This is a genomic window from Streptomyces sp. NPDC007971 (genome assembly GCF_042958635.1).
Taxonomy (GTDB): domain Bacteria; phylum Actinomycetota; class Actinomycetes; order Streptomycetales; family Streptomycetaceae; genus Streptomyces.
In genome coordinates this window covers 156,686-272,028 of the sequence record NZ_JBIBJK010000008.1, presented here as the reverse complement: position 1 = coordinate 272,028, position 115,343 = coordinate 156,686, and the positions used below count along the sequence as shown (strand labels likewise).

The following is a 115,343-nucleotide window of genomic DNA, read 5'->3' as shown; positions in this document are numbered from 1 at the left end:
GGCCGCCTCGGCATCGTCATGGGGTACGAAGGGCCGTACGTGCAGCTGCGGCCCTACGGCGGCGGTCGGGAGTGGGACGCCAGGCCGGAGGCCGTCCGCCGGGCCACCCCGGCCGAGAAGCTGAGCGCGGCGACGGCCCACGCCAACGCGCGCAGCCGCGGCGAAGTGCCTTGAAGAAAGGCCCGCGGCCCCGGGGCGCGGCCCGGCCGGGCAGAATGGAGCCATGAATCTGTTCCGTGCCGACGGCATCGTGCGCCGCACCCCTGAGGGCCGGCCATGAGCCTCTTCCGGGACGACGGGATCGTCCTGCGGACCCAGAAGCTCGGCGAGGCGGACCGGATCATCACGCTGCTCACGCGGGGGCACGGGCGGGTGCGGGCCGTGGCCCGCGGGGTGCGGCGGACCAAGTCGAAGTTCGGGGCCCGGCTGGAGCCGTTCTCCCATGTCGACGTGCAGTTCTTCGCGCGGGGCAGTGAGCTGGTCGGGCGCGGGCTGCCGCTGTGCACGCAGAGCGAGACCATCGCTCCCTACGGTGGCGGGATCGTGAGCGACTACGCCCGGTACACCGCCGGCACCGCCATGCTGGAGACCGCCGAGCGGTTCACGGACCACGAGGGCGAACCGGCCGTACAGCAGTACCTGCTGCTGGTCGGCGCCCTGCGCACCCTCGCCCGCGGCGAGCACGCCCCGCACCTCGTCCTCGACGCCTTCCTGCTGCGCTCGCTCGCCGTCAACGGCTACGCGCCCAGTTTCGACGGCTGTGCCAGATGCGGCATGCCCGGGCCCAACCGCTTCTTCTCGGTCGCCTCCGGCGGCTCCGTGTGCGTCGACTGCCGGGTGCCGGGCAGCGTCGTACCCTCCCCGCAGACCCTGGTACTGCTCGGCGCGCTGCTTACGGGAGACTGGGAGACGGCGGACGCGTGCGAGGCGCGCTACGTCCGGGAGGGCAGCGGACTGGTGTCCGCCTACCTGCACTGGCATCTGGAGCGCGGGCTGCGCTCGCTCCGGTACGTGGAAAAGTGAGCAAGAGGGAGACGAGAAGCACATGGTCGTTCGCGGGTTCCTGGGGCGTCAGCGGCGCGAGTACGAGGCGCCGGAGCCCCACCCGTCCGGCGCCCGCCCGCCCAAGCTGCCCGGCGAGCTGGTCCCGAGCCACGTGGCGATCGTCATGGACGGCAACGGTCGCTGGGCCAAGGAGCGCGGGCTGCCGCGCACCGAGGGCCACAAGGTCGGCGCCGAGCGCGTCCTCGACGTGCTCCAGGGCTCCATCGAGATCGGCGTCCGCAACATCTCCCTGTACGCCTTCTCCACCGAGAACTGGAAGCGCTCGCCCGACGAGGTGCGCTTCCTGATGAACTTCAACCGCGACTTCATCCGCAAGACCCGCGACCAGCTCGACGCGCTCGGCATCCGGGTGCGCTGGGTGGGCCGCATGCCCAAGCTGTGGAAGTCGGTCGCCAAGGAACTCCAGGTCGCCCAGGAGCAGACCAAGGACAACGACCTGCTCACCCTGTACTTCTGCATGAACTACGGCGGCCGGGCCGAGATCGCCGACGCCGCCCAGGCGCTGGCCGAGGACGTGAAGGCGGGCCGCCTCGACCCGTCCAAGGTCAACGAGAAGACCCTCGCGAAGTACCTCTACTACCCGGACATGCCGGACGTCGACCTGTTCCTGCGCCCCAGCGGCGAGCAGCGCACCTCCAACTACCTGATCTGGCAGAGCGCGTACGCCGAGATGGTCTTCCAGGACGTGCTGTGGCCCGACTTCGACCGCCGTGACCTGTGGCGGGCCTGCATCGAGTTCGCCTCCCGCGACCGGCGCTTCGGCGGGGCGGTCCCGAACGAGGAACTCCTCGCCATGGAGGCCGACATGAAGGGCGATTCCACTTCGTAGCCACCGGCGATTCACGGGGGCCGCCGAGGATGCGGGACTCATGAGACGTCTCACGCCCGTCCTCGCCCTCGGCGCCCTGCTGCTCACCGCGCTGCCGGCGCACGCCGCCGACGCCCCCGCCCACCGGGACTCCTACGGCACCAAGGCGCCCTACGCGCCCGAGCAGGACCCGCGCACGTACCAGCGGCCCCCGGCCGGTTTCGTCCCCGTCCTCACCGAGAACGTCTCCCGGCACGGCTCCCGCTCCGCCACCGGCAGCGAGGACGGCGACCTCATCCTCGCCCTGTGGGACAAGGCCGAGGCCGAGGGCCAACTCACCCGCAGGGGCGAGGAGTTCGGACCGACGGTCCGGGCCCTGCAGGCGGCCATGGCCGAGGTCGGCCACGGCAACCTCAGCGGCCGCGGCAAGCAGGAGCTGAAGGACACGGCCACGCGTCTGCACCAGCGGCTGCCCTCCCTGTTCGGGAGGATCGCCGCGGACGGCGAGAAGATCGACGTGGTCAGCTCCGGCCAGGGCCGGGCCGTCGACAGCGGCACCGCGTTCACGGACGCCCTCACCGACGCCGACCCGGCGCTCAAGCCGCTGATCGGGCCCGCCCGCACCGACAAGGACCTGCTGTACTTCCACAAGGCGGCGGGCGGTGCGGCCTACCGCGACTACATCGCGCACGACCAGCGCCTCGCGGACACCCTGAAGTCGATCACCGACCAGCCGCGCACGCACCGGGCCGCCCGCACCGTCCTGAGCAGGCTCTTCAAGGACGCCTTCGTCGAGCGGATCGCCGACCGGGTCGGCGCCGCCCAGGCCGTCTACCACCTGTACGCCATCGCCCCCGCGATGAGCGGGGAGAGCCCCGGGGGCGAGGGCTGGGGCATGGAGCGGTACATCTCCCGCTCCGACGCCGCCTGGTTCGGTTACCTCGGCGACGTCGAGGACTTCTACGAGAAGGGTCCCGGCTTCGCCGACAGCGACATCACCTACAAGATGGCGGGCGTCCTCCTCGACGACTTCTTCGAGCAGGCCGAGGCCAAGCGGAACGGCACCAGCGACCTCGGCGCCGAACTGCGCTTCACCCACGCCGAGGAGATCATCCCGCTGGCGGCGCTGATGGGCCTGCCGGGCAGCACGCGGCCGGCGACGCCGGGAGAGCCGTACACGTACGCGGACAACCCCTGGCGGGGCGCCTCGGTGGCCCCCCTGGGCGCCAACATCCAGTGGGACGTCTTCCAGAAGGGCGACCGCTACCTGGTGCGGATGCTCTACAACGAGAAGGAGACGGCCTTCAGGTCCGGCTGCCACCCGGTCGGCAAGGGCAGCAAGTTCTACGACCTGGACGAACTGGAACGCTGCTTCGGGCGTGGCTGAAAGACGCCTGTACGATCCCGCCTCGTGGTCATGGACATGGGGCGGGACGCCGAACAGGACGTGGTCGAGCTGGTGTACCAGCCGCAGGCGATTACGTGGGGGCGCTGCTGCAACCTGACCCGGGCCTGAGCGTCAGTTCCCGGCGGAGGCGCACTCCGCGCACGTGCCGAAGATCTCCACGGTGTGTGCCACGTTGACGTACCCGTGCTCCGCCGCGATCGCCTCCGCCCACTTCTCCACCGCCGGGCCCTCGACCTCGACCGCCTTGCCGCAGGAGCGGCAGACGAGGTGGTGGTGGTGTTCGCCGGAGGAGCAGCGGCGGTAGACGGACTCGCCGTCGGAGGTGCGCAGGACATCGACCTCGCCGGCGTCGGCGAGGTTCTGGAGGGTGCGGTAGACCGTGGTCAGGCCGACCGAGTCGCCCTTGTGTTTGAGCATGTCGTGCAGTTCCTGCGCGCTGCGGAACTCGTCGACCTCGTCCAGGGCCGCCGCCACGGCGGCCCGCTGCCGGGTGGCGCGGCCCTTCACGGGCGGTCCAGCGGTCGTCACCGGTTGCCTCCTTTGGTGGCTCGCTCGCCTGTGGAGCGCCTGTCTCCCAAGCTCACGTCTCGCGTCTGCCCGGGCCATTCTGCCAGCCCGGGCCGTGCGCGGTCAGACGCCGACCTCGTCGGAGGCCCCCCGGGTGGCCGGAATCGAGCACTCCGCCGGGTCGCCCGCGGGCTGTGCCGCGGCGGCCGCGCGGGCGCGTCGGCGGGCCAGCGGGGTGGCCAGGGCGGTGAGGACGACGAACGCGCCGATGGTCAGCAGGACGACCGTCGCACCGGGCGGCACGTCCTGGTAGAAGGAGGTGACGGCGCCGCCGACCGACACGGTGACGCCGATGGCGACGGCGATCGCGAAGGTCGCGGCGAAGCTGCGGGTGAGCTGCTGCGCGGCGGCGACCGGTACGACCATGAGCGCGGAGACCAGGATCAGGCCGACCACCCGCATGGCGACGGTCACCGTGACGGCCGCGGTGATGGCGACGAGCAGGTTCAGGGCGCGCACCGGCAGCCCGGTGACCCGTGCGAACTCCTCGTCCTGGCTGACCGCGAACAGCTGGCGGCGCAGCCCGAGGGTCACGGCGACCACGAACGCGGCGAGGATCACGATCGCGGTCACGTCCGAGGGCGCGACCGTCGACAGCGAGCCGAACAGGTACGACATCAGGTTGGCGTTGGAGCCGCCCGGTGCGATGTTGACGAACATCACGCCGCCGGCCATGCCGCCGTAGAAGAGCATCGCCAGGGCGATGTCGCCGCGTGCCTTCCCGTACCAGCGGATCAGCTCCATCAGGACCGAGCCGAGCGCGGAGACGGCCGTGGCCATCCACACCGGCGAGGCGTGCAGCAGGAAGCCGAGGCCGACACCGGTCATCGCCACGTGCCCGATGCCGTCGCCCATCAGGGGCTGGCGGCGCTGGACCAGGTAGATGCCGATCGCGGGCGCGGTGATGCCGACCAGGACGGCCGCGAGGAGCGCCCGCTGCATGAAGGCGTAGTTCAGGAGGTCCATCAGCTCAGCAGTCCCGTGCGGATCGGTTCGGCACCCGTGGGCGCGTGCGGGTGTACGTGGTCGTGGCCGGGCAGGGCGTGCTGGCCGACCGCCTGCGGCGGCGGCCCGTCGTGCACCACGCAGCCGTCGCGCAGAACGACCGCGCGGTCGATCAGCGGCTCCAGGGGCCCCAGTTCGTGCAGGACGAGCAGGACCGTGGCACCGGCCGCCACCTGCTCGCGGAGCGTGCGGGCGAGCACCTCCTGGCTGGCCAGGTCGACGCCCGCCATCGGCTCGTCCATGATCAGCAGCTCCGGCTCGGCGGCCAGGGCGCGGGCGATCAGCACCCGCTGGTGCTGGCCGCCGGAGAGCGCGGTCACCGAGTCCTTGGCGCGGTCCGCCATGCCGACCAGCTCCAGGGCGCGGGCGACGGCCTCGCGGTCGGCCCTGCGGAAGAAGCCGAAGCGGGTGCGGGCCAGACGGCCCGAGGAGACGATCTCGGTCACCGTGGCGGGGACCCCGCCGGCGGCCGTGGTGCGCTGCGGTACGTAGCCCACGCGCGCCCAGTCGCAAAAGCTGCGGCGCGGGGTGCCGAACAGCTCGATCGTGCCGCCGCTCACCGGGACCTGGCCGATGACGCTGCGCACGGCCGTCGACTTGCCGGAGCCGTTCGCGCCGAGCAGCGCGACGACCTCGCCGGCGCGCACGGTCAGGTCGATGCCGCGCAGCACCGGGCGCGAGCCCAGTTCCGCCCGCACCCCGCGCAGGGCTATGACGGGCTCTCCCATGGTGTCGTCCTCCGTGCCGGTCACTGGGCGCCCAGGGCGTGCTGGAGCGCCTTGAGGTTGGCTTCCTGGACCGAGAAGTAGTCCTTGCCGCGGGACTTGGCGGTGATGCCCTCCAGCGGGTCGAGGACGTCCGTCTTCAGACCCGTGTCGCCCGCGATCGTCTTCGCGGTCCTGTCGCTGACGAGCGTCTCGTAGAAGACGGTGGTGACTCCGTCGGCCCTGGCCATGTTCTCCAGGTCCTTCACGCGCGCGGCGCTGGGCTCGGACTCGGGGTCGAGGCCGTTGATGGCCTCTTCGGTCAGGCCGTAGCGCTCGGCGAGGTAGCCGAAGGCGGCGTGCGTGGTGATGAAGACCTTGGTCCTCGTGTGCGCGAGGCCGTCCTTGAACTGTCCGTCCAGGTCGTTCAGCTTGGTGACCAGGGCCGTGGTGTTCTTCCTGTAGTCGGCCGCGTGCTTGGGGTCGGCCTTTTCGAAGGCCTTGCCGACGCCCTCGGCGACCTGGGCGTAACGCACCGGGTCGAGCCAGATGTGCGGGTCTTTGCCGCCGGACTCCTCGCCCTGGTGCGTGTCGTGCGCGGCCGCGTGGCCGCCGACCTCGTTGCCGTGCTGCTCCAGTGTGGTCAGCGAGGCGGCGTCGATCTTCGTCTTCACCGGGGACTGGGCCACCGCGGCGTCGACGGAGGGCTGGAGGTTCTTCAGGTACAGGACCGCGTCGGACTCCTGGAGCCCGGCGATCTGCTGCGGGCTGATCTCCAGGTCGTGCGGCTCCTGGCCGGGGGAGGTGAGCGTGGTGACGTGGACGTGGCTGCCGCCGATCCGCTCGGCCAGGAAGGCCATCGGATAGAACGACGCGACGACGTCGAACTTGCTGGTGTTGGCCGCTGCCGCGGTGTCACCGGAACAGGCGGTGAGCGAGCCCAGCCCGAGGGCGGTGACCGCGGTCGCAGCGGCCGCGGATATGAGGCGGCGTCGTACGTTCATGACAGTCATTTTCAACAAATATGGAAACCGTTGTCAACAAGCCTGGTGGGGAGCGTGGAGAGGGGGGCCGATTTGGCCGAGGGGGAGCCTGCGCCGGTAACCTGAATCATTCGCTGGAAGCATCTCGCTTCAACGCCCGTCGACGTAATGAAGAGAGCACCGTGGCCGCCGACAAGATCGACACCATCGTCAGCCTGAGCAAGCGCCGTGGCTTCGTTTTCCCGTGCAGTGAGATCTACGGCGGACAGCGTGCCGCCTGGGACTACGGACCGCTGGGTGTCGAGCTCAAGGAGAACATCAAGCGTCAGTGGTGGCGCTACATGGTGACGTCGCGCGAGGACGTCGTCGGTATCGACTCGTCCGTGATCCTGGCCTCCGAGGTCTGGGTCGCCTCCGGTCACGTCGCCACCTTCACGGACCCGCTGACCGAGTGCACCGCCTGTCACAAGCGGTTCCGCGCCGATCACCTGGAAGAGGCGTACGAGGAGAAGAAGGGCCGCGCCCCCGAGAACGGCCTGGCCGACATCAACTGCCCGAACTGCGGCAACAAGGGCCAGTTCACCGAGCCCAAGCAGTTCTCGGGTCTGCTCTCCACCCACCTCGGCCCCACCCAGGACTCCGGCTCCGTCGCCTACCTGCGCCCCGAGACCGCCCAGGGCATCTTCACCAACTTCGCCCAGGTGCAGACCACCTCGCGCCGCAAGCCGCCGTTCGGCATCGCGCAGATGGGCAAGTCCTTCCGCAACGAGATCACGCCCGGCAACTTCATCTTCCGCACCCGCGAGTTCGAGCAGATGGAGATGGAGTTCTTCGTCAAGCCGGGCGAGGACGAGACGTGGCAGGAGTACTGGATGGAGCAGCGCTGGAACTGGTACACGGGCCTGGGCCTGCGCACTGAGAACATGCGCTGGTACGAGCACCCGAAGGAGAAGCTCTCCCACTACTCCAAGCGCACCGCCGACATCGAGTACCGCTTCCAGTTCGGCGGCAGCGAGTGGGGCGAGCTGGAGGGTGTCGCCAACCGGACGGACTACGACCTGGGCGCGCACTCGAAGGCCTCGGGCCAGGACCTGTCGTACTTCGACCAGGAGGCCGGCGAGCGCTGGACGCCGTACGTCATCGAGCCCGCCGCCGGTGTCGGCCGCACCATGCTGGCCTTCCTGCTCGACGCCTACGTCGAGGACGAGGCGCCGAACGCCAAGGGCAAGATGGAGAAGCGGACGGTGCTGCGCCTCGACCACCGTCTGGCCCCGGTGAAGGTCGCGGTGCTCCCGCTGTCCCGCAACCCCGAGCTGTCCCCGAAGGCCAAGGGGCTCGCCCAGGCGCTGCGCCAGCACTGGAACATCGAGTTCGACGACGCCGGCGCCATCGGCCGCCGCTACCGCCGTCAGGACGAGATCGGTACGCCGTACTGTGTGACCGTCGACTTCGACACGCTCGAGGACAATGCGGTGACCGTTCGTGAGCGGGACTCGATGAAGCAGGAGCGGGTTTCGCTGGACCAGATCGAGGGGTACCTCGCCAGCCGTCTGCTGGGCTGCTGAGGTTCGCTGCGGCTGACGTCCGGGGGCTCTGCCCCCGGACCCCCGTATTCTTCGCCCACCCTCCAACCGACTCGCTCGGCTGGAGGGTGGGCGTTCTGGTTGCAGGGGCCGTTCGTCCGGTCGGCTCGGTCTGTCGGTGGGTGTTTCCGGTTACAGGTCCAGGTCCACGTAGAGCGACGCGTGGTCGGACGCCTCGTTGAGTTTCGAGGTCACCGTGTCGAAGGACTTGATGCCGTCCGCGAAGATTCCGCGGGTCTCCAGCCCCACGTGCTGCACCTGGTGCCACAGCGGCGGCGGAAGCAGCAGGTAGTCGAGCTTGTCCCGGGGTGAGGCGCACTTCCCGTGGGTGCCGGGGTCCCCGTGGTAGGAGCGGTGGCTCATCACATCGCGCAGACCGGTGTCCAGCAGCTCCGCGACCGCTTCGCTCTCCGGGTCGTCGTTGAGATCTCCGGCGACCATGACGTGCGGGGTGCGCTCCGCGGCCTCCCGGTAGATGTCCGCGACCCGCTTCGCCTGGGCCAGCCGCAGCTCCGGATCGTCCTGGAACTTGCTCTTGAGGTGGTTGCCGAGGATCACCAGCGGCGATCCGTCGAGCTGGATCTCGAACTCGGGGCAGTCACGGCTGAACAGCCTGTCGGCGGGACGTTCCGGGTCGGTGTCGAAGATGTGGGACCGGACGGACGTGATCGGGTGACGGCTGAGGATCCCGATGTCGATGCCCCGGGCGTCGTTGCCGTCGACCAGCAGGTTGTACGGGTACGGCCGCCTGCCCAGCGCCCCTGCCAGGACCTGGGTGTTGAAGCGTTCCAGGGTGAGCCGGTCCTCGACCTCCACCGTCAGCAGGATGTCGGCGTCGACCTCCGAGACCACCCGGGCGGTGTTCCGCACCACGCTCAGGTCGAGGTCCTCCTGCCCGAGTTCGGCCCAGCCTGCCCACGAGGCGCGGCCGCCGGCCGTGATCTCGACGGCGGGGTCGTTCGCCGGCCCGGACGTCTCGAACAGCCCGGAGCGCTTGCCCGGGCGGGACTGGTTGATGAGGATCGGCGGCGGGTTCTTCGGGTCGATGTCGTACGCCCTGTACGTCTTGATGAGCCGGGCGATCTCCTTCTTGTCGTCGTCCGTGTACGCCGGCAGGTCGAGGAGTGCGACCAACTTGTCGAAGTCCCTGAGGATTTCCTCCCGCTTCGCCGGCTCCGGGAGGCGGAAGGCCGTGGGACGGCGGAAGAGGTTCTCCATGTTGAAGGTGGCGATGCGGATGCTCATGGCAGGCCTCCTCGGCGGCGCGAGAGCACCGCACGGTCGACGGCAGGCGCCGCCTCGGTGACTGCTCGCCGACAACTTCCATTCTCCGAGCGTCCCCGAACCGTGTCCAACGGAGTCGGTCACCCCGCCCGTGCCCGCCCGCCCCTTCCGGTGCCCGTCCTGTCTTCCGTTGTCCGCCCGTGCCTTCCGGTGCCCGTCCGTGCCTGCCGTTCCCTCTGACTCCCAAAGGACATTGGTCCTCCATGGCGCACCGGGATTGGCCCTGTCCCGGCACCGCCCCCGTCGCGAGGGTGGCCCCATGAGTCCTGCCTTCCTGCTGACCACCCTGATCGTCGTCGTCACCCCGGGCACCGGCGTCGTCTACACCCTCGCCGCCGCGCTCTCCCACGGCCGCCGCGCGAGCATCGTCGCCGCCTTCGCCTGCACGCTCGGGATCGTCCCGCACGTCCTGGCCACCGTCACCGGACTGGCCGCGCTGCTGAACGCGAGCGCGGCGGCCTTCCAGGTGGTGAAGTACGCCGGTGTCGCCTATCTGCTCCACATGGCGTGGGCCACGCTCCGGGACAAGGAGGCGATCGTGGTCGAGCGGGACCCGGCCGCCGCCGGTCCGCTCCGGCTGATCGTCCGGGGCGTGCTGGTCAACATCCTCAACCCGAAGCTGACGATCTTCTTCCTCGCGTTCCTGCCGCAGTTCGTCGACCCCGGCCGGCCGCACGCCCTGCCGCGCATGCTCGCGCTCAGCGGCGTCTTCATGCTGCTGACCTTCGTCGTCTTCGCCGCCTACGGCATCCTGGCCGCATCCGTGCGCAGCCACATCACCTCACGTCCGCGTGTGATGACGTGGCTGCGCAGGAGCTTCGCCGGGTCCTTCGTGGCGCTCGGCGCGAAGCTGGCGCTGACCGCCCGCTGACGTCAACGCCCTTGCAGCGCCTTGACGTTGTCGCCGAAGGTCCAGTTCTTCGAGCCGTCCCAGTTGACCGACCAGGTCATCAGGCCCTTGAGCGAGCTGCCGTAGTGCTTCCAGGCCTGGGAGACCAGTGCGGGCGACATGTAGCCGCCGCCCGCGCCCGGCTGCGCGGGCAGGCCCGGCACCTGCTTGTCGTACGGCACCCGGATCGTCGTGCCCTGCACCACCAGGCCCTTGTCGAGGCAGTCGGTCTGTGCGGTGAAGCCGGCCACCGTGCCCGCCGAGTAGGAGTCGCCGGAGCAGCCGTACATGCTGCCGTTGTAGTACTGCATGTTCAGCCACCACAGGCGGCCGTTGTCCGCGTACTTCTTGATGACGGGCAGGTACGCGCCCCAGATCGAGCCGTAGGTGATGCTGCCGCCGGTGACGTACGCGGTCTCCGGGGCCATGGTCAGGCCGAAGCCGGAGGGCATCTGGGCCAGGATGCCGTCGATGATGCGGATCAGGTTGGCCTGGGACGCGGAGGGCCGGGTGATGTCCCCGCTGCCCGTCAGGCCGGTCTCGATGTCGATGTCGATGCCGTCGAAGTTGTACTTCTTCAGGATGGGGACGACGGTCGCGACGAACCGGTCGGCGACGGCGGAGGAGTTCAGGTCGATACCGGCCGCCGCACCGCCGATGGAGAGCAGGATCGTCTGGCCGGACGCCTTGGCCGCGCACATCTCGGCGGGCGTGGCCACCTTCACGCCGCTGTCCATGCCGTCCTCCCACAGGGCCGTGCCGTCCGAGCGGATGACCGGGAACGCCGCGTCGATCACGTTGTAGCCGTGCGCGGGGATGCGGGAGTCGGTGATCGGGGTCCAGCCGAAGGGCGGGTGGACGCCGTTGGCGGAGCCGTCCCAGTTCTCCCAGTAGCCCTGGAGCACCTTGCCGGCCGGCCGTGACTTCACGGCACAGGTGTCGGCGGCCGAGGCGGTGGGGGCGGTGGCGATCGCGAGCGGGGCGAGGACGGCCGTGGTGAGTGCGGCGGTGAGCAGGCGCAGCGTACGGCGGAGCATGCGGAGCCTCCCGGTGGGGGTGCGGTGAGGTGTCGTAGGCATGACAGTGCGTTGCTCATGACAGTGCATGTGGTCCAGACCTCTCGTCAATAGGTCTGGACCAAGCCGTTCGCGAGGTCGATCAGGTACGGCTGACAAGTATGGACTGACAGATATTGAAATCTGTCACCTGTCATGGCAGGGTGAAGGACATGACGATGCGAACCCGAACCCTCGGAACCACCGGCCCCCAGGTCTCCGCCCTCGGCCTCGGCTGCATGGGCATGTCCGCCCTGTACGGCGACGCCGACCGCGCCGAGTCCGTCGCGACCATTCACGCCGCCCTGGAGGCGGGCGTGACCCTCCTGGACACCGGCGACTTCTACGCCATGGGCCACAACGAGATGCTGATCGGCGAGGCCCTGCGCGGCGCGCCCGCCGCCCGCCGCGAACAGGCGCTGGTCAGCGTGAAGTTCGGCGCCCTGCGCGACCCGGACGGCGGCTGGAGCGGCTACGACGGCCGTCCCGCCGCCGTGAAGAACTTCGCCGCCTACTCCCTCCAGCGCCTCGGCGTCGACCACATCGACGTCTACCGGATCGCCCGCCTCGACCCGGACGTGCCGGTCGAGGAGACCGTCGGCGCGATCGCCGAGCTGATCGAGAAGGGGTACGTCCGGCACATCGGCCTGAGCGAGGTCGGCGCCGAGACCATCCGCCGGGCCGCCGCCACCGCGCCCGTCGCGGACCTCCAGATCGAGTACTCGCTCATCTCCCGCGGCATCGAGCGGTCGATCCTGCCGACCACCCGTGAGCTGGGCATCTCCGTCACCGCGTACGGCGTCCTGTCCCGCGGCCTGATCTCCGGGCACTTCGCCCGCGACCGGCAGCTCGCCGCGAACGACTTCCGTGCGTACTCGCCCCGCTTCCAGGGCGACAACCTCCAGCGCAACCTCGACCTCGTCGACGCGCTCCGCAAGATCGCCGAGGAGAAGGGCGTCACCGTCGCACAGACCGCCATCGCCTGGGTGCTCTCCCGCGGCGAGGACATCGTGCCGCTCGTCGGCGCCCGCACCCGCGAGCGGCTGACCGAGTCGCTGGGCGCGCTGGACGTGACCCTCGACGAGGCCGACCTGGCGGCGATCGAGCAGGCCGTGCCGGCGGACGCGGCGGCCGGCGACCGCTATCCGACCGCGGCCATGGCCCACCTCGACAGCGAGCGCTGACCATGACGCCGGGTACGGTCTAGGGCATGGCACCGCCCACCGAGACCCTGACCGCCGAGCGCATCCTCGAAGCGACCGAGGAGGTGCTGCGCCGCCACGGCCCGGCCAAGGCCACCGTGGTCGACGTGGCCCGCGCGCTCGGCGTCAGCCACGGCAGCGTCTACCGGCACTTCCGTACCAAGGCGGTGCTGCGCGAGGCCGTGACCAAGCGGTGGCTGGACCGGACGTCGGAGAAACTGGCCGTCATCGTCGCCGGGGACGGCACTCCCGAGGAGCGGCTGCGGGCCTGGCTCGCCGCCCTGTTCGAGGCCAAGCGGCACAAGGCCGGTGACGACCCCGAACTGTTCGCCACCTACACGGTGCTCACCGACGAGAACGTCACGGCGGTCGGCGAGCACCTCGCCGACCTGATCGCCCAGCTGACCCGGATCATCGAGGCGGGAGCCGGGTCGGGTGCGTTCACGGTGCCCGACCCGGCCGCCGCGGCCCGGGCCGTCTTCCACGCCACCGGCCGCTTCCACGACCCCTGCTACGCCCGCGAGTGGCAGCAGCCCGGCATCCAGGAGGAGTTCGAGGAGGTCGTGGACCTGCTGGTGCGCGGGCTCACTTCACCTTGACCGTCACGGTGGGCGAGTAGACCTTTCCGGACGAGTTCGCGCCCGCGATCCGCAGATGCTCGGTGCCCTTGGTGTTGAGCTTGGCGATCAGGGCGTACGCGCTGCCCTTCTTGACCTTGGTGGTCGCCCTCAACGAGGTCCACTTGCCGGACTTCTCGTGCTGGAGCACGAGCGGGGTGCCGACCTTCAGGCCCTTGGTGCGTCCGACGAACGCCACCTTGTCACCGGCGTTCACCGATGTCTTGTCGGCCTTGACCGTGATCGAGGCCATGGCGTTGCCGGGGCTGCTGCCGGCGGCGAGGGCTCCGGCCGTCCCGCCGGAGAGCAGCGCCACGGAGAGGGCACCGGCGCCGAGCGCGCGCAGGCAGTGGTGGCGGAGTACGGAGGTCATGTGTGTCTCCCGTCCTGTCGCTCGATGGACCCTCCCAGGCTGGCGTCCGGTCGCGGACCCGGCCACTCGGGACAGGCCGGAAAAGCCTTGCGCTCAGGTAAAAGCCGCAGGTCAGAGCGGTTGGTGGGCGTCTGTAAGCTCACCGTTCCCTTTCGGCGCCGCCCGGCCGGTAGAACGAACGGGCCTCAGTGGGCGTCAGCGGGACGGCTGCCGGGTGGCCGCCGGATCCACCGTCGCCTGATGGGCCTCGGCCAGGTGCTCCTCCGCCTTCAGCCAGGGCAGGAACTGGGCCCCCTTGCGCCAGCCGCAGGTGTCGCAGTGGATCGTGCGCTGTACGCCCGCGCGCCGCACCCGGACCACGTGCTCCCGGCCGTGCTGGTCCCAACGGCTGACCTTGCTCGTGCTGTTGTCCTGCGGCATGACGCCTCCCCGCGTCCGGCACACCCGACCGCAAGGAGTGTGCAGCAGGAGCAACATCAAGAGGGGGGCATTAACGGCGTGTTGGCCAAGCCGTGTCCTCGGCTCAGCCGACCGTGCGGGGCAGCCGCAGACTCAGCAGCCCGGTCAGGACGATCCCGGCCAGCTGCACCAGCAGCGTGACGACCAGCGCGTCCCGCATGCCCTGGTGCGGGACCAGCGAGAGGAAGAGGGTGCCGAGGGTGGCCACACCCAGGGCCAGCGCGGACTGCTGGGTGGTCACCATCACACCGCTGCCGACACCCGCCCGGGCCGGCGGCACCTCGGACATCACGATCCGGAACATGTTGGGGAGCTGGAGCGCCTGCCCGGCCCCGGCGACGGCGGCCCCCGGCAGCAGCGAGGCGAAGCCCAGGTGCGGCCAGGTGCGCCAGGCGGCCAGGACGACCAACAGGACGCCGACGCCCTGCAGGACGGAACCGACGGCGACCACCCGGGTGCCGTACCGGGCGATCAGCCGCGGTCCGGCCAGGGAGACGAAGAGGAACGTGACGGCCATCGGCGTCAGCGCGAGCCCCGCGGGTACCGGCCCGAGCCCGGCGCCCCGCTGCAGCGCCAGCGCGATCACGAACATGAACCCGCTGAAGCCGATCGAGAACGGCAGTATCAGCACGAGCCCGCGCCGCAGCGACGCCACCGCGAACAGGCTCGGCGGCACCAGCGGAGTCCGGCCCTGCCGGTCCGCCCGCCGCTCCACCGCGTAGAACGCGCCCGCGGCGAAGGGGAACGCGGCAAGCGACAGCCACGTCCACAGCGGCCAGCCCGTCGCCCGGCCCTCGGTGAGCGGGGCGAGCAGCGTCAGCAGGGACACGGCGAGCAGGATCGTGCCGGGGACGTCGACGGGTTCCGGGTGCTGCGAGCGGGTCTCCGGCACGAACCGCACGGCCAGCACCAGCCCCACCAGGACGACCGGCACGTTGACCAGGAAGATCGCCCGCCACCCGCTGCCGGCCACATCGGCGGCGACCAGCACACCGCCCAGGATCTGTCCCGCCACCATCGACAGCCCGGCCGTCGCGCCGTACAGGCTCATGGCCCGGGCCCGGCGGGGCCCGCTCGTGGCGGCCTGGATGGTGGCGAGCACCTGCGGCAGCATGGCCGCGGCCGACGCCCCCTGCACGACCCGCGCCGTGACCAGACTCCAGGCGCCCGGGGCCAGACCGCAGGCCAGCGAGGTCACCCCGAAGGCGGCCATACCGGCGAGGAACAGCCGGCGCCGCCCGAACAGGTCCCCGAGCCGCCCGCCGAGCACGAGCAGCACGGCGTAGGCGACCCCGTATCCGGCCACGACCAGCTCCAGCACGGCCTCGCCCGCCGAGAGATCGGCACCGATGGCCGGCAGGGCGACATTGACGATGAAGAAGTCGACCAGCGGCAGCGCCGCGGCCAGCAGAACGGTGAACAGCCCCGGCCCGCTCAGCGCGGGCGTCGCCACCGGGGCACGCACAGCAGGAGTCGTAGCGATCTGTGTCATGCCCCCGAGCCTGCGCTCGTGCTCAGACGGGTACCAGAGTGTCCTGATCCTGGTAGCGGAACTACCTGGAAACAGGCTGCTCCTGGGTGTCCCGGGAGCCGGGCGCCCCGGTCGGGGCGGGCCCGGGAACCGATGCCGAGGAGGCGGCGTCTTGGGGGGAACAAGATCGACAACGAGCGCGGAGGAGTTCGACATGACCGGCACCGCCACCCGTTACCTCTATCTCGCGCGGCACGGGGAGGCGTCGCCGGACGAGAGCGGGCTGACGGAGAGCGGGCGCCGGCAGGCGACGCTTCTCGGGGAACGCCTGAGCGCCGTCCCCTTCGCGGCCGTCCACCACGGCCCGCTGCCCCGCGCGGAGCAGACCGCCCGCCTGATCGCGGACCGGCTCAAGGACGTTCCGGTGCATGTCTCGGACATCGCGGGTGACTACGTCCCCCATGTGCCCGGCAGGGACGAGCTCCCGGCGGAATCGGCGGACCTCTACCTCCGCTTCCTGGAGGGTGCCACCGCCGAGGAGCGGGAGCAGGGACCCGTGCTGGCCCGGCAGGCGCTGGATCTGTTCACCGGGCCGGCGGACGGCGAGGAGGACCGGCACGAACTGGTCGTCACCCACAACTTCCTTCTCGCCTGGCTCGTCCGGGACGCCATGTACGCGCCGAAGTGGCGCTGGCTCGGCCTCAACCACGCCAACGCCGCCCTCACGGTCATCCGCTACGCGCCGGGCCGGGCGCCCTCCGTCCTCGTCTCCAACGACATGCGGCATCTGCCCGCCGAACTGCGCTGGACCGGTTTTCCCGACGACCAGCACATCTGACCGGCCGCGCGGTCCCGGGCCGGCGAACCGGCACCGCGCCACCCCTGCGCGAAGGGACCCGCACCGCGCCACCCCCGTACGAGGCAACTCGCATCGCGCCGCCTCCGGGCGAGGGGACCCGCACCGCGCCACCCCCCTGCCCGAAGGGGCCCGCACCGTGCCTTCCTCCAGGCAGGTGGTCGAGCCTCCGTATCCTGGTACAAGGACCACCTGGAAACAGGATCCGCACGGCGGCACCCTGGAGAGATGACGACCATGGCCCAGGAGACCGGCGCCCCGGCGACGCGGGGCTCGGAGATCCGGCGGCACGAGCTGGCCGCCTTCCTGCGCAGCCGGCGCGAGCGCATCACGCCCGAGCAGGTGGGGCTGCCGCGCGGTGTGCGGCGCCGCACACCGGGGCTGCGCCGGGAGGAGGTCGCCCAGCTCTCCGCGGTCGGCGTCACCTGGTACACCTGGCTCGAACAGGCCCGCAACATCCAGGTCTCCGTGCAGGTCCTGGACGCCCTCGCCCGCACCCTGATGCTGGACGCCAGCGAGCGCGCCCACCTCTTCCGGCTGGCCGGGGCCGCCGATCCGACCCCCGCCGCGAGCTGCCCCAGCGTCACCCCGGCCCTGCGGGAGATGCTCCGCGGGCTGGAGCCGATCCCCGCCTGCATCCAGAACAGCCGGTACGACATCCTCGCCTACAACCGCACCTACGCCCGCCTGCTGGGCGACCTGGAGTCGGTCCCGCCGGAGGACCGCAACTGCATGCTCCTCGTGCACACCAACAGCGAATGGCGCGCGGCGATCGTGCACCTGGAGGACAGCATGCGCCTGATGGCCGCCCGGCTGCGCGCCTCCATGGCCGGCCACCTTGGCGAGCCCGCCTGGAAGATGCTGCTCAGGCGTCTGGAGGCCGAGTCCCCGGAGTTCCGCGAGAACTGGGAACGACACGAGGTCGTGGGCAACCGCACCAAGATCAAGGAGTTCCTCAACCCGTACGTGGGCCACCTGACCTTGGAACACACGGACCTGTGGCTGGGACCGGAGGCCGGGGCGCGGATGGTGACGTACACCCCCAAGAACGAGGAGACGCGCAGGCGCCTGGAGATGCTGCAGGAGCTGGCACAGGGGAGCCAGGTCCCTTAGGGCCTCTCTTGCGGGGCCTCTCCTTCGGAGCCTGCCGGGATCGCCATGAGGCGCCGTGACGTGAAGCCGGCCCGATCCGGAAGGGAGACCCCGGGCGCCGCCGGTCAGTGGCCGTGGGGGTGCTCGTGGCCGTGGTCGTCGCGGTGGTCGTGGCCCGGCGGGCGTCGCGCCAGCGCACGGGTGCGTGCGCTCACCTCGTCCGGGGAGACGACGCGCAGGCCGGCGAGCACGTCCTCCAGCGCGGCCAGCCAGAGTCGGTAGTACGGATACGGCTCGGCCCGGGCGGCAGAGGTCTCCCAGGCGGCGATCCGGGCGACCAGCGCGGCCTGGAACCGCGGCCAGGTGAAGGCGCCCGCCTCGTACAGGCTCACGGCCATGCCGAAGGCGCGGCTCTCCCAGGGCTCGGCGAACACCAGCTCGCCGTTGGACCGCGGTGGTGCGGCCGGGCCCCCGATGTCCAGCGGCGCGGTCACGGCGCCGCCACCCTGGCCACGCCGACCATCGCGTCCCGGGTCACCAGCGGCACGAGCTGTTCCTCGGTCAGATGCCCGGTGCCGGCCGGACGCTCGGGCAGGACCAGCCAGCGCACCTCGCTGGTGGAGTCGTGGACGGTGATCCGTACGTCGTCACCGAGTTCGAGTCCCATCTCGGACAGCACCGTGCGGGGCTCCTTGACCACGCGTGCGCGGTAGGCGGGGTCCTTGTACCAGCTGGGCGGCAGACCGAGCACCGGCCACGGGTAGCACGAACACAGGGTGCACACCACGACGTGGTGGGTGGTCGGGGTGTTCTCCACCACGACGATGTGTTCGCCCTGCGGCCCCGAGAAGCCGAGTTCCGCGATGGCCGCCGTGCCGTCGTCGAGCAGCCGCCGCCGGTACTCCGGGTCGGTCCAGGTCCTGGCGACGACCTTGGCGCCGTTGAGCGGGCCCACGTTGGTCTCGTAGGTGGCGATGAGCCCGTTCATCACCGCCGGGTCGATCAGGCCCCGCTCGGTGAGCAGCTGTTCGAGTGCCTCGGTGCGCAGGGCCACGGGAACGGACGCGTCCGGGCCGCCGTGGGCGGTGGTCATCAGGTGGTCTCCAGATAGCTCTCGTACATCTCCACGGTGAGCCCGAAGGGTTCGGCGCCGGGGCCCCACAGCTCGCGCGAGTCGAACCGCACCGAGTAGACGTGCTGCGGGTTCTCGCCCAGGAAGTGGGCGTTGGTGTCCGGCAGCACGGCAGCGGGCCGGACCGCCTCGACGGTGCCGGTGTGTCCCCGTGCGTAGCCCGGCAGCCGGGTGTGCCCCGGGACCGGCTCGCCCCTGGCCCGTACCCGCTCGCCCACGGCGAAGGCCGGCGTGGTGTCCACGGAGCGCAGCGAGCCCTCGGCGGCCGGCGTGTGGGCGGGTACGGAGGGCTCGGGGACCGGCGGCTCCCGGACACGCTCGCCGCGCAGGTTGCGGGTGCGGGCGCCGATCGCGCCCGGTGCCAGGACGGACCTCTCGGTGAGCATCAGCTCCGCGCCGTTGAGCCAGCGCCCGTAGTAGCCGTCGTCCAGGTAGGCGGCCCGGTCCAGGCGCTCCAGTGCGTGCCGGAAGGCGTCCGGGTTGATGCCGCCGCTCGCGATCCGGCTGGAGAGGATCGCCAGCGCGAAGGCCCGGCCCTGCCAGGGCTCCCCGAAGACCGGCTCGTCACGTCCGGGCGGACGAACGGGACCCCATCCCGAGGTGCCGCCCATATCGGCGATACCCTCCATGGCGCCACTTCCCGAATGGTTACAAAACGGACTCGACACCTGAATCGTATGTGCCAGGTGTCGTCCGCGCCGCGAGGGCGGCTCCCGCGGCGGGGCCGCTAGGAGGCCCCCACGACCTCCCGCACCTCGGGCGACGACAGGTTCTTTGCAGTGCGCTCGGCGGTCCGTCGCGCCCAGCGTCCGCTGGTGACCGCCCCGAGGACCAGAACGGCCAGGCCGCACCCCGTGAGGATCCACCACCCGGGCCGGGCGGCCGACACGAACGTCTCCCGGTACGACGACGAGCCCACCCCGGAAGCGAGTACGGCCCCCACGACCGCCACGCCCAGCGTCTGCCCCAGCTGCCGGCTCGTGGAGGCGACGGCGGCCGCGACCCCGGCCTGCGCCCTCGGCATCCCGGACACCGCCGTGTTGGTGATCGGCGCGTTCACGAACCCGAAGCCGATGCCGAACAGCACGTACCCCGCGAACAGCGTGGCGTTCGACGTCTCCGCCTCGAAGGCCGCGAACAGCACCCCGCTCGCGGTCATCGCGGTGCCGGCCACCAGCAGCGGCAGCCGCGGCCCCCGGCTCCCCACCAGCCGCCCGGACAGCGGTGCGCACAGGAACGTCGGCGCGGCCAGCGGCAGCATCCACAGGCCCGCGTGCCGGGCGTCCAGGCCGCGCACGTTCTGCAGGTACAGCGTGGACAGGAACAGGAAGCCGCCCAGCGCCGCGAATGCGCTGATCGCTATCGCGGTCGCGCCACTGAACGGCGCGGACCGGAAGAAGCGCAGGTCGATGAGGGGTTCGTCGCGCCGGGGCTCGTACCACAGCAGCCCCAGCAGGGCGGCGCACGCCACCGCGCCGAAGGGCAGGACCGTGCCGGGACCCGAGCTCGGTGCCTGGATGATCGCGTACGTCAGCGAGCCGAACAGGGCGATCACCAGCACCTGGCCCACCGGGTCGGGGCGGCGGGCCTTGGGCGCGCGGGACTCGGGGACGAAGCGCAGGGTGAGCAGCAGGGCCGCGAGGCCGACCGGGAGGTTGATCCAGAAGATCGAACGCCAGCCGACCGACTCCACGAGCAGGCCGCCGACCAGCGGGCCGGCCGCCATGGAGATGCCGACCACGGCGCCCCACACGCCGATGGCGCGGGCACGCTCACGCGGGTCGGTGAACGTGTTGGTGATGATCGACATGGCGACCGGGTTGAGCATCGAGCCGCCGACCGCCTGGACCATACGGAAGACGATCAGCAGCTCCAGACTCGGTGCGAGCGAGCACAGCAGCGAACCGATCGAGAAGACCACCAGACCGGCCATGAAGACCCGCTTGCGGCCGATGCGGTCGGCCGTCGAGCCCGCCAGCATCAGCAGCGAGGCCAGCACCAGCGTGTACGCGTCGATCGTCCACTGCAGGCCGGAGGTGGCGGCGTGCAGTTCGCGCTGCAGCGAGGGCAGCGCGACGTTCAGCACGGTGTTGTCGAGGCTCACGATGAGAAGGCTCATGCAGCAGATCGCGAGCACGAGCATGCGTCTGCGGTGGCTCAGCTCGGGCATGCATACCATCCTACGCCGATTTCAATAGTGTCTCTAACTAATGACTATTACATGGTCACGGCGATCGCAAGCCCGCGACCAGGCCCCAGCCGGGTACCCGGGCGGTGCTCGTCCGGGTACCGGAACCAACGGGAACCGGTGCATGACCCGTCCACGACCCGTACGCGGCCGGTCCATGACCCGTGCACGGCGGGGCGGCACCTGGACGCCGGGACCCTCGCACCCTGTGGCTGACCCCGCGGACACCGGCCCACCGGGTGGTCGCCCACGTCCCCGCCGACGGGGGCGGCGGGCGGCGGCCGGAGCGGCCGGCGGAGCTGTCCGGCGGGTGAGGGACAATGGTTCCTTGCCTCCTGCCGTACATCCGCCCCGGAGCCGTCTGATGACCCACCCGCTCTCCATCGGCCCGCACGCCGTCGTACCGCCTGTCGTGCTCGCACCCATGGCGGGGATCACCAACGCGCCCTTCCGCACCCTGTGCCGGGAGTTCAGCGGCGGCAAGGGCCTGTTCGTCAGCGAGATGATCACGACGCGGGCGCTGGTCGAGCGCAACGAGAAGACCATGCAGCTGATCCACTTCGACGCGACCGAGAAGCCGCGCTCGATCCAGCTGTACGGCGTCGACCCGGCGACCGTCGGCAAGGCCGTCCGCATGATCGCGGAGGAGGACCTGGCCGACCACATCGACCTGAACTTCGGCTGCCCGGTCCCCAAGGTCACGCGGAAGGGCGGCGGCTCGGCCCTCCCCTACAAGCGGAACCTGCTGCGCGCGATCCTGCGCGAGGCGGTCTCCGGCGCCGGCGACCTCCCGGTGACCATGAAGATGCGCAAGGGCATCGACGACGACCACATCACCTACCTGGACGCCGGCCGTATCGCCGTCGAGGAGGGCGTCACGGCGATCGCGCTGCACGGCCGCACCGCCGCCCAGCACTACGGCGGCACCGCCGACTGGGACGCCATCGCCCGCCTCAAGGAGCACGTGCCGGAGATCCCCGTGCTCGGCAACGGCGACATCTGGTCGGCCGAGGACGCGCTGCGGATGGTGCGGGAGACCGGCTGCGACGGGGTGGTCGTGGGCCGCGGCTGCCTCGGGCGGCCCTGGCTGTTCGCGGATCTGGTGGCGGCCTTCGAGGGGGGCACGGGAGCCCGTTCCGGAGGCACCGATGGAGGCGGTGCGCGGCCTTCGCTGCGCGAGGTCGCCGACGTCATGGTCCGGCATGCGACGCTGCTCGGAGAGTGGATCGGCGACGAGTCGCGGGGCGTCATCGACTTCCGCAAGCACGTCGCCTGGTACCTGAAGGGCTTCGCGGTCGGCTCCGAGATGCGCAAGCGGCTCGCGATCACCTCCTCGCTGGAGGAGCTGCGGGCCGGTCTCGACGAGCTCGACCTCGACCAGGCGTGGCCCGTCGGTGCTGATGGGCCGCGCGGGCGGACGTCGGGCAACAACCGGGTGGTGCTGCCGGACGGGTGGCTGAAGGATCCGTACGACTGTGCGGGCGTCGGTGAGGATGCGGAGCTCGACACGTCGGGCGGCTGAGGCGGTGGGGCTTCGCCCCGGGCCGCCGCGGGGCTCCGCCCCGGATCCGACCTGAGGCTCTGGTTCGGACCGCGCCCGGGGCTCCGGCCCGAGCCGGATCCTGGGGCTGCGCCCCGAAGCCTGCCAGGGGTTCCCGCCCCGAATCCGACCGGGGGTTCCCGCCCGGGCCAGGCCCGGGGCTCCGCCCCTGACCCTGCCCGGGGCTCCGCCCCTGACCCTGCCCGGGGCTCCGCCCCTGACCCTGCCCGGGGCTCCGCCCCTGACCCTGCCCGGGGCTCCGCCCCGAACCCCGCCAGGGGCTCTGCCCCTGGACCCCGTCCTCGCCCGCCCGCCACCCGACGCGGTGGCTCAGGAGCCGACCGCCACGGGGCTCCGCCCCGGACCCCGATGAGGAAGTGGCTTCGGCCACGGCCCCGGTGGGGGAAGCGGGGTCCGGTCGGGCCCCGGTGGGGGAAGTGGGGTCCGGTGGGGAAAGTGGGGTCCGACCGGGGCCCGGTGGTGGGGCGGGAGCCGGGCTGGGCCCCGGTGGTGGCTGGGCGCCGGGCTGGGACTTCCCTCCGGCCCCCTGCCCGGTGGGGCTTCTCTCCGGCCCCTCTGTTCGATGGCTTCTCTCGTGCCCCTTGTTCAAAAGGTGTTCGGTGGTTGGCAGGGTGCTCGGGGTCAGCCCTTCTTCGGGTGTGGGGTCGAGCCGTATGCCGTCAGGAAGCGGTCGCGGAACGAACTCATCTTCCAGACCGGGGCGTTGTGGGCAGGACGCAGGCCGTCCGTCCACCCCCACCCGGCGATCTTGTCGAGGACCTTCGGGTCCTTGGCCACGATCGAGACCGGTACGTCACGGCTGGCGTGGTTGCCGCTGACGCGGGCGATCGGCTGGTGGTCGCCGAGGAACACCAGGACGGTGTTGTCGTTGCCGTAGCGCGTCAGCCACTGGGTGAGCGCCGTCACCGAGTACTGGATGGACTTGCCGTACTCCTGGCGGGACTTGGTGGTGTCGGCGATGACGTCGGCCGGATCGTTGCCCGCCGCCTGGATGCCCTTGAAGATCGAGCCGTCGCCCAGCTGGTCCCAGCCGACCATCTTCGGGATCGGCGCCCACGGCTGGTGGCTGGAGGTGAGGATGAGCAGGGACATCCGCGCCTTGCCGTCGGCCGGCTGCTTGCTGTGCACCCGCTCCTGGTACTGCTGCAGCGCGTACTGGTCCGGCATGGTCGACCAGCTGAACTTCGGTCCCTGGTAGCCGAGTTGGAAGGCGTTGTAGACCTTGTCGAGGCCGTACCACTTCTGCTCCGGCCACCCCTTCTGCACGCCCGGCATCACGCCGACCGTGTCGAAGGCGCCGGTCTTCTTGAAGGCATCCGTCAGGCTCATGTGGTTGCTCGCCATGACGGTGCGGTAGCGCTGCTGGTTGCTGATCCACAGGCCCGACATCGTGGTGGAGTGGCCGAGCCAGCTGCTGCCGCCGTAGGTCGCCGAGGTCAGCCAGCCGCTCTTGGCGTGGAAGCCCGCCTTGGCCAGGGCCTGGGTGCGGGCGTCGAGGGTGCTGTCGACGCCGGGCGCCATGATCGGGTCCTCGACGGCGCTGCGGCCGTAGCTCTCGATGAACGTGAAGATCATGTCCTTGCCGCGCAAATCCGGGACCAGCTGGGCGGGCGGGGTGTTCCCGAAGGCGTCGACCTTGGCCACCTTCGCGAACTCCGCCTCGTCCCGCAGGGTGTTCCGCGCCTGCCGGACCTGCCACTTCAGGGCCGTGGCGGTGCGGTCGGCGGCGATCGGCACGCCGGAGACCTGCAGACCGAGGGAGGAGCAGGTGATCCAGACGACGCCGGCGATCAGGGTGCCCCTGGTGGCGGTGCCGGAGTGCCGGGCGAGCAGGTTGCTCAGCCGGACGGTCGACAGCGCCAGCAGCGCGAACAGCAGCAGGACGAGGGCGATCACACCGGCCGTCACGGCGAGGGTGGTGGTGCGGCCCAGCGAGTCGTCCAGATACGACTGGGCGTCGCCGAGCAGGCTCCAGTCCAGGACCGGGTTGAAACCACGGCCGAGGTACTGGTTGAAGCCCATGTCGAGCAGGTTCAGCACGGTGAGCGCGGCCAGTGCGACCCCGGACACGGCCGCGGTCACGATCCGGGGCCGGCGCGGCAGTGCGAGCATCACGGCAGCACCGATGACCGCCTCCGCGGGTATGCGCGTGAACTTCGCCGGCCCCAGCCCGACGACCGTGTTGGGCAGCACGAGCGCGGCGACGACCAGGGCGGCGGCGAGCACATTGACGGTGGCGGAGAGGGCTCGGGCTGCGGCCGGGTGCGCCTCCCGCCGACGGCGGATCCACCCGGCCCAGGAGGCCCAGGAGGCCCAGGAGGCCCAGGGGGCCCAACTGCGGCGGGCGGGGAGAGAATCGGCGGGCACGGGGGCCTCGCCGGCGTCCGGTGTCACCTTCTCCGCGGCCCCGTCCGAAGTCACCTTCTCCGCGGCTCCGTCCGAGGCCACCCCATCGAAGCCGGCCGCAACCGCCTCCTCTGACTCGGCCGCAACCGCCTCCTCTGACTCGGCCGCAACCGCCTTCTCCGAGTCCGTCGCGACCGTCTCCTCGGAGTCGGTCGCAGCCGTTTCCTCCTCGGCGACGGTCTCGACCGTCTCCTCGGCAGCCGGCTTCACGGGTTCCGCAGACTTCCCGGGGCCTGTTGCGGCAGCGGTCTCCGCAGGACCTGCTGCCTCGGCTTTCTCCGGGAGATCCTCGGTCACCCCGGCCGTGGCCGGTGACTGTCGCGTGCTCGTGTGCTGAGGCAACCGGAGGTCCTTCCGTGCGAAAGCTGTGGCGAGCCCGCCCGGCCCGCCACCATCTTCGTACGGCCGCTCTCACACCCCTGTTCAGGCCCCCTGGCAAACACCGGGCAAACAACCGCGCCCCTCGGGCGCGGGGGGTCGTGTCGGCTTCCTGCCCCGCCGCGACGGGGGTCCCCCTTGGCCCGAGCGAAGCCGAGAACTTGCGGGAGCGATCAGCCGCACACCACCCGCAGCACTGGGACGGAAGAACCCGACGGCGGAGACCCGCCGGCAGGACCCCCACGGCGCACAGCGGCCCGACGCTGTGTCGCATCGCGCCGCTGTGTCCGGCCGATGCATCCCGCCCCTACGCTCCGCCGACCGCGGTCAGCAACGCCAGTGGCGCCGCCGCCGACCGTGACTCGCGGACGCACGCGTGCGGGCAGGGAACCGGCTCCGGATGTGTGTCACGGCCGTAGCCCGCCAGCACCTCCGGGAGCCGGTGGCCGGCCGCCGTCGCCGCGTCCACCAGGGCGTGCGCCACCGTACGGGCCTCGTCGTGCAGGCCGTAGCGGGCCAGGCCCAGGGTGATCAGCGCGTTGTCGTGCGGCCAGAGCGAGCCGCGGTGGTAGGAGAGCGGGTGGTACGCCGGCTGGCCGGACGCCAGGGTGCGTACGCCCCACCCGGAGAAGAAGTCCGGTTCCAGCAGCCGCCGGCCGACCACCTCGCCGTACTCCTTGTCCAGCAGCCCCGACCACAGCAGATGCCCGGCGTCGGACGCCAGCGCGTCGACCTGGTTGCCCTCCCCGTCCAGTGCGAGTGCCGGGAAGGAGTGCTCCCGCATCCAGAAGTCCCGCTGGAAACGGTCGCGCAGGTCGGCCGCCGCCTGCTCCAGCAGGGCGGCGTACGTCTCGTCGGCCCACGCGGTGTGCGCCACCCACGCCGTGCGGCGCAGCGCGTCGTACGCATAGCCCTGGGCGCCCGCCGCCATCACGGCACCGGTGGGCCGGGTGCCGTCGGACCAGCAGATGGCCCCGGGGGAGTCCTTCCAGTTCTGGTTGGCGAGGCCGCCCTCGTCGGCGCGGTAGACGAGATAGCCGCACGTGGTCAGCCCGCCGTGGTCCAGCATCCAGCCGATCGCCGCGCGGGCGTGCGGTTCGAGGCGGCGGGCGAGGGCGGCGTCGCCGGTCAGCTCGACGTACGCGCCGAGCAGGATCAGGAACAGCGGGGTCGCGTCGACCGAGCCGTAGTACCGCCCGAACGGCACCTGGCCGAAGTGCGCCAGCTCGCCGTGGCGCACCTCGTGCACGATCTTGCCGGGCTGGGCCACGGAGGTCACACTCGTGCGGGTCGCCTGGGTCGCGGCCAGCGCCGGGAGGGTCGCCTCGGCCAGCTGTGGGTGGTAGGGCAGCGCGAACAGGGCGGTGAGCAGGGCGTCCCGGCCGAGCAGGGTCAGGAACCAGGGGGCGCCCGCGGCCGGCACGCGCAGTTCCTCGCCGTCCGGCCCGGTCGCCGCCACCTGGAGCGCGGCCAGGTCGGCCAGCCCCCGGGCACAGGCCGCCGCCAGCTCCGGCCAGCCGGTCGGGAAGGCCACTCCCTCCACGAACCTGCCCTCCAGGTCGAGGAGCTGCTCGTTCACGGAGGAGGGCGAGCGCGGTACACGCAGGGCGCGTTTGTCGCCGTGCGGGCGGGCCATCACGCGCAGCATCAGCTCGGTCGTGCCGTGGGGTTCCAGGTCCAGGGTCCACACCAGGCGGCGGGCGCCCGTGCCGGTCTCCTCGACGGTGTCGGGGGCAGGGTCGGCGGTGATGGTCGTACAGGAGCGCCATTCGGCACGCCGGTAGACGAACTCGATGCCGTCGTCCAGGACCTGGCGGGAGCGTACGGCGCCGGCCTTGACGTAGGTGCGGTGGTCGGAGCGGAGTTCGAACTGGTCGGCGAAGTCGGCGTCGGCGGTGATGGCGAGACGGACGGTGGTGGGCACCGGGCGGTTGCTGGTCACGCGCAGGGACTCGACGAACGAGCTGTCACCTACGGCCTGTTCCCGGAAGACGGTGTGGGCGGGCGGCTCCTGCCGGCCGCCGCGCGGCACCAGCACACAGCGGGCCGCGTCGCCGTCCGTGACCGGGGTGAGCACCTCGGGCACCGTGCCGTCGACGGTGAGCTGCCAGCGGCTCAGATGCCGGGCGTCGCGTACGAATAACCCGTCCGGGGAGACGTTGTTCCGCACCCCGCTGATGTCACCCCGGTCGCCCACGGCCGCGAACGTCGCCCCGTGCACGAGCAGATGATGCCGGTCCGTCATTGCCGGTCCCCTCCCTTGTCCCTCGTGTCGAACGCGCCCGTGGCCGTGGGGGACACGGTGTGTCCGGGGCGCTCATGCAGCAGATCCAGGGCGAGCGCGGCCGTCCAGCCGAAGCCGGTCGCGCCGCACGCCTCCCCGGTGTACGGATCGACGTACTCGGCGAAGTCGGTGGCCTCGGCCAGGCGCAGCACCGCCTGTCGCAACGCGTCGGCACGCTCGCGCTCCCCGTGCGCGCGCAGCCCGCGTTCCAGCAGCCAGCTCGTGTTGAACCAGGCGGGGCCCCGCCAGTACCGGTGCGGGTCGAAGGCCTCGCCGAGGAGGTCGTAGCTCGGGACCATCACCGTGGTGCCCCCCAGCCCGAAGTGCGGGCCGCACAGCGTGCGGACGAGGGCGGTGGCGACCCGGCGGGGCAGCCCCGGCAGCAGCAGCGGGACAAGGCCGGAGACGCTCCGCTCGGGGATCAGGGCGGCGCCGCGCAGGTCCCGGCAGAGGAACATCCCGCTCGCCGGGTCCCACAGCCGCGCCACCAGGGCCGCCGTCAGCCGCTCGGCGCGCGCGTGGCGGGCGGTGCCGGCCGCGCCCAGCTCCGCGGCGATCCGCGCCAGCGCATGCTCGGACGCGATCAGCAGGGCGTTGAACGCCGGGTCCTCGACGGCGAACTCCCCGCCCCCGGCCCCGGCCTCGCCCCCGGCCCCGTCCGTCCCCCTCGCCCCGGCTCCGTTCCTCCCGTGCGGCCCTTCGTCCCTCCGGCCGTCCGGAACTTCGCCGCTGCTCCCGTCCGGCCCGTCCCTGTACTCGCGGTCCCGGTAGTCCGCCGCCAGCCGCACGTACCGCCCGTAGTCCAGGTCCGTCGGCCGGTCCTCGGCGGCGCCGTGGTCGAGGTCGGCGCGACGGAAGGAGCGGGCCGGGGCGGGCGCGACGCGGGAGAGCGGGGCGTCCCAGCAGGGGCTGTTGTCCATGCCCTGTTCCCAGGGGTGCACGACGGACACCAGGCCGCCCCCGCCCAGATCCCGGCGGTGCAGCAGATACCGGTGCCAGGCGGCCAGCCGCGGATACACCCCGGCGAGGAAACCGCGGGCCCGCGACAGTCCCGGATCGGCGCAGTGCACCAGCCAGGCGGCCAGCGCATGTACCGGTGGCTGCACGATGCCCGACGTCTGTACGGTGCGCGGGGCGCCCGCCGCGTGCCCCGCGGCCGAGGAGCGCCAGAAGTCGGGGCTCGGGAAGTACGCGTCGAGCGGAACGGAGGGGTTGAAGACGATGTGCGGGACGCGCCCGTCGCCCCACTGGGCCGCCAGCAGCGTCTCCAGCTCCGTCTGCGCGCGCAGCGGCGAGACGTGCCTGAGGCCGATCGCGACGAACGCCGAGTCCCAGGACCACTGGTGCGGGTACAGGCTCCGGGAGGGGACCGTCGAACTGCCCGTCCAGTTCGCGTCGAGCACCCGTGCGGCCCTGACGTGCAGGGACGGCAGCGGCGTCGGCGGATCGTATGCGATCTCGCGGTCCGGGAGACGGGCAGTGAGCTGGGCAGTGCGATCCACTCGGGGCTCCCCGAAGACGTCCGGCCGACCGGGTTTGGCTGCGACCACCGTAGGGTTACGTCTATTTAACACGCAAAACCCAATATGTAATGCATGCTTGAGAAACACAAGGGGGTGCGCATGACTGGACGGCCCGGCAGAACCGGACGGAGCGGAAGCCAGGCGAGCGCCGGTGATCTGCTCGAACTCGTGCGCAGCGGACGAGCCGTCACACGCGGCGCGCTCCAGCAGGCCACGGGGCTGTCCCGGGCCACCGTCGGCCAGCGCCTCGACCGGCTCTTCCGGGCCGGCTGGCTGCGCGAGGGGGCGGGCGGCCCGGTCGGCTCCCCGCTCGGCGGACGCCCCTCCATCACCCTGGAGTTCGACGACTCCCACGCCGTGCTCCTCGCCGCCGACCTGGACACCCGGCACGCCCGGGCGGCCGTGCTGACCCTGACCGGCGAGATCCTCGCCGAGCACTCGGGGACCCTCGTCGTGGAGGAGGGGCCGGAGCCGGTCCTCGGTGAACTCGGCGTCTGGTTCGCCGAGTTGCTGACCAAGGCCGGGCACCGGGCCGAGGAGGTCTGCGGGATCGGGCTCGCGGTGCCGGGGCCGGTCGACAGCGAGACGGGCCGGGTGGTCCAGCCGCCGATCATGCCGGGCTGGGACGGCTACGACATACGGGGCCGTCTCTCCCGCGCCTTCACCGAGCGCACCGGCGCCCCTGCGGTGCCGGTCCTGGTGGACAACGACGCCAATCTCATGGCCTACGGCGAACAGCGCGCCGGATACCCCGACTGCTCGGCCTTCGTCCTGGTCAAGGTCTCCACGGGCATCGGCGCCGGGGTCGTGGTCGACGGCTCCGTCTACCGGGGCATCGACGGCGGCGCGGGCGACATCGGGCACATCCGGGTGGGCGCGGACGCGCTGTGCCGGTGCGGGTCGTACGGCTGTCTCGCCGCCGTCGCCAGCGGCGGCGCCGTGGCCCGGCGGCTGGCGGAGGCCGGGGTGCCGGCCGCCTCCGGTTCGGACGTGCGGGACCTGCTGACCGCCGGGCATCCGGAGGCGGCGGCGCTGGCCCGGGAGGCCGGACGCCGGGTCGGTGACGTGCTGGCGACGGTCGTGACCCTGCTCAATCCCGGCGTGCTGATGATCGCGGGCGATCTGGCCGGAACGCCGTTCCTCACCGGCGTCCGGGAGCTGCTGTACCAGCGGGCACTGCCGCGCTCCACGGCCCACCTGGACATCGTGACCTCGCGACTGGGGGAGCGGGCGGGGCTGACGGGGGCGGGTGCGCTGGTCGTGGAGCACCTGTACGCGCCCGAGCGGGCGGAGGAGCGGCTCACCGCGCTGGGCGTGTGAGTGGCACGGGGGCGGCGGGGCGGAGCCCGGCAGGCGGCGACCGGCCCGGTGAGGTGACCGGCCCGGTGAGGTGACCGGCCCGGTGCGACGATGGTGAGCAGGCCGGTGACAGGTGCGTTTCCGTCCGTTTCCGGTCTCGGCACCGGTCCGCATGGTGAAATCCCGTCGGCTGTGGCAGCGTGATTCTCGCCACGCTTGATAAGGGTGGCGCTCGGATGAGCGGATCTTGGGCGACTGCACTTCTCCAAGGGGTGGCACTCAGTGCCACCCCTTGATCGTTCATCGATCGAAATCAAACGTGCCGAGAGTCGCTCATCTGAGCGGAATACCCCGCCTATGGGCCCCACTGCGTTCAAGAAGTGAACACATACGCCTGTCAATAGTTGCCAAGCTTTGACTTTCGATCCGCTGGCGGACGACCGGTTACAGGCTCATGACGCACGAGTGGACGTACCCAGACGCCTTCGATCTGGGTATGTTCCTCGCCGTCAGGGCAGCCACCGCGGCCTCAAGGAGTCGAGACCCGTGTCGGAAAACAAAGAACCCCACGTAGCGAAGTTCGTTTACGACTTCACCGAGGGAAACAAGGACCTCAAGGACCTCCTGGGCGGCAAGGGCGCGAACCTCGCCGAGATGACCAACCTCGGTCTGCCGGTCCCTCCGGGCTTCACCATCACCACGGAGGCCTGCAAGGTCTACCTGGAGAGCGGCGAGGAGCCGGTGGCACTGCGTGACGAGGTGAGTGCGCACCTCGACGCCCTCGAGCAGACGATGGGCAAGAAGCTCGGCCAGGCCGACGACCCGCTGCTGGTCTCCGTCCGCTCCGGTGCGAAGTTCTCCATGCCCGGCATGATGGACACGGTCCTGAACATCGGCCTCTCCGACAAGTCGGTGCAGGGCCTGGCCAAGCAGGCCGGCGACGACCGGTTCGCGTGGGACTCCTACCGTCGCCTCATCCAGATGTTCGGCAAGACCGTCCTCGGCGTCGACGGCGAGCTGTTCGAGGAGGCGCTCGACGCGGCCAAGGCGGCCAAGAAGGTCACGGTCGACACCGACCTCGAAGCGGCCGACCTGAAGAAGCTGGTCACCAAGTTCAAGAAGATCGTCAAGGCGGAGGCCGGCCGGGACTTCCCGCAGGACCCCCGCGAGCAGATGGACCTCGCCATCAAGGCGGTCTTCGACTCCTGGAACGGCGACCGCGCCAAGCTCTACCGCCGTCAGGAGCGCATCCCCGGTGACCTGGGCACCGCGGTGAACATCTGCTCCATGGTCTTCGGCAACCTCGGCCCCGACTCCGGCACGGGCGTCGCCTTCACCCGCGACCCCGCCTCCGGCCACCAGGGCGTCTACGGCGATTACCTGCAGAACGCCCAGGGCGAGGACGTGGTGGCGGGCATCCGCAACACGGTCCCGCTCGCCGAGCTGGAGTCGATCGACAAGAAGTCGTACGACCAGCTGATGCAGATCATGGAGACCCTGGAGAACCACTACAAGGATCTCTGCGACATCGAGTTCACCATCGAGCGCGGCCAGCTGTGGATGCTGCAGACCCGCGTCGGCAAGCGCACCGCCGGTGCCGCCTTCCGCATCGCGACCCAGCTCGTGGACCAGGGCCTGATCGACGAGACCGAGGCGCTCCAGCGCGTCACCGGCGCCCAGCTGGCGCAGCTGATGTTCCCGCGCTTCGACGAGGACGCGAAGGTCGAGCGGGTCGGCCGGGGCATCGCGGCCTCGCCGGGCGCGGCGGTCGGCAAGGCGGTCTTCGACTCGTACACCGCCGTGAAGTGGTCCCGCTCGGGCGAGAAGGTCATCCTGGTCCGCCGGGAGACCAACCCCGACGACCTGGACGGCATGATCGCGGCCGAGGGCATCCTGACCTCGCGCGGCGGCAAGACCTCCCATGCGGCGGTCGTCGCGCGCGGCATGGGCAAGACCTGTGTCTGCGGCGCCGAGGAGCTGGAGGTCGACACCAAGCGCCGCCGGATGACGGTGCCGGGCGGCCACGTCGTGGAAGAGGGCGACGTCATCTCCATCGACGGTTCGAGCGGCAAGGTGTACCTCGGCGAGGTCCCGGTGGTCCCCTCCCCGGTCGTGGAGTACTTCGAGGGCCGGATGCACCCGGGCGCCGACGACGCGGACGAGCTGGTCGAGGCCGTGCACCGCATGATGGCCTTCGCCGACCGCAAGCGCCGCCTCAGGGTGCGTGCCAACGCGGACAATGCCGAGGACGCGCTGCGCGCCCGCCGCTTCGGCGCCCAGGGCATCGGTCTGTGCCGCACCGAGCACATGTTCCTCGGCGAGCGCCGCGAGATGGTCGAGAAGCTGATCCTCGCGGACACCCAGGAGGAGCGCGAGGCGGCCCTGGAGCAGCTCCTGCCGCTCCAGAAGAAGGACTTCGTCGAGCTCTTCGAGGCGATGGACGGCCTGCCGGTCACGGTCCGTCTCCTCGACCCGCCGCTGCACGAGTTCCTGCCCGACATCACGGAACTCTCCGTCCGCGTGGCGCTCGCCGAGTCCCGCCAGGAGCCGCACGAGAACGACCTGCGCCTGCTGCAGGCGGTGCACCGGCTGCACGAGCAGAACCCGATGCTGGGCCTGCGCGGCGTGCGCCTCGGCCTCGTCATCCCCGGCCTGTTCACGATGCAGGTCCGTGCCATCGCCGAGGCCGCGGCCGAGCGCAAGAACGCCAAGGGCGACCCGCGTGCCGAGATCATGATCCCGCTCGTCGGCACGGTCCAGGAGCTGGAGATCGTCCGCGAGGAGGCCGACCAGGTCATCGCCGAGGTCCAGGCGGCCACCGGCACGCAGCTGAAGCTGGCGATCGGCACGATGATCGAGCTGCCGCGCGCCGCGCTGACCGCGGGCCAGATCGCCGAGGCGGCGGAGTTCTTCTCCTTCGGCACGAACGACCTGACCCAGACGGTGTGGGGCTTCAGCCGCGACGACGTCGAGGCCTCCTTCTTCACGGCCTACCTGGAGAAGGGCATCTTCGGCGTCAGCCCCTTCGAGACGATCGACAGGGACGGCGTCGGCTCCCTGGTGAAGCTGGCGGCGAAGGCGGGCCGCGAGACCCGTCCCGACCTCAAGCTCGGCGTCTGCGGCGAGCACGGCGGCGACCCGGAGTCGGTCCACTTCTTCCACGAGGTGGGTCTGGACTACGTCTCCTGCTCCCCGTTCCGCATCCCGGTCGCGCGCCTGGAGGCGGGCCGCGCGGCCACCCAGTCCGCGGGCAGCGACCACCGCTGAGCCGAGGGCGGCAGCACTGCCGCCCGCCCGGACCCCGGAGCCGTCGTCGGTCCCCGACCCTCAGACCGATCGGCGGCGGCTCCGGCGCACGAGAAGAAGGGGCGACACCCTGTGCGGGGGTGCCGCCCCTTCGTGCATTCTCTGCGGAGGCTCACAGCGAATGCCGGGTTGAGGCGCCCGGCGTACGCCCGGGCTCAACAGGGGGCGCGCACCCACCCGGCAGGGCGGCGCCGACAGTCGGGGGACCCCGGCGTCCCAGCCAAGGGCATCGAGCAGCGCCCCCACGTGGGGAACGAAGTGCGCTTTAGACGCCAACTGTTGGAGCGAGCCGGACAGCCACCGAGCCCCGGCCTGGCGCCACCGGTAGGCGGGGCCCGTCCCTTGACGAGCACGCAGCCGCGTAAGCGCGCGCCAAGGGCGCTTGCGTAAGACGCCTAGAGGCGGGGCTGCACTGGCGTGGGCGGCAGCCCCATGCGTGCTCAGCTGACTCAGCTCAGCGGCCAGCCCCACAAGCTGGCAGCCCCGTCAGCGACGGCTTGCTCCGACCGTGCCTCTTTCGCTTCAGCTCGTGGGGCGCGGGATCGGCGTCGATATTCGCCAACCTCAGCTCTTCCTCAGAAGATCAACGGAATCTCCACTTCCGCCATGTCCCTGACATACGGTCAGGGCCTGACTGCCGGAAGAGCAGTCCCCAGGGGATTGGCGATGCCTGACAGTGCGCTGGACCAGCCCGCGGCAGAACCCAAGGACCCGCCTCTGCCCGGAGACGTCCCCGGCGCGGCCGACTGCACCCCGGCTCACCCCGTCTACATCCCTACCAAGCAGGGCGGCAAGTACCACTTTGCTGTCGGCCCGTCCAACTCCAACTACAACGGCACTTCAAGAACGGCCAAGTCGACCTTCACGTCAGAAGTGACGGCTGAGGTGGGTGTCGCCGTCAGCGGCGACCTGGAGGTTTCGGTCAACACCTTGATCAACGAGGTCAAGACCAAGTTTCACGTCCAGGTATCCGCGAAAATGACGGCCAAACTCGGCAACTCCATTTCCGTGGATACGCCGTCACACAAGACCACGCACGCCAAGTATGGTGTCTGGCGACTCATGCACACTGGGAAGAGCTACTACCTCCACCAGAACTGCACGGCCTCGCCGGAGCACACCGTCGTCAGCTACTCCCCTTACCACGTCGGATGGTACCTGTGGGAAAGCTGAACACGCTGACAACGGCAACGGCTCTGGCTGCCCTTGCCGCCCTCGCCGTCGGCTGCAACAGCACCTCCGGCGACACCTCGAAAGCACTCCACACTTCTTCCCCCGCTTCTCCATCAAAGGCGTCGGCATCTGATCGCCCCGAGCACGTTCCCGGGGAATCCGTGACCAAGGCGCCGACCCTGCCGGACGGAGAGGTCGTCGCCCAGGCGGCGAACGCCAGCGGAAACCGGGAGATGGACATACGCGGTGGCCTCAAGAGCGGCGCGCTCTCCGTTCTCGTGAACTGCCAGGGCAAGGGAAAGCTGACCGTCCTCGTTCAACCGGTCGGCCTGAGCTTCCCTCTCGAATGCGTGGACGGAGAGGTCAGCAGCACCTACAACCAGCTGAATCTGAAGCACACTCGCACTTACGGCCCAGTCAGCGTGACCGCGCCGTCCAACGTCCGATGGGCCCTCACCGCCGGCCAGTAGGCATCAGGGCCCGGACGATGCCGTCCGGGCCCTGACCCACGTCGCTGCACCCCAGAGCGGACCGCCCAAGAACCGATCGGTTACCGAACGGGGCGGCCTCGCTGTCGACACGCCGAGATGCCACAGGTTCTCCGTGTCCAACAAGGGTGTTGTGGCAGCTTGACGCAGCTCTCGACCGGGGATTGCCCGGCGGACGATTCGTGACGGAAGCCCAGCTTCCTGGAGGGCGTACGCCACCGCTCACATCCCAGCGCCCCAGCGCCAGGATCGCGCGACCGCTTTGGGGGTGTATACCGTCTCAGCGAGATAGCCAGCGGTCCGGCCCTGCGCGATGTCGAGTAGCTCATCCTCCACGCCGTAGTCACGGGCGAGGGCGTACGACACAGCGGCCAGTACTCGGCTCGCCTTCTGATAACAGGTCAGGCCCCGTGCTGACTTCTCAGCACCGGGCCTGACCTGGTGTGTCACTGTCGGGGTGGCGGGATTTGAACCCACGACCTCTTCGTCCCGAAGCAACTTGGGCGGGGGCGCGTTGCCTTGGGCTGGTACGTCTCTCACCTGCGCGGGCGGTCCGCGGACGTTCGCGCTCGTCCGTGGCTGTGCGTCGGCGTTGTCACGCAATTACACACTCACTGAGGGGTCCGGCCCTCATGGGTGAGTGGGTTGTTGGTCGGGGGCCGTTGCCGTGTTGGATCCCGTGGCCCGTGGTGTCCCGGTCGATCCGACACGGTTACTTGGTCACTGGGCGGCTCCGGTGGTACCGGCGCATTTGAGTAGTCGTACTCATGTGCAGTGCCTGCCACGACAGCATTCTGGGCCGCATGCGATTAACAGGTTGTCATCCGCTGGCAGAACGGTGGTGAGGCCCGGGGGCGAGCCTTCAACCGGCTGGCAGGTTGGCGTCAGCGTGGCGCTACTCGTCATCGACCTGATGGGCATGGCCTGGCTGCTGTTCCGCTACGGGATCACGGGCTGGGCCGACAGTAAGGGCCAACGCAATCCACCCGAGGCGCCGAAGGAAGCGTTGAGGGGGATGTGGCTTCTGGCCGGCGGCGCTGTCATCACAGGTGGCGGTCTCCTCTACCTGAGGTGGCTTATTCCCGGTATCGCGCAGCTGGTTGTCCTGGGAGTCGGCGTGGGGCTATTCGCCTACCTCTCCGCTCGTGAGTAGCGCAATTCCCATCCCGCACACCATCGACCCAGACGGAGCCGAGCAGAGGTGGTCGCTGGAGTCCCGATAGTCAGGGCGGCACCCAGGTGCCGGCCGATCCAACACCGGAGGATCGCGCTCTCAGCTTGGGAAGCTAGGGGCTTTTAGGGGCAGCTGCCGGGCTGACCTGCGACGAAGCCATATCGGAGCTGGGGCGTCTGTCGCGCTGATCTCCGGTATTCCCCGTGGTTCCCCGCACGACCTGGCACGGCCCCTTCGTCGAGCAGCACGGCAAGTTCCCTCAGGTCGTTCGCGACCATGACCTGAGCGAGGCGTCCGGCGATGGCCACGACTTCTGGCCAGGCGGAGGCTTGGAGATACTCCGCGTCGGTGTCGTTGGGCGCTTCGGCCGCCGCGGCGTTGAGCGCGACACCGAGCTCTCTCATCAGGACAACCTCTTCGTCACTTCGGAGGCTGACGCCGAGGTACCGCTCTGGCTCGTCGGCGTCGCAGAAGTCGTCGAAGAGTGTGTGGAAAACATGGTCCAGGTTTTCGAACGCCGACGGCTCGAGCCACACGTCCCGCTGCCATGGTGGATTGGCCAGGGCCAACACAACGGGTACGACGTGGACTCGGTGGTTCGCTATGAGGCGGGCGGCTTCGCTCACGAGTCCGAGCGTAGCGACCACGGTTGATGGAGGCGCAGGCGCTCTTGGAACACCGCTTTAGGAGATCGATCACGGGTCGCCTGGAGGTACTTCAGCCCGTGACAGCACGGCCACCTCTGACTGTTCCGGGCCACTGGTGTTCGCCAGCGTTGATGTCGGTCATGGGTGTCAGGGGGTGGCGTCCTTCCCCCATTGAGGACATCGGCGAGAGCCTGCGCCTGGTCCGGCGTGATGCCGAGTGCGAGCGGCACCCGGCGGGGACTGTAGGGCGACGAACAAACCGCGATCGGGATATCTCACTTGTATGTGGTGTCCTTCTTGGCGCAAGGTTCCGAGCCGGAAAATCTTGATGTTGCTACCAAGTCGTCGGGCGGAGATCTCAACACTTCCCGAGGTCAAACTCGTTGGCATCGCTGCACGTCAGCAGCTCGGACTGGAAGAACTTGGGGAGGTCTTGGCCCCTGCATGTTGTTGTACGACTCGCGATGTCGGGCGAATGAGTGCAGTCTGGAATGAAGGGTTGCCTCACGGCGCAGCGCGAGGTGGAGACGGGGGCAGAGCGGAGCGCAAGCGTCATTCCGCGAATAGCGGACGCTATGTGCGTAAGTCTGATGTCTTAGTTCCCTGAAGACGAAGGTGTATGCCGACGGCTGCCTGACGGCCGCAGTGACCGCGCAGGGTCATCAGTGCGGCGACGTTTTCAACAATCGCATCGGAGCATCTTACAGCTCTGTCTCGCGCAGGGTGCGGCGCTCATTCTGGTTCCTTCTGAAAGAGAAGTGGATTTCCCTCCCCAGAGCTCATCACCCTCTTCGTGTCCCACATCGGCCCGTAGTCGCCGACTGCTCCAGGAAGCCGACGCGGTGCCCATCGAGCTGGGCCCAAGATCCGAGAGGTTGGGCGATCATGACGAAAAGTCGACCAGGGCGAATAGCTCGTGGAGCGGCGATTCTGAGCGCCGCACTGATCAGCGGGCTATTTGGGCTCACGGGCCCCTCCCAAGCGCAAACCGGATCCCAATTCACCGATGCCGAGCGCAATGCCGTTCTCGCCCGGCACAACCAAGAGCGCCAAGCGGTCGGCGTGCCACCTTTGGTGTGGAGTAATCAACTCGCCGCCGATGCGCAGGCCTGGGCCGCTCTCGGAACGGGAGGGCACAGCGACCCCAATAAGGGACAAAGGCCCGCCGACCAGGGCGAAAGCCTATACGAAGCCTGGGGAACCCCCATGCCCGCCCGTAACTCCATAGCCGGTGATGCGGCGGCTTGGTGGGCCAGCGAGAAGCAGTACTACAACGCCGATCCAAACAAAAAGATCGATCCGGCCCATGCGGTCAACGACCCCGACCCTGCGAAAAGGACCAATCTTTACAGGTGGGGCCATTACACTCAGATGGTGTGGTCATCCACCAAGGAGATCGGCTGTGGGATAAAGCAGGGTGCGCCCAAGTCCAACGGGTGGTTTGTGGTGTGCCGGTACCGCTCCGCAGGCAACATCGCGGGACAGACACCCTATCCGCCCGGACAAGCACCGCCCCCTGCAGAGCGAATGGCAACCGTGGTCGGTGAGGATGTAGACGTTTACAACGTCAAGAATGAGCCGGACGGTGCGGGGCGGGTGATTGGCATCCTGCGCGTCGGCCAACAAGTTAAGCTCGTGGGAAGCTGTCAGCTGGAATCCTGGTGCCAGGTCGCCGGAGGCAACGTCCCCGGTGGCAACGGCTGGGTGTGGGGGCACCTGCAGTTCGGACAAGCACCGCCCCCTGCAGAGCGAATGGCAACCGTGGCCGGTGAGGATGTAGACGTTTACAACGTCAAGAATGAGCCGGACGGTGCGGGGCGGGTGATCGGCATCCTGCGCGTCGGCCAACAAGTTAAGCTCGTGGGAAGCTGTCAGCTGGAATCCTGGTGCCAGGTCGCCGGAGACAACGTCCCCGGTGGCAACGGCTGGGTTTGGGGGCACCTGCAGTTCTGAAATCGGGCACCTGCGATCTGCGGCTCCGCCCTTGGTCAACTCTCTGACCAGCGGCGGAGCCGTCGACGTTTGTCAACGTTGGTTGTCTCTGAGCACCCTCGCACGGCCCGGAGACGGCCCCGAGGACAAGGGGATCAACTCACCCAAGGAGAACAGGGAAGCGCTGTGACATGCGCTTCAGCTCTGGGACGCCTCTCCCATCCGGTGCATTTCGCCGGGGCCCGCTGGTCCGGGCCTGCCCGGTCGCCGTCACCGTCGTACAGGAACAGGATGGAGATGACGAAGCCGACAGGCGCGACTCGGCAATTCGCCGGGGCGCGAGAGCCGGAAGGAGGCGCGAAACCATGCCCCAGTTCATGGATGTCCACCACGGGATGAACGGCATCACGGCCGACCAGCTGAAGCAGGCCCACGGGGCCGATCTTGCCATTGAGCAGGAAGAAGGCGTCCACTTCGAGAAGGTCTGGGCGGACCCGGAGTCCGGCACGGTCTACTGCCTCTCTGAGGCCCCCTCGGCCGAAGCGGTCCAGCGTATCCACGAACGTGCTGGTCATCGGGCCGACGAAATCCACCCGGTTCCCGTGACCGCGTGAAGACAGGATCCCGCCTGGAACCTCTCGCCCCTGGGGAGCTCCCACTTGGCTGGGCCCTTGTTCGGCAATCGCCGAAACGCCAAAGCAGGGCCGGCAGGCACCAACTCCCTCTCCGCGAAGGGCATCTGCGCGACACCTGGCAGGCCGTGGCGTTATACACCAACCTTGGAGCAACACCCCCGTTCAGTTCAAAGTGTGAACGAAATGGAAATTTGCGGTTCCGTTCACACCTCGTGTGAAACGCCCCTCAGACGCCGCGGTCGAGTCGTTGTCGCCATCCTTGCCAGCCCAAAGTTGCGAGTCGAGCACTCGGGCGGGTGTACGCACCTGGGAGGGAGGCGCGCCAGGGGGCGCACGGTCGGTGTAGTTTCAATGGCGGCCCGCGAGCGATCTTGAAAACCGTCGTGGCGCGAGTCACCGTGGGTTCAAATCCCACACCCACCGCGCAGTTGAACGGCCCCTGGCCAGGCATCATGGTCAGGGGCCGTTGTGCTGCGCGGTGACCGCTCGCCACCGTGATTCCCCGCGGTTCCCCGCACCATCGGGCACGGGTGGGGCACGGGAACCTTCTGATCTGTAGCTCCACACGGATCGATCATTGAAGGTCATACAGGCCATGCGGATTCACAGAAGCCTGGAAACCTACTGGTCCTGCCTCCTAGTGGCGATCTATAGGTATATTTCCAGATCATGGGGGCCATGTTTGCCATTGACCCCGCTTAGGCGGGAATCGGGCGCTCCTGCCAAGACGGAGACAAGCTTGTCGAAAAAAGGCAGAGGTGGCGGCGGAGAGTGCGAAAAGGACCAGGAGCCCTTGGGTGTACGACTCTTCCTTGCGATCGTAGCCTCCGGGTGCCAGCAAGTTATAGAGCCGCCAGCTAAAAGCAATTCCCATGACGTTCATCAAAACGAACGAGATCCAATAGGCTACGCGGACAATTTCGCCGCAAGCCCAGCGAGAGGCCGCAGCACGAGCAGCCGACGCAAAACCGAGGGACTCGGCTGCGGCAAGGCTATGGAACTGGTCTCCTCAGCCGACTGGTAACAACGGTCCAGCCAGCCCTCTACCTCGGGAGAAAAGCCAGGTCGGCGCAACGGCTTTGGGCTGGAGCTGCTTTGGCGCGAGTGATCATGGCCCCGTAAGCTTTGCCGGATCCGGCGGCCGGTCCTCAGGGCGCCTGCAGGCTGGAGGGCGCCGGCAGGCTGGAGGGTGCCTGCGGGGCGGCCGCCGTGGATCACCGTGAGGTCGTCTTCCCCGACGACGGCGCGGGCGCCGCCGGGGACGGGACGGCCGGACCGACCGGGACACACGTCCGGCGGCCGGATACGGGCAGGGGACGGCGCCCTGGACGCGGTGCCGTCCCCTTGGATCAGATACTGCCGTCCGTGTTGACCGGGCCGACCTGGAAGGTGTGTGAACAGGTCGTCCAGCGTGCGGGGACCAGGGTGGCGGTGTGTGACGCCGGCGGATAGACCCTCAGGTAGGTACCGGTGCGCAGACAGGGGCCGCCGATCGGGCCGTTGGTGGTGCGGACGACCGCGGACGCGGAGTGCCCGGGGGCAAGGGCGACGGTGGCGTACGAGCTGCCGGAACGGGTGGCGGCCGGTCCGATCTGCCGGTGCGCGGTGTCCACGACGCTGACGCCCGGGTAGCCGCGCAGGGCACACGCGCTGGTGCTGGTGTTGGTGAACTGTATGGGCCAGTAGAGCGATCCGGCCGCGCCTTCCTGGCGGCCCATGGAGAGATACAGGTCGTTCACGGCGCAGGTGCGCAAAGCGGCCGACGTCCGGGACGTCTTGGCCGGCACCGACGTCGCCGCCGTGGCCGTCGTGCTCCAGGCGACACCCGCTGTCGCCAGGGCCGCCGCGGCGACGGTCAGGCCGGTGGTCAGGCCGCGCCGGGAGAGGAGTCGAGTATTCAGAAACATGGCCTATCCGCCTCCATAGGGCGAATGGGTTGATGAGGACGCTATGTTGGATGCGCCCCCGGCGGGAAAAGTTGTGCCGGAGGCCGGGAAATGTCCCGCCCGGCATGTCCGGGCGTTCACCCGCCGCGTCCGGGGGGTCACCAGCCCTCCACTCCGAGAGCCAGTCGCCGGTGCCACCACGGCTCCGCCGGCCCGGCCAGCGGGTCGGGGAGCGTGCACAGCAGATAGCGGCGGTCCAGCGGCGTCAGCACGCGCTGCAGTTCGGCCCGCGCACGGTGGGGGAGCGCCGGCAGGATCTCCGCGAGCGCGTCCCGGGCTTCCCGTACGTCGTCGAGGGCGCAGCCGGGACAGCCGGAACAGTAGGCCGCGCGGGGGTAGCGGGGGCGGCGCCCCGGCGGGTGCAGGAACGCCCGGTAGCGCCGCAGGGCCGCGCCGATCGCACCGGGCGAGTACCACGACACGGCAAGACGCTCCGCGCGATGGATGGCGAGGCTGGTGCGGGCGGACAGGCCGGGTATGCGGGCGGGAGGGGGCTCTTCCCGGACGCGGGGGCCGGGAGTTCTGCGGGCGCTGCGCAGAGCGCCGGGCCGGTTACGCGGCATGGGCCTTTCGGAGGGTGGTCATGAAACCCATGATGCCCCAGGGGAGTTGACGGCGGCACGGGATATGGGGTGCGGCCGTGCAGGCGGCGCCTCCAGAGGGCCGCCGGGGGTGCCGTCCTGCCGGGGGGGGCGCCGTGCCGGGCAACTGTGCTGCTGTGCCGGGGCGCTGGGACGCCGGGCAACTGTGCTGCTGTGCTGGACCGCTGTGCCGGGACGCCGTCGGTCACGGCAGCCGGTTGGCGGGGCCGCGGTGGGGCGAAATCCGCGGCCCCGTGACGAACTGTGGTGCCCGTCACATCGGCCTCGTGTCACGGATCGGCCCGCAGCCTCCATCTGCTGGGTGTCCACAGCGGATCGAGAAGGGCAGGGCGATGAGCGCACAGCAGGCAGAGGACACGGCGGCACCGCATCGCGTCGTGATCCTGGGGGCGGGTTACGCGGGCATGTCCGCGGCGATCCAGCTCGCGGCGCGGGGCAAGGGCCGCAAGGACGTCACGGTGACCCTGGTGAACGCGCAGGAGCACTTCACCGAGCGGATGCGGCTGCACAGCGTGGCGACCGGGCGCAAGCCCGCCGGGCTGAGCATCCCGGAACTGCTCGACGGCACGGGCGCGCACTTCGTGCGCGGCTGGGTCACGGCCGTGGACACCGCCGCGAGGACCGTGTACGTCGACGACGACCGGGTCCTGCCCTACGACACGCTGGTGTACGGGCTCGGCGGCACGGCCGACACCTCGGCGGTGCCGGGCAGCGAGGACCACGCGTACACCCTGAACAGCGTCCAGGACGCCGAGCTGCTCGCCGACCGGCTCGGGCGGCTCGGCCGCGGCGCCACGGTGGTGGTCGTCGGCAGCGGCCTGACCGGCATCGAGTCGGCCGCGGAGATCGCCGAGCGGTACCCGGAGCTGGACGTCGTCCTGCTGGGCCGGGGTGAGCCCGGCGCCGCCATGAACCCGAGGGCCAGGGCGTATCTGCACGCCGCGCTCGACCGCCTGGGCGTCCGGGTGCGCACCGGGGCCGAGGTGGTGAAGGTGCTGCCCGACGCGGTCGGACTGGCGGGCGGCGAGAGCGTCGCGGCCGACGCGGTCCTGTGGACCTGCGGGACGCGCGTGTCGCCGCTGGCGGCCGCCGCCGGGCCGGCTGTGGACGAGCACGGCCGGATCGTCACCGACGCCACCCTGCGGTCGGTGTCCCGTCCCGAGGTGTACGCGATCGGCGACGCGGCCGCGATCCGCCAGGGATACGGCGTCATGCACGGCACCTGCCAGGGCGGCATGCCGACCGGAGTGCACGCCGCGCTGTCCATCGACCGTGTCCTCAGGGGCAAGCGGCCCAAGCCGTTCCGCTTCGGCTACTACCACACACCGGTGAGCCTGGGACGCGGCGACGCAGTGGTGCAGTTCACCCGCCCCGACGGCAGCCCGCGCCGCATGTGCCTGACGGGCCGCACGGCGGTCCGGTACAAGGAGACGGTGACCGCCTCGCCCTGGCCGACCTACGGCCGTATGAAGAAGGTGCCCGCCTCGGGCGCGTTCTGGCCCCGCGGGGGCCGCTTCACCCGCCTTCGGGGGACCCGGTGACCGAGGTCTTCGCCCACGGCGGCCAGCAGGTCTTCCACGAGCACCGCAGGCTGCTGTTCTCCGTGGCCTACCGCGTCCTCGGCAGCGCGGCCGATGCCGAGGACGCGGTCCAGGACGCCTGGATCAAGTGGTCCGCCGCGGACCGCTCGCAGGTGGCCGACCCCAAGGCGTACCTGACGCGGATCGTCTCGAACCTGGCGCTGGAACGGCTGCGGTCCACCCGGCACAAGCGGGAGACCTATGTGGGGCCGTGGCTGCCGGAGCCCATCCTCACCGGCGGGGACGCCTGCGAGGCCGCCATGGACGCCGAGTCGGTCTCGATGGCGATGCTGGTGGTCCTGGAGACGCTCAGCCCGCTCGAACGGGCGGTGTTCGTGCTCAAAGAGGTCTTCGGCTTCAGCCACGCCGAGATCGCGGAGGCGGTGGAGCGCTCCGAGGCCGCCGTGCGCCAGGCCGCCCACCGCGCCCGCGAGCACGTGCAGGCCCGCCGGCCGCGCTTCACGGCGGACCGGACGCGGCAGCGTGAGGTCACCGAGCGGTTCTTCGCCGCGGCCACCGGCGGGGACGTCAACGCCCTGATGGAGCTGCTGTCCCCGGACGTCACCCTGTGGACCGACGGCGGCGGCAAGGTCCGCCAGGCCCTGCTGCCGGTCGTGGGGGCGCAGACCGTGGCCTCCTGGTTCGCGGCCATCGGCACCGTCACCTACCAGGGCGTCGAGCCCGCCGACATGCGCGCCGAACTCGTCGGGATCAACGGCGGCCCGGGCATAGTGTTCAGCTCCCCGGAACGCGTCATCGCCACCGTGACCTTCGACTTCGGTCCCGACGGCCGCATCACCGCCCTCCACAACGTGGCCAACCCCGACAAGCTCCGGGCCGTCGCCGACGGCACCGCCCACGACATCGGGACGCGGTGATCGGCAGCCGACCCGGACCCCTTTGCCGCGACGGACCCCAACCCGGTCGACGCCGCCACGCAGCACGTGCGTGACGTGGCCGACGGCAAGTTCGACCCGGCGCACCTCAAGCAGCCGGCGGAAAAGGAGGCCCAGGAGAAGAAGCTCGGCCTTTCCGGTCCTTCCGACGGCGGCTCGTTCGCCACGCCGCGGGTATGGCGGGGCGGAAAGCTGTACCTCCAGGCGGCGGCGCGGCCGCCACCGCCGCGGTCGCCCTGATCGCCGTGACGGCGGGCTGCGCCGGTGGCGGCGCCCCGCAGCCGCAGGCACCGAGGCCCCTCGCAGGCCTGAGACTGCCCGTGGAGGACTACATGCCCTCGCCCTGGCAGATCCACGAGGAGCAGACCGCTCGTGGTCGTCCTGCACGCGCGGCAACGGCTACGCGTTCGCCGCGGATGTCTACGCGGCGTCCGACAGTCTCAAGCTGCCGCCGCTGCGCCCGAGCCCCGCGGCCGGCTCCCCGGAGGCCACCATGGCCTCGGCGGACGCGCGCTGTGTACGGACGTCCGGCGTGATCCGGGCATGGTTCCGGGCCGAATCCGCACTGGAGAAGAAGGCGATGGGCCAGGATCCCGCCACCTGGGCCCGGCTCAAGCAGTCCTACCACCAGCGCACGGCCCATGTGCGCGCCACTCTCCACCGGTTGCGGATCACTCCCTGACGGCAAGGGGGAGCATCCGGCACGTCGGCAGGGGGGCCGCGGTCCTGCCGCCTACGCTGGCCCCATGGGCTGGACCGCGCAGAGCATTCCCGACCAGACCGGCCGTCTCGCCGTCGTCACCGGTGCCAACAGCGGCCTCGGGTACGTCACCGCGCGGGAACTCGCCCGCCGGGGCGCGCGGGTGGTGCTCGCCTGCCGGAGCGAGGCACGCGGGCGGGACGCCGGGGACAAGCTGGTGGCACAGGTGCCCGGGGCCCGGGTCGAGGTGGAGCGGCTGGACCTCGGGGATCTGGGCTCCGTGCGCGCGTTCGCGCGGAGGGTGACGTACGACCGGCTCGACCTGCTCGTCAACAACGCGGGCGTGATGGCGCCGCCGTACGGGACGACGGCCGACGGGTTCGAGACACAGTTCGGGGTCAACCACCTCGGCCATTTCGCCCTCACCGGACTGCTGCTGCCGAGGCTGCTGGCCGCCCCGGGCGCCCGCGTCGTGACCGTCTCCAGCGTGCTGCACGCGCTCGCCGGCATCGACCCCGACGACCTCAACAGCGAGTACCGCTACCGGCGTTGGACCGCCTACGCCCGCTCCAAGACCGCCAACCTCCTCTTCACCCACGAGCTGGCGCGCAGGCTGGTCGCGCACGGAGCCGACGTCGTCGCGGCCGCCGCCCACCCGGGGTACGCCGCCACCAATCTCCAGACCGCCGGACCGCGTGCCGAGGGGCGGCGTGGCGCCGAACTGTTGATGGAGCTGGGCAACCGGCTCTTCGCCCAGCCGGCCGAGGCGGGCGCCCTGCCCACGCTGTACGCGGCGACGGCGCCCGGTGTGCGGCCGGACTCCTTCCACGGTCCGTCCTTCGCGATGTGGCGAGGTGCGCCCGCGCCGTCCTGGCGGGCGCCGTGGACGCTCGACGACAGGGCGGCGCACAGGCTCTGGGACGTCTCGGTGCAGCTGAGCGGCGTCGATTTCGCGGATCTGGCGGTGTGACACACGGCCGCAATGCTTCTTTCGTAATCCCCGCGCATGGTTGATCGTTGGGCCGTGCATCGACGGCGAACGTCAGGGGGCACACGATGACGAGCATCAGCCGCAGGACGCTGCTGGCAGCAGGCGCGGGCGCCGGACTGCTCACCGCATGCGGATCGAACACCGGGCGGGGCGGCGACGGCACAGGGCCGGGGCCGAAACTCTCGCAGTGGTACCACCAGTACGGCGAGGCCGGCACCGAGCAGGCCGCCCAGCGCTACGCCGCCGGCTACAGGAAGGCACACGTCTCCGTCCAGTGGCGGCCCGGCAACTACGACCAGCAGACCGCCGCGGCCCTGCTCACCGACGCCGGACCCGACGTCTTCGAGGTCAACGGGCCCACCCTCGACCAGATCCGGGCCGGGCAGGTCGTCGACCTCACCGATCTCCTGCAGGGCGTCAAGGACGACTTCAACCCCGCCGTGCTCACACCCAAGACGTACGACGGGAAGATCTGGGCCATCCCCCAAACCGTCGACATGCAGCTCCTCTACTACCGCAAGAGCCTGCTCGCGGACGCCGGAGTCCGGCCGCCCACCACCCTGGACGCCCTGGTCGACGCCGCCGGAAAACTCACCACCAGCAAGGTCAAGGGCCTCTTCCTCGGCAACGACGGGGGCGCCGGCGTCCTCGGCGGAACCCCCCTGTACGCAGCCGGACTTCGGCTGGTCACCGAGGACGGCAGGGTCGGCTTCGACGACCCCGCGGCCGCCCGCACCCTCGGCAAGCTGCACCGGCTCTACGCCGACAAGTCGCTCCTGCTCGGCGCCCCCGCCGACTGGTCCGACCCCTCCGCCTTCCTCCAGGGCCTGACCGCCATGCAGTGGTCCGGACTGTGGGCGCTGCCCCAGGTGCAGAAGGAACTCGGCGACGACTTCGGCGTGCTGCCCTTCCCGCCGGACGGCCCGCACGGCCGGCCCTCCGTGCCCGTGGGCGCGTACGGCGCCGCCGTCAGCGCCCGCAGCGGGCACCGGGAGGCCGCCCGGGAGTACGTGAAGTGGCTGTGGGTCGAACGCACCGACTACCAGCAGGACTTCGCGCTCTCCTACGGCTTCCACATCCCGGCCCGGATCTCCCTCGCCCACAAGGCCGCCCGGCTGAGGTCGGGTGCGGCCGCCGAGGCCGTCCGTCTCACCACCGAGCACGGCCAGGCCCAGCCCCTGCTGTGGACCCCGGCCAGTCAGAGCGCCTACCAGGACGCGCTCAGCCGGATCATCAAGAGCGGCGCCAGTCCCGACAGCGAACTGCGGGACGTCGTACGGAAGGTGTCGGCCGAGCTCGACCGTGTGAAGAAGAAGCCGTGAGCAGGCGCAACGGCCTCTGGTTCTGGATCTTCGTCGGGCCCTTCGCCCTCGGACTCGCCCTGTTCACCTACGTCCCGCTGCTGTGGAGCGTGGCGCTCAGCTTCTTCGACGCACACAACACCGTCACGCCCACGCACTTCGTCGGCCTGGACAACTACACGGCGATGCTGAAGGACGACGCGTTCGTCGACAGCCTGAAGACCTTCCTCGTCTTCACCGCCTTCATCGTGCCCGCCACCTACGTCTTCTCGCTCTCCCTCGCCCTGATGGTCAACCGTCTCGGGCGCGCCCGGGCCTTCTTCCGGTCCGTGTTCTTCCTTCCCGCCGCGTGCAGTTACGTCGTCGCGGCGCTCCTGTGGAAGATGTCCCTGTTCAACGGGGTGCGGTTCGGGCTCGCCAACACCGTGCTGGGATGGTTCGGCGGCGATCCCGTCGCCTGGCTGTCCACCACCGACCCGCCCTGGTACTGGCTGGTCATCGTCACCGTACGGCTGTGGCTCCAGACCGGCTTCTACATGATCCTTTTCCTCGCCGGGCTCCAGCGGATCGACCCGGTGCTGTACGAGGCGGCCGCCGTGGACGGGGCCCGGCCCGGCTGGAGCGTGCTGCGGCACATCACCCTGCCCCAGCTGCGGGCCACCTCGGTCGCGGTGGTGCTGCTCCTCGTCATCAACGCCTTCCAGGCCTTCGACGAGTTCTACAACCTGCTCTCCGACGCGCGGGGCTATCCGCCCTACGCCCGGCCGCCGCTGGTCTACCTCTACTACACGGCCCTCGGGCAGGGACAGAACCTGGGACTCGGCAGCGCGGGCGCGGTGATCCTCGCGCTGGTCATCGCCGTCGTCACGGTGGGACAGGCACGGTGGCTGCGGCTGGGGAGGACGGACGCCGATGGATGACGCGCTGGTACGGGCCGGGCGGGCGCTGCGGCTGGTGCTGCTGATCGCGCTCGCGCTGCTCTTCCTGATCCCCTTCTATCTGCTGGTGCGCAACGGCCTGTCGAGCGAGCGGGACATCACCTCGCCCGAATGGACCTTGTTCCCCGGCGAGTTGAGGTGGGGAAACGTCCGGGAGCTGTTCGAGGACCCCTCCGTGCCCTTCGCCCGCTCCCTCCTCAACAGTGCGCTGATCGCCGTCGCGACCACCCTCGGCACCCTGCTGCTCGCCTCCCTCGCGGGCTACGGTCTCGCCCGCATCCCCTACCGGCACGCGAACAAGGTCTTCTACGGCATCCTCGGCACCCTCCTGGTGCCGGCCGCCGTGACGTTCGTCCCGAGTTTCGTGCTGGTGTCGTCGCTGGGCTGGATCTCCACGCTCCGCGGGCTGATCGTCCCGACCCTGTTCCCGGCGTTCGCCTGCTTCGTCTTCCGGCAGTACTTCCTGGGCTTTCCCCGGGAGCTGGAGGACGCGGCGCAGGTCGACGGGCTCGGCCCCTGGCGCACGTACTGGCTGGTGGTCGTGCCGAACGCGCGGCCGGTGTTCGCGGCCGTCGGGACCATCGTGTTCCTCGGAGCGTGGAACTCCTTCCTGTGGCCCCTGGTCATCGGGCAGGACCAGAGCGCCTGGACGGTGCAGGTGGCGCTGTCGTCCTTCACGACGTCCCAGGTGATCCGTCTGCACGAGCTGTTCGTCGCCGCGGCCGTCTCCGTCCTGCCGCTGCTGCTGGTCTTCCTGGGCTTCCAGCGGTGGATCGTGGCGGGCGTGGAACGGTCGGGGATCGACTGAGGCACCGCCCCGGGACGCAGTGCGGTCGCGGCCAAGAGCCGTGCCCGCAGCGTAGGTTGGGGGCATGACGACCACTGCATCGCAGGAGGCGTTTCTGCAGGCGTTCCACGCCGAGTACCCGGCGGTGACCGCGGAGGCGTTCGGCCGCGGCCGCGCACCGGACGGCCGGTCCAGCTACGAGATCCTGTGCGACCGGGTGGCCGGGGGCAGGCGCGTGCTGGACCTCGGCTGCGGCGACGGCCTCCTGCTCGAACTCCTGGCCCGCGAGGACGGGCGGCAGCTCGCGGGCGTGGACCTGTCGGCGCACTCCCTGGCGCTGGCGCGGCGCCGGTCGGCGCTCCGTGGGGCGAGGCTGGAGGAGGGCCGGGCCCAGGAGCTGCCCTTCGCCGACGACAGCTTCGACGCCTGTGTCTCCCACCTGGCGCTGATGCTGATGGGCGAGATCGAGCAGGTCGCGGCCGAGGTCGCCCGCGTGCTGTCTCCCCGGGGGGTGCTGGTGTGCGCGGTGGGGGGCGGGGCCGTCGGCGGCGAGGCCTACGACCGGTTCGTCCGGCTGCTGCGGCACACCGTCGAGGAGATGCCGGCCGCGCAGCGGATCCCGGCGCTGGGGGACAGAAGGACCCGCAGTCGCGAGGGGTTCGACGAGGTGCTCGGCCCGGCGGGCTTCGCCCCGGTCGACTGGGAGACGGTGCCCATCGATCTGAGCGGTCCGGTGGAGCAGGTGTGGGCGTGCGTCTCCGGTCTCTACGACCTCGGCCCGCTCGACGGGGCGGCCGTGGAGCGGTTGCGCGAGGCCTTCTTCGCCGGGGTGGAGGACATCACGACGCCGCAGGGGCTCGTCCCCTGCGCGTTCAGGATCCACGTCGTCACCGCGCGACTGCGGTGAGGCCGTCTGCCGCCACGCCGTGAGCGTCCGTCACAGCGAGCCGCCGCTGTCCACCACCAGGTCGGTGCCGACCAGGGAGGCCGCGTCGTCCGAGGCCAGGAAGAGGACGGCGGCGGCGATCTCCTCGGTGGCGGAGATCCGGCCGAGCGGGAGCGTGGCCTTCGCCCGCTCGGTGCGGTCCTGCTCCGTCTCGCCGGGACGCAGCGACATGGAGGTGGCGGTGGCGCCGGGGCTGACCACGTTGATGCGGACGCCGTCGCCGATGTGGTCCAGGGCGGCGCCCCGGCTGAGGGCGGTCACGGCGGCCTTGGTCGCGGCGTAGGCGGCGGCTCCGGGGGAGGTGGCGTGCAGCCCGAGGTTGGAGGACACGTTGACGATCGCGCCGCCCGAGGCCTGGGTGCGCATCTGGCGGATCTGCGCCTGCAGGGCCAGGTGGACGCCGGTGACGTTGGTCGCGAGCTGGGTGTGCCAGTCGTCCTCCGGTAGGTCGGCCAGCGCCTGTCCGCCCCGGAACACCCCGGCGTTGTTGACGGCCACGTCGAGCGAGCCGATGAGGGGCCCCGCGCCCGAGCGGAGCCGAGGGCCGGGGAAGTCGACGGCGGCCCGGACCAGTGCCTGCGCGTCCGCGGCGCGGGAGACGTCGGCGGTCACCGCGAGCGCCCTGCCGCCCTGCTTCTCGATGAGTGCGACGGTCTCGTCCAGCGGCTCCCGCCTGCGTCCGGCGACGACGACCCGGGCGCCCTCCGCGGCGAGCGCGCGGGCCACGGCCCGTCCGATACCGGAGCCGGCACCGGTGACGAGGGCGGTCCTGCCGGTGAAACGAGTGGCGGTCATGATCTCCCCTTTTTTTGACCGATCGGTTCAGTATGAGGTCGCAAAACACGCCCCTCGATGGAGGGGTGTGTCAGTCGAGCAGCGACAGTGCCTGCTCCGCCGCGTCCCGGACCCGGGCCGTGTCCGCGGACGCCTTGCCGACCACCCGCAGGCCCTGCATCAGCACGAGCAGCATGCGCGCGAGGGTGAGCGGGTCGCGGCCGGCGGGCAGCTCGCCCTGGGCCCGGGCGCGGACGAGCGCCGAGTGCAGCACGGCCTCGACGTGGTCCCAGCTGCGCTCGACCTGCCGCGCGGCGGCCGCATCGTGCGGGGCCAGCTCGGCCGCCGTGTTGGTGACCAGGCAGCCGTTCCTGCGCAGCTGCTCGTCGGCGGCCTCGGCCGCGAACCGCCGTACGACCGCTCGTACGGCGGGCAGGGCGGGGCCCGGCCGGGACAGCTCGTGCACGATCCGCGTCAGGCCCGACCGCTCGTAGCGCTCCAGCGCCTTCAGGTAGAGCTCGTGCTTGTTCCCGAAGGTCGCGTACAGGCTCGCCCTGCCGATGCCCAGGTGGTCCACCAGGTCGGCCAGCGACGTCGCCTCGTAGCCGCGCCGCCAGAACAGCTCCAGGGCCGACTGCAGTGCGGCGTCGGGGTCGAATTCCTTGGTCCTGGCCACGAAGGCAGCCTAGATCTTTCTGGAACGACCGGTCAAGATCAGCTGTCAGGCCACCCGCACCTCGTACGTGGCGACGCGCACCGACCCGTCGTCCAGGCACTGCCCGGTCGCCAGGTCGAAGCGCTGCTTGAGCAGCGGGGACGCCACGAACGGGCGGCCCTGCAGGCTGCCGGTCAGGCCGCGGGACAGGACGGCCGCGCCGCCGAAGGGGTCGCGGTTGTCGATCGCGTACAGGCTGCCGGCGCGGTCGCGGAAGAGGGCGGCCTGGCGGCCGTCGGGGAGCAGCGCCGCCATGCCCCGGCCGGGCAGCAGCCGGCTCAGGTCGCAGACCGTGAACCAGCCGTCCTCCAGCCGGAGCTGGACCAGCAGATCGGTCGTCTCGGGTGCCAGGGTCATCGCTGGGCACTTCCTTCCAGTGCGTCTTCCAGGGGGCGGCGGCCGATGGCGAGCAGCGGCAGGTCGGGCTTGATCTGGTCGCGCTCGGGGACGAAGGCCACCACCGGGTCCGGGGTGTCCGGAGCGTTCACGAAGGACACGAACCGGCCCAGCTTCTCGGGGTCGTTGATGGTCTCGGCCCACTCGTCGCGGTAGTGCGCCACATGCGCGGCCATCAGGGACTCCAGCTCCTCGCAGATGCCGAGGGAGTCCTCCACGACCACCTCGCGCACATGGTCCAGGCCGCCCGGAATCCGCTCCAGCCAGGTCGAGGTGCGCTCCAGCCGGTCGGCGGTGCGGATGTAGAACATCAGGAACCGGTCGATCAGCCGCACCAGTTCGGCGTCGGAGAGGTCCTGGGCCAGCAGGTCCGCGTGGCGCGGGGTGGCGCCGCCGTTGCCGCCGACGTACAGGTTCCAGCCGCTCGCGGTGGCGATGACACCGAAGTCCTTCGACCGGGCCTCCGCGCACTCGCGGGCGCAGCCCGAGACGGCGGACTTGAGCTTGTGCGGGGACCTGAGCCCCCGGTAGCGCAGCTCCAGGTCGATCGCCATGCGGACCGAGTCCTGGACGCCGTAGCGGCACCAGGTCTGCCCGACGCAGGACTTCACCGTGCGCAGCGACTTGCCGTAGGCGTGCCCGGACTCGAAACCGGCGTCCACCAGGCGCGTCCAGATCAGCGGGAGCTGTTCCACGCGCGCGCCGAACATGTCGATCCGCTGGCCGCCGGTGATCTTCGTGTAGAGGCCGAAGTCCCGGGCGATCTCGCCGATCACGATCAGCTTCTCGGGCGCGATCTCCCCACCGGGGATGCGCGGCACGACCGAGTACGAGCCGTTCTTCTGCAGGTTGGCCAGGAAGTGGTCGTTGGTGTCCTGGAGGGCCGCCTGCTCGCCGTCCAGGACATAGCCGCTCGCGCCGATCGCCGGGGCGAGCGAGGCGAGGACGGAGGCCACGGCCGGCTTGCAGACCTCGCAGCCTTCGCCGCCCCGGGCGCCCTCGCGGCCGTGCCGGTCCAGCAGGTCCTGGTACGAGGTGATGCGCAGGGCCAGGACGATCTCGTACAGCTCCTCGCGGGTCTGCCCGAAGCAGCCGCACAGGCCCTTGTCGACCTCGACGCCGGACGCCTCCAGCTCGGCGGTGACCAGCTGGCCGAGCACCTTCACACAGCTGCCGCAGCCGGTGCCGGCCTTGGTGCACTTCTTCACCTCGGGCACGGTGGCGCACCGGTGCTCGGTGACCGCGCCGCGGATCGTGCCCTTGCTGACGTTGTGGCAGGAACAGACGATCGCCTCGTCCGGGAGGGCGGACGGGCCGAGCCGGTCCCCCGAGCCGGCTCCGGCGGGCAGGACGAGCGACTCGGGGGAGACGGGGGGCACCGAACCGGTCAGCGCGCGCAGGGTGCCGTAGGCCTCGGCGTCGCCGACCAGGATGCCGCCGAGCAGCGTGCCGTCCCGGCCGATGACCAGCTTCTTGTACAGGCCGGAGCGGGAGTCGGAGTAGACGACGTCCAGGCAGTCCTCGGCCGTGCCGTGCGCGTCGCCGAAGGAGGCCACGTCCACCCCGAGCAGCTTCAGCTTGGTGGACAGGTCGGCACCCGTGAAGGAGGCCTCTTCGGCGGCGATGGTGGCAGCGGCGGTCTCCGCCTGCTCGTAGCCCGGGGCCACCAGGCCGTACACCCGGCCGTCCGCCGCCAGCGCGCACTCGCCGATCGCGAACACGTGCGGATCGGTGACCGTACGGCACTGCTCGTCGACGGTGATGCCGCCGCGTTCGCCGACCGCCAGGCCCGAGTCGCGGGCCAGCTGGTCGCGGGGGCGGACACCGGCGCTGAACACCACCATGTCGGTGGCCAGTTCGGAACCGTCGGACAGCTTCATGCCGGTGACCGCGCCGTCCGGGCCGACCACGATCTCCTGCGTGCCCACGCCGGTGTGCACGCTCAGGCCCATCTCCTCGATGGTGCGCAGCAGCGCCGCGCCGCCGCCCTCGTCGACCTGGACGGGCATCAGCCGGGGAGCGAACTCCACGATGTGGGCGTCGAGCCCGAGACCCTTCAGCGCGCCCGCGGCCTCCAGGCCGAGCAGACCGCCGCCGACCACCGCACCCGTCACGGCCCTCGCCCTCGCGTACGCCTCGATCGCGAGCAGGTCCTCGATCGTGCGGTAGACGAAACAGCCCTCGGCGTCCTTGTGGGGGACGGGCGGCACGAAGGGGTAGGAGCCGGTGGCGAGGACCAGGGCGTCGTACCCGAACACCTGGCCGGACCTGGCCGTGACCTGCTTGGCCGCGCGGTCGATCGTCTCCGCCGGGTCGCCGAGGTACAGCTCGATGCCGTGGGCCTCGACGAACTCCATGTCGGTCACGGAGAGTTCCTCGGGCGTGCGGCCCGAGAAGTACGAGGTGAGCTGGACGCGGTCGTAGGCGGGCCGCGGCTCCTCGCACAGGACGACCACGCGGTGCGTGGCGGTCAGGCCGCGCCCGGCGATCGCCTCCAGGAAGCGCTGGCCGACCATGCCGTGGCCGACGAGCACGATCGTGGGGCGGGGCCGGTCCCCCGCAGGTGCGGTCGTGGACATCACAAGCCTCCGTCGTTGGTGAGCAGATGGAGCAACGGGCCGTCGTCGGGGAGCGGCTCTGCTCCCTCCCAGGCGCGGGCGAGGGCGCCGACGGTGCCGAGTTCGCCGACCAGGACCCCGCCGACCAGGCGGTCGTCGCGGACGACGACCTTGCGGTAGGTGCCCCGGGTCGCGTCGGCGAGCTGCACGACGTCGTCGCCGGGGCGGGCCTCGGTCTCGCCGAACGCGGCGAGGTCGAAGGGTGAACCGGTGCCGGCGAGGGTCAGCCGGGTCAGGGAACGGGTGCCGGTGTAGCGGGCGTGCGGGTCGCCCGCGAGGAACGCGGCGAGGGCGTCGGCCTGTTCGAGGGCCGGGGCGGCCAGGCCGTAGACCGTCCCGTCGTGCTGGGCGCAGTCGCCGACGGCGTGGATGTGCGGGTCCGAGGTGCGCAGCCGGTCGTCGACGAGGACACCCTGGTGCACGGCGAGCCCCGCCTGTACCGCCAGACCCGTGCGCGGGCGCACCCCGCAGGCCAGGACCACGAGGTCGGCGTCGAGCGCATAGCCGTCGGCCAGCTCCACCGAGCGGACCGCGCCGCCGGCCGAGCGCACGTCGCGCACCCGGCACTCGGTGTGCACCTCGACGCCGAGGTCCGACAGGTGCCGCAGCACCAGCCGGGAGGCGCTCGGGTCGAGCTGGCGCTCCATGAGCCGCTCCGCCTGCTGGGCGAGCACCACCTGGGCGCCGCGCACCGCGAGCGCGCGAGCCGCGGAGACCCCGAGCAGCCCGCCGCCGACGACGACCGCCCGCACGCCCGCACGGACCGCCTTGGACAGCCCCAGGCAGTCGTCCATCGTGCGGAACGCGTGGACGCCCTCGGGGAGCTGGTGGTCGGGGGCGCCGTGCCTTCCCGGGGGACCACCCCCGGACCCCCGGCCCAGGAGGCGGTTCGGGCCGCCCGCCCGGTGTGCCGACGCAGGGCGAGTGTCCGCGAACAGGCCGCGCAGCGGCGGCAGCACGGGGTTGGAGCCGGTGGCCAGCACCAGCGTGCCGTAGGCGATCGACGAGCCGTCGGCGCAGTCCAGCCGCCGTGCCGTGCGGTCGATGCCGGTGACCCGGGCGCGCACCAGGCCGTCGGGCGCGGGGAGGGAGATCACCTCCGGTGCGAACCGGCCGGCCAGTACCTCGGCGAGCAGGACCCGGTTGTAGGGCCGGTACTCCTCCTCGCCGACGAGCAGCACGGGCGTGCCCAGCTCGCCGAGCCGCCGGGCGAGCCGTACGCCCGCGAGGCCGGCGCCGATCACCACCACACACGTATTCGAGGTCATGCACCGCAGCGTGCGGCCCGGAGGTTACCCGGCCGCATCACCCCTGTTTCCCACGGGGAACGCTGCCCTCAGCGGGGGCGGGCCAGGGGTGTGAGGGACCTGGGAGGGGTGCCGGGGAGGGCTGTGAGGTGCGGTTTCTCGGGGCCGCGCACACAACGGACCGACCAGGCCCGTGGTGCCCGGGACACGTCGCGCAGCGCGGCCGGCCCCGGGGCGGCACCGACGCCTTCGTGCCGGCCGGCACGGCCGGAACGTCCCGCTGCTCCTCGAACGGGCTGCGGTCGCCGCTGTCCCTGCGCGCTGAGGCCGGCGGCGGGGAGTGTTCGCGTGCTGAGGCCGGCGGCGGGGAGTGACTGCGTGCTGAGGCCGGCGGCGGACGCCCGATGTGCTGCCCGGCCTGTCAGCGGCCGCCGGTGAGGTGGGCGAAGACCACCACGTTGCCCTGGTAGCCGGTGGCCCGCGAGTAGCCGCCGCCGCAGGTGATGACCCGCAACTCGGGGCGCTGGGCCGCGCCGTACACCTTCTCGTCGGGGAAGTTCCGGGCCGCGTACACCTCCACCGCGTCCACCGTGAACACGGCCACGGAGCCGTCCTGGCGGTCGACCTCGATGACGGCGCCCCGCTTCAGGGCGCCGAGGTTGTAGAAGACGGCCGGGCCCTCGGTGTTGTCGACGTGGCCCGCGACGATCGCGGTGCCCGTCTCGCCGGGCATCGTGCCGGCCTCGTACCAGCCGGCGAGGTTCTTCTCCTTGGCGGGCGGCGCGTCCAGGCTCCCCGCGCGGGTGAGGGCCAGGCCCGTCAGGGGGGCGTTCACCCGGATCGCCGGGATGCGGATACGGGTGGGCGCCGACGGTTCCAGCGCGGGGGCCGTGAGCCGCTCCTCGCCGGGCTCCGGCCGGCCCTCGGCGGCCGACGGCTGCGGCGGCGCGTGCGTCCCGGAGGCGGCGCCGAGCAGCCACACCCCCGAGGCGAGCGCGACGACGGTGACGGCGGCTATCGCGGTGTCCCCGATCCTGCGCATACCGACCCCTCTCCCGGAGACGGACTCCCCCTGACAGTCGGACCCCCGGCCCCCTCCGGGCCGCGAGGGGCATCGAGCCCGGAGGGGGCGGGGCTGTGCGGTACCGGCGGACGGACAGCGGAGGGTGTCCGTCAGATCCCGTCGCCTCTCGCCCGGCGATGCAGGAGCCAGGTACCGCCCGCGGCGGCGACGGCCAGCGCCGTCACACCTGCCGCGGTCTGAACGGGGTCGGTGCCCAGTGCGCCGCCGACCCCCGTCTTCACGCTTCCCCGCGGCTGCACCTGCTGGTGCACCGCGTTCAACGCCACCACCAGGTCCCCGGTGACCTGCTTGGTGCCCTCCGCGCACTTCGCGACGATCTCGTACGTCCCCGGCTGCGCGCTCGGCGGCACCCGGAACTGGCCGATCGCCTCGCCCTCGTGCGTGCTGGGCGCCAGGGTGAAGGTCCCGGCGCCGACCGCGCCCGCGTCCCCGAGCGCGGCGCCCCTGTCCCCGCACGCCGCCGTGTTCACCGTGACCTGGCTGCCCGGCTCCGTGGTGGACGGGTACACCTGCAGGTTGTCGGCGACGGAGGCGAAGGGACGCGCCGGTGCCGGGAGCGCGGGCGCGCGCAGGCCCGCGGGGCGGAGCACGGTCGTGGTTGCGGCACCGGCCGGCGCCTCCCGGAGACGAGCGGCCTCGGGTACTGCGCCGCTGCCGTGGGCCGGTGCCGTGGCGAGACCCGCCGCGGCCACGGCGAGTGCGGTACCGGTCAGCAGGCGGGCGGTGCGTCGCATGGTGCTCCCCAGAGCTTGTCCGACTCGTTCATCCGACTCGTTCAGAGGGCGCGCCCCCTGCGCTTCCGAGGTAAATGGCACTCGGCCCGCACCGCTTCCTGAAACATCGTCAGGAACGTGGTGAACGGGTGGCGTCCGCGACCCCCACACGGCCTAGCCGTGCCGTGTTACGGCAGGTCATGGGCGTGCTTGACGGCACCGGCGAAGAGAACACGAATGGAGCGCCGCCGCCGGTGAACGGGTGACCGGCGCGCACGGGTGCAGACGCCGTCGGTGCGGCAGGCACCGGCCGCACCGGCGGAGCCGGCGCGCGCCGCCCGACGCCCCGTCAGTGCCGGCAACCGCCCCCGGGTGCGGCACGCCTGACTCGGTGGCACGCGCATGCGCCGCCGGCCGGGGCACCGCGGGCCGGTACGGGACAAGGATCGGCGGCTGCGGCCGACTCGCAGGGTTCGGGGCGAAGGGGTCTGGACTAGCTCGGCAGTCGCAGGGCCAGTCCGGGTCTGGCCTAGCGCGGCAGCCGCAGGGCCAGTCCGTCCAGGACGACGTCCAGTCCGTGGGTGAACTTGGCGTCCCGGTCCTGAGCGGGGTCCCGGGGCGCGGATTCGCCGTAGGCGGCCGCGAGGTGGGCGTGGCCGGCCGCGGCCTCCTGGGCGGCGGGCATCAGCCGGGCGACGAACTCGGCCTCCGTCTGCCCGGACCGGGCGACCGTGGTGAGCCAGGCGGCCTCGGTGGTGCTCATGCCGAGCACGTACGCCAGCAGCGTGCTGATCGCCCGGTCGGGCTCGGGGAAGCCGGCCGCGGTGAACAGCGAGGCGAGCCGCTCGGAGAACGACATCAGGTTGGGGCCGAGGTAGACGAGGCCGGCCTGGCCCATCACCGAGGACACCCAGGGGTGCCGGAGGGCGGTCGCGCGGAAGGACCGCGCGGCCTCGGCGACGGCGGCCCGCCAGTCGGGGTCCGCGGCCGCCGGCACCCGGATCTCGGCCGCGACCGCGTCCACGGCCAGCTCCATCAGCTCGTCCTTGGTGGCCACGTGCCGGTACAGGGAGGTCGCACCGGCGTTCAGGCGGGCGCCGAGCTTGCGCATGCTGAGCGCCTCGACACCGTCCGCGTCCAGCATGGCGACCGCCTCGCGCACGATCGACTCCCGGCTGAGCGAGGGCTGTTCGGGCTCGCGCCGCTCCCGGGCCCACACGGAGGGGATCGGGTTCGGCTTGGTCCTGGTGGCCATCGGCGGACTCCTTTGCGTGCGTACCTCGTGCGCATCCAGCGTACAGCGTTCAGGGATTGCGCACACTGTTCCGTCATGCGTACAGTGTTCGCATCGCACGGAACGCTGTACGCATCGCCGGAACGGTGTGCGCAAGAGGAGAGGGAACCCCATGGAAAGCCGCAATCCCCGTCGCTGGTGGATCCTCGTCGTGCTGTGCCTGAGCACGCTGGTCCTGGTGATCGACAGCATGGCGCTCACCGTGGCGGTGCCCTCGATGACCGAGGACCTCGGCGCGAGCGCCCAGGACGTCCAGTGGATCCTCGACTCCTACGTCCTGGTCTTCGCCGGCCTGCTGCTCACCTCCGGCAGTCTCGGTGACCGCTTCGGCCGCCGGAAGGTGATGCTGATCGGCCTGCTGCTCTTCGGCGCCGCCTCACTCGCCGGGACGTTCGCCGCGGATCCTGGCCAGGTCATCGCCCTGCGGGTCGCGATGGGGGTCGGCGGGGCGCTGATCATGCCGTCCACCCTCTCCATCCTCATCACCGTCTTCGACGAGGAGGAGCGCGGCAGGGCGATGGCGGCCTGGGGGTCGGTGTCGATGCTCGGCCTGGTGGGCAGCCCGGTGCTGGGCGGCCTGCTGATCGACCACTTCTCCTGGCACTCGATCTTCTTCCTCAACGTCCCGGTCGTCGCCCTGGCCGTGATCGCGGGCCTGACCCTCATGCCGGAGTCGAAGGCGCCCTGGCAGAAGGCCGATCCGCTGGGAGCGCTGCTGTCCGCGGCCGGGATGACCGCGCTCATCTGGTGGATCATCGAGATCCCGCAGCACGGCGCCTTCGGCGGCCGCTCCCTGGCCGGCCTGACCGTCGCGGTCGTCGCGCTCGCCGCCTTCGTCGTCTGGGAGAACGTCACCGAGTCCCCGATGGTCCCGCTGATCCTCTTCAAGCACCGCAACTTCAGCGGCGGTTCGCTCTCCCTGGCCCTGGTCCAGATCGGCAACGGCGGCCTGCTGCTTGTCCTCACCCAGTACCTGCAGTTCGTCCTCGGCTACTCGCCCATCAAGGCGGGACTGGCCTTCCTGCCCCTCGCCGTCACCGCGATCATCGGCAACACGGCGGGCGCGAAGCTGGCCGCGAAGATCGGCAACCGCTTCGTCATCCTGACCGGCATGCTGATCATGGTGGCCTGCTTCGCCCTGCTCACCACGGTCGGCGCCGGCTCCGGCCTCACCGTCCCGGCGATCGCCCTGGGGCTCCTCGGCCTCGGCGCGGGGGCCGCCATGCCGGCCGCGGTCGGCGCGCTGATGGGCACGATCCCGCCGGAGAAGGCGGGCGTCGGCTCGGCCCTGAACGACACCATCCAGCAGTCGGGCACCGCCCTCGGCATCGCCATCCTCGGCTCGCTGCTCACCAGCGGCTACACGGACCGGATGCCCGCCGACGCCCCCGCCGAGGCCCGCCGGTCCATCGCCGGAGCGGTCGCCACGGCCCACCCGGCCCTCCTCCGCACGGCCCGTGAGGCCTTCACCTCCTCGATGGCCACCACCTTCACGGTCAGTGCCGCCGGCGTCCTCGCGGCAGCGGCCCTGGCGACCCTGGTGATGCGGGACACCGAACAGGACCGGCCCGCCGAGTCCCCGGCCCCGGAGCCGGTCGGCTGACCGGACGGCACACCGAAGGCCGGCGCCCGGACGGGCACCGGCCTCCGGGCGTTTCAGGGGCTCAGTTCACGTTCACCGCACTCCACGCCGCAGCCACCGCGTTGTACTCCGTGCTGCCCGCGCCGTAGAGGTCCTTGGCCGCGCTGAGGGTGGCCGTGCGGGCGCCCTTGTAGTTCGTGGAGGACGTCATGTAGACCGTCAGCGCCCGGTACCAGATCTTGCCGACCTTGTCCCGGCCGATGCCGGTGACCGTCGAGCCGTTGTACGTCGGCGAGTCGTAGTTCACCCCGTTGATGGTCTTCGCGCCGCTGCCCTCCGCGAGGAGGTACGCGAAGTGGTTGGCGACGCCCGAGGAGTAGTGGACGTCGAGGTTGCCGACCGAACTGCTCCAGTAGTCGGCCGAGTTGCCGTCCTTGGACGGCTTGTCCATGAAGCGCAGGGCGGGCTTGCCGAAGCCGGGCTTCACGATCTCCTCGCCGATGAGGTAGTCGCCGGGGTCGGAGGGGCTGTTCGCGTACCACTCGACCATCGTGCCGAGGATGTCCGAGGTCGCCTCGTTCAGGCCGCCGGACTCGCCCGAGTAGGTCAGCGCGGCCGTCTTGGAGGTGACCCCGTGGGTCATCTCGTGCCCGGCCACGTCCAGCGCCACCAGCGGACCGAAGGTGGTGCCGTCACCGTCTCCGTAGGTCATGCAGAAGCAGCTGTCGTCCCAGAAGGCGTTGTTGTAGCTGCTGCCGTAGTGGACGCGGTTGTACGAGCCCTTGCCGTCGCCGGCGATGCCGCTGCGGCCGTGGACGTTCTTGTAGTAGTCCCAGGTCTCGTTGGTGCCGTACTGGGCGTCGACGGCGGCCGAGGAGCGGTCGGCGTTGCTGCCCGTGCCCCAGTGGTTGTCGGCGTCCGTGAACAGGGTCGCGGGGGCCCGCACGAAGCAGATGCCGAAGAAGCACAGGTCGGTCTTGTTCTCCGCGTCACCGGTGTAGGTGTTGCCGCGGGTCGGGTCCTTGAGCTGGTACGACGATCCGGACTGGGTCGTCTCCAGCGGCACGGTCCCGCTGTAGAGGGACTTGCCGTCGCCGGTGGCCGTCTCGATGCTGTCCCAGGCGTCGATCTGGGCGCCGGTGCGGGCGTCGGTCAGCACGGTGCGGGCGACCGGGTTGCCGAGGGAGTCCTGGCCGACGGCGTTGGTCCGCCAGGCCAGTTTCGGCGTGCCGTGCAGGGCGTCGACGACCAGCTCCGGCTTGGCCCTGACGCTCTTGAGGCGCTCGCCGAGATTGACGGCGCGCAGGGCGTTGACCGCGAGGTCGGCGGCCCTGGGGCCCGACACCTCGGGGACGACCGAGGCGAGGGATATGGGGTTCCTCGTCGCCCGGTTCGCGCTGCGGTAGGCGCCGTTCGGGGCCAGGTGGACGACGAAGTCACCGCCGAGCACGGGGAGTCGGTGGTAGGTGCGGTCGTAGCGGACGTGCTGGGTGCCGTCCCTGTCCACGACGACGTCACGGACGCTGGTGCCCTGTGCCGAGGTCAGGCCCAGGTTCGCGGCGTGCGCCAGGAGGGCCGACGCCGCGTTCTCGACGGCGGTGGCCCGGGTCGGTCTGCCGTCGGCGTGGGCGGCCGGGGAGAGCCCGGCGGCGAGCAGGGCGGCGGTGGCGGCGGTGACACCGGCGGCGGCGAGACGACGGGACCCTCGGGCGTGCGGACGTATCCGGCTCATCTGTCTCCTTGGGGGAGGCGCCTGCGAGGCGTGGGGGTGGCGCTGATACCGCCAGAGATTTAAGGGCCCATGACATGTCATGTCCATAGCGGTCACATGGAGATGTGCATGAGGATGTGTGTGGGGTCGACGGGGGTGAAGAATCGTTCCTGTGATCACTCCGCCGCCCCGGGACCCGCTGCCCTTCTTCGTCTACGGCACGCTCCGCCCCGGCGAGGCGAACCACGACCTGTTCCTGCGGGGCCGCATCCGGACCGAGGAGCCGGGCCGGCTTCCGGGCGCGGTCCTCTACGACGGCCCCGGCTATCCGTACGCCGTCGAGGAACCGGGGACAGGGGGGATCAGCGGCGAACTGGTCACCGCGCTCCCGCGGACGTACGACCCCCTGCTCACGGAACTCGACCGGCTGGAGGAGTACGTGCCGGGCGACCCGCGCAACCTCTACGAGCGCGTCGCCCGGGACGTCGTACGCACCGACGGCACGGCCGTGCGGGCCTGGGTGTACCTCGCCGCCCCCGGGGTCGCCGCCCGGCTGCGCGCCCGGGGGCGGCTGATCCGGAGCGGCGACTGGCTGGCCCGCCGCTGACTCGGCCCAGCGGTGTCAGGCGGCTCGGCCCGGCAGTGTCCGGTGACTCGGGCCGGTGGTGTCAGGCCGCTCGCCCCAGCAGTGTCCGGGGACTTGGCCCAGTGGTGTCCGCTGACTCGGCCCAGCGGTGTCAGGCGGCTCGGCCCAGCAGTGTCAGGCCCTCGGGCACGGCGATCCCGAACTCCGCCTCGACCACGCGCCGCGCCTCCGCCTCACCGGTGAGGATGCGCTCGGTCACCGTGCCGTCGGCACGCGTCTCGACCAGACGGGCACCGTCGAGGGCGAGGTGCCGTTCGGGGGTGGTCCGCTGCAGGTAGGGGCGGTGGGTGAAGGGCGAGCGGGGGTTGGTGCCGACATGCCAGTTGAACACCTCGAAGTCGGGCGCGGCGAACGGCTCCAGCGTGAACGCGTACTGGCTGACGAAGTCCGCCGCGTCCCGGTCGTACGCCTGCAGCGCCCACAGCTTCAGCGGCCCGTCGTACGGCAGGTGCACGAGCCGGTGCCGGCGCCCGCCGCCCTCGTGCTCCGCGCCGACGGCCAGCGGCACCGGCTGCAGCAGTGCCCCGGGCGCCCCGAAGCCGACGTCCGCCAGATACGGCTGCGGCTCACCGGGCACCTCCACCCGCAGCATCATGTGCGTCCGCGGGCGGCTCTCCACCGTCTTCGCGCCCAGCACCACCCGTCCCGCCAGCCCCGTCACCCCGAGGCCGAGTGCCTCCAGGGCCAGCCTGAGCAGGGTGTTGTGCTCGTAGCAGTAGCCGCCGCGCCGACCCCGGACCAGCTTGGCCATCAGGTCGGCGGGGGCGAGCTAGGGGGCCCTGCCGGACAGGGGCTCCAGGTTCTCGAAGGGAAGGGACAGGGAGTGCGCCAGGTGCACGCCCCGCAGGGTCGCCAGGTCGGCTCGCCTGCCGCCCTCCCATCCGATGCGCTGCAGGTAGGCGTCGAGGTCGAAGTGCTCGGTGTCGGACATGCAACGAACCTATGCAGGCCTCACCCGTCCCGGCCGCATGCCACCGGCGGAATTCCGCTCCGTCTGTGGTCCTAGGCCTTCCGGTGCGGGGCACCCGCGGGCTCCGGTGCGGGTCACGCGCAGTTCCCGGCGCGCGGCACCTGCAGCCCCCGGCGTCGGCTACGGCGTGGACGTCGGCCCAGGCCCTCGCGTCGGCTGCGGTCCGGCGCGGCCGAGCAGGCCCAGGTACTGGTGGAGCTGTGTGGCCGCGGTGAGCATGGCCAGGCCCTGGGCCGTGAGTCTGCGCTGCCAGTCGTCCAGGGCGGCGGCCAGCGCGTCCGTGCCGCCGGCGGTCCGGATCTGGTGGACCACGGTGGCGATGTGGTCGAGCGGGTGGCCCCCGCGTCTGAGGAGATGGGCGAGTTCGGCGTCCCGGACGTCGCCCGCGCGAAAGACGCGGTATCCGGTGGCCCGGTCGCGTGCGGGGGTGAGGATGCCGGCGTCCTCCCAGTTGCGCACGGTCGCCGTCGTGACGCCGAGGCGGTGCGCGAGTTCGCCGACGGTCAGGGGGCCCGGCTCGGGCGCCCGCACCGCAGCGGTGCCGGGTTCCGCCGTCAGGTGCTCCACCGCCCCGCGCACCGCGTCGAGGGTGTCACGGTCGCGGAGCACCTGGCTGTGACCGCGGTCGACGGTCGTCAGGGCGTCGTCGAGCGCGTCGTCGTGGAGTGCCTTCATGATGCCGCCCGCGGCCGCGTACCCGTACGCCGGGACGAGCGCGAGGTAGGCGCGGAGCGCCGCCGCGTGCACCTCGGTGTAGATCCGGTAGCCGCTGTGCGTGCGGTCGGCGGGCGGGATGAACCCGTCGCGCTCGTAGTTGCGGACAGCCTGGGTCGAGATGCCGTGCTCGCGCGCGAGGTCGGCCGGTCGCAAGGTGATCACCGTTTTGAGACTTTACCGCACAGCTGCACGGCCAAGTCCTCCAGAAGTCTCAACCGTTCTTTCAAGGATACGCTTGAGGCACATGAGCCAGGACATCCGAGACCTCACCACCACCTCATGTGACCTGCTGGCGTTCGGTGAACCGACGCACCAGGAGCCCGCCTTCGGGCGTGTCCGCAACGAACTGTTCGTCCGGCTGGCCGAGAACGGCTTCCGGTCGATCGCCCTGGAGACCGACCGTGTGGCCGCGCTCGCGGTGAACGACTTCGTCCAGGAGGGAGCCGGAAGCCTCGACGCGGTGATGCGCGAGGGCTTCTCCCACAGCTTCGGAGACCTGGACGCCAACCGGCGGCTGGTCGCCTGGATGCGCGATCACAACCGGAACCGGCCGCCGGAGGAACGCCTCGCCTTCCACGGCTTCGACGCCCCGATGGAGACGTTCAGCGCCCCCAGCCCGCGGCACTGCCTCGAACACGCCCGCGACTACCTGGACCTCGACCTCGATCTCGCGCAGCTCCTCGGCGACGACGAACGCTGGAGCCGCCCGGAGGCCGTCCTGGACCCGGCCCGGTCGATCGGTGCCACGGCCGAGGCCGAGAAGCTGCGGGCGATCGCCGACGACATGCTCACCACGCTCTACGCACGCGCGCCGGAGAGGATCGCGGCGACCTCGCGCGCGCAGTGGCTCAGGGCCAGGACGCACCTCACCGCCGGACTCGGCCTGCTGCGCTATCACCGGCAGGCGGCACAGCGCCTCGAAACGAGCGCACGCATCTCCCTCCTGTCGGCCACCCGGGACGCGCTCATGGCCCAGAACCTCCTGGACATCCGGAGCACCGAGGAACGACGGGGCCCGACCCTGGTCTTCGCCCACAACCTCCATCTGCAGCGCAGCCCCTGCAGTTGGCGCTCCGCGGACCTGAGCGCCGACTGGACCGGTGCCGGTGCGATCGTGGAGTCCCTGCTGGGCGAGCGGTACCGCTTCGTCGCCGGGAGCCTCGGCCGCAGCGCGGCCATCGGGCTGCGGGAACCCGAGCCGGACACCTACGAGGGTCTCCTCCAGCGCCGCGTCCCCACCTGGGGCCTGATCCCGGTCGCGACGGTCACGGCCGCTCGCACCCGGACCGACACCACCCCGCAGCAGGGCTACTTCCCTCTCGACCGGGCGATACTCGACACGGCCGACGCGGTCCTGCACATCAACGACGGCACCACCGCCGTCGCGTGAGCCGCCCGCCGGGGTCTGCAAGCCGACCCGCAGGGTGTCCCGCCGTGCCCGCGTGAGCCGACCGGCCGGGTCTCCCCGCTGCCCCCGCCGGGTTTCCCACCGGACCCGTGCGGGCTGCCCCGACGGGTCTCACCGCGCCGCCTCCACCCGCACCGCGCACGTCTTGAACTCCGGCATCCGCGACGTCGGGTCCAGGGCCGGGTTGGTGAGGGTGTTGGCGCGGCCCTCGCCCGGCCAGTGGAAGGGCATGAAGACGGTGTCGGGGCGGATGGCGGTGGTGATCCGTGCGGGTGCCACGGCCCGGCCCCGGCGCGAGACCACCACCAGCGGGTCGCCCTCGGCCGCCCCGAGCCGGGCCGCAAGGCGCGGGTGCAGTTCCACGAACGGGCCGGGCGCGGCCGCGTTCAGCTCCGCCACCCGCCGTGTCTGCGCCCCCGACTGGTACTGGGACACCACCCGGCCGGTGGTCAGCAGCAGCGGGTACTCGGCGTCCGGTTCCTCGGCACTGGCCCGGTGCGTCACGGCCGCGAACCGGGCCCGTCCGTCGGGCGTGGCGAACCGGTCCAGGAAGAGGCGCGGGGTTCCCGGGTGCGGCGCGGACACGGCGGTCTCGGCGTCCCGGGCCGGATCGCCGTCCTCCTCGTACACGCCGCCCTCGCGGTACTCTCCGTCCGCCCCGCCCTCGCGGTCCTCTCCGTCCGCCCCGCCCTCGCGGTCCTCCCCGTGCCCGGCCGTCGTAGCGGCGACGGCCGGGCACGGCCAGAACACCCCGTTCTCCTCCGCCAGCCGCCGGTAGGTGATCCCCGAGTAGTCCGCCGGACCGCCCGCGCTGGCCCGGCGCAGCTCCTCGAAGACCTCCTCGGGGTCGGTCCAGAAGCCCGTCTCCACGCCCGACCGGGCGGCCAGCTCATGGAGGACGTACAGATCGCTGCGGACGCCCGGCGGCGGGGCGACGGCCTGCCGGCGCAGCAGGACCCTGCCCTCCAGACTGGTCGTCGTCCCCGTCTCCTCGGCCCACTGGGTGACCGGCAGCACCACGTCCGCCAGCGCCGCCGTCTCCGACAGGACGACATCGCACACGGCCAGGAAGTCCAGCGAGCGCAGCCGCTCCTCGACATGGGCCGCGCGCGGTGCCGACACCACCGGGTTGGAGCCCATCAGCAGCAGCGAGCGGATGTCCGTGCCGAGCGCGTCGAGCAGCTCGTACGCGCTGCGTCCGGGACCGGGAAGGCCGTCCGGGTCCACACCCCACACCGAGGCCACGTGCCGCCGCGCCGCCGGGTCGTCCAGCTTGCGGTAGCCGGGCAACTGGTCTGCCTTCTGGCCGTGTTCGCGACCGCCCTGCCCGTTGCCCTGCCCGGTCAGACAGCCGTACCCGGACAGCGGACGGCCCGCGCGGCCGGTCGCCAGGCACAGGTTGATCCACGCGCCGACCGTGTCCGTCCCCTTGGCCTGCTGCTCCGGCCCCCGCGCGGTCAGCACCATCGCCGCCTGAGGCGCGCAGAACATCCGCACCGCCTCCCGCAGCTGCGGAACGGACACCCCCGTGATCCGCTCCACGTGCTCCGGCCAGTGCCCCATCGCCGCCGCCCGGGCCTCCTCCCAGCCCGTCGTCCGCTCCCGTATGTACTCCTCGTCCGTCAGTCCCTCGGCCACCACCAGGTGCAGCAGACCGAGCGCGAGAGCCAGATCGGTGCCCGGACGGGGTGCCAGGTGCAGGTCCGCCTGCTCGGCGGTCCTGGTCCGGCGCGGGTCGACCACGATCAACGTGCCGCCGTTGTCGCGCAGTTCGCGGAAGAAGCGCAGTGACGGCGGCATGGTCTCGGCGAGGTTGGAGCCGACGAGGATCACGCACCCGGTCCGCGGGACGTCCTCCAGCGGGAACGGCAGCCCCCGGTCCAGGCCGAACGCCTTCGTGCCGGCGGCCGCCGCCGACGACATGCAGAAGCGGCCGTTGTAGTCGATCTGCGAGGTGCCCAGCACCACCCGGGCGAACTTGCCCAGCGTGTACGCCTTCTCGTTGGTCAGCCCGCCCCCGCCGAACACCCCGAGCGCGTCCGGCCCGTAGCGCTCCCGCGTCCGCCCGAGCCGCTCGGCGACCAGATCCAGCGCCTCCTCCCACGAGGCGGGCACCAGCCGGCCCTTGGACCGCACCAGCGGCGAGGTCAGCCGCAGCGCCGGCGACAGCACCTCGGCGGCGGTACGGCCCTTGCCGCACAGCGCGCCGCGGTTCACCGGGAAGTCCGGGCGCTCGGTCACCTCGACGCCCCCCTGCGGCAGGGGCGTGACGTTCATCCCGCACTGCAGGGCGCAGTACGGGCAGTGGGTGGGCGTCGGGGCGGTCTCCATGCGGACCAGCGTGCTTCGGGCGTGTTACGGCTCCGGGCCGCCTCCGGTTACGCACCCGGCACGGCCACCTCCCCGCCCGGCCGGGGGCGGCGTGAGGTCCGCACGGTGATCTCGCTGCCCAGCCGGGGGCGTGAGGTCTGCACGGCCACCTCCCCGCCCGGTCGCGGGACGGCGTGAGGTCCCGGGTCCGTTCCTACTGCCGGTTCAGGGAGCGTGTGACGCCCGCGGCGATGGTCGTCGCCAGCACCCAGCCGGTGGCGATCAGCAGATACGACAGCCACTGGTACCAGCCGCGCGGCGCGAACGCTCCGTCCTGGCCGAAGTCGATGATCGGCAGCAGCAGGTCGAGGGTGTAGAAGAGCGGGTTGAACGCGGGCGCCTCGGAGGGCTTGAGCGCGGGCGGATGGTGCAGGGCGAAGGCGACGGTGCCGGTGCAGAGCAGCAACAGCAGCCAGCCGGCGGCTCGCATCGGGCGGAAGCCGTAGCCGACGGCCGCGTCCTGGAGCCAGCCCCACAGCCGGGCGTACGGCGGCTGCGTGCGGCGCAGGCGACGGAGCTTGGCCAGCTGGACAGTGCGCGCGGCGGCGTCGTCGCCCACCGTGCGGTACGCCATGGCCAACTGCTCGTAGGGATGCGGAAGAAAACCTTCCGGCTCGCGTTCGAGCAGCGGAAGACGCTGGTCGGCCGGGAGGTGCGGGGTCAGGACGCGGTAGCTGAGCCCGTCGATCCTCACGTGCCGCGGCCACACCTCGGGCGGCACGTGCAACAGGTCGAGCCGGGCACGGCGCAGATTGACGGCTCCCTCGATGGGCACGGCCTCCCGCAGCCACAGTTCGCCGACGACACTGCTGCTGGCGCGCAGGGCCTGGCCGTCCGGGTTGGACAGCCGGGCGTGCGCGAGGTTGAGCTGACGGGGGATGCGGGCACCGGACAGATTGACCCGGCCACGGGTCCGCAGACGCATCGCGTGCAGATCGGTGCCCACGGTCAGGACCTCGGCATGCAGCGCGGTCTCTCCGGGCGCGATCAGTTCCGCGTCGTTGAGGTTCACCTGGTTGCGGACGACCGCCCCGTTCAGGTGGACCTTTCCGTACGCGACCAGGCCCGGGGCCCACACGTCCGTGGCCACCTCGGCGTGGTTGAGCTGGAGCACGGGCTCCTCCGGGACCTCGCCGGGGCTTCCGAGCCGCGCCCCGCCCGCGAAGAACGCTCCGGACAGCTTCGCCCCCCGAAGCCGTACCGGCCCCGTGATCCGGCAGCAGGAGATCCGCACGACCCCGTCGGCGCGCAGATTTCCGGCCGTCAGCCCCGGCAGCACCGAGTCGCTCAGGACCAGATTGACGACCTGCGCCCCGTACAGGTCGGGCGCCTCCTCGAAATGGCAGAAGCGCAGCCGGACGGGATGGCCGACGGTGCCGTACTTGAGGTCGAGACACCCGGTGATCCGCGCTCCCGCCACCTTCAGACCGGCTGTCCGGCCCGTCCGGACCGGCCCGCCGAGCAGCAGTTCCCGCAGCACCTCCGCCCGCAGGGTGCGCTCGGGTCCCCACGAGCCGCCCTGCTCGGGGTCCTCGTCGTCGCCCTCCCGGAAGTCGACCCCCTCGCCGAGCGGGAAGGCGTCCCGGACACGGCACTCGGCCGGCGTCAGGTCCGTGATCTCCATGCTCAGCCCCGCGCCTTCGCCAGCGCTCTGGTGACCCCGGGCTCCTTCGGCCCGAGGAACACCGGATCGGGACGGAACACCGCGTCCAGCACCGCCTTGCCCGCCGCGAACACCTCGCGCGTGCCGCCGTAGTACCAGGTCACGTCGTGTTTCGCGTCGACCCCGATGCCGTACGACGCCACCCCCGCCGCCTCGCACAGGGCCACCGCCCGCCGGATGTGGAAGCCCTGGCTGATCAGCACGGCCCGGTGCACCCCGAAGATCTTCCGGGCCCGCACACAGGAGTCCCAGGTGTCGAAACCGGCGTAGTCACTGACGATCCGCCCGGCCGGCACCCCGTGCTTCGTCAGGTAGGCGCGCATGGCGTCCGGCTCGTCGTAGTCCTTGCGGCTGTTGTCCCCGGTCACGAGCACGACCTCGATCCGGCCCGCCCGGTACAGCTTCGCCGCCGCGTCCAGCCGGTGCGCCAGATACGGCGACGGCTCCCCGTTCCACAGCCCGGCCCCGAAGACCACGGCGACCTCGGCGCGCGGCGCGTCGGCCGTCGTCCGCAGCCGGTCCGCCGTCGACACGAACAGCCAGGTGGCCGGCAGCAGCGCCAGCACACACACGGCCATCACGGCCTGCACCAGCCGCCGCTGTCCCCGACGGGTGCGCGGCAGCTGCGGTCGACGGATCTTCATACGGTCCCCCATGGATCGGCTCCAGTCCTGGAGGACGCCGGTGGCCGCGATCCGGTTCGCCTCACATCGTGCATCTGTGCGACGTGAACCCACGGAAAATACCCGTGACGGGCCCGCAACGACGGCGCAACCTGCCACCGGCAGGATCTTTCCATGACGGCGCCGAACCCTCCTCGCGACGAGCCCCTCATCCCCCTCGACAGCACGGCGCAGCTCATGAACGACATCAGCAGCCGGCTCGCCGGCCGCCTCCGCCTCGTCTCGCCCACCGGCCGCCGCCGCCCGGCCCCGCCCGCCCTCGTCCTGGTCGCCCACGGCAGCCGCGACCCGCGCGCGCTGGACACCGTCCGGGCCCTCACGGACCGGGTAGGGCAGCTGCGCCCCGGCCTTGCCCTCCACCTGGGCCACATCGAGCTGAACGAGCCCCTGCTCCCCGACACCCTCACGGCCCTCGGCCACACCCCCGCCGTCCTCGTCCCGCTGCTGCTCGGCCGCGGGTACCACGTCAAGCAGGACATCCCCGAGATGGCCGCGGCCTCGCCCGCCCGCACCCGCGTGGCCGCCCCGCTCGGCCCGCACCCGCTCCTCGCCCAGGCCCTGCACGCCCGCCTGACCGAGTCCGGCTGGCCCCTGGCCATGGACGGCACCACCCGCCGCACCAGCGCGGTCGTCCTCGCGGCAGCGGGCTCCCGGGACCCCGACTCGGCCACGGACACCCACCGCACGGCCCGCCTCCTGGCCACGCGCCTGGGCGTCGAGGTCGTCCCCGCCTTCGCCTCGGCGGCGGGTCCGACGGTCCCGGAGGCCCTGCACACCCTGGCGGCGAGGGGCCGCCACCGAGTCGCGGTGGCTTCGTACTTCACGGCCCCGGGCCGCTTCGCGACCCAGTGCGCGAACCAGGCCCCCTGGATCGCCTCCGCCCCCCTGGGAGCCCACGAGGCGATGGCCCGCCTGATCCTGCACCGCTACGACCAGAGCCTGACGACCCGGTCCACGGCAGCCGCCTGAAAGGGGCGCGGGGCTGCATGCGATGTGCGGCTCCGCCGCGCGGGCCCGACAAGCCACGGCGCACCCGCACCCGCACCCGCCACTCAGGCGATCCCGGCGGACGACCGGGGGCACCGCCGCTCCCCGAATGTCACTGCCGACGCTTACTGTCGAATCATGGAAGGCACCGCAGGTACCGGCACCGCACCCGAAACGGCCTACGACCCGACGTCGGTCGAACGCTGGGCGCCCGAACCCGACAAACGCCCCGGCCGCACCGCCTTCCAGCGCGACCGCGCCCGCATCCTGCACAGCGCGGCACTGCGCCGCCTCGCCGGCAAGACCCAGGTGGTCACCCCGGGGACCCGCAGCCAGGCATGGGACGCGAGTCCCCGCACCCGCCTGACCCACTCCCTGGAGTGCGCCCAGGTCGGCCGGGAGTTGGGCGCGGCCCTCGGCTGCGACCCCGACCTGGTCGAGGCGGCCTGCCTCTCGCACGACCTCGGCCACCCGCCCTTCGGCCACAACGGCGAGCACGCGCTGAACGAATTCGCCGACGACTGCGGCGGATTCGAGGGCAACGCCCAGTCCCTCAGACTCCTCACCCGCATCGAGCCCAAGCGTTTCACCCCCGAGGGCTCCGTCGGGCTCAACCTCACCCGCGCCGCCCTGGACGCCGCGACCAAGTACCCCTGGCCGCGCGGTGCCCACCCCAGCGACCCGGCGTCCCGGAAGTTCGGTGCCTACGAGGACGACCGCCCGGTGTTCGACTGGGTCCGCGCGACCGCCCCCGGCACCCGGACCTGCTTCGAGGCCCAGGTCATGGACTGGTCGGACGACGTGGCCTACTCGGTGCACGACGTCGAGGACGGCCTGCACGCCGGCCACATCGACCCCAACTGCCTGCACGCCGAACCCGAGCGGCAGGCGGTGTTCGAAGTGGCCCTCGACAGATACGTCCCCGCCGGCACCGACCCGGCCGAACTGGCCGCCGCTCTCGACCGCCTCCAGGACCAGGAGTGGTGGCCGCACGGCTACGACGGCACGGCGGTCGCCCAGGCCCGCCTCAAGGACGCCACCAGCCAGCTCATCGGCCGGTTCTGTCTGGCCGCCGAGGGCGCCACCCGCGCCGCGTACGGCAGCGGCCGGCTCACCCGTTACGGCGCCGAACTCGTCGTACCCCACGAGACCCGCCTGGAGTGCGCGGTGCTCAAGGCGGTCGCCGACCGGTACGTCATGCAGCGCGCCGAGCAGGAGCGGCTGCGCGCCGACCAGCGGGTGATCGTGGCAGAACTGGCCCAGGCGCTCACCGCCCGCGCGCCCGACGGCCTGGAACCGCAGTTTCGGGCGCTGTTCGACGCGGCATCCGACGACCACGCGCGCAAGCGGGTGATCGTCGACCAGATCGCCTCGCTGACCGACGCCTCCGCCCGCTCGCTGCACGCGAGATTGACGGGGCATATGTGAAGGGAAAGTGACCCCGGGTGGCCTGATCGGGTCACTCCCTCTTCCCGCAGCACGTTGCGTGCGGGACGCTCGCTTGTGGCGACACCCTTACGAGGAGGCATCAAGTGGTCGACGCGGATCAGACATTCGTCATCGTCGGAGGCGGTCTCGCCGGCGCGAAGGCGGCCGAGACGCTCCGTGCGGAGGGCTTCAGCGGCCGGGTGATACTGATCTGCGACGAACGCGACCACCCCTATGAGCGCCCGCCGCTGTCCAAGGGCTATCTGCTCGGCAAGAAGGAGCGCGACAGCGTCTTCGTGCACGAGCCCGCCTGGTACGCGCAGAACGACATCGAGCTGCACCTCGGCCAGACCGTCGACCGCATCGACCGGGCCGCGAAGACCGTGCGCTTCGGGGACGACGGCACCCTCGTCCGGTACGACAAGCTGCTTCTGGCCACCGGAGCGGAGCCCCGCCGTCTGGACATCCCCGGCACCGACCTCGCGGGCGTGCACCACCTGCGCCGCCTCGCCCACGCCGAGCGGCTCAAGGGCGTCCTCACCGCGCTCGGCCGGGACAACGGCCATCTCGTGATCGCGGGCGCCGGCTGGATCGGCCTGGAGGTCGCGGCGGCGGCCCGCACCTACGGCGCCGAGGTCACCGTCATCACGAGGGCGCCGACCCCGCTGCACAGCGTCCTCGGGCCCGAGCTGGGCAACGTCTTCGCCGAGCTGCACCGCGCCCACGGCGTCCGCTTCCGCTTCGGCGTGCAGCTCACCGAGATCGTCGGCCAGGACGGCATGGTCCTCGCGGCCCGCACCGACGACGGCGAGGAGCACCCGGCCCACGACGTCCTCGCGGCGATCGGCGCCGTACCGCGCACGGGCCTGGCGAAAGCGGCCGGGCTGGAGCTGGCCGACCCGGCGCAGGGCGGCGGCGTCGTGGTGGACGAGCGGCTGCGGACGTCCGACCCCGACATCCACGCGGCCGGTGATGTCGCCGCCTTCCCGCACGCCCTCTTCGGCACCAGGCTCCGGGTGGAGCACTGGGCCAACGCCCTGAACGGCGGCCCGGCCGCCGCCCGCGCGATGCTCGGCCAGGACGTGACCTACGACCGGGTGCCGTACTTCTTCACCGACCAGTACGACCTCGGGATGGAGTACAGCGGCTGGGCACCGCCGGGGTCCTACGACGAGGTGGTCATCCGGGGGGACGCGGGCAAGCGGGAGTTCATCGCGTTCTGGGTGAAGGAGGGGAGGGTGCTGGCCGGGATGAACGTGAACGTGTGGGATGTCACAGAGCCGATCCAGCGACTGATCCGCTCCGCGGCGCCGGTGGATCTGGAGGCGCTGGGCGATCCCCATGTGCCGCTGGAGTCGCTGACCGCCTAGGCGCCTGCTCCGTCCGGCGTTTCGCGGGCGCGGGGTGGTCCGTCGCCGGTCGCGCCCGCGCGGCGGAGCGGCACGGCGCATACGGCCCCGCGCACCTGCCGGGCGCCGCACGTGCCCCTGGTGTGTCGGTCCGCCCCCGTAGAATCACCTCGTGGCAGGACGGATCAACGACGAGGACGTGAAGGCGGTTCGGGACGCGGTTCCGATCGACGCCGTGGTCTCCGAGTACCTCCAGCTGCGCAACGCCGGTGGCGGCAATCTCAAGGGGCTGTGCCCCTTCCACGACGAGAAGTCGCCGTCCTTCCAGGTCAGCCCGAGCAAGGGACTCTTCCACTGCTTCGGCTGCCAGGAGGGCGGCGACACCATCACCTTCGTCATGAAGGTGGACCACCTCTCCTTCTCGGAGGTGGTCGAGCGGCTGGCCGCCCAGGCCGGCATCACCCTGCGCTACGAGGAGGGCGGGTACAACCCGGCCCACCAGCGCGGCGAGCGCATCCGCCTGGTCGAGGCGCACAAGACCGCCGCCCAGTGGTACGCCGAGCAGCTCGCCACCGGCCCCGAAGCCGAGACCGGCCGGCTCTTCCTCGCCGAGCGCGGCTTCGACCAGGCCGCCGCCGTCCACTTCGGCGTCGGCTACAGCCCCCAGGGCTGGGACCACCTCACCCGCTATCTGCGCGGCAAGGGTTTCACCGACAAGGAGCTGATCCTCTCCGGGCTCTCCCAGGAGGGCCGCCGGGGCCCGATCGACCGGTTCCGGGGCCGTCTGATGTGGCCCATCCGGGACATCGGCGGCGACGTCGTCGGCTTCGGCGCCCGCAAGCTCTACGAGTCGGACAACGGCCCGAAGTACCTGAACACGCCCGAGACGGCGATCTACAAGAAGAGCCAGGTCCTCTACGGCATCGACCTCGCCAAGCAGCACATCGCCAAGAGCAGCAGGGCCGTCGTCGTCGAGGGCTACACGGACGTCATGGCCTGCCACCTCGCCGGTGTCACCACGGCCATCGCCACCTGCGGTACGGCCTTCGGCGGCGAGCACATCAGGATCCTGCGCCGTCTCCTCATGGACAACGGCTCGGCCCGCGTGATCTTCACCTTCGACGGTGACGCGGCCGGCCAGAAGGCGGCCCTGCGCGCCTTCGAGGACGACCAGAAGTTCGCCGCCGAGACGTACATCGCCATCGCCCCGGACGGCATGGACCCCTGCGAGCTGCGCCTGGCCAAGGGCGACGAGGCGGTCGCCGACCTGGTCGAACCCCGCACCCCGCTCTTCGAGTTCGCGCTGCGCCAGATCGTCGCCCGCTACGACCTGGACACCCCCGCGGGCCGCGCCGCCGCCCTGGACGAGGCCGCGCCGATCGTCGCCCGCATCAAGAACAGCGGCGCCCAGCACGAGGTCGCCGTCGAGCTGGCCGGCATGCTCGGCATCCTCGACACCCAGTTCGTGGTCAAGCGGGTGGCCCAGCTGGCCCGCTGGGCCCGCGACCGCGGCGGCAAGGGCGGCCCGCAGCAGCCCGGCACCCCCCAGCAGCAGTGGGGGTCCGGCCCCCGCACCGCCCCCTCCGGCCCGGCCCTCACCCTGCGCAACCCCGTCTTCGCCGCCGAACGCGAACTCCTCAAACTCGCCCTCCAGCGGCCCGACCTGGTCTCCCCGGCGGTCGACGCCTACGGCGTGGACGAGTTCACCGCCCCTCCCTACGCCGCCGTACGCCAGGCGATCGCGGAGGCGGGCGGCGCCGAGTACGGCGTCCAGGACGCGCAGGAGTACCTGGTCCGCGTCCGCGAGGCCGCGCCCGACGACACCGTCCGCGCGATGGTCACCGAGCTGGCCGTCGAGCCGATCATGCGCCGCACCGTGGACGAGACCTACGCCGGCACGGTCCTGGTGCAGATCCGCCGCCGCGCCGTGGAGCGCCGTATCCATGACATCCAGTCCCAGCTGACCCGCCTGTCCACCGGCGGCGACCCCGCCCAGCTGGCCGCCGTGCAGAACGAGATGTGGGTCCTGCAGCAGTACGACCAGGCGCTGCGGGTACGGGGCGCGGAAGCGCTGTAGGGCGTCCCGGGCGCCGCCGACGGCGGGGCTCGCCGTCCCCGCGGCCGTCGGCGATAGCGGATCTCGCCGCCCACCGCGGCTCTCCGTGACGGCGGGGCTCGCCGCCCACCGCGGCTCTCCCTGTCGGCGGGGCTCGCCGCCCACCGCGGCTCTCCCTGTCGGCGGGGCTCGCCGCCCACCGCGGCTCTCCGCGACGGCAGGTCTCCTCTGCCGCCGTGGCCCTCCGTGACGGTGGAGCTCGTCGGCCGCCGCGTCCCTCCGGGCGCGTGTCCCCGGTCCTCCCTGCGCGCGTCCCCGGCCCTCCGGGTGCGTGATTTCCGGCACCGTGCAGGTGATCCCGGTTCTCCGGCGGGTGATCCCCGGCTCTCCGGCGCGTGATCCCCGGCCCGGTCACCAGCGGGTCACGGACCGGATGCAAAAAGTCACCGCACGCCCCTCGTGGCGGGGATGTGTCTTACTCCACACTGGGGGCGGTGCCCGAGTCCTCGGAGCGCAGGCCGTCGACTCTCCGCCCCCGAAGTACCGCTGCCGCACACCTTGAGCAGCGATCATCCTGGAGGTCGCCCCCGTGCAGACCCAGACCCTCGCCCAGACCGACAGCAACACCGGCACCACCGCCGACGAGGCGGACGCCGAGAGCGACGTCCTCACGGCCGTGCCGCCGCAGAGCCGTGCCCGCCGCCACCCGGAGACGGCCCAGGAGGCCGTCCCGGACGCGACCGCGGCAGGGACCCCGGCGGCACACCCCGAGGCGGCCGGCGAACCGGACCCGCCCGCCGGGGCGCTCACGGAGGAACCGGACGAGGCCGGCGCGCCGGAGGAGCCCGCCGAGCCCGCCGAGGTCCCGCCCGCCGCCCGGGCCGAAACCGGCGGCCCGTCCTCGGACCTGTTCCGCCAGTACCTGCGCGAGATCGGGCGCATCCCGCTGCTCACCGCGGCCGAGGAGGTCGAACTGGCCCGCCGGGTCGAAGCCGGGCTCTTCGCCGAGGAGAGGCTGAGCACCGCCGCGGACCTGGACAGCCAGCTCGCGCTCGACCTGGACCGGCTCGTCGTCATGGGCCGGATGGCCAAGCGCCGCCTGATCGAGGCCAACCTGCGGCTCGTCGTGTCCGTCGCCAAGCGGTACGTCGGCCGGGGCCTGACCATGCTCGACCTGGTCCAGGAGGGCAACCTCGGGCTCATCAGGGCGGTGGAGAAGTTCGACTACGCCCGCGGCTACAAGTTCTCCACCTACGCCACCTGGTGGATCCGGCAGGCCATGTCCCGCGCCCTGGCCGACCAGGCGCGCACCATCCGCGTTCCCGTGCACGTCGTCGAACTCATCAACCGGGTCGTGCGCGTCCAGCGCCGCATGCTCCAGGAACGCGGGTACGAGCCGACGCCCGAGGAGGTCGCCGCCCACCTCGAACTGCCGCCCGAGCGCGTCTGCGAGGTGCTGCGGCTCGCCCAGGAGCCGGTGTCCCTGCACGCCCCGGTCGGCGAGGAGGACGACGTGGCCCTCGGTGACCTCATCGAGGACGGCGACGCCGCGAGTCCCGTCGAGTCGGCCGCGTTCCTGCTGCTCAGGCAGCACCTGGAGGCCGTGCTGTCCACGCTCGGCGAGCGTGAGCGCAAGGTCGTCCAGCTTCGGTACGGGCTGGCCGACGGGCGTCCTCGCACCCTGGAGGAGATCGGGCGCCTGTTCGGCGTGACGCGGGAGCGGATACGGCAGATCGAGTCCAAGACCCTGAACAAACTCAGGGACCACGCCTTCGCGGACCAGCTGCGCGGATACCTGGACTGATCCGGCGCCGCCCCGGGTGACACCGCCGCCTCGCGGTCCGTCGCCGGGTGCGGGGTGCGGGGTGCGGGTGCGGGTGCGTGGGGGCTCGTCGCGCAGTTCCCCGCGCCCCTGGGGGGTGCCGTCCTGTGGGCGGTGTGGTTGTGGGTGGTTGTGTGTTCCCCGCGGCCCTTCGGGTGCGGGGAAGGCTGTCGGCGCGGGCGAGGAAGTTCCCGCCCGCGCCGGTTCTTGGCAGCCGCTCAGTCCACCTCGGCCACTGCCTGCGCGAACTGCGCCTTGTACAGCCGGGCATACGCCCCGTCGCCGGCCAGCAGTTCCGCGTGTGCGCCCTGTTCGACGATCGAGCCGTTCTCCATCACCAGGATCGTGTCCGCGTCCCGGATGGTGGAGAGCCGGTGCGCGATGACGAACGACGTCCGCCCGTGGGCGAGTTTGGCCATCGCCTTCTGGATCAGCACCTCGGTGCGGGTGTCGACGGAGCTGGTCGCCTCGTCGAGCACCAGGATCACCGGGTCGGACAGGAACGCCCGCGCGATGGTGATGAGCTGCTTCTCACCCGCGCTGACGCCCGTGCCCTCGTCGTCGATGACGGTGTCGTAGCCCTCGGGGAGGGTGCGGACGAACCGGTCGGCGTGAGCCGCCCGCGCCGCCTCCTCGATCTCGCCCCGGGTGACCTCGCGCGCGGCGCCGTACGCGATGTTCTCCGCGATGGTGCCGCCGAACAGCCAGGTGTCCTGGAGCACCATGCCGATCCCGGCGCGCAGTTCGTCCCGGGACATCTTCCGGATGTCCACGCCGTCGAGGGTGATGCGCCCGCCGGACACGTCGTAGAACCGCATCAGCAGGTTGACCAGGGTGGTCTTGCCCGCCCCGGTCGGGCCGACGATCGCGACCGTGTGGCCGGGTTCGACCTTCAGCGACAGGTCCTCGATCAGCGGCTTCTCGGGGTCGTACCGGAAGGTCACGCCCTCCAGCGCCACCCGCCCGCGCAGCTCGGCCGGCCGCTCGCCCGGCACCGGATCAGCCTCCTGCTCCTCCGCGTCCAGGAGTTCGAAGATCCGCTCGGCCGAGGCGACACCCGACTGCACCAGGTTCGCCATCGACGCGACCTGCGTCAGCGGCATCGAGAACTGCCGCGAGTACTGGATGAAGGCCTGGACGTCACCGATGGACAGCGCGCCCGACGCGACCCGCAGACCGCCGACCACGGCGACCAGCACATAGTTCAGGTTCGACACGAACATCATCAGCGGCTGCATCACACCGCTGTTGAACTGCGCCTTGAACGCGGCCTCGTACAGCGCCTCGTTCTGCTCGGCGAACTGCTGGGCGGACTCCTCCTGCCGGCCGAACACCTTCACCAGGGTGTGCCCGGTGTACATCTCCTCGACGTGCGCGTTCAGCTTGCCGGTGGAGCGCCACTGCTGCACGAAGTGCGGCTGCGACCGCTTGCCGATCCGGGTGGCGACGACGAACGACAGCGGCACGGTCACCAGCGCGACCAGCGCCAGCAGCCAGGACACCCAGAACATCATCACGAGCACGCCGATGATGGTCAGCACCGAGTTGATCAGCTGGCCCATCGACTGCTGGAGCGTCTGCCCGATGTTGTCGATGTCGTTGGTGGCCCGGGAGAGCACCTCGCCGCGCCGGCTCTTGTCGAAGTAGGACAGCGGCAGCCGCGACAGCTTCCCCTGCACGTCCTCGCGCAGCCGGTACATCGTGCGGTTCACGGCCCGGTTGGTCAGCCGGGTGGCGACCGCCATCAGCAGACCGGCGACCAGGAAGGTGCCGAGCGCGAGCAGCAGCACGTTCCCGACGGCATCGAAGTCGATGCCCTGGCCGGGGGTGAAGTCGGTGCTCTGCAGCATGTCCGCGATCCGGCCCCGGCCGTGGTCGCGCATCGACTGGAGCACCTGCGCCTTGGTGGCCCCGGCCGGCATCTGCTTGCCGATGATGCCTGCGAAGATCAGGTCGGTGGCCCTGCCGAGGATCTTCGGGCCGATCACGCTCAGGGCCACGCTGACGACCACGCACAGCAGCAGGCCGTAGAGGGTGATCCGTTCCGGTTTGAACTGGGCGACGAGCCGCTTGCCCGACGCCTTGAAGTCCATCGAGCGCTGGTCGGGGCCGCCCCCGGCCATCATGCGTCCCATGGGCCCGGCCATCAGGCGGCCTCCGCTTCCGTCAGCTGGGAGAGCACGATCTCCCGGTAGGTCTCATTGGTCGTCATCAGCTCGTGATGCCCGCCGGAGCCCACCACCCGGCCCTCGTCCAGGACGATGATGCGGTCGGCGTCGCGGATGGTCGCCACCCGCTGGGCGACGATCACCACGGTGGCGTCGGCGGTCTCGCGGGCGAGCGCGCTGCGCAGGGCCGCGTCGGTGGCGTAGTCGAGGGCGGAGAAGGAGTCGTCGAAGAGGTAGATCTCCGGACGCTGGACCAGTGTGCGGGCGATGGCGAGCCGCTGCCGCTGGCCGCCGGAGACGTTCGTGCCGCCCTGCGCGATCGGCGCGTTCAGCCCGCCCTCCAGCTTCTGCACGAAGTCCTTGGCCTGCGCCACCTCCAGAGCGTGCCACAACTCCTCGTCGGTGGCGTCCGGATTGCCGTAGCGCAGGTTGGTCGCGACCGTGCCCGCGAACAGGTACGGCTTCTGCGGCACGAGCCCGACCGTCTTCGCGAGCAGCAGGGGCTCGACCTCCTGGACGTCCACGCCGTCGACCAGCACCTCGCCCTCGGTGGCGTCGAACAGCCGCGGGACCAGCCCCAGCAGTGTCGACTTGCCGCTGCCGGTGGAGCCGATCACGGCGGTCGTCTCGCCCGGCCGGGCCACCACGTCGATGGACTTCAGCACCGGCTCCTCGGCACCCGGATAGCGGAAGCCGGCGCCCCGGATCTCCAGATGACCGTGCCGGGGCAGTTCGACGACCGGTGCGAGCGGCGGGACCACGCTGGAGTCGGTCCCCATGACCTCCTGGATGCGCTCGGCGCAGACCTCCGCGCGCGGCACCATCATGAACATGAAGGTGGCCATCATCACGGACATGACGATCTGCATCAGATAGGCGAGGAACGCGGTCAGGTCACCGATCTGCATCCCGCCGCTGTTGATGCGGTGTGCGCCGAACCAGACCACCGCGATCGACGACACGTTCACCGTCGTCATCACGATCGGGAACATCAGGGCGAGCATCCGGCCGGTGGCCAGCTGCATCTCGGTCAGATCACCGTTCGCCTTCCCGAATCGGCCCTGCTCGTACTCGTCGCGGACGAAGGCGCGGATCACCCGGTTGCCGGTGATCTGCTCGCGCAGCACCCGGTTGACCGTGTCGAGGCGGACCTGCATGGACCGGAACAGCGGCCGCAGCCGGCGCACGATCAGCGTCACGGAGATACCGAGCACCGGGACGACGGCGACGAGGACCCCGGACAGCGGAACGTCCAGGCCGAGCGCGAGCACGATGCCGCCGACGCACATGATGGGCGCCGACACCATCAGGGTGAACGTCATCAGGACCAGCATCTGGACCTGCTGGACGTCGTTCGTCGTACGGGTGATGAGCGACGGCGCTCCGAAGTGCCCCACCTCACGGGCGGAGAAGGACTGCACGCGGTCGAAGACCGCGGCGCGCATGTCCCGGCCGAGCGCCGAGGCGGTCCGGGCGCCGTAGTACACGGCGCCGATGTTGCACACGACCTGCGCCAGCGAGATGCCGATCATCAGGCCACCGAAGGACAGGATGTAACCCGTGTCACCCTTCACGACGCCCTTGTCGATGATGTGCGCGTTCAGGGTGGGCAGGTACAGCGTGGCGCAGGTCTGCAGGAACTGCAGCAGCACCAGGACGGCTATGGGTTTCTTGTAGGGCCTGAGATAGGTCCGCAGAAGTCGTATGAGCACGCTACGTCTCTCGGAGTCGGCGGTGAGGGCTCGTCGGTGTGCCCTTGGCCCCTATCGTCCGACACTCCACCGGTGTTACCTCAACCCATTAACCCGACCGATGAACCCCGCACCCCGTCGACCAGGGAGGTCGGGGGCGGTCAGGAAGTGAACGGAGCGGGCTCCGGGGGCGGTACGGCGGGTGTCTTCAGGGGGCTGGACGGCGGGGGTGCTCAGGAGCTGGACGGCGGGGGTGCTCAGGAGCTGAACGGAGCGGGCTTCAGGGGCGGAACGCGCCGGGGTGGGTCTGCTCCCGCACGGAGGCGAACTGCTGCCGCACGGCCTGACCGACGGCAAGTTCGTCACCCGGGTCCAGAATCTGCGCGGCCGCGCCCTGCCAGGCCGGCGGGGTGCGCGGGTCGAGTGTGCCCTGCGACACACCGAGCGCCCAGGCGGCCTGACGGGCCGCGCCGATCGCCGCGTAGTCCGCGGGCTGCGGCACGACGACCTGCGCACCGAACAGCGAGGGCGCCGCGGACTGCACGGCCGACAGCTCGGCGGCCTGGCCGAGCAGGAAGACCCGCCGCACGTCCACGCCCCGCCCGCGCAGCACGTCCAGCGCGTCGGCGAGTCCGCACAGCATGCCCTCGAACGCGGCCCGCGCCAGATGCTCCGGCTTCATCGACTCGCGCCGCAGCCCGGCGAGCGTCCCCGCGGTGTGCGGCAGATGCGGCGTCCGCTCTCCCTCCAGATAGGGGAGGAACACCAGCCCGTGGGACCCCGGCGTCGACTTCATCGCCAGGTCGGACAGGCTCTCCAGGTCCGGCAGCCCGAGGAGTTCGGCGGTGCCGCGCAGGGTGCGTACGGCGTTGAGGGTGGTGACGACCGGCAGGTGCATGCCGGTGGCGTCGGCGAGCGAGGTGATCATCCCGGACTGGTCGGCGAGCGCCTCCGGATGCACGGCCATCACGGAGCCGGAGGCCCCGAGCGAGACGACGGCGTCCCCCAGCCCTATCCCGAGCCCGAACGCGGCGGCCATGGTCTCGCCGGTCCCGGCGGAGATCAGCAGCCCCTCCGGGGTCGTACCGGCCGCGTCCGAGGGGCCGATCACCTCGGGCAGCATCGCCTGGTGGCCGAGCGCCAGCTCGACCAGGTCGGGCCGGTAGCCGCCGGTGGCGGCGGACCAGTACCCGGTGCCGGAGGCGCCGCCGCGGTCGGTGGTCCTGCGCACGGGGCGCCCGAGCAGCTGCCACACCAGCCAGTCGTGGGCCTGCAGCAGCGCGGCCGTGCGCAGCGCGTTCTCCGGTTCGCTCTTCGCGAGCCAGCGCAGCTTGGTCACGGGCTGCGCGGCCTGCGGAACGGAGCCGACCGCCTGCGCCCAGGCCTCCCTGCCGCCGAGCGCGTCGACCAGGTCGGCCGCCGCGACCTGCGCCCGCTTGTCACCGCCGACCAGCGCCGGACGCACGGTGTTGCCCTGTGCGTCCAGCGGGATCAGTGCGTTCTGCTGTGCGGAGACGCCGATGGCCTGCACACGCTCCAGCAGGCCGCCCCCCGCGGCCTCGCCCAGGGACAGCAGCCAGGCCTGCGGGTCCACGTCACTGGGCCGTCCGCTGCCGCCTTCCGGCGCGTCGACCGGATGCGGGGCGTACCCCTGGCGGAGCACGGCACCCGTGTCCGCGTCACAGACCACGATGCGCGTGAAATCGGGCGAGCTGTCCAACCCGGCGACTATCCCCATGGCCAAAATTCTGCCGCATCGCGGCGCTTGCTTCTGCCGTGGGCGCCTTCTCGCCGTGGGGGGTGCCCGTCAGCGGGCGGGTGCGGGTCCGTCGTGGCTGGTCGCACGGTCCCCGTGCCCCTCAGGGGGTGACTCTGTCCCGTGCCGGGAAGGAACCGCTCACGTGTTGCTCGTGCCCCAGTCGTCCTCTTCCGTGCCGTTGATGGTGCGCTCCCTCAGGGAGCGGACCCGGTCGGCGACGGATGCCGGGACCCGCTCGCCGACCCGGTCGCTGACCGTGTGGAAGGCCTTGCCGGCGTAGACGCGGCCCTGCTGGGCGGCCGTCTCGGCGGTGTTGCGGACGGCAGGGTTCTGGGCGATCCGGCGGGCGGACTTCTTCAGCTGCTCGTAGCGCTCGCGTCCGGCCCGCGTGCCCAGTACGTAACCCAGGGCCAGTCCGGCGACGAATGTGAGCCGGTAGCGCATGGATGCCACCCTTCCCTTGCGTAGGTTTCCGGCGCGGCGTCGGGGCCGGGGAGTACCGATTGGCGGAGCACCCCCCTGCTTGCGCTAATGTATGTGTCGCAGCGAGCGCCCGCCCCCTGGCGAATACCCAGGTAGCTACGTTCGATGCAACGAAGCGATCCTCCGTAGCTCAATTGGCAGAGCAGCCGGCTGTTAACCGGCAGGTTACTGGTTCGAGTCCAGTCGGGGGAGCTTCGATCCTCCGTAGCTCAATTGGCAGAGCAGCCGGCTGTTAACCGGCAGGTTACTGGTTCGAGTCCAGTCGGGGGAGCGCACTGATCGAGGACCCCTCCGGGGTCCTTTTTCATGTTCGCGGGAACCATCGCGGGTGCTGCGAAGTCCTCAAGGTCAGGAAGCAGCGCAGAAGCCGACCATCCGAAGCAGGAGATCGTATGAGCGGCTATGCTGCGGCAGACGGCGCGCACACTTGTACGCGACACGCCGCGATGGGGCGGTAGCTCAGCCGGTTAGAGCAGCGGACTCATAATCCGTCGGCCGTGGGTTCGAGTCCCACCCGCCCCACCAGGCACTGCAGCCGCAGAAACGATGTGACGTGCGGTGACGCCAGGACGATGGTCGCCACGCCGCAGTGGCGGCCACCGTTCACCCGCCGGGACCAGGAAGAGCCGCGGCGGCAGGGAAGCGGACGTCCCCACTTCGGCAGCGACGGCGGTGGTTCCGTCGGCAGCGCGGCCCGTCCCGCCGGCCCGGTATCCGTCGTAGTGCCTGTTCCTGTCGCACTGCCCGTCGTCCGTCGTCGTATCCGTCGACGGGACGCGTACTCCGGGTGCTTCTCGTGGAACTTTTCCTTCCGGGTGTGCGAATGCGGCTGCGCGAGCCGCGCGTTGCCGGCGCCGCCGCAATGCGATGAGCCGGTGCGCGACGGGCGAAGGAATCGATGGCGTACTTCCTCCGGCGGGCTGCTCTCTTTCCGGTGCGTTCATGCACGGCGCCCGGCTCACGTTCGGATGAATGTGGGTGCTCGCGCGTTCGGCGTTTCACCCACACCGGTGAATATGCCAGATGAATGGGCGTCCGTGGGGCTTCCGTGGAAAAGCGTTTCCTTGCAGGGCGTGGACTACGGTGGGACGTTCCGCCGAATCGATCATGCCTTGTCCACAGGCATTGCCGGGTGATTGCCGGGCGCGCAGAATCCTCCGGCAAGCGACAGTGCCATAGGGGAGGTACGCCCATGCCAGGTTCCGATTCCGACCCGCCACCGGTGAGCGCGGACGGCAGGACCCTGCTCGACGTCGGTGACGCGCCACACGCGGTGGTCCCGCCCTTACCCGCCGACCGGGACCCGGTCGCCGCGCACTACTGCAGGACCCTGGAGCAGGTCCGCGCGGCCGACCACGACATCGTGATCGTCGGGGGCGGCGCGGTCGGCGCCGCCGTCCTCGACCGACTGATGCAGCGGACGCAGAGCGCGGCCCTGCGGGTGCTCGTGCTCGAAAAGGGAAGTTTCCTTCTTCCCGAACACGTGCAGAATCTTCATCCCCGATATCAGCGTCTGATGAAGGACGCCGTCGCCCGGCCGTGGCGCCGCGCCGCCGGCACGACATTCGATCTCGCACCGCAGATCCCTTATCTGGGCGGCCGCGCGCAATTCTGGAGCACCTGGATTCCCCGGCCGAGCGATGAGCAAATGAGCGGCTGGCCGAAATCGGTCAAGGATTCCCTCGGGCTCTACTGGGATTCGGCCGACCGGTTCCTGGGTGCCGTCCATCCCCGTCATATGGGTGAACAGTTCACGGTGTTCCAGCCAAGGCTGCGGGAACGGCTCCAGGCGAAGCTCGGCGGCATCGGGCATTTCCCGGCCGGGATCCAGGCCCCGGACCTGGAGGTGCCGCTCGCCTCGCGGGCGACCACCTCCTCGCTCGGCTACCGCAAGTTCAGCCCCGTTCCCGTACTGATCGAGCTCACCGAGTCGTTCCCCCGGCAGGTGGACGTCGTCACCGGGTGCGAGGTGCTGGAGATCCGGCACGACGCACCGGCCGACGGCGCGGCGGGGCCCGGGTGCCGGGCGACCGAGATCTCCACCACCCAGGGAGTGCTCAGGCTGGGACCACGCACCGCCCTGGTGCTGGCCAACGGCATCGTCGAGCCCACCGGGCTGCTGCTCGACTCCTTCGCCGACGTCCTGCCGCCGTTCGCCGGCACCAACCTGGGCGGACACGTGGCCTCCTGGTTCTCCGCCCGGGTGCCGCGCGCGGCCTGGCCGGGACTGGAGGACAAGGGGCTGCAGGTGGCGTGCATGTACCTGCGTGGCCGGGTCGAGGGGGACGGCGGGCCGCAGGAGGCGCGCGACTTCCACATCCATCTGATGGGTGCCTCCAACCCGTCGCCCGACACCGCCGTCCCGGACCTCTACCGCCTGATCCCCGACTCCTTCGACCAGGAGTTCCTCCAACAGCTCAGCGGCCGCGACCACATCGGCTTCCTCGTCCACTGCCTCGGCGAATGGCGCAGCGGCCCCAAGGACGCCGACGGCAGCCGGGTTTGCACCGACCGGGGCGACACCGTGCTCGCCCTCAGGCCCGGCGAGAGGGACCTCAGGCTCCGCGCGACCATGGACCAGCAGGCCCAGCAGGTCGTCCGGGAGATCCTCGCCGGCGGTCTGAGCGCCTCGCAGATCGAGTACTGGCACCCCGCCGAGGACGGCAGGCCCGGGGCGTGGGAGCCGCGGATTCCCCCCGGCCGGCTCAAGGACGCCCTGGTCCACGAGTCCGGGACCCTGTGGCTGGGAGAGAGCCCCGACGGGTCGGTGACCACCACCGACTGCCGCCTGCACCAGGTCTCCAACGTGTACGTGGGCGGCGCGGCGACGTTCCCCACCTCCGGTTCCTGGAACCCGACCCTGGCCGCGGTCGCCATGGCCCAGCGACTCGCCGACCACCTGCTCGACCGCTGGACGAAGGGGTGGGCATGACCACCGACGACACCATCCCGGCCGACCCCGAACTGCGCCGCTTCGTCGAACTGTCGATGCCCCTCACCGGGTTCGCCACCTACGACCTGTACGGCACCGGCATGGCACAGCTCTACCTCGACACCGCACGCCGTCAGCTCGGCGCAGGCCACCTGACCGCTTTCCTCGACGTCTGGCAGCAGGCCCTGGGAACCCCCGGGGGACCGCAGAGCCTCTCGCCGCTCGACCGGGAGATCGCCCGCGCCCTGACCTACCTCTGGTACACCGGCGGCTGGCCCCGGCTCGCCCCGGCCGCCCACGCGGCGCTGCGCCGCGAGGTGCCCAACACCGAGACCGTCGCCTCGCCCGGCAGTTACCCCGAAGGACTCGTCTGGCGCTCCTTCGCCGGGCACCCGTCCGGAGCCAAGCCACCCGGCTTCGGCACCTGGGCGCTCAAGCCCCCGGACCTGCCGACCGAGCAGGAGATCCGCGAGGAACTGCAGGCCGCCGCCGAGGACCCGTCGGTGCAGACCGCCTGCGCCCCGGCCGCATACCCCGCGCAGGTGACCTCCGGCAGCGTCCCCGCCCATCTGCTGCCCGGGCCGCGCGCCTTTCGTGCCCTGGCCCCGTCCGCCGTTCCGGCCGCCGCCCCGCCGCCGGATGCGGAACCCGAGGAAGCGAGTGAGTGAAGCGATGACCGTGACCACAACGGGTTCCGCCGTCGACGGCCGCCGCTACGACGTCATCGTCGTCGGCAGCGGCTGGGCCGGCAGCCTGCTCGCCCGGCACCTCGGCACCCAGGGCTGGCGGGTCCTCGTCCTGGAGGCCGGCAACGGCGGCACCGACACCTGGGCCGGCTACCAGGACTCCGTCGACACCTTCTCCGGCGCGGTGATCAAGGTGCCCAACGCCGCCTACCGGCCCAACGCCGCCGCCCCGTTCCCCGACGTCCTCGACCTGCACCCCAGCGCCGCCCCGCCCGGCTACACCGCCACCGGACACTTCGTACAGACCGGCCCGCTGCCGTACGGCACCGACTACGTCCGCGCGCTCGGCGGCGCCGCGATGCACTGGCTGGGCGCGACACCGCGGATGCACCCGGAGGACTACGCCACCCGCGACCACTACCGCTACGGGCGCAACTGGCCCCTGACCGCCGCCGAGCTGGAGCGCCACGTCCGCGAGGCCGAGCGGCTCATCGGCTGCGCCGGCGACGCGCGGGCCCAGTGGCACCTCGGGGTCGTCCCGGACGCCGACTACGCCTACCCGATGGAGGAGATCCCCCAGAGCCACCAGGACTGGATGTTCCAGGAAAGGCTCGACGGCTCGGCCGTACGGGACGTCGTGGCCGGCGTCGACTACACGCTCAAGGTGTACGGGCTGCCGCAGGGCCGCAACAGCACCCCCAACCCGCTCTTCGCGGGCGGCCGCGGCTACCGCCCGCGCGGAGCCGTCGGACTGCCCAACTTCGGTGAGCGGTGCGTGGGCAACTCCAGCTGCACCCCCATCTGCCCGGTGCAGGCCAAGTCCTCACCGCTCAGGCTCCAGCGGGACTTCACCGACTCGGTCCATCTCGCCACGCGCTGCGTGGTCAGCCGGGTCCTGCCGGGACGCGGCAACACCGTGCGCGGGGTGGAGTTCCGCGAGTACGGCGATCCCGCCACCCCCGTGAGCACCCCGTACACCGCCGAGGCGGACGTCGTCGTCCTGGCGGCGCACGCCATCGAGAACGCGGTGCTGCTGCTCGCCTCCCACATGGCCAACAGCAGCGGCTACGTCGGATGCCACCTCATGGACCATCCGACCACGCTGGCCTGGGCCAGGATGCCCGAGGGCGAGCCCGTCGGACCGTTCCGCGGCCCCGGGCACACCTCCGGCCTGGAATGCTTCCGGTTCGGCACCGGACGCGGCCGGCGCGCCCCGTTCCGCATCGAGATCGGCAACTGGGGCTGGGGCTGGGCGACCGGCGCCCCCTTCAGCAACGTCGCGGCGATGCTGGGGCTCGGCGGCGACGCCGACGGGGAGATCAAGGACGCGGGCGTCTTCGGCCCGGAGCTGCGCCACCGGCTGGGCGACGAGATCAACCGCCAGGTACAGCTGCAGATCGCCGTGGAGCAGCACGCCGACCCCGCCAACCGCGTCACCATCGATCCGCAAAGACACCGCGACGGCGTGGGCAACCCCCAACCCGTCCTCCACTACGACCTCGACAAACGGGTCAGGGACGGGGTGTTCGCCGCGCGCAAGGTCTCCCAGCTGATCTTCGCGGCGCTCGGCGCGGAGGACTTCACCCAGCACGGCCCGATCGACGGCGTCGCCCCTCTCGGTCACTTCAGGCACCAGGTCGAACCGGGCGGCGAGGAGCTGGACCTGTCGTACCACGGGGCCGGGCACGGCGCGGGCACGCACATCATGGGATCCCGGCCGGCCTCCTCCGTGGTCGACTCCTACCAGCGCACCCACGACCACCCCAACCTCTACGCCGTGGGCTGCGGCAGCATGCCCTCCATCGGCACCAGCAACCCCACACTCACCATGGCCGCACTCGCCCTGCGCAGCGCCGAGCGGATCCACCGCGACCTGGCCGAGCTGCACCAGCCCGTCACCCTGGCGACGGAGGGCACCCGATGATCACCGCCTACGCGCTCTCCGAGGGCGGCCCCCGGCCGCCGGCGACCGTCGCCGAACTCCGCACGTTCCTCCAGGCGGCCTTGGAGGTCGAACACCTCACGATCCCCGTCTACATGACCGGGATGTACACCATCAGGCCGGGCACCAACCGCCAGGCCCACGACACCGTCCGCAGCGTCCTGCTGGAGGAGATGCTGCACCTCACGCTCGCCGCGAACCTGCTCAACGCGGTCGGCGGCACCCCGGACGTCGCCCACCCGCGGTTCGTCGCCGGATACCCCGCACCACTGCCCTTCAGCGACCCGAGCCTGCCGAAGATCCCGCTCCAGCACTTCTCGCCCCAGGCGCTGGACACCTTCATGCTCATCGAGCGCCCCCGCTCGTTCGTGCCCACCCGGCCCGGGCAGACCGGCTGGACGTCCATCGGGCAGTTCTACGACCTCATCCGGCAGGCCCTGATCCAGCTGGAGAGACAACAGCAGCGCGACCACGAGGAGGGCAGGGCGCCGGGCCGCACCATCTTCACCGGGTCCCCGGAACGCCAGGTGGGACCCGAGGACTTCTACAACTCGGGCGGGGAGGTGTTCCCCGTCACCGACCTCAGGAGCGCGCTGCTGGCCGTCGAGGTGATCAGCGACCAGGGCGAGGGCGTCGACGACACCATCTGGGACAGCGACGACACCGTCTTCGGCGAGGACCGCCAGGTCGCCCACTACTTCCGCTTCAAGGAGATCCGGGTGGGCCGCCGCTACGGCAGGTACGACCTGCCGCGCACCGAGCCCAGCGGCCCCCTCATCGACGTCACCTGGGACGACGCGTACGCCATCCACGGGGCGGCGAAGGTGCGGGACTACCCGGCCGGGTCCCAGGTCCGCCGGCACGCCCAGGCCTTCAACGAGCGCTACGCCTACCTGCTCACCCTGCTGGAGCTGGCCTTCACCGGCTCCCCGCTCGCCATGCGGTACGCGGTCCCGGTGATGCTGGAACTGCGCGACCTCTCCGAGCGGCTGTACCGCAACCCCTACCCCGACCCCGACCTGGCGGCGCGGGGTCTGCACGCCGCTCCCACCTTCGAACTCGTGGAGGAGTACTTCGAGGCGGCGCACACCGAGGCCGCCGCAGCCATCCGGGCGCACCGCGCCCTGACCGCCGAGGAGTCCACGCGATGAGCGAGCAGCCGGCCGGCCACGAACTCCCGCCCCTCCCCGAGGGTTTCACCCTGCCCTTCTTCTACGGCGCCTTCACCAACATCGGCTTCGACTACCTGCTGCACGACCCGGACGCGAGGCGGGCGGTGGCCGCCCTGCTCCGCGAGGACCCGGCGGGCAGGCACCTGTCGCCCGCCGTGTTCGAGGGCAGCGTGTGCCTGTCGTTCAACTACCAGCTCTACTTCGCCCAGTTCGGCGGCCAGGCGGCCGTCACACAGGAGATCGAACTCAACGTCGTCGCCCATCCCACCGCCGAGGCCGCCCGGGTCCCGAGGCTCACGTACCCCCAGTACGCGCACGGCGAGGACCAGACCCGCACCCTCGGGTTCTGCCGCATCCACGTGGCGTGCGACAACGACGGTGCCATCACGGCGGGCGTGCGGCTGTTCAACGAGCCCAAGCACAAGGCCGGATTCCAGCACACCCTTCCGGTGCCCAACGCCACCACCGCCGACCCGAAGGCGGCCGACCGGTGGAAGGTGGTCTGCGGGAAGTACGGCACGGCGGCGGCCGACGGCTCCTTCACCCCGGCCGACACCTACTTCTCCTTCGAGGCCGACCTCGGCGGCCTGTCCGCCCGGCCGGTCAGCGCGGCACCGTTCACCGAGTACGGCAGCCGGCGGGTGGACGAGCACGGACCCGGCCCGCACCACCGCCCGCTCGCGGCGCCGCTCAACGTCTTCGCGCCGTACGCCTGGTACGACCTGAGCGACGGCTCGGACCCGGTCGGGCTGACCGTGGGCGGGGCCGATCCCCAACAGGGCCGCAGCAAACCCTTCCTTGACCTGATCGAGGGCCGGAGCCCGGCCGGCGCCTGGGTCTTCCAGTCGCCGCCGGTGGCGGCCCAGAACCGGCCCTACTGGGTCCCGACGGCCTGAGCCCCTAGCGCCGGCGGCGGGACACCGCAACGACCACGGAACGACCCGGTGCGACCGTGGGCTCGCCCCACCGCCGCACCGGGCCCGCCGCCCGGCCCGCCCTTGCCCGGCCGTCGCCCCGTCGCCCGGCTCGGCCCGTCCCTGCCCTCGCCCCATCGCCCGGCCTGTCCCTGCCCGGCCCTCGTCCCGCTGACGGGCGGCCGGCAGGGCCTTCCTCCCGTGTCGTCAACAGCGCGAATCGATGAACGACTTGGGCCCGACCTGGCTTGGACATGCCGTGTCCGGGGCACGCACCTCCTACAAGGAGCCGCCACCGGGCGGTGCCGGCAGGAGGAGGACGTCATGGACCGTCGTATCCGGGTACGTGTCAGTCGTCGGCCCGCCGCCCCGCGCGGGCAGGAGATCGACCGCAGGACGCCCTCGGGGCGCATCCTGCCGTACTGATCACCCGCCGTGGACATGGCGGGCCACCGCCGCGCGCAGTGCCGCACGGAGGTTCACGGGCAGCACGGGGCCGTCCGGCGCCGTGCTCGCGGTGACCGCCACCGCCACCTCGCGCAGTTTGGTGTTGGACCGCTGGGAGGTCTCCCGCAGGATGTCCCACGCCTGTTCGGCACTGCAGGCGTGCGCGGCCATCAGGATGCCGCGCGCCTGGTCGATCACCGGGCGGGAGACGATCGCGTGGCGCAGCTGCTCGATCTCCACACGCAGCCCGTGCAGTTGCTCCGCCCGCTCGCGGGCCACCGGGGAGGCGACGGGGACGGGCGGCCCGGCGGGCGGCGCACACAGCGGATCCTCGGCGGTCAGGCCCACCAGTTCCAGGATCCGGAGCGGCTGGCCCCGCCAGCCCCTGGCCGCGACCGGCACGCCGTGCCGCCGCCCGTACTCGCTCAGCACGTCCAGGCACTCCAGGCCTGCCGTGTCCATGAACGACACGCCCGTCACGTCCAGTTCGACCCGGCGGACGCCCGCCGGCACGGCGGCCAGGGCCGCGGCCAGCGTGTCCGTACAGCCGAGGACCAGCTCCCCGTGCGCGGCGAGGAGAGCGCGGCCCTCCTCGGTCCGGCAGCCGACGACCAGCGCGTCCAGCCGCCCGGCGTGCGGTGCTCGTGCCGCTGAGCTCATGTCTCCCCCCTGCCCGGGTCCTTGTGGTTCGCCTTTCGCCTGCCCTCGGCACCCGGGCCTACACCCGGCGCGGCAGAGCCAAGGCGCATACTGGGCACCCGTGTTCCTGCGAAACTGGGAGACGATGTGAGTGTCCCGAGACCGGCCCGACCCCCGACCGCCGGACCGGCACAGCCCTTCGTCCACCCCGCCCTCTTCTACGCGGACGCCCTGCAGTACCTGGCGGGCACGGTGCCCTTCGTCCGTGGCGCACTGGACGCCGGGGAGCCGGTCGCGGTCGCCGTCCCCGGCGAGAACCTGCGGCTGATCCGAAACGCGCTGGGCGCGGAAGCCGACGCCGTACGGTTCGTGGACATGCGCGAGGCCGGACGCAACCCCGGCCGGATCCTCCCCGGGGTGCTGCACGCCTTCGCCGACGCCCAGCCGCCCGGCCTGCGGGTCCACATCGTCGGCGAGCCCGTCTGGGCGGGCCGCACCGCCGCCGAGTACCCCGCCTGCGCCCAGCACGAGGCGCTGATCAACGCCGCGTTCCAGGGCCGCCGGGTCACCATCCTGTGCCCCTACGACACCGTCCGCCTCGACGCACGGGCGCTCGCCGACGCCCACGCCACCCACCCGGCCGTCATCCCTCCCGGCGCCGCCACGCACCGCCCCAGCCGGGCCTACGCCCCCGAGGACGTCGTCGCCCGCTACAACGAGCCGCTGCCGCCCGCCCCCGGCACCGGCCCCGGTGTGCTCGCCCTCGCCTTCGGCGCCGACTCCCTCTCCGCCGTCCGGAACCTCGCCACCGAGCACGGCGCCCGGCTCGGCCTGAGCGGCCTGCGCCTGGAGGACCTGACCCTGATCACCTCCGAGCTGACCACCAACAGCGTGGTGCACGGCGGCGGGACGGGCGCACTCACCGTGTGGGCCGAAGGCGGGTACGTCGTGTGCCAGGTCCGCGACCGGGGCCGCCTGACCGACCCGCTGGCGGGCCGCCGCCCCGCTTCCCGTGACCAGCGCGGCGGACGCGGCCTGCTGATCGTCAACCTCGTGGCCGACCTGGTGCGCACACACGCCGGACGGGACGGCACGACCGTCCGCATCTACCTGGCCCGGTGAAGCCCCGCGCCCGCGCAACGACGCGCGCCGCGACACCGCCCCACCGGCGCCGCCCCGCCGGCGCCGCCCCACCGACACCGCCGCGCCGGCGCCGCCCCACTGACACCGCCCCGCCGGCCCCGTCCCGCCTCGGGCGGCCGGCAGACAGACGCCTCCCGCTCCCGGCGGCCGGCCGTTCGACGTCTTCCGTTCCCGGCGGCCGGCTGTTGGACGCCTTCCGCTCCTGGCGGCCGGCCCTTGGGCGCTTCCCGCCTCAGGCTGCCAGCCGTTCGAGGATCAGTGGTGAGACCCGGCCCTCCAGCATGGCGCCCAGGCCCTGCACGGCGCACACGTCGGGCCGCTCCGCGATGCACACCGGCACACCGGTCGCCTCGCGCAGCATCTCGTCCAGGCCCGGAAGCAGGGCGGAGCCACCGACCATCACGATGCCGCGGTCGGCGAGATCGGCCACCAGATCGGGCGGGCACTCCCTGAGCACCTTGCCGATACCGTCGAGGACCGACGTCAGCGGCGTCTGCATGGCATCGCGCATGGCGGCCGTGTTCACCCGCACACTGCGGGCGAGCCCGGTGGCCACGTCCAGCCCCTGGATCACCGTCGCGGTCGGCCCGTGCGGGGCGAGCCCGTTCACGGACAGCGCGAGCTGCAGCGGCCGTACCGACTGGCTGGGCAGCATCAGCGCGTGCTTCTGCCGCAGATGCTGCACGATCGCGTGCTCGACGGCCTCCCCGCCGACCGGTATCCGCACGGCGGTGACGATGTACCCGAGGGAGAACACGGCCACCTGCGTGGCCGCCGCCCCGCACACCATGATCATGGTCGCTTCGGCCCGTTCCACGGGCAGCCCGCACCCCACCGCCGCCGCCATCAGCGTGTCCACCAGCTCCACCCGCCGCGCGCCCAGCCCGACCAGCGTCTCGACCGTCGCCCGCTGGGCCACCGGATCGGCGTCGTGCGGGGTGCAGGCCGCCGCCCGCAGCCGGGGTTTGCGGCGCAGCGAGCGGCGCACCTTGTCGCCGAGCAGGTGCCGCAGCATCCGCTGGGCCATCTCGATGTCCACGATCGTGCCACCGCTGATGGGCCGTACGACCCTGATGTAGTGCGGCGTCTTGCCCGTCATCCGCTGCGCGAGCTCACCCACCGCTATGAGCGCCCCGGTACGGGTGTTCACGGCCGCGACCGAGGGCTGGTCGACGACCAGACCGGCCCCCTTCACGTACACCCGGGTGCGGGCCGCGCCCACGTCGACGGCGAAGTGGCAGCGGCGCAGCTGCTCCAGACTGACGGTCACGGCAAATCAACCTCCCGAGAGGGCGGTGCCAAGGGGCCGGATGGCGGCTTCTTTCGATCCTCCGGGGGATTCCAACGGCGTGCCTGCGGGAGGGGGCCGGGCGGGGTGCCGCTGAATGGGGGGTTTCACAGAGAACGGGCGGCCTTGAGGAGAGGACGCAGGCCGAGGGCGGTGAGGGCGGGCGGGGGCGGTGCGCCCGTGCGGCCGACGTCGACGTGGACGAACGCCATCCCGGCGGCCTGGGCCGCGTCCCGTTCCGCCCTGGTCGAGCCGATCACGAGACAGCCGTCCGGGGGGAGGCCGAGCTGCCGGGCTGCCGCGAGCAGGCGGTCCGGGGCGGGCAGCAGCGGGCTGCGCAGGCCGTCGCGCCCGTGCACACCACCGGGCAGGCAGCTCAGCAGTCCTCGCCCGGCCAGATAGGAGACGGCCGCCCCGGCCGAGCAGTCGGTGACCACGGCCAGCAGCCGTCCCTGGCCCGCGAGCGTGCGCACCAGCAGGTCGGAGTGGGTGATGGGCGCCGCCTCGCGGGCAGCGGCCTCCTCCAGCACCGCCAGCTCCGCTTCCAGCCGTGCGGTCAGCGCGGGCGACGTGGACGTGCGCAGCATGTCGAGCGGGTCGGCGTACCGGCCGGCCGCGTCGGGCAGGTGCCTGTGCACGAGCTCGACGGTGTCCGTGCGCAGGTGTGTCAGCGTGCCGTCGAAGCCGAGGAGGACGGCGTCCGCACGGCGCAGGGCGTCGACCAGTTCGGCGTCGGCCTGCCAGGGAGGCGGGGCCGCGCGGGACGCGTGGACCGGCATGAGGGAGACCGCCCAGCGCACCGCGTGCCCGGGCAGCCTCAGGCCGGTCAGTCCTTGGTCCAGCGCGTTCTGCGCCTGGGCCGGATCACTGGCGGGATAGGCGTGCGACACGTCGTGCAGACAGTCCGCGAGGTGCCGGACGATGAGGCTGGAGGCGTGTCCCTCCCCGACCCGGACGGCGTCGATCGGCTCGGAGATCCGCCAGACGGCCGCGCCCGCCGCCTCGAACACCTGGATTCCGTCGACCGGCGGTCCGGCCTCGTCCAGCACCAGGCGGCGCTCGGTGAGGTCGACCTCGTAGTAGAACGTCGCTCCCGGCGGCCGGGTCAGGGTGAGCCCGGAGCCGTACGCGGTGTACACGACGGCCCTGGTGCTGCCCACGGGCTCCGGGAGGGGAACCAGGGCCGGGAGGCGGAAGGGGCCCTGGACCGGATGGACCCATTCGGGGGCAGGGGGCCGGGCGAACAGGCGCCAGCCCTTGCCGGGGCCGTGGTAGGCCATGTCGTCCACGGCCTGGATCCTTTGGCCCCCGGCGAGCAGCGCGGTGCGGAGCGCGTCGGGGACCGCGAGGACGCCCTGGGCGCCGTTGCCGTCCAGAAGGTGGCCGACGTGTTCCTCCCTGGTGAGTCCGGGACCGAGGAAGGTCACCTGCCAGCGCAGGCCACCCGTCTCGGCGACCCGGTCCGTGAACTCCTGAAGGGTGACGGCGAGCAACCCGAGCTCCGGCACGGTGGGCGGGAGCCGCACGCACCAGCCGCTCGCCTGCGCCTCCAGCTCGTAACCGGCCGGATCCAGCCCGCTTGCCACCAGCAGCCGGACGACCGCCCGGCCCAGCGCCGCCCGGTCGTCCGCGTCCCCGGTCCCGTCGGCGCACTCGAACAGGACCACGTCGTGGAACGGCAGGACCGCACCGGCGCGGACGTCCTCGGTGGTGAACAGGCTCTCCGGCACCTCGTCCTGCGGCAGCGGTCTCTCCTCGGCCGGGTCGTCGGGACCGTAGAGGAGGGACGGGCCCTCGGTGGGATAGGGGCCCTCCAGCAGCTCGTCCGGGGCGCCCAGGGCACCGTAGTCGGGTCCCGGATCGTATTCCGGTCCCAGGGCCCCCGGGTCCTCGAAGTCGTCGTACTCGCCGCGCAGTTCATGGCCGAGGGCCAGCAGGGTGGGATCCTCGCCGCCCGACCACTCGTACTCCTGGTACACCTCCAGCGCCTCCTCGATACGGCCGAGGTGGCGCAGCGCGATCAGCAGCAGCCGGCGGTGGTCCTCGTGCGAGGGGTGGGCGCGCACGAGTTCGCCGAGATCCGCGGCCGCGCGCTCGTACTCGCCCAGATCCAGGTCGAGTTCGGCACGGATGCGGTACAGGTCGAGCCGGCGCTGGAGGAGACTGGCGCGGGCCGCGCGGGCCGCGGGGCCGGGAACGCCCGGGAGGAGGCCGCCGCTGCGCCACAGGCCCAGTGCCGTCGCGATGTGTTCGTGCGCCCGGTGGGGGTGGTCCCGGCCGGCCAGGGCGACGGCCGTCCGCTCCAGGTCGTTGCAGTGAGCCAGGTCGAGGTAGTCGGCGCTGGTGTGCAGGGCGCAGCCGTCGGGGAACGTCGCCAGCACGCCGGGGCCCAGGGCGTACCGCAGCATGTCGGCGATCCGGACCAGAACACCGGCGGCGTCCTCGGGCTCCTCGCCCGGACCCCACAGGCCCGCTCGGAGTTCCTCATGGGTCACCACGCGGCCGTGCCGGAGCAGCAGCATGGCGAGGACCGCCTGTTCGAGCGGGGCGAACTCCGTCCTGCGGCCGGGGATCTCGACCCGGAGCGGGCCGAGGACGCGGTAGGAGCGCCGGGCGTACACCTCCTGTGCCTGCAGCAGCAGTTCCTCGTCCGTGAGCAGGTCCCGGCCCTGCGTCCGAGCCTGCGGCGACGGCGCCATCAGCAGGTTGAACGCCTGGGCGTACGCACTTTGCGACGCGAGCGGCAGACGACCGAGGTCCTTGGGCTCGATGGGCAGCGTCAGCCGGGAGGTCCCCGCGGCCAGCCGCAGCATCACCTCGCACAGCGCTCGCAGGTCCTCGGCCTGTCCCTCCGGCTCCGAGGTGCAGCCGGGCTCGAAGACGGCGAGTTCGACGGTGCCGTCGGGCAGGAGCAGGACCCGGGACATGCCGAGTCCGCCGTGCGTGACGCCCGCGGCGTGGAGAGCCGTGACGGCGCGGGCGAGCCCGCTCCCGATCGATGCCACCAACGGCGGCGGCAGCAGGTAGCCGCTGAGTGCGGACAGGGCCTTCAGGGCGATGCCGTCCAGATACTCCATGGCGACATACGGGATGTTCCCCTCGAACCCGACGTCGCGGACGGCCACCACGTTCGGGTGGGACAGTCCCCGCAGCCGCCCCGCATCCCGCAGGAAGGCCTCCCGGCGCGCCGGGTCGGTGACCGGTTCCAGCAGCCGCAGGGCCACTCGTTCGCCGTCCGCGGTGTTTTCGCCGAGCCACACGTTCCCGCCCGGGGCCAGCCGCCGCACCAGCCGGTACGCGCCGAAGAGCCCGGCCGGGCGGGCGGAACGCCCGGTCAGCCGGCGCAGCGCCTCGGGCCGGACCGTCGCGATCGCCTCGCCGTCGGCCCCCGCACCTCCCGCACCGCCGGGCGCCGGCGTCACCGCCGGGAAGTCGCCGGGCGCCGTCCCGGCCCGCTCCTCGATCAGCCCGCCCACCCGGGCGAGCAGTTCCGTCGTACGGCCCCGGGACGAGCGCGGCAGGCTGCGCAGCAGCAGGGCCCGCACGCCCGGCCGGAAGGCGTAGGAGCCCGGTGGGCCGGAGACTGACGTCAGCAGGCCGCTGAGGATCACCTCGGCCAGGTGCTGCGGGCGCGGATCGGCCTCCACCGCACGCTGGACCAGGCGCATCACCGGCAGGTCGGGGCGGCCGAGGGCCAGGTGACCGGCCAGCCGGAACGCCTGGGGGGAAGAGGTCGCGCGAAAGCGCAGCACCAGCTCCTGTGGGGACAGCCGGGAGACATCCGTACGGGCCCGCGGGTCCGGGGGCCCGCCCAGCTGCGCCGCCGAGCCGGGGTACGCGGTCCCGCCGGCCGACGTCAGCAGGCCCGCCCAGTTCGCCAGCCATCTCGGGTCCGCCTCCAGTACGGGCAGCGGCACGCCGCCGGCGGGATCGTCGTCCGTGCCGTCGGACGCCGTGTCGTACGGCGCGAAGGTCAGGGCCGCCGTCGGCGCGGCCGGATGCGGTGCCGACAACAGGCCCGGGGCGGCGGGCAGCGCCGTGTCGCGCCAGAGGTGTTCGGGAAGCGGCTGGACGACGGCGACGGGCATCTGCCGGGTCCAGCGGCCGAGGGTGCCGCTCCAGCGGCGCCCCGCCTCGCCCGGCCGCCACTGCGGCCCCATGCAGTCGCTGATCACGAGGGTGACCGTGCGGCCGTCGGCGGGAGTGTGCGCGCCGTGGCCGTGGACCGTGCCGTCGGGGGCGGCGCGCAGCCGGGTCACGGTCCGGAAGATGCCCGACTGGGCCAGCGCGGTGTGCAGTTCGCGGACCAGGGGGCGCCAGACGGGCATCGTCGGGCCGGTGTCGTCCACCAGGTTCAGCCGCAGCCAGCGCTCCCGGGCGGGCCGCAGCACCGGCAGCCACCACTCGGGGGCGGCGCCGAGGCGGGCGATACGGTCGGCCGTCGCGGGCTCGTCCAGGCGGTGCCCGCTGGGGGCGTCGCTACGGCGTTTGAGGGGGCGCAGAGCGCGTTGCAGACCCAGCGGGTGGCGGAGCATCGGGGGCGCCGGTGCCAGGAGGGCGGCGTGCGTGCCGCGTCCGGTGGGGGCGGGGGAGGGCAGGTGGAGCGGGGCGCGGGGCGCCTCCCGGGCGTCGGCCGGGGCCGGATCCGGTGCCGGCGGGGCGGTGGGGGTGTCTTCCGGAGGTGTCCTCGGCGGCTGCCGCGGCCCGTCCGCCGCGTGGGGTTCCTCCGGTGTGCCGGGTGCGTCCGGCGGGGGCGGGGCGGGCTGTGGGGGCGAGGTCCGCCGCTCCTCGCCCCTCGGCTCCAGCCGCTCGGCCAGCCACAGCAGTTCCGCCAGTTCCTGCGGGGTGGGACGCTGCCCGCCCGCCGCCTCGGCCAGGACGTCGGCCAGGCGGGCGAGCGGGTCCGGGGAGCCGGTGGGGGTCCCCCCGCGCGAGCGGAGCCGAGCGTGGGGGAGGTCAGAAGGCATCGGGACGCCGGGCCTCGCCGAGGTACGGCATGAGCTGTTCCGCCAGGTCGTTCAGGGAGTCCGCGGGCAGGTCGGAGGAGCGGGCCAGGTAGATCGCGTTGAGCAGCTGGTCGGTGGCCAGGTCGCCGCCGCCCACCCGGGACAGGAAGCGGTGGATCAGGTCCTGTGCGTAGTCGTCGGGCTCGCCGTCGAAGTGGGCGCGGACGATGTCGGCGAGGAGGGAGTCGTCGGGCTGGCGCAGCCGCAGGGTGACACAGCGGCGCAGGAAGGCGGGCGGGAACTCGCGCTCGCCGTTGCTGGTCAGCACGACGAAGGGGAAGGCGCGGCAGCGGACCCGGCCGCGTTCGACGGGGACGCGGGTGTGGGTGCCGTCGATCATGACCGTGGCCCGTGGGTTCTCGTCGCCGGACGACCGGACCAGCTCCGGGATCTCGTACTGGCCCTCCTCCAGCACGTTCAGCAGGTCGTTGGGCAGGTCGAGGTCGCTCTTGTCGATCTCGTCGACGAGCAGGGCGCGGGGGCGGGCGTAGGGGAGCAGGGCGGTGCCGAGCGGGCCGAGGCGCAGATGGTCCTCGATGCCGGAGGCCGGGGAGCCGATGCCGGGGTCCTGGGCCGCCGCCTGGCGGGCCGCGTACAGGCGGGAGAGAGGGTCGTACTGGTAGAGGCCGTCGTGCAGGGTGCTGCGGCTGGTGATGTTCCAGCGCAGGACCGGGCCGAGCTTCAGCTCGCGGGCCACCGCGTAGGCCAGGGACGACTTTCCGGTGCCGGGCGGACCGGTGACGAGGAGCGGGCGGCGCAGGTAGAGGGCCGCGTTGACCAGCTGGACGGTCTGCGGGGTGGCCCGGTACGTGGCGGCGCGGTGCGTGCGGTCCGGGGAGGTGGCCGCGGTGTCGGCCCCGTCGGCGGGGGTGTCCAGCGCGGGGCCGCCGTCGAAGGCCCGCCAGGGCGGGGGAGCGGGCAGCTCGGTGATGCCGTCGTGCGGCTCCTTCGTGCCGGTGTACACGGGCCACAGGGGCATGGGTTCCATCTCCGTGGGGGCTGTTCGGGCGACGAGGTCGGACGGCGGGTGACGTGGGTCGGATGACGGGGCGGGTGACGGGTTCAGGCGACGGGTGAGTGCAGGCTGGTGGCGGGTTCGGGGAAGCAGCGCGGATCGTCCCAGAGCAGCTGGAGGTTCCGTGCCCAGTGCCGTTCGGGCTCCTCGTCCGCCTCCGCCTCCTCGCGCAATGCCTGTATGTGCCGAGGGAGTTCGGCCGGGGAAACTCCCTCGACGCACGGGGTGAGCGCGTCGAGGAACGCGGTGCCGGGGCAGGGGGCCGAGTGGCCGGCGGCGTCCGCGCAGCCTGTGTGCGGCCACAGCAGGACCGGCACGGGCATGTTCAGGCCGACCTCGAAGTGCTGCGGAGCGGCATCGGGCGGGGCGCCGAAGGCCGCCAGGCCCGCCTCCTGCTCGCGCAGGCGCTTGCGCAGTCCGAGCGGGCGCTCCGGGGTGCCGCAGTCGATGCGGTGCAAGGCGGTGCCGGGCCCCTTCGTCAGGTGGTGCCACTGCTTGCCGAGCTGGTGGCGCAGCCTGGCGCTGTGGTGCCGGGAGCGGTCTGCGACGACCACGGGGTGGGCGCAGCCGAGCGGGGTGGAGTCGTCCGCGCTGCACGCCCAGTGCGCCACCGGCAGGTTCAGCAGGTCGCGCGGCAGCACGAAGGTCAGCAACTCCTCGGCATCCGGGGCGAGTTGCCTGAAGGCGCGGTCGATGCCCCGCTGCACGTGCTCCCGCACCTCGGCGCGGGGCAGCCGGACGGTGCCGATCGGCCGGGGCCGTCCGTCGCGGTACGCCGACACCGCGACCGTGACCTGGTCGGCGCCCGCCCCGCTGCGGTCGATCTCGACGAGGATCGGGGCCCAGGCGGGGGCGGGGGCGGCCGCCGCGACGGGTTCGGCGGGCCCGTCCAGGAGCTCCGTCAGGCGGTCGGCGAACCGCGCCAGGGCCTCGGCCGGCTGCTCGACCTCGAACTGCACATAGCCGACGGCCTCCCGTAACGAGCCGAAGCCGCCCGGGGGCAGTTCGGGGCCGAAGTCGCCCACGGCGTCCACGAACAGCTGGTCGGGGGAGCAGACCGGCCCGGCGGCCTCGGCCCGCCGTACCAGCGCGTACAGCCTGCGCGTCGGGTCCTTGTCGCCGTCGCAGGCGGGGACCAGCTCGCCGAGTCCGGGCCAGTGGCGGGCCAGCACCTCGGTGGGCAGCATCCGGGCGACCCGTACGCCGTGCTCGCCGGCCACCTGCGCGACCATGCCGGCCACCCTGCCGTCCGGGAGGGTGGCCGCGGCTCCGCTGAAGCCGTGTGTCAGCGGCTGGCCGTGCGCCGTCGTGGCCTCCAGCTGCACCCACTGGCCGGCGATCCGCGTGGTGGACACGGCACGGTACTGGGCGAGTTGGCCCTCGTCGTAGCCCTGCGGGAAGCCATAGGCCACCAGGACCGGCAGGGCGGGGCCCGGTCCGTCGCCGGGCGGAGCGAACCGGGCCGGGGCCAGCGGCACCTCGCAGGCCAGCTCCAGCACGGCCAGATCGCCGGGATCGGTGGCGCCGCCCGCCCAGCCCCCGTCCACGGCGACGACCGCGGGCAGCACGCCGAGGTCCGGGCGGTTCGGGAACGAGACGGCCAGCAGTCCCGGCTCACTGTCCTGCACGACATGCGCGCAGGTCAGCACGGTGCGGGGGGCCACCAGGAAACCCGCTCCGGCGACCGCGCCCCCGTACTCGATCCGGGCGTGCCAGGCAGCGCTCCTCATCACCGGGCTGTGGGCTCCGCACCCGTGCCGTCGGAGGCCGGTGCCGCGTCCTTCTGCGACCAGCTCAGCTTGACGACCAGTTGTCCCTCCGCAGCCCCCTTGGCGATGACCGCCCCGGCCTCGGCGGTCAGCTTCACGCCGAACTCCAGCTCCACGGAGTCGGGGCGCAGGCTGCCGTCGCGGAAGACCCGCAGCGCGGACTGGGCGGCCGAGCGGACGCCGTCGAGGGTGCCTTCGAAGGTGCGGGCGGCCTGGGCCGCGGGGCCGCCCTCGCCTCTGGAGACGAGCCGGGTCCCGCTCGTGCCGTCCGTGGCCTCCACCACGACGACGGCGCCGTCCTCGGTGGTGAACTCCAGCAGCCTGCTCATGGCGCCTTCCCCCCGTGTTCTTGATCCCCAATACACCTCCATTGTTGCTGACGGGGAGTCGGGATGTCTCCGGGTCGGCCGCCGTCGCGCGCCCACGGTGGCGGGAATCCGCCAGGACGCCTTCCCGCCACCACCGCCCAACACCCGTGCGCCGCACGGCACATGACACTCGTCCCAGCACTCGACGCACTCGACGCACTCGACATGAGAAGAGGCGTGGATGACCACAGGACCAGTCAGCCGTGGGGCGGCGCTGCTCGCGATGGGGCTTGTGATCGCCCTGTCGCCGGCGGCCCCGGTTCTCGCGCACCCGGGCGCCGCCGCGGACCGGCGCACCCCGCACCCGGCGGCCGGGGACGCCGCCACCACCGTCACCCTCGTCACCGGCGACAAGGTGACCGTCACCGACCTCGGGCAGGGCCGGAAGACGGTCGCCGTGCAGCGGCCCCGGGGTGCCACCGGCGTGGTGCGGACCCAGATGAGCGGCGGTGACATCACCGTCGTACCGGACGAGGCGCTGCCGTATCTGCGGGCCGGCACCCTGGACCGGCGGCTGTTCGACGTGAGCGGGCTGATCCGGCAGGGCTTCACGGACGCCGGGCGGGACACGCTGCCGCTGATCGTGACCTCTGCGAAGGGCGCCCGTGCCGCCACCCCGGCCGGCACCGAACGCACCCGGACGCTGCCGAGCCTCGGCGCGGCCGCCGTCGAAGCCGGCAGGGGACGCACCTTCTGGCGGTCGTTCACCCGCGGCGAAGGCGTCGGCAAGGTCTGGCTCGACGGCCGTGTCAAGACCGACATGGCCGAGAGCAACGCCCAGATCGGCACGCAGACCGCCTGGGACGCGGGCCTCACCGGCAAGGGCGTCACGGTGGCCGTCCTCGACACGGGCGCGGACCTGACCCACCCCGACCTCACCGGCCGGACCACCGCCACCAGGAGCTTCATCGACGGGCAGGAGGTCGCCGACCGCAACGGGCACGGCACGCACACCACCTCCACCGTCGGCGGCAGCGGCGCCGCCTCCTACGGCAGGGAGAAGGGAGTCGCGCCCGGTGCCACGCTCGCGGTCGGCAAGGTCCTCAGCGACCAGGGAACGGGCAGCGAGTCCCAGATCATCGCGGGCATGGAGTGGGCGGCGCGGGACGTGCACGCCCGGGTGATCTCCATGAGCCTCGGCTCGACCGAGGCCAGCGACGGCACCGACCCCATGGCGCAGGCGGTGAACACCCTCAGCAAGGAGACCGGCGCGCTCTTCGTCGTCGCCGCCGGAAACACCGGCGCCCCGTCCTCGATCGGCTCGCCCGGCGCCGCCGACGCGGCCCTGACCGTCGGCGCCGTGGACGCGGACGACCAGGCGGCCTACTTCACCAGCGCCGGACCCCGCTACGGCGACAACGCCCTCAAGCCGGACCTGTCGGCACCCGGCGTCGACATCCTCGCCGCCCGCTCCCAACTCGTCCCCGGCAGCGGCTACTACACCTCCATGAGCGGTACGTCCATGGCGACCCCGCACGTCGCGGGAGCGGCCGCCCTGCTCGCCGAGGAGCACCCCGGCTGGACCGGCGCGCAGCTCAAGGACGCGCTGATGTCCAGCTCCAGACGGCTCGACGCGTCCGCGTACGTACTGGGCGCCGGACGGCTGAGCGTCTCCGACGCGGTGAAGGCGGACCTCACCGCCACCGGCAGCGCCGACCTCGGCTTCCACAGCTGGCCCTACGACGCGGACCGGCCGGTCACCCGCACCCTCACCTACCGCAACTCCTCCGACCACGACATGCGGCTGACGCTCTCCGTCCAGGGCGCTGCGGACGGCGTCGCCGCCCTCGCCGATTCCGCCCTCACCGTCCCCGCGCACGGCACCGCGTCCACCACGGTCACCGGCGACGCGGCGAAGGCGCCGGTCGGGGAGAGCAGCGGGCAGATCGTGGCCACCGGGCCGGACGGCACCCCGCTCGCGCACACCGTGTTCGGGCTGGTCAAGGAGGAGGAGCGGTACACGCTCACCGTGCATGTGGAGGACCGCGACGGTGCGCCCGCCGCCGCCGACCTCGCCGTGCAGCGGCTCGCCGAGGGCGAGGACGCCCAGCCCGCGCACGTCGGTGACTCCGGCACCCTGAAGCTGCGCCTGAAGCCCGGCACGTACAGCCTGGCCTCCTTCCTCGACGTGCGCGGCAGCCACGGCGCCGACTCGCTCGGCCTCGGCTTCCTCGCCGCCCCCGAGATCAGCCTCGACCGCGACCGCGACGTCACCCTGGACGGACGCACGCTGCGGGAGATCAGGGCGGACGTCGACCGGCGCACCGAGACCCGTCAGCTGCTCATGGAGTACGACCGCTCCGCGAACGGCGCCGACCTGTTCGGCGCGGTCCAGGTCCCGCTGACCTACGACAGCGTCTTCGCCGCCCCCACCCGGAAGGTCGCCCAGGGAGGGTTCGAGTACCGCACCGTGTGGCGGCTCGCCAAGCCGCTGCTGGAGGTGAAGGGCGTCGGCGAGGCGACCGTCCAGGCGGGCGGCACCCTGATCGAGGGCCGTACGAAGCTGCCGCTGGCCGATGTCGGGGACGGCCCCTTCACCGGGGTGGCGGGCAAGGCGGTGCTCGCGCACCTCGCCGACGGCGCCGATCCGGCCGCGCTGGCCCGGGCCGCCCAGGACGCGGGCGCCCGGGCGCTGTTCGTGACGGACGACGCGCCCGGCCGGCTGATGGCCTGGTGGGGCACGGACGACAACGCCGACCGGCCGCTGCAGATCGCCACGGTGAGCAAGGCGGACGCGGCCCGGCTGCGGTCGGCGCGGCACGTGGACATGACCGGCACCCGCAACGCGCCGTACGTGTACGACCTGTCGGACGGCCACCGGGGCGCGATCCCGGACCGGGACCTGGCCTACGCCCCCTCCGGGCGACAACTGGCTGCCGTGCGCGTCAGGTTCCATGCGACCGAGCCCGTCGGCGGCGGCGAGTTCCGCTACTCGATCACCGGTACCTTCCCGATCGGCCTCGGCTTCCAGGAGCGCGTCGACCTGCCCGCCGAGCGCACCGACTACGTCTCCACCGGCCCCGGCCAGCTGTGGCACGAGTCCGTCACCGCCCGCGACGGCGCACTGGAGGAACGCAGCGGCCTGGTGCGCTACGAGGGCGGTTCGACGCCGCAGCTGAACTGGTTCCGCCCGGTGTGGCACCCGTGGCTGGGCAGCGGTCTCGGCTGGGGGCAGCAACGCGCCGGGAACCAGATCCAGTTGAACACCCCTGGATGGGGCGACTCCGGGCCCGACCACACCGGATTCGGCGACGTGTGGAGCGAGGACAGCGCAATGAGCCAGACCACCGCCGTCTACCTCGACGGCACCCAGGTCGACCGGCGCACCGGATCCGGCGCCTACGTCTGGGACGCACCCGCCGACGAGCACACCTACAAGGTGGTCACCGACACCGCCCTGGACGCAGGCCACTGGCCGCTCGCCACCGAGGGCCACAGCGAGTGGACCTTCCGGTCGGCGGCCACCCCGGAGGACCACTGGACCTACCTGCCGCTGATCAACCTCGCCCTCGACGTCGGCACCGGCCTCGCCGGGCAGGTGCGCGGCGGGCAGCGGACACACGTCACGCTCGGTGCCCAGTACGTGGCGAAGGCGTCCGGCACCGGCACCCTCGGCGGCGGCCGCCTGGAGGTGTCGTACGACGACGGCGCCACCTGGCGGCAGGTCCCCTTGACCGCCGGCCACGGCGCCACCTGGCACGGCACGCTGACCGTGCCCCGGGGCGCCGCCCATGTCTCGCTGCGTGCTTCGGCCCACGACGACAGGGGCGGCTCGGTGATCCAGGAGATCATCCGGGCGGTGGGGGTGCGCTAGCCCGGGAGCCGGGGTGGTCCGCGGCACCGACGATGCCCCGGACCACCCCCAGCTCCACCAGGTCCTGCGGCCGCAGACGCAGCTGGTCCGCGGTCGCCTCCACCTCGGCGGGCCCTCGTTTGAGGATCGCCGCCGCGAGTTCCGGCGCGATCACCGAGAAGTAACTGTCCGGGGTGGCCCAGGTGTTGCCGGGCGCGGCCAGCGCGAGCGCCCCGCCCGAGCCGCCCTCGCCGACGACGAGCGTGGTGAGCGGGACCCGGGCGGCGGCCACCGCCCCGAACACGTCCGCGATCGCCGCCCCGGCGCCCTGCCGCTCCGCCTCGGCGTCATTGGCGGCGCCCGGCGTGTCCACCAGTGTCAGCACCGGGATCCCGAGCCGGTCCGCCAGCCTGATCAGCCGGCCCGCGGTGCGGTACCCGGCGGCCCGGGTCGCCGCCCCGGTCTGCGCCGCGTACGCCACGCTGCGGCCGTCCCGCTCGCCGAACCCGCACAGCATGCCGTCGGGGTCGGTGCCGCCGCAGCGGTCGCCCGAGATCGCGACCCGGTGGGTGAAGAAGGCGTCCAAGTAGGCTTGTGCGCGCGGGCGTTCCGGGGAGCGGGCGCGGCGGACGGCCTCCCAGCCGGTGCCAGGGAGGGAGAGTGCGCCCAGCGCGTACGGTGCGGGGGCCTCGTGGGCCGGGGCCGTCAGCAGCCGCAGCCACCGCCCCAGCGTCTCGCGCAGCTCCTCGGGCCGCACCACCGCGTCCGCCGACCCCGCCGCCACCTGCGCCTCGGCCGTGTACGCCGCCGGATCCGCGTCCGGGGGCCGGACCCGGGAGCCCGCGAAGCCCACCTGCACGCCCGGCAGCGCCAGGATCACATCGGCTCCGGCACCGAGCGTGGCCCAGCCGCCGCCGGTCGTCGGATCCCGCAGAACCGCGATCTGCGGCAGGCCCGCCTCCCGGGTGAGCGCCGACTGGCGGGCCACCCGCTGGAGCTGGGTCAGCGCCAGCATGCCCTCCTGCATCCGGCTGCCGCCGGTGGCGACCAACGGCACGACGGGCAGCCGGTGGGTCCGGGCGTGCGTGTAGGCCGCCACCAGACGGTCGCCGGTGCGCTCGCCCAGGGAGCCGCCGAGGAAGCCGAACTCGAACGCGATCAGCACGGCCCGGGTGCCCGCGACGTCCGCGGTACCGCAGACGACCGACTCCTCCTCGCCGGTGCGGCCGGCGGCCCGGGCCAGCGAGGCGTCGTACCCGTGCCAGCCCAGCGGGCCGTCGACCACGGAGCGCCTTATGTCACAGGGGAGTTCACGGAAGGTCGCCTCGTCCGTGACCAGGGTCAGGAACTCCCGTGCCGACAGTCGCTCAGGCATCGGCCACCAGGGCCCGCTTCATGATCTTCCCCATGTCGTTGCGGGGCAGGACATCCAGGTAGCGGACCACGCGCGGGCGCTTGTGCGGAGCCAGCCGCCCGGCCACATGGGCGGCCAGCTCCTCGGCGGCGGGCGGCGCCTGGGGGTCCGCCGCAACGACCCAGGCCACGATCCGCTCGCCGAGGTCCGCGTCCGGCTCCCCGGTGACCGCGGCCTCCCGCACCCCCGGGTGCTCCAGCAGCGCGTTCTCGATCTCGCCCGCCCCGATCTTGTAGCCACCGCTCTTGATCAGGTCGGTGGCCTTGCGCCCGACGATCCGGACGTAGCCGTCGGGCTCCCGCACCGCCATGTCACCGGTGCGGAACCAGCCGTCGGCGGTGAACGCGGCGGCGGTCGCGTCGGGCCGGTTCAGGTACTCGGTGAACAGGTTCGCACCGCGCACCTGGATCTCGCCGACGCTCTGCCCGTCGTACTCGGCCAGCTCCGAGCCGTCCTCCTCCACGAGCCGCAGCTCCACCCCCGGCAGCGGCACGCCGACGGTCCCGGCCCGGGCCTGGCCGTCGGCCCGCACACTGGTGTTCATCAGCGTCTCCGTCATGCCGTAGCGCTCGATCACCCGCCGGCCGGTCGCCGCCGCGATCCGCTCGTGGTCGTGCACCGGCAGCGCGGCCGAGCCGGACACCAGCAGCCGCGCCCGGCCCAGCGCCTTCGCCAGCTCCGGGTCGTCCGGGAGGGACTCGGCGATGCGGTGGTACATGGTCGGCACCCCGAACAGCATGGTCGCGCCCTCGCTCAGCTCCCGGGCCACGCCCTCGGTGCTGAACCTCCCCAGGTGCCGCACCGACCCGCCGCGCCGCAGCGGGCCGAGGATGCCCAGCACCAGTCCGTGCACATGGAACAACGGCAGCCCGTGCACCAGCACGTCGTCCGCCGTCCACTGCCAGGCGTCGGCCAGCGCGTCCAGGGTCGCGGCGAGGGCCCGGCGCGGGATGACGGCGCCCTTGGGCGGGCCGGTGGTGCCCGAGGTGTAGACGACCAGCGCCGGATCGCCGTCGCCGGACTCGTCGGCCGGAGCGCCGCCGGTGGCCGACGCGTCGACGTCGAGCCGCTCCAGGTCACCGAAGACGGCGGGCAGTTCGGTACCGGGCGCGGCGAGCACCAGGGAGGGCGCGCTGTCGGAGAGGATGTGCGCCAGCTCCTTCTCGCCCGACTTCGGGTTCAGCGGCACCGCCGCCACCCCGGCGAGCAGCGCACCCGTCACCGCGACGGCGGTCTCCAGCTCCGGCGTCGCCCACACGGCGACCCGGCCGGCCCCCCGCAGCCGCGTGGCCAGCGCGCCGGCGGCGCCCGCGAGCGAGCCGTAGGTCGACGACCGTTCGCCGAACCGCAGGGCGACCCGCTCGCCCGGACCGTCCGCCAGGGCGGGGAAGAGAGAAGTCACGCGGCGCACTCCTTGGCTGTCGGAGAAAGCTGTCGGGAAACCGAGGAGACCCGAAACTCGGGACACCCCCGGACCCCTGGGACGACAGCACCCTTCCTACACCAGGAGCCTCGTCCCCACGACCGTGCTCAGGCCGGGAGCGAGGCGCAATTCGGTCGCGCGGAGGGCAGGATGCTCCAGCCAGTGCAGCCGGGCGGCGTCGGGCACGCCCTCGTGCAGCGGCAGCCGGCCGGTCGCCGGGGTGAAGTCGTCCACGACGACCGTCCCGCCCGGCGCGAGGAGCCGCTCGACGTCGGCGGGACGGTCCCCGGGCACCTTCCCCTGCCCGCCGCCGTCGAGCACGAGCAGATCGAAGGGCCCGTACTCCTCGATCCGCCGCCAGTCGCCGGTGAGGACGGTCACGCAGGGACGATCGGCGAAGACTCCGGCCGCCGCCCGCGCCCGGTCCGGGTCCCGCTCCACGCTGTACAACTGCACCCCCGGCCGCGCCCCCGAGGCCAGCCACGCCAGTCCCACCCCGAGCCCGGTGCCGGTCTCACCGATCCGGGCCGGTGCGCCGCCCGCCAACGCGTGCAGCAGGCGACCCTGTTCGGGCCGGCAGGAATGGGGGAAGGCCGAGGCGCGGGCCGCGGCGAGGGCATCCCGTACGAGAGGCGGGAGCCCGTCGCCGACGCCGGCGTGTGCGTCCGTGCCGTGTGTCGCCATACAGCCAGTTCTATCCGACGGTCACGGGCGGCCGGGTGGACGCAACGACGTCGGCGACGACGCAGCTCACGTTGTCCGGCCCGCCCGCCGCATTGGCCTCGCCGATCAGCGCGTCAACGGCGTGCTCCCCGCCGAGCAGCTCTTTGATCCGCCTGTCGGGGACCACGCCGGTCAGCCCGTCGGAGCACAGCAGATACCGGTCACCGGCCCGGGCCTCGTGCAGCCGCAGATCCGGTACCGGCGCCATGCCGCCGCCGAGGGCCTTCATCAGCAGAGCCCGCTGAGGATGGCTCTCGGCCTCCTCCGGCGTCAGCCGCCCCTCGTCGATCAGGGACTGCACCACACTGTGGTCGTGGGTGATCCGGAACAGCTCGCCGTCCCGCAGCAGATAGGCCCGCGAGTCCCCGATGTGGACGAGCGCCACCTTCGAGCCCGTCCACAGCAGCGCGGTCAGTGTGGTGCCGGCGGTCTCCTCCCCGCCGCCCGCCAGATCCCGTACCGCCTCGCTCGCGCCCCGCACGGCCTCCTCCAGGAGGTTCAGCACACTGCCCGCCGCCAGTTCCCCGTCCTCGTCCAGGAACTTCAGCGCCTCCACGGCGGCGCTGCTCGCGGGCGCCCCCTTGGGCCCGAACCCGTCGGCCACGGCGAGCAGCCTGTGGCCCGCGTACACGGTGTCCTGGTTGGCCGCGCGGACGTGGCCCCGGTCGGAGCGGGCGGAATAACGCAGTTCCAGCATGGTGGTGTCCCTTCTCGACTCTCCGGTCAGCTGGTCGACGAGGAACGCGGCCAGATCCCGCCGTACGGCGGTCTCGGCCTCGACGCGGCCCCAGTAGGCCCGGATCTCCCGGGCGGCACCCGCCGCGTCCAGGGCGCACACCTCGCGGATCTCCGCCAGGGGCATGCCCAGCCGCCGCAGCCAGGCCACGAGCCGGGCCCGCCCCAGCTGCTCCACGGCGTAGTACCGGTAGCCGGTGTCCGGGTCGACCCGGGCGGGCCGCAGCAGCTCCAGCTCGTCGTAGAGCCGCAGTGCCTTCGGCGACAGCCTGCTCGCCTTGGCGAAGGCTCCGATCGTCAGCAGTTGCACGAAAACCTCGCCGTCATCGAAACCCCGCGTTCCTCGCTTCCGCCACCGATGCTGGGGCTTACCCGAAGGGGAAGGTCAACTGCGCTGTTCCGGTTCCCGGGGCGCTTGTTAGCCTCGCGGTGATCGAACCCTCGTACGACAGGGAGACCGCCGTGTCCCGTATCGCTCTCGCCACCTACGACCCCGGAGCCGAGCCGACCAAGGACAGCGACCTGGCGGTGCTGGCGCAGGCACTGCGGGAGGCGGGGGCCGGGGCCGACATCCGGTACTGGGACGACCCCGACGCCGACTGGGGCGCCTACGACCTGGTCGTCATCCGGTCGACCTGGGACTACAGCTGGCGTGCCGAGGAGTTCGCGGCGTGGGTGGAGCGGGCAGGCGGAGTGACCCGGCTCGCCAATCCGCCCGCCGTGGTCCGCTGGAACACCGACAAGCGCTACCTCGGCGAGCTGGCGGCGGCCGGCGTGCCCACCGTCCCCACCCGGTACATCGCTCCCGGCGAGAGCGCCGAGCTGCCCACCGACCACGAGTACGTGATCAAGCCGACCTCCGGCGCGGGCGCCCGGTTCGCCGCCCGCTACACACCCGCCGAGCACGAGACGGCCGCGGGGCAGCTGGCGCGGATGCACACGGAGGGCTTCACGGCGATGGTGCAGCCGTACCTGCGGGGCATCGACGTCACCGGGGAACGGGCCCTGCAGTTCTTCGGCGGCAGCCTGCTGCACGCCAGCCGCAAGGGCGCCGTCCTCTCCTCCGGCACCCCCTACGACGCCGACAAGGTCGCCCACCCCGGGCTGGAGCCCTGGCAGCCCACCGAGGCCGAACTGGCCGTGGCCGAAGGGGCGTTGAGCGCCGTGCCCGGCGGCGCACCGGGGCTGCTGTACGCGCGCGTGGACCTGGTCGACGGGGAGGACGGGCAGCCGCGGGTGATGGAGCTGGAACTGGTCGAGCCGAACCTGTTCCTGTTCCTGCACCCGACCTCACTGCCCCGCGTCACCCGGGCCATCCTGAGGGCGGCCACGTCCCGGGACTAGGGCGGGCGGGACGCGGGCGCCGGTGCGCGTGCGGGCGCGGGCGTCCGGCGGCCCCGGCCCCGTCCGCTTCCCGGCTGTGTGGCCCGTACGCCCCGATGGCGCTGCCCGGACGGCCCGCGCCCGGTGCCCCCGGGACGGCCCGCGCCCGGTGTCCCGGGGACAAATCAGGGGCCGAACCCCCGGGCCGTGGCCCGGCAGGCCCCGGCGTACGCGCGGACCAGCGGCCGGTCCTCGTCCTCGCGGCGCCAGGCCAGGGCGTAGCGGCTCGGGCCGATGCCGCGGACAGGTCGGGTGGTGACGCCGCCCAGGGTGATCAGCGGGGCGTTGCCCAGGGCGACCAGACAGACGCCGAGACCGGCCACCAGCGCCTCGTACGTCTCCTCCGCCCCGGCGATCTCCGCGCCGATGCGCGGCGGGCGGCCCGCCCGGGCGTCCAGGGCGAGCCAGTGGTCACGCAGCGGGCCCGCGCTCTTCGGCAGGGCGAGGAACGGCTCGTCGAGCAGGTCCGCGAAGTCGATCCCGGCGCGGGCGGCGAGCGGATGCGTGTCCGGGAGGGCGACCAGGCGGGGTTCCTCGGCGAGCACCGTCCAGGCGTAGCGCTCCTCCTCGGGCAGCGGCAGCCACACGAAGGCGACGTCCACGCTGCCGTCCGCCAGGCCCGCCGTGGGGTCCTCCCAGCTCACCTGGCGCAGCCGGGCACTGACCCCGGGGTGGGCGGCGGTGAAGCGGGAGCGGATGGCCGGCAGCAGCCCGCCGCGGCCCGGGCTGGTGCTCATGCCCACCGTCAACGTGCTGCGCTGCGCCGCCTTGGCCGCCTCCACCGCCGCAGCGCCCGCCTCCCACGCGGCCAGCACCCGCCGGGCGTGCGGCAGCAGCGCCTCACCGGCGGCGGTCAGCGCCACCCCCTGCTGGTCGCGCCGGAACAGTTCGGCCCCCAACTGCCTCTCCAGGGCCCGGATCTGCTTGCTGAGCGCGGGCTGCGAGACGTACAGCTTCTCGGCGGCGCGGGTGAAGTGCAGTTCGTCGGCGACCGCCACGAAGTAGCGCAGGTCCCGGGCGTGGACATCCCTCGTCATAACCGTTGGCTATCACCGGGGGTCTTGGACGGGCAACGGGATGCGGCGGCAGGGTGGTCGGTGTCGGAAAGAGACGGGACCTACGGGGAGTTGCCGTGAACAAGGTATGGCTGGTGACCGGGGCGAGCAGCGGCTTCGGGCGGGAGATCACACGGGCGGCCGTCGCCGCCGGTGACGTGGTGGTCGGCGCGGCCCGGCGCCCTCAGGCGCTGGACGACCTGGTGGCCGCGCATCCCGACCAGGTGGAGGCGCTGCGGCTCGACGTCACCGACCCGGCCGCGGTCGAGGCGGCCGTACGCGATGTGGTGGCCCGGCACGGGCGGATCGACGTGCTGGTCAACAACGCGGGGCGGACCCACGTCGGCGCGGTCGAGGAGACCACGGACCAGGAGCTGCGGGACCTGTTCGACCTGCACGTCTTCGGCCCGGCTGCCCTGGTGCGGGCAGTGCTGCCGCACATGCGGGAACGCCGCTCGGGCGCGATCGTGCAGATGAGCAGCATGGGCGGGCAGATGTCCTTCGCGGGCTTCGGCGCGTACAGCGGGACGAAGTTCGCGCTGGAGGGCATGTCCGAGGCGCTCGCGGACGAGGTGCGGGAGTTCGGCATCAAGGTGCTGATCGTGGAGCCCGGTGGCTTCCGGACATCGCTGATGGACCCGGGCCGGGCCGGCGTCAGTGCGGACAGCGGGGTGTACACCAAGGTGGGCGCGACCCGCGGGATGGTGGCCGACGGCGACGGTACGCAGCCCGGTGACCCGGCCAGGGCGGCGGCCGTCATCCTGGCCGCGCTGGAGGCCGAGCGCACCCCGCTCAGGCTGCCCCTCGGGGACGACGGGGTGGACGCCGTGCTGACCCACCTCGACCAGGTGCGGGAGGACGTCACCGCGTGGGAGAAGCCGGCCAGGGCGACCGGGTACGCCGGCTGACGCCTCGGCCCGGCGATCGA

At 72.0% G+C, this 115,343-nt stretch carries 90 protein-coding genes, 3 tRNA genes and 2 pseudogenes (1 of these 95 cut by a window edge); 47 read left to right on the top strand and 48 right to left on the bottom strand.

Annotated features, from left to right (window positions below; all coding sequences use genetic code 11):
- From ACFZCP_RS19110 to ACFZCP_RS19095, 4 genes are all read left to right on the top strand, one after another.
- Positions 1-174: the 3' portion of a hypothetical protein gene (locus tag ACFZCP_RS19110; protein ID WP_067318308.1), read on the top strand. 42 nt of this gene lie to the left of the window's left edge; only the last 174 of its 216 coding nucleotides appear in the window; its start codon lies off the left edge, out of view; its stop codon occupies positions 172-174.
- 102 nt (positions 175-276) lie between these two features.
- Positions 277-1,023: a DNA repair protein RecO gene (gene recO, locus ACFZCP_RS19105; protein ID WP_362678569.1), complete on the top strand. Its 747-nt coding sequence runs from the start codon at positions 277-279 to the stop codon at positions 1,021-1,023.
- A 22-nt stretch (positions 1,024-1,045) separates the two neighbouring features.
- A complete protein-coding gene (locus ACFZCP_RS19100; RefSeq protein WP_362678572.1) occupies positions 1,046-1,894 on the top strand; it encodes an isoprenyl transferase in 849 nt (282 codons plus the stop codon).
- A 40-nt stretch (positions 1,895-1,934) separates the two neighbouring features.
- Positions 1,935-3,260, top strand: coding sequence for a histidine-type phosphatase (locus ACFZCP_RS19095; protein WP_391428209.1), 1,326 nt, complete (start codon positions 1,935-1,937; stop codon positions 3,258-3,260).
- A gap of 132 nt (positions 3,261-3,392) precedes the next feature.
- On the opposite strand, the gene ACFZCP_RS19090 is transcribed toward ACFZCP_RS19095, so the two are convergent.
- The 4 genes from ACFZCP_RS19090 to ACFZCP_RS19075 all read right to left on the bottom strand — a co-directional run bounded on the left by ACFZCP_RS19090 (position 3,393) and on the right by ACFZCP_RS19075 (position 6,561).
- Positions 3,393-3,809, bottom strand: a complete 417-nt coding sequence (locus ACFZCP_RS19090; RefSeq protein ID WP_362678581.1) for a transcriptional repressor — start codon at positions 3,807-3,809, stop codon at positions 3,393-3,395.
- Positions 3,810-3,911: 102 nt separating this feature from the next.
- Complete coding sequence (locus tag ACFZCP_RS19085) at positions 3,912-4,814, bottom strand: metal ABC transporter permease (protein WP_362678584.1); 903 nt, start codon at positions 4,812-4,814, stop codon at positions 3,912-3,914.
- The gene (locus ACFZCP_RS19080; protein ID WP_391428208.1) at positions 4,814-5,581 is read right to left on the bottom strand and encodes an ATP-binding cassette domain-containing protein; all 768 of its coding nucleotides are present in this window, start codon (positions 5,579-5,581) and stop codon (positions 4,814-4,816) included. Before ACFZCP_RS19080 ends, ACFZCP_RS19085 begins: the two co-directional genes overlap by 1 nt.
- Positions 5,582-5,601: 20 nt before the next feature.
- Positions 5,602-6,561: a metal ABC transporter solute-binding protein, Zn/Mn family gene (locus ACFZCP_RS19075; RefSeq protein WP_391428207.1), complete on the bottom strand. Its 960-nt coding sequence runs from the start codon at positions 6,559-6,561 to the stop codon at positions 5,602-5,604.
- A 161-nt stretch (positions 6,562-6,722) separates the two neighbouring features.
- Here ACFZCP_RS19075 and ACFZCP_RS19070 point away from each other — a divergent pair, with 161 nt between their 5' ends.
- Positions 6,723-8,105, top strand: a complete 1,383-nt coding sequence (locus tag ACFZCP_RS19070; RefSeq protein WP_362678593.1) for a glycine--tRNA ligase — start codon at positions 6,723-6,725, stop codon at positions 8,103-8,105.
- A gap of 150 nt (positions 8,106-8,255) precedes the next feature.
- Here ACFZCP_RS19070 and ACFZCP_RS19065 read toward each other — a convergent pair whose 3' ends face one another.
- Entirely contained in the window at positions 8,256-9,368 is a 1,113-nt protein-coding gene (locus ACFZCP_RS19065) for an endonuclease/exonuclease/phosphatase family protein (RefSeq protein WP_391428206.1), read from the bottom strand.
- Positions 9,369-9,666: 298 nt separating this feature from the next.
- On the opposite strand from ACFZCP_RS19065, the gene ACFZCP_RS19060 reads away from it, so the two are divergent.
- Positions 9,667-10,278, top strand: coding sequence for a LysE family transporter (locus ACFZCP_RS19060; protein ID WP_391428205.1), 612 nt, complete (start codon positions 9,667-9,669; stop codon positions 10,276-10,278).
- 2 nt (positions 10,279-10,280) lie between these two features.
- On the opposite strand, the gene ACFZCP_RS19055 is transcribed toward ACFZCP_RS19060, so the two are convergent.
- A complete protein-coding gene (locus ACFZCP_RS19055; protein ID WP_391428204.1) occupies positions 10,281-11,333 on the bottom strand; it encodes a glycosyl hydrolase family 18 protein in 1,053 nt (350 codons plus the stop codon).
- A gap of 191 nt (positions 11,334-11,524) precedes the next feature.
- On the opposite strand from ACFZCP_RS19055, the gene ACFZCP_RS19050 reads away from it, so the two are divergent.
- A complete protein-coding gene (locus ACFZCP_RS19050) occupies positions 11,525-12,535 on the top strand; it encodes an aldo/keto reductase (protein WP_391428203.1) in 1,011 nt (336 codons plus the stop codon).
- A gap of 26 nt (positions 12,536-12,561) precedes the next feature.
- Entirely contained in the window at positions 12,562-13,152 is a 591-nt protein-coding gene (locus ACFZCP_RS19045) for a TetR family transcriptional regulator (protein ID WP_362678608.1), read from the top strand.
- Here ACFZCP_RS19045 and ACFZCP_RS19040 read toward each other — a convergent pair.
- From ACFZCP_RS19040 to ACFZCP_RS19030, 3 genes are all read right to left on the bottom strand, one after another.
- On the bottom strand, positions 13,139-13,543 hold the full coding sequence (locus tag ACFZCP_RS19040) for a hypothetical protein (RefSeq protein ID WP_391428202.1): 405 nt from the start codon (positions 13,541-13,543) through the stop codon (positions 13,139-13,141). The genes ACFZCP_RS19045 and ACFZCP_RS19040 overlap by 14 nt on opposite strands.
- Before the next feature lie 195 nt (positions 13,544-13,738).
- Positions 13,739-13,963, bottom strand: a complete 225-nt coding sequence (locus ACFZCP_RS19035; RefSeq protein WP_391428201.1) for a hypothetical protein — start codon at positions 13,961-13,963, stop codon at positions 13,739-13,741.
- Positions 13,964-14,066: 103 nt separating this feature from the next.
- A complete protein-coding gene (locus ACFZCP_RS19030; protein ID WP_391428200.1) occupies positions 14,067-15,494 on the bottom strand; it encodes an MFS transporter in 1,428 nt (475 codons plus the stop codon).
- 193 nt (positions 15,495-15,687) lie between these two features.
- Here ACFZCP_RS19030 and ACFZCP_RS19025 point away from each other — a divergent pair, with 193 nt between their 5' ends.
- A complete protein-coding gene (locus ACFZCP_RS19025) occupies positions 15,688-16,311 on the top strand; it encodes a histidine phosphatase family protein (protein ID WP_391428199.1) in 624 nt (207 codons plus the stop codon).
- A 246-nt stretch (positions 16,312-16,557) separates the two neighbouring features.
- On the top strand, positions 16,558-17,442 hold the full coding sequence (locus ACFZCP_RS19020) for a helix-turn-helix domain-containing protein (RefSeq protein WP_391428198.1): 885 nt from the start codon (positions 16,558-16,560) through the stop codon (positions 17,440-17,442).
- Positions 17,443-17,546: 104 nt separating this feature from the next.
- Here ACFZCP_RS19020 and ACFZCP_RS19015 read toward each other — a convergent pair whose 3' ends face one another.
- From ACFZCP_RS19015 to ACFZCP_RS19000, 4 genes are all read right to left on the bottom strand, one after another.
- On the bottom strand, positions 17,547-17,915 hold the full coding sequence (locus tag ACFZCP_RS19015; RefSeq protein WP_391428197.1) for a nitrile hydratase accessory protein: 369 nt from the start codon (positions 17,913-17,915) through the stop codon (positions 17,547-17,549).
- Entirely contained in the window at positions 17,912-18,514 is a 603-nt protein-coding gene (gene nthA / locus ACFZCP_RS19010) for a nitrile hydratase subunit alpha (RefSeq protein ID WP_391428196.1), read from the bottom strand. Before nthA ends, ACFZCP_RS19015 begins: the two co-directional genes overlap by 4 nt.
- Positions 18,514-19,182, bottom strand: coding sequence for a nitrile hydratase subunit beta (nthB, locus tag ACFZCP_RS19005; RefSeq protein ID WP_391428195.1), 669 nt, complete (start codon positions 19,180-19,182; stop codon positions 18,514-18,516). The genes nthA and nthB overlap by 1 nt, the downstream gene beginning before the upstream one ends.
- A 98-nt stretch (positions 19,183-19,280) precedes the next feature.
- On the bottom strand, positions 19,281-20,723 hold the full coding sequence (locus ACFZCP_RS19000; protein WP_391428194.1) for a DHA2 family efflux MFS transporter permease subunit: 1,443 nt from the start codon (positions 20,721-20,723) through the stop codon (positions 19,281-19,283).
- A 382-nt stretch (positions 20,724-21,105) separates the two neighbouring features.
- On the opposite strand from ACFZCP_RS19000, the gene dusB reads away from it, so the two are divergent.
- The gene (gene dusB, locus ACFZCP_RS18995; protein WP_391428193.1) at positions 21,106-22,263 is read left to right on the top strand and encodes a tRNA dihydrouridine synthase DusB; all 1,158 of its coding nucleotides are present in this window, start codon (positions 21,106-21,108) and stop codon (positions 22,261-22,263) included.
- A gap of 660 nt (positions 22,264-22,923) precedes the next feature.
- On the opposite strand, the gene ACFZCP_RS18990 is transcribed toward dusB, so the two are convergent.
- From ACFZCP_RS18990 to ACFZCP_RS18980, 3 genes are all read right to left on the bottom strand, one after another.
- A complete protein-coding gene (locus ACFZCP_RS18990; RefSeq protein ID WP_391428324.1) occupies positions 22,924-24,588 on the bottom strand; it encodes a CDP-alcohol phosphatidyltransferase in 1,665 nt (554 codons plus the stop codon).
- Positions 24,589-25,393: 805 nt separating this feature from the next.
- Positions 25,394-27,331, bottom strand: coding sequence for a glycogen debranching N-terminal domain-containing protein (locus ACFZCP_RS18985; protein WP_391428192.1), 1,938 nt, complete (start codon positions 27,329-27,331; stop codon positions 25,394-25,396).
- Positions 27,328-28,872: a trehalase family glycosidase gene (locus ACFZCP_RS18980; protein WP_391428191.1), complete on the bottom strand. Its 1,545-nt coding sequence runs from the start codon at positions 28,870-28,872 to the stop codon at positions 27,328-27,330. Before ACFZCP_RS18980 ends, ACFZCP_RS18985 begins: the two co-directional genes overlap by 4 nt.
- 120 nt (positions 28,873-28,992) lie before the next feature.
- On the opposite strand from ACFZCP_RS18980, the gene ACFZCP_RS18975 reads away from it, so the two are divergent.
- The 5 genes from ACFZCP_RS18975 to ACFZCP_RS18955 all read left to right on the top strand — a co-directional run bounded on the left by ACFZCP_RS18975 (position 28,993) and on the right by ACFZCP_RS18955 (position 36,312).
- The gene (locus tag ACFZCP_RS18975; protein ID WP_391428190.1) at positions 28,993-30,213 is read left to right on the top strand and encodes an ROK family protein; all 1,221 of its coding nucleotides are present in this window, start codon (positions 28,993-28,995) and stop codon (positions 30,211-30,213) included.
- Between the two features lie 525 nt (positions 30,214-30,738).
- Entirely contained in the window at positions 30,739-33,459 is a 2,721-nt protein-coding gene (gene ppdK, locus ACFZCP_RS18970; RefSeq protein ID WP_391428189.1) for a pyruvate, phosphate dikinase, read from the top strand.
- A gap of 705 nt (positions 33,460-34,164) precedes the next feature.
- A complete protein-coding gene (locus ACFZCP_RS18965; protein WP_391428188.1) occupies positions 34,165-34,671 on the top strand; it encodes a hypothetical protein in 507 nt (168 codons plus the stop codon).
- The gene (locus ACFZCP_RS18960; protein ID WP_391428187.1) at positions 34,659-35,141 is read left to right on the top strand and encodes a hypothetical protein; all 483 of its coding nucleotides are present in this window, start codon (positions 34,659-34,661) and stop codon (positions 35,139-35,141) included. Before ACFZCP_RS18965 ends, ACFZCP_RS18960 begins: the two co-directional genes overlap by 13 nt.
- A 907-nt stretch (positions 35,142-36,048) precedes the next feature.
- A complete protein-coding gene (locus ACFZCP_RS18955; RefSeq protein ID WP_391428186.1) occupies positions 36,049-36,312 on the top strand; it encodes a hypothetical protein in 264 nt (87 codons plus the stop codon).
- A 143-nt stretch (positions 36,313-36,455) separates the two neighbouring features.
- On the opposite strand, the gene ACFZCP_RS18950 is transcribed toward ACFZCP_RS18955, so the two are convergent.
- The gene (locus tag ACFZCP_RS18950; RefSeq protein ID WP_391428185.1) at positions 36,456-36,959 is read right to left on the bottom strand and encodes a hypothetical protein; all 504 of its coding nucleotides are present in this window, start codon (positions 36,957-36,959) and stop codon (positions 36,456-36,458) included.
- A 906-nt stretch (positions 36,960-37,865) separates the two neighbouring features.
- Between ACFZCP_RS18950 and ACFZCP_RS18945 the strand changes: the two genes are divergently transcribed.
- Together ACFZCP_RS18945 and ACFZCP_RS18940 are read left to right on the top strand one after the other, a co-directional pair.
- A complete protein-coding gene (locus tag ACFZCP_RS18945; protein ID WP_391428184.1) occupies positions 37,866-38,933 on the top strand; it encodes a CAP domain-containing protein in 1,068 nt (355 codons plus the stop codon).
- Between the two features lie 344 nt (positions 38,934-39,277).
- Positions 39,278-39,526, top strand: coding sequence for an SCO4226 family nickel-binding protein (locus tag ACFZCP_RS18940; protein ID WP_391428183.1), 249 nt, complete (start codon positions 39,278-39,280; stop codon positions 39,524-39,526).
- Positions 39,527-40,896: 1,370 nt separating this feature from the next.
- Here ACFZCP_RS18940 and ACFZCP_RS18935 read toward each other — a convergent pair.
- Complete coding sequence (locus tag ACFZCP_RS18935) at positions 40,897-41,454, bottom strand: DUF4232 domain-containing protein (RefSeq protein ID WP_391428182.1); 558 nt, start codon at positions 41,452-41,454, stop codon at positions 40,897-40,899.
- Between the two features lie 137 nt (positions 41,455-41,591).
- Positions 41,592-42,056 carry a hypothetical protein gene (locus ACFZCP_RS18930; protein ID WP_391428181.1) on the bottom strand — a complete coding sequence of 155 codons (465 nt, stop codon included), beginning with the start codon at positions 42,054-42,056 and terminating at the stop codon, positions 41,592-41,594.
- Between the two features lie 371 nt (positions 42,057-42,427).
- Here ACFZCP_RS18930 and ACFZCP_RS18925 point away from each other — a divergent pair, with 371 nt between their 5' ends.
- The 9 genes from ACFZCP_RS18925 (at position 42,428) to ACFZCP_RS18885 (ending at position 50,195) form a co-directional block, all read left to right on the top strand.
- Positions 42,428-43,636, top strand: coding sequence for an FAD-dependent oxidoreductase (locus tag ACFZCP_RS18925; RefSeq protein WP_391428180.1), 1,209 nt, complete (start codon positions 42,428-42,430; stop codon positions 43,634-43,636).
- Complete coding sequence (locus tag ACFZCP_RS18920; protein WP_391428179.1) at positions 43,633-44,553, top strand: RNA polymerase sigma-70 factor; 921 nt, start codon at positions 43,633-43,635, stop codon at positions 44,551-44,553. Before ACFZCP_RS18925 ends, ACFZCP_RS18920 begins: the two co-directional genes overlap by 4 nt.
- Positions 44,554-44,628: 75 nt before the next feature.
- Positions 44,629-44,811 carry a hypothetical protein gene (locus tag ACFZCP_RS18915; RefSeq protein WP_391428178.1) on the top strand — a complete coding sequence of 61 codons (183 nt, stop codon included), beginning with the start codon at positions 44,629-44,631 and terminating at the stop codon, positions 44,809-44,811.
- Positions 44,812-45,064: 253 nt separating this feature from the next.
- Positions 45,065-45,253, top strand: a complete 189-nt coding sequence (locus ACFZCP_RS18910; protein WP_391428177.1) for a hypothetical protein — start codon at positions 45,065-45,067, stop codon at positions 45,251-45,253.
- A 64-nt stretch (positions 45,254-45,317) separates the two neighbouring features.
- A complete protein-coding gene (locus ACFZCP_RS18905) occupies positions 45,318-46,241 on the top strand; it encodes an oxidoreductase (RefSeq protein WP_391428176.1) in 924 nt (307 codons plus the stop codon).
- A gap of 86 nt (positions 46,242-46,327) precedes the next feature.
- Positions 46,328-47,584: an extracellular solute-binding protein gene (locus tag ACFZCP_RS18900; protein WP_391428175.1), complete on the top strand. Its 1,257-nt coding sequence runs from the start codon at positions 46,328-46,330 to the stop codon at positions 47,582-47,584.
- A complete protein-coding gene (locus ACFZCP_RS18895; protein WP_391428174.1) occupies positions 47,581-48,483 on the top strand; it encodes an ABC transporter permease subunit in 903 nt (300 codons plus the stop codon). Before ACFZCP_RS18900 ends, ACFZCP_RS18895 begins: the two co-directional genes overlap by 4 nt.
- On the top strand, positions 48,476-49,309 hold the full coding sequence (locus ACFZCP_RS18890) for an ABC transporter permease subunit (protein ID WP_391428173.1): 834 nt from the start codon (positions 48,476-48,478) through the stop codon (positions 49,307-49,309). Before ACFZCP_RS18895 ends, ACFZCP_RS18890 begins: the two co-directional genes overlap by 8 nt.
- Before the next feature lie 64 nt (positions 49,310-49,373).
- Positions 49,374-50,195, top strand: coding sequence for a methyltransferase domain-containing protein (locus ACFZCP_RS18885; RefSeq protein WP_391428172.1), 822 nt, complete (start codon positions 49,374-49,376; stop codon positions 50,193-50,195).
- A gap of 30 nt (positions 50,196-50,225) precedes the next feature.
- On the opposite strand, the gene ACFZCP_RS18880 is transcribed toward ACFZCP_RS18885, so the two are convergent.
- From ACFZCP_RS18880 to ACFZCP_RS18845, 8 genes are all read right to left on the bottom strand, one after another.
- Positions 50,226-51,029, bottom strand: coding sequence for an SDR family oxidoreductase (locus ACFZCP_RS18880; protein WP_391428171.1), 804 nt, complete (start codon positions 51,027-51,029; stop codon positions 50,226-50,228).
- Positions 51,030-51,099: 70 nt separating this feature from the next.
- A complete protein-coding gene (locus ACFZCP_RS18875; RefSeq protein ID WP_391428170.1) occupies positions 51,100-51,684 on the bottom strand; it encodes a TetR family transcriptional regulator in 585 nt (194 codons plus the stop codon).
- Positions 51,685-51,729: 45 nt separating this feature from the next.
- On the bottom strand, positions 51,730-52,080 hold the full coding sequence (gene nirD, locus ACFZCP_RS18870) for a nitrite reductase small subunit NirD (protein WP_362678702.1): 351 nt from the start codon (positions 52,078-52,080) through the stop codon (positions 51,730-51,732).
- Positions 52,077-54,698, bottom strand: coding sequence for a nitrite reductase large subunit NirB (nirB, locus tag ACFZCP_RS18865; RefSeq protein ID WP_391428169.1), 2,622 nt, complete (start codon positions 54,696-54,698; stop codon positions 52,077-52,079). Before nirB ends, nirD begins: the two co-directional genes overlap by 4 nt.
- Entirely contained in the window at positions 54,698-56,005 is a 1,308-nt protein-coding gene (locus ACFZCP_RS18860) for an FAD-dependent oxidoreductase (RefSeq protein ID WP_391428168.1), read from the bottom strand. The genes nirB and ACFZCP_RS18860 overlap by 1 nt, the downstream gene beginning before the upstream one ends.
- Positions 56,006-56,405: 400 nt before the next feature.
- A complete protein-coding gene (locus ACFZCP_RS18855; protein WP_391428167.1) occupies positions 56,406-57,026 on the bottom strand; it encodes a class F sortase in 621 nt (206 codons plus the stop codon).
- 131 nt (positions 57,027-57,157) lie between these two features.
- Positions 57,158-57,802 (bottom strand): hypothetical protein, encoded by a 645-nt coding sequence (locus tag ACFZCP_RS18850; protein ID WP_391428166.1) that lies wholly within the window; start codon positions 57,800-57,802, stop codon positions 57,158-57,160.
- Positions 57,803-58,310: 508 nt separating this feature from the next.
- Positions 58,311-59,036, bottom strand: a complete 726-nt coding sequence (locus ACFZCP_RS18845) for a TetR/AcrR family transcriptional regulator C-terminal domain-containing protein (protein ID WP_391428165.1) — start codon at positions 59,034-59,036, stop codon at positions 58,311-58,313.
- 151 nt (positions 59,037-59,187) lie between these two features.
- Between ACFZCP_RS18845 and ACFZCP_RS18840 the strand changes: the two genes are divergently transcribed.
- Entirely contained in the window at positions 59,188-60,678 is a 1,491-nt protein-coding gene (locus tag ACFZCP_RS18840; RefSeq protein ID WP_391428164.1) for an MFS transporter, read from the top strand.
- A 61-nt stretch (positions 60,679-60,739) separates the two neighbouring features.
- On the opposite strand, the gene ACFZCP_RS18835 is transcribed toward ACFZCP_RS18840, so the two are convergent.
- Positions 60,740-62,389, bottom strand: a complete 1,650-nt coding sequence (locus ACFZCP_RS18835; RefSeq protein WP_391428163.1) for a M4 family metallopeptidase — start codon at positions 62,387-62,389, stop codon at positions 60,740-60,742.
- Positions 62,390-62,540: 151 nt separating this feature from the next.
- Here ACFZCP_RS18835 and ACFZCP_RS18830 point away from each other — a divergent pair, with 151 nt between their 5' ends.
- Complete coding sequence (locus ACFZCP_RS18830) at positions 62,541-62,975, top strand: gamma-glutamylcyclotransferase (RefSeq protein ID WP_391428162.1); 435 nt, start codon at positions 62,541-62,543, stop codon at positions 62,973-62,975.
- 130 nt (positions 62,976-63,105) lie between these two features.
- Here ACFZCP_RS18830 and ACFZCP_RS18825 read toward each other — a convergent pair.
- Both ACFZCP_RS18825 and ACFZCP_RS18820 read right to left on the bottom strand, forming a co-directional pair.
- A pseudogene (locus ACFZCP_RS18825) lies at positions 63,106-63,945 on the bottom strand (arylamine N-acetyltransferase).
- Between the two features lie 159 nt (positions 63,946-64,104).
- Positions 64,105-64,863 carry a MerR family DNA-binding transcriptional regulator gene (locus ACFZCP_RS18820; protein ID WP_391428161.1) on the bottom strand — a complete coding sequence of 253 codons (759 nt, stop codon included), beginning with the start codon at positions 64,861-64,863 and terminating at the stop codon, positions 64,105-64,107.
- A gap of 82 nt (positions 64,864-64,945) precedes the next feature.
- On the opposite strand from ACFZCP_RS18820, the gene ACFZCP_RS18815 reads away from it, so the two are divergent.
- Positions 64,946-66,091, top strand: coding sequence for an erythromycin esterase family protein (locus ACFZCP_RS18815; RefSeq protein WP_391428160.1), 1,146 nt, complete (start codon positions 64,946-64,948; stop codon positions 66,089-66,091).
- 129 nt (positions 66,092-66,220) lie between these two features.
- On the opposite strand, the gene ACFZCP_RS18810 is transcribed toward ACFZCP_RS18815, so the two are convergent.
- The 3 genes from ACFZCP_RS18810 to ACFZCP_RS18800 all read right to left on the bottom strand — a co-directional run bounded on the left by ACFZCP_RS18810 (position 66,221) and on the right by ACFZCP_RS18800 (position 70,786).
- Positions 66,221-68,440 carry a molybdopterin-dependent oxidoreductase gene (locus ACFZCP_RS18810; protein WP_391428159.1) on the bottom strand — a complete coding sequence of 740 codons (2,220 nt, stop codon included), beginning with the start codon at positions 68,438-68,440 and terminating at the stop codon, positions 66,221-66,223.
- A 193-nt stretch (positions 68,441-68,633) separates the two neighbouring features.
- On the bottom strand, positions 68,634-70,103 hold the full coding sequence (locus tag ACFZCP_RS18805; protein WP_391428158.1) for a membrane-associated oxidoreductase: 1,470 nt from the start codon (positions 70,101-70,103) through the stop codon (positions 68,634-68,636).
- A gap of 2 nt (positions 70,104-70,105) precedes the next feature.
- Entirely contained in the window at positions 70,106-70,786 is a 681-nt protein-coding gene (locus tag ACFZCP_RS18800; protein ID WP_391428157.1) for an ElyC/SanA/YdcF family protein, read from the bottom strand.
- Between the two features lie 153 nt (positions 70,787-70,939).
- On the opposite strand from ACFZCP_RS18800, the gene ACFZCP_RS18795 reads away from it, so the two are divergent.
- From ACFZCP_RS18795 to ACFZCP_RS18775, 5 genes and pseudogenes are all read left to right on the top strand, one after another.
- Positions 70,940-71,794, top strand: a complete 855-nt coding sequence (locus tag ACFZCP_RS18795; protein ID WP_391428156.1) for a CbiX/SirB N-terminal domain-containing protein — start codon at positions 70,940-70,942, stop codon at positions 71,792-71,794.
- A gap of 156 nt (positions 71,795-71,950) precedes the next feature.
- A complete protein-coding gene (locus ACFZCP_RS18790; protein WP_391428155.1) occupies positions 71,951-73,240 on the top strand; it encodes a deoxyguanosinetriphosphate triphosphohydrolase in 1,290 nt (429 codons plus the stop codon).
- 104 nt (positions 73,241-73,344) lie between these two features.
- On the top strand, positions 73,345-74,610 hold the full coding sequence (locus ACFZCP_RS18785; RefSeq protein WP_362678752.1) for an FAD-dependent oxidoreductase: 1,266 nt from the start codon (positions 73,345-73,347) through the stop codon (positions 74,608-74,610).
- 151 nt (positions 74,611-74,761) lie between these two features.
- A complete protein-coding gene (dnaG, locus tag ACFZCP_RS18780; protein ID WP_391428154.1) occupies positions 74,762-76,666 on the top strand; it encodes a DNA primase in 1,905 nt (634 codons plus the stop codon).
- Positions 76,667-77,113: 447 nt separating this feature from the next.
- A pseudogene (locus ACFZCP_RS18775) lies at positions 77,114-78,449 on the top strand (RNA polymerase sigma factor).
- Between the two features lie 236 nt (positions 78,450-78,685).
- Here the strand turns inward: ACFZCP_RS18775 and ACFZCP_RS18770 are convergent.
- From ACFZCP_RS18770 to ACFZCP_RS18755, 4 genes are all read right to left on the bottom strand, one after another.
- On the bottom strand, positions 78,686-80,614 hold the full coding sequence (locus ACFZCP_RS18770) for an ABC transporter transmembrane domain-containing protein (protein WP_391428153.1): 1,929 nt from the start codon (positions 80,612-80,614) through the stop codon (positions 78,686-78,688).
- Positions 80,614-82,347 carry an ABC transporter transmembrane domain-containing protein gene (locus ACFZCP_RS18765; protein WP_391428152.1) on the bottom strand — a complete coding sequence of 578 codons (1,734 nt, stop codon included), beginning with the start codon at positions 82,345-82,347 and terminating at the stop codon, positions 80,614-80,616. The genes ACFZCP_RS18770 and ACFZCP_RS18765 overlap by 1 nt, the downstream gene beginning before the upstream one ends.
- 259 nt (positions 82,348-82,606) lie before the next feature.
- A complete protein-coding gene (locus ACFZCP_RS18760) occupies positions 82,607-84,064 on the bottom strand; it encodes an FGGY family carbohydrate kinase (RefSeq protein ID WP_391428151.1) in 1,458 nt (485 codons plus the stop codon).
- A 159-nt stretch (positions 84,065-84,223) separates the two neighbouring features.
- Positions 84,224-84,529: a YtxH domain-containing protein gene (locus ACFZCP_RS18755; RefSeq protein WP_391428150.1), complete on the bottom strand. Its 306-nt coding sequence runs from the start codon at positions 84,527-84,529 to the stop codon at positions 84,224-84,226.
- Positions 84,530-84,687: 158 nt separating this feature from the next.
- Here ACFZCP_RS18755 and ACFZCP_RS18750 point away from each other — a divergent pair.
- The 8 genes from ACFZCP_RS18750 (at position 84,688) to ACFZCP_RS18715 (ending at position 92,196) form a co-directional block, all read left to right on the top strand.
- Positions 84,688-84,760 (top strand) — tRNA-Asn (locus tag ACFZCP_RS18750).
- A 6-nt stretch (positions 84,761-84,766) separates the two neighbouring features.
- A tRNA-Asn gene (locus ACFZCP_RS18745) sits at positions 84,767-84,839 on the top strand.
- A gap of 177 nt (positions 84,840-85,016) precedes the next feature.
- Positions 85,017-85,093: transfer RNA gene (locus tag ACFZCP_RS18740), tRNA-Ile, on the top strand.
- A 667-nt stretch (positions 85,094-85,760) separates the two neighbouring features.
- Positions 85,761-87,500, top strand: a complete 1,740-nt coding sequence (locus ACFZCP_RS18735) for a GMC oxidoreductase (RefSeq protein WP_391428149.1) — start codon at positions 85,761-85,763, stop codon at positions 87,498-87,500.
- Complete coding sequence (locus tag ACFZCP_RS18730) at positions 87,497-88,168, top strand: hypothetical protein (RefSeq protein WP_391428148.1); 672 nt, start codon at positions 87,497-87,499, stop codon at positions 88,166-88,168. The genes ACFZCP_RS18735 and ACFZCP_RS18730 overlap by 4 nt, the downstream gene beginning before the upstream one ends.
- 4 nt (positions 88,169-88,172) lie before the next feature.
- Entirely contained in the window at positions 88,173-90,110 is a 1,938-nt protein-coding gene (locus ACFZCP_RS18725) for a GMC oxidoreductase (RefSeq protein ID WP_391428147.1), read from the top strand.
- Entirely contained in the window at positions 90,107-91,279 is a 1,173-nt protein-coding gene (locus ACFZCP_RS18720) for a ferritin-like domain-containing protein (protein ID WP_391428146.1), read from the top strand. Before ACFZCP_RS18725 ends, ACFZCP_RS18720 begins: the two co-directional genes overlap by 4 nt.
- The gene (locus ACFZCP_RS18715; protein ID WP_391428145.1) at positions 91,276-92,196 is read left to right on the top strand and encodes a hypothetical protein; all 921 of its coding nucleotides are present in this window, start codon (positions 91,276-91,278) and stop codon (positions 92,194-92,196) included. Before ACFZCP_RS18720 ends, ACFZCP_RS18715 begins: the two co-directional genes overlap by 4 nt.
- A gap of 444 nt (positions 92,197-92,640) precedes the next feature.
- Here the strand turns inward: ACFZCP_RS18715 and ACFZCP_RS18710 are convergent, their stop codons facing one another.
- Positions 92,641-93,321: an ANTAR domain-containing protein gene (locus tag ACFZCP_RS18710; protein WP_391428144.1), complete on the bottom strand. Its 681-nt coding sequence runs from the start codon at positions 93,319-93,321 to the stop codon at positions 92,641-92,643.
- A gap of 126 nt (positions 93,322-93,447) precedes the next feature.
- Here ACFZCP_RS18710 and ACFZCP_RS18705 point away from each other — a divergent pair, with 126 nt between their 5' ends.
- Positions 93,448-94,422, top strand: a complete 975-nt coding sequence (locus ACFZCP_RS18705; protein WP_391428143.1) for an anti-sigma factor RsbA family regulatory protein — start codon at positions 93,448-93,450, stop codon at positions 94,420-94,422.
- Positions 94,423-94,675: 253 nt separating this feature from the next.
- Here the strand turns inward: ACFZCP_RS18705 and ACFZCP_RS18700 are convergent, their stop codons facing one another.
- The 5 genes from ACFZCP_RS18700 to ACFZCP_RS18680 all read right to left on the bottom strand — a co-directional run bounded on the left by ACFZCP_RS18700 (position 94,676) and on the right by ACFZCP_RS18680 (position 103,850).
- Positions 94,676-95,713: a rod shape-determining protein gene (locus ACFZCP_RS18700; RefSeq protein ID WP_391428142.1), complete on the bottom strand. Its 1,038-nt coding sequence runs from the start codon at positions 95,711-95,713 to the stop codon at positions 94,676-94,678.
- 125 nt (positions 95,714-95,838) lie between these two features.
- Positions 95,839-100,698 carry an SAV_2336 N-terminal domain-related protein gene (locus tag ACFZCP_RS18695; protein WP_391428141.1) on the bottom strand — a complete coding sequence of 1,620 codons (4,860 nt, stop codon included), beginning with the start codon at positions 100,696-100,698 and terminating at the stop codon, positions 95,839-95,841.
- Entirely contained in the window at positions 100,688-101,716 is a 1,029-nt protein-coding gene (locus ACFZCP_RS18690; protein ID WP_391428140.1) for an AAA family ATPase, read from the bottom strand. Before ACFZCP_RS18690 ends, ACFZCP_RS18695 begins: the two co-directional genes overlap by 11 nt.
- 83 nt (positions 101,717-101,799) lie before the next feature.
- Positions 101,800-103,482, bottom strand: coding sequence for a trypsin-like peptidase domain-containing protein (locus ACFZCP_RS18685; RefSeq protein ID WP_391428139.1), 1,683 nt, complete (start codon positions 103,480-103,482; stop codon positions 101,800-101,802).
- A complete protein-coding gene (locus ACFZCP_RS18680; RefSeq protein WP_391428138.1) occupies positions 103,482-103,850 on the bottom strand; it encodes a CU044_2847 family protein in 369 nt (122 codons plus the stop codon). Before ACFZCP_RS18680 ends, ACFZCP_RS18685 begins: the two co-directional genes overlap by 1 nt.
- Before the next feature lie 220 nt (positions 103,851-104,070).
- Between ACFZCP_RS18680 and ACFZCP_RS18675 the strand changes: the two genes are divergently transcribed.
- Positions 104,071-107,703, top strand: a complete 3,633-nt coding sequence (locus tag ACFZCP_RS18675; protein ID WP_391428137.1) for a S8 family serine peptidase — start codon at positions 104,071-104,073, stop codon at positions 107,701-107,703.
- Here ACFZCP_RS18675 and ACFZCP_RS18670 read toward each other — a convergent pair.
- The 4 genes from ACFZCP_RS18670 to ACFZCP_RS18655 all read right to left on the bottom strand — a co-directional run bounded on the left by ACFZCP_RS18670 (position 107,678) and on the right by ACFZCP_RS18655 (position 112,287).
- On the bottom strand, positions 107,678-109,057 hold the full coding sequence (locus tag ACFZCP_RS18670) for a carboxyl transferase domain-containing protein (protein WP_391428136.1): 1,380 nt from the start codon (positions 109,055-109,057) through the stop codon (positions 107,678-107,680). The genes ACFZCP_RS18675 and ACFZCP_RS18670 overlap by 26 nt on opposite strands.
- The gene (locus ACFZCP_RS18665) at positions 109,050-110,498 is read right to left on the bottom strand and encodes an acyl-CoA synthetase (RefSeq protein WP_362678813.1); all 1,449 of its coding nucleotides are present in this window, start codon (positions 110,496-110,498) and stop codon (positions 109,050-109,052) included. The genes ACFZCP_RS18670 and ACFZCP_RS18665 overlap by 8 nt, the downstream gene beginning before the upstream one ends.
- 96 nt (positions 110,499-110,594) lie before the next feature.
- Positions 110,595-111,203: a class I SAM-dependent methyltransferase gene (locus ACFZCP_RS18660; protein WP_391428135.1), complete on the bottom strand. Its 609-nt coding sequence runs from the start codon at positions 111,201-111,203 to the stop codon at positions 110,595-110,597.
- Positions 111,204-111,213: 10 nt separating this feature from the next.
- Positions 111,214-112,287, bottom strand: coding sequence for a MerR family transcriptional regulator (locus ACFZCP_RS18655; RefSeq protein ID WP_391428133.1), 1,074 nt, complete (start codon positions 112,285-112,287; stop codon positions 111,214-111,216).
- Between the two features lie 152 nt (positions 112,288-112,439).
- Here ACFZCP_RS18655 and ACFZCP_RS18650 point away from each other — a divergent pair, with 152 nt between their 5' ends.
- Positions 112,440-113,321: a RimK family alpha-L-glutamate ligase gene (locus ACFZCP_RS18650; RefSeq protein WP_391428131.1), complete on the top strand. Its 882-nt coding sequence runs from the start codon at positions 112,440-112,442 to the stop codon at positions 113,319-113,321.
- A gap of 164 nt (positions 113,322-113,485) precedes the next feature.
- Here the strand turns inward: ACFZCP_RS18650 and ACFZCP_RS18645 are convergent, their stop codons facing one another.
- A complete protein-coding gene (locus ACFZCP_RS18645; protein ID WP_391428129.1) occupies positions 113,486-114,397 on the bottom strand; it encodes a LysR substrate-binding domain-containing protein in 912 nt (303 codons plus the stop codon).
- Positions 114,398-114,492: 95 nt separating this feature from the next.
- Here ACFZCP_RS18645 and ACFZCP_RS18640 point away from each other — a divergent pair, with 95 nt between their 5' ends.
- Complete coding sequence (locus ACFZCP_RS18640; RefSeq protein WP_391428127.1) at positions 114,493-115,323, top strand: oxidoreductase; 831 nt, start codon at positions 114,493-114,495, stop codon at positions 115,321-115,323.
- Positions 115,324-115,343 lie beyond the last annotated feature (20 nt).

Coding starts and splice junctions, on each gene's coding strand:
- recO (WP_362678569.1), top strand. CDS start 277: ATGAGCCTCTTCCGGGACGACGGGATCGTCCTGCGGACCCAGAAGCTC.
- ACFZCP_RS19100 (WP_362678572.1), top strand. CDS start 1,046: ATGGTCGTTCGCGGGTTCCTGGGGCGTCAGCGGCGCGAGTACGAGGCG.
- ACFZCP_RS19095 (WP_391428209.1), top strand. CDS start 1,935: ATGAGACGTCTCACGCCCGTCCTCGCCCTCGGCGCCCTGCTGCTCACC.
- ACFZCP_RS19085 (WP_362678584.1), bottom strand. CDS start 4,814: ATGGACCTCCTGAACTACGCCTTCATGCAGCGGGCGCTCCTCGCGGCC.
- ACFZCP_RS19080 (WP_391428208.1), bottom strand. CDS start 5,581: ATGGGAGAGCCCGTCATAGCCCTGCGCGGGGTGCGGGCGGAACTGGGC.
- ACFZCP_RS19075 (WP_391428207.1), bottom strand. CDS start 6,561: ATGAACGTACGACGCCGCCTCATATCCGCGGCCGCTGCGACCGCGGTC.
- ACFZCP_RS19065 (WP_391428206.1), bottom strand. CDS start 9,368: ATGAGCATCCGCATCGCCACCTTCAACATGGAGAACCTCTTCCGCCGT.
- ACFZCP_RS19060 (WP_391428205.1), top strand. CDS start 9,667: ATGAGTCCTGCCTTCCTGCTGACCACCCTGATCGTCGTCGTCACCCCG.
- ACFZCP_RS19055 (WP_391428204.1), bottom strand. CDS start 11,333: ATGCTCCGCCGTACGCTGCGCCTGCTCACCGCCGCACTCACCACGGCC.
- ACFZCP_RS19050 (WP_391428203.1), top strand. CDS start 11,525: ATGACGATGCGAACCCGAACCCTCGGAACCACCGGCCCCCAGGTCTCC.
- ACFZCP_RS19045 (WP_362678608.1), top strand. CDS start 12,562: ATGGCACCGCCCACCGAGACCCTGACCGCCGAGCGCATCCTCGAAGCG.
- ACFZCP_RS19040 (WP_391428202.1), bottom strand. CDS start 13,543: ATGACCTCCGTACTCCGCCACCACTGCCTGCGCGCGCTCGGCGCCGGT.
- ACFZCP_RS19035 (WP_391428201.1), bottom strand. CDS start 13,963: ATGCCGCAGGACAACAGCACGAGCAAGGTCAGCCGTTGGGACCAGCAC.
- ACFZCP_RS19030 (WP_391428200.1), bottom strand. CDS start 15,494: ATGACACAGATCGCTACGACTCCTGCTGTGCGTGCCCCGGTGGCGACG.
- ACFZCP_RS19025 (WP_391428199.1), top strand. CDS start 15,688: ATGACCGGCACCGCCACCCGTTACCTCTATCTCGCGCGGCACGGGGAG.
- ACFZCP_RS19020 (WP_391428198.1), top strand. CDS start 16,558: ATGACGACCATGGCCCAGGAGACCGGCGCCCCGGCGACGCGGGGCTCG.
- nthA (WP_391428196.1), bottom strand. CDS start 18,514: ATGACCACCGCCCACGGCGGCCCGGACGCGTCCGTTCCCGTGGCCCTG.
- nthB (WP_391428195.1), bottom strand. CDS start 19,182: ATGGAGGGTATCGCCGATATGGGCGGCACCTCGGGATGGGGTCCCGTT.
- ACFZCP_RS19000 (WP_391428194.1), bottom strand. CDS start 20,723: ATGCCCGAGCTGAGCCACCGCAGACGCATGCTCGTGCTCGCGATCTGC.
- dusB (WP_391428193.1), top strand. CDS start 21,106: ATGACCCACCCGCTCTCCATCGGCCCGCACGCCGTCGTACCGCCTGTC.
- ACFZCP_RS18985 (WP_391428192.1), bottom strand. CDS start 27,331: ATGACGGACCGGCATCATCTGCTCGTGCACGGGGCGACGTTCGCGGCC.
- ACFZCP_RS18975 (WP_391428190.1), top strand. CDS start 28,993: ATGACTGGACGGCCCGGCAGAACCGGACGGAGCGGAAGCCAGGCGAGC.
- ACFZCP_RS18965 (WP_391428188.1), top strand. CDS start 34,165: ATGCCTGACAGTGCGCTGGACCAGCCCGCGGCAGAACCCAAGGACCCG.
- ACFZCP_RS18945 (WP_391428184.1), top strand. CDS start 37,866: ATGACGAAAAGTCGACCAGGGCGAATAGCTCGTGGAGCGGCGATTCTG.
- ACFZCP_RS18940 (WP_391428183.1), top strand. CDS start 39,278: ATGCCCCAGTTCATGGATGTCCACCACGGGATGAACGGCATCACGGCC.
- ACFZCP_RS18935 (WP_391428182.1), bottom strand. CDS start 41,454: ATGTTTCTGAATACTCGACTCCTCTCCCGGCGCGGCCTGACCACCGGC.
- ACFZCP_RS18930 (WP_391428181.1), bottom strand. CDS start 42,056: ATGCCGCGTAACCGGCCCGGCGCTCTGCGCAGCGCCCGCAGAACTCCC.
- ACFZCP_RS18925 (WP_391428180.1), top strand. CDS start 42,428: ATGAGCGCACAGCAGGCAGAGGACACGGCGGCACCGCATCGCGTCGTG.
- ACFZCP_RS18910 (WP_391428177.1), top strand. CDS start 45,065: ATGGCCTCGGCGGACGCGCGCTGTGTACGGACGTCCGGCGTGATCCGG.
- ACFZCP_RS18905 (WP_391428176.1), top strand. CDS start 45,318: ATGGGCTGGACCGCGCAGAGCATTCCCGACCAGACCGGCCGTCTCGCC.
- ACFZCP_RS18900 (WP_391428175.1), top strand. CDS start 46,328: ATGACGAGCATCAGCCGCAGGACGCTGCTGGCAGCAGGCGCGGGCGCC.
- ACFZCP_RS18890 (WP_391428173.1), top strand. CDS start 48,476: ATGGATGACGCGCTGGTACGGGCCGGGCGGGCGCTGCGGCTGGTGCTG.
- ACFZCP_RS18885 (WP_391428172.1), top strand. CDS start 49,374: ATGACGACCACTGCATCGCAGGAGGCGTTTCTGCAGGCGTTCCACGCC.
- ACFZCP_RS18880 (WP_391428171.1), bottom strand. CDS start 51,029: ATGACCGCCACTCGTTTCACCGGCAGGACCGCCCTCGTCACCGGTGCC.
- nirD (WP_362678702.1), bottom strand. CDS start 52,080: ATGACCCTGGCACCCGAGACGACCGATCTGCTGGTCCAGCTCCGGCTG.
- nirB (WP_391428169.1), bottom strand. CDS start 54,698: ATGTCCACGACCGCACCTGCGGGGGACCGGCCCCGCCCCACGATCGTG.
- ACFZCP_RS18860 (WP_391428168.1), bottom strand. CDS start 56,005: ATGACCTCGAATACGTGTGTGGTGGTGATCGGCGCCGGCCTCGCGGGC.
- ACFZCP_RS18855 (WP_391428167.1), bottom strand. CDS start 57,026: ATGCGCAGGATCGGGGACACCGCGATAGCCGCCGTCACCGTCGTCGCG.
- ACFZCP_RS18850 (WP_391428166.1), bottom strand. CDS start 57,802: ATGCGACGCACCGCCCGCCTGCTGACCGGTACCGCACTCGCCGTGGCC.
- ACFZCP_RS18845 (WP_391428165.1), bottom strand. CDS start 59,036: ATGGCCACCAGGACCAAGCCGAACCCGATCCCCTCCGTGTGGGCCCGG.
- ACFZCP_RS18840 (WP_391428164.1), top strand. CDS start 59,188: ATGGAAAGCCGCAATCCCCGTCGCTGGTGGATCCTCGTCGTGCTGTGC.
- ACFZCP_RS18835 (WP_391428163.1), bottom strand. CDS start 62,389: ATGAGCCGGATACGTCCGCACGCCCGAGGGTCCCGTCGTCTCGCCGCC.
- ACFZCP_RS18815 (WP_391428160.1), top strand. CDS start 64,946: ATGAGCCAGGACATCCGAGACCTCACCACCACCTCATGTGACCTGCTG.
- ACFZCP_RS18810 (WP_391428159.1), bottom strand. CDS start 68,440: ATGGAGACCGCCCCGACGCCCACCCACTGCCCGTACTGCGCCCTGCAG.
- ACFZCP_RS18805 (WP_391428158.1), bottom strand. CDS start 70,103: ATGGAGATCACGGACCTGACGCCGGCCGAGTGCCGTGTCCGGGACGCC.
- ACFZCP_RS18800 (WP_391428157.1), bottom strand. CDS start 70,786: ATGAAGATCCGTCGACCGCAGCTGCCGCGCACCCGTCGGGGACAGCGG.
- ACFZCP_RS18795 (WP_391428156.1), top strand. CDS start 70,940: ATGACGGCGCCGAACCCTCCTCGCGACGAGCCCCTCATCCCCCTCGAC.
- ACFZCP_RS18790 (WP_391428155.1), top strand. CDS start 71,951: ATGGAAGGCACCGCAGGTACCGGCACCGCACCCGAAACGGCCTACGAC.
- ACFZCP_RS18770 (WP_391428153.1), bottom strand. CDS start 80,614: ATGGCCGGGCCCATGGGACGCATGATGGCCGGGGGCGGCCCCGACCAG.
- ACFZCP_RS18760 (WP_391428151.1), bottom strand. CDS start 84,064: ATGGGGATAGTCGCCGGGTTGGACAGCTCGCCCGATTTCACGCGCATC.
- ACFZCP_RS18755 (WP_391428150.1), bottom strand. CDS start 84,529: ATGCGCTACCGGCTCACATTCGTCGCCGGACTGGCCCTGGGTTACGTA.
- ACFZCP_RS18735 (WP_391428149.1), top strand. CDS start 85,761: ATGCCAGGTTCCGATTCCGACCCGCCACCGGTGAGCGCGGACGGCAGG.
- ACFZCP_RS18730 (WP_391428148.1), top strand. CDS start 87,497: ATGACCACCGACGACACCATCCCGGCCGACCCCGAACTGCGCCGCTTC.
- ACFZCP_RS18725 (WP_391428147.1), top strand. CDS start 88,173: ATGACCGTGACCACAACGGGTTCCGCCGTCGACGGCCGCCGCTACGAC.
- ACFZCP_RS18720 (WP_391428146.1), top strand. CDS start 90,107: ATGATCACCGCCTACGCGCTCTCCGAGGGCGGCCCCCGGCCGCCGGCG.
- ACFZCP_RS18715 (WP_391428145.1), top strand. CDS start 91,276: ATGAGCGAGCAGCCGGCCGGCCACGAACTCCCGCCCCTCCCCGAGGGT.
- ACFZCP_RS18710 (WP_391428144.1), bottom strand. CDS start 93,321: ATGAGCTCAGCGGCACGAGCACCGCACGCCGGGCGGCTGGACGCGCTG.
- ACFZCP_RS18695 (WP_391428141.1), bottom strand. CDS start 100,698: ATGCCTTCTGACCTCCCCCACGCTCGGCTCCGCTCGCGCGGGGGGACC.
- ACFZCP_RS18690 (WP_391428140.1), bottom strand. CDS start 101,716: ATGCCCCTGTGGCCCGTGTACACCGGCACGAAGGAGCCGCACGACGGC.
- ACFZCP_RS18685 (WP_391428139.1), bottom strand. CDS start 103,482: ATGAGGAGCGCTGCCTGGCACGCCCGGATCGAGTACGGGGGCGCGGTC.
- ACFZCP_RS18680 (WP_391428138.1), bottom strand. CDS start 103,850: ATGAGCAGGCTGCTGGAGTTCACCACCGAGGACGGCGCCGTCGTCGTG.
- ACFZCP_RS18675 (WP_391428137.1), top strand. CDS start 104,071: ATGACCACAGGACCAGTCAGCCGTGGGGCGGCGCTGCTCGCGATGGGG.
- ACFZCP_RS18670 (WP_391428136.1), bottom strand. CDS start 109,057: ATGCCTGAGCGACTGTCGGCACGGGAGTTCCTGACCCTGGTCACGGAC.
- ACFZCP_RS18660 (WP_391428135.1), bottom strand. CDS start 111,203: ATGGCGACACACGGCACGGACGCACACGCCGGCGTCGGCGACGGGCTC.
- ACFZCP_RS18645 (WP_391428129.1), bottom strand. CDS start 114,397: ATGACGAGGGATGTCCACGCCCGGGACCTGCGCTACTTCGTGGCGGTC.